General features: G+C 68.2%; 115 protein-coding genes and 3 tRNA genes (1 of these 118 cut by a window edge). 49 read left to right on the plus strand and 69 right to left on the minus strand.

Going from position 1 to position 109,495, the window contains the following annotated elements:
• Window positions 1-363, minus strand: partial view of a PQQ-binding-like beta-propeller repeat protein gene (locus tag ACMGFH_RS01295; RefSeq protein WP_415380971.1) — the 5' end (the start) only. It extends 1,038 nt beyond the left edge of the window; only the first 363 of its 1,401 coding nucleotides appear in the window; the start codon lies at window positions 361-363; its stop codon lies beyond the left edge, outside the window.
• Between the two features lie 117 nt (window positions 364-480).
• Between ACMGFH_RS01295 and ACMGFH_RS01300 the strand changes: the two genes are divergently transcribed.
• Window positions 481-1,620, plus strand: coding sequence for an acyl-CoA dehydrogenase family protein (locus tag ACMGFH_RS01300; protein WP_415380972.1), 1,140 nt, complete (start codon window positions 481-483; stop codon window positions 1,618-1,620).
• A 33-nt stretch (window positions 1,621-1,653) separates the two neighbouring features.
• On the opposite strand, the gene ACMGFH_RS01305 is transcribed toward ACMGFH_RS01300, so the two are convergent.
• The 3 genes from ACMGFH_RS01305 to ACMGFH_RS01315 all read right to left on the minus strand — a co-directional run bounded on the left by ACMGFH_RS01305 (window position 1,654) and on the right by ACMGFH_RS01315 (window position 3,575).
• Window positions 1,654-2,172: a GNAT family N-acetyltransferase gene (locus ACMGFH_RS01305; protein ID WP_415380973.1), complete on the minus strand. Its 519-nt coding sequence runs from the start codon at window positions 2,170-2,172 to the stop codon at window positions 1,654-1,656.
• A 60-nt stretch (window positions 2,173-2,232) separates the two neighbouring features.
• A complete protein-coding gene (locus tag ACMGFH_RS01310) occupies window positions 2,233-2,940 on the minus strand; it encodes a helix-turn-helix domain-containing protein (protein ID WP_415380974.1) in 708 nt (235 codons plus the stop codon).
• Between the two features lie 68 nt (window positions 2,941-3,008).
• Window positions 3,009-3,575 (minus strand): transporter, encoded by a 567-nt coding sequence (locus ACMGFH_RS01315; RefSeq protein ID WP_415380975.1) that lies wholly within the window; start codon window positions 3,573-3,575, stop codon window positions 3,009-3,011.
• 232 nt (window positions 3,576-3,807) lie between these two features.
• On the opposite strand from ACMGFH_RS01315, the gene ACMGFH_RS01320 reads away from it, so the two are divergent.
• Window positions 3,808-4,737, plus strand: a complete 930-nt coding sequence (locus tag ACMGFH_RS01320; RefSeq protein WP_415380976.1) for a mechanosensitive ion channel family protein — start codon at window positions 3,808-3,810, stop codon at window positions 4,735-4,737.
• 9 nt (window positions 4,738-4,746) lie between these two features.
• Here the strand turns inward: ACMGFH_RS01320 and ACMGFH_RS01325 are convergent, their stop codons facing one another.
• Complete coding sequence (locus ACMGFH_RS01325; protein ID WP_415380977.1) at window positions 4,747-5,835, minus strand: YihY/virulence factor BrkB family protein; 1,089 nt, start codon at window positions 5,833-5,835, stop codon at window positions 4,747-4,749.
• Between the two features lie 145 nt (window positions 5,836-5,980).
• Between ACMGFH_RS01325 and ACMGFH_RS01330 the strand changes: the two genes are divergently transcribed.
• Entirely contained in the window at window positions 5,981-7,174 is a 1,194-nt protein-coding gene (locus tag ACMGFH_RS01330) for a PQQ-binding-like beta-propeller repeat protein (protein ID WP_415380978.1), read from the plus strand.
• A gap of 139 nt (window positions 7,175-7,313) precedes the next feature.
• Complete coding sequence (locus ACMGFH_RS01335) at window positions 7,314-8,819, plus strand: replication factor C large subunit (protein WP_415380979.1); 1,506 nt, start codon at window positions 7,314-7,316, stop codon at window positions 8,817-8,819.
• On the opposite strand, the gene ACMGFH_RS01340 is transcribed toward ACMGFH_RS01335, so the two are convergent.
• A complete protein-coding gene (locus ACMGFH_RS01340) occupies window positions 8,812-9,138 on the minus strand; it encodes a hypothetical protein (protein WP_415380980.1) in 327 nt (108 codons plus the stop codon). The two genes, ACMGFH_RS01335 and ACMGFH_RS01340, sit on opposite strands and share 8 nt — an antisense overlap.
• A 168-nt stretch (window positions 9,139-9,306) precedes the next feature.
• Here ACMGFH_RS01340 and ACMGFH_RS01345 point away from each other — a divergent pair, with 168 nt between their 5' ends.
• On the plus strand, window positions 9,307-10,668 hold the full coding sequence (locus ACMGFH_RS01345; protein ID WP_415380981.1) for a hypothetical protein: 1,362 nt from the start codon (window positions 9,307-9,309) through the stop codon (window positions 10,666-10,668).
• Between the two features lie 143 nt (window positions 10,669-10,811).
• Here the strand turns inward: ACMGFH_RS01345 and ACMGFH_RS01350 are convergent, their stop codons facing one another.
• Window positions 10,812-11,681, minus strand: a complete 870-nt coding sequence (locus tag ACMGFH_RS01350; protein WP_415380982.1) for a COX15/CtaA family protein — start codon at window positions 11,679-11,681, stop codon at window positions 10,812-10,814.
• A gap of 251 nt (window positions 11,682-11,932) precedes the next feature.
• Between ACMGFH_RS01350 and ACMGFH_RS01355 the strand changes: the two genes are divergently transcribed.
• Window positions 11,933-14,197: an NADP-dependent malic enzyme gene (locus ACMGFH_RS01355; RefSeq protein WP_415380983.1), complete on the plus strand. Its 2,265-nt coding sequence runs from the start codon at window positions 11,933-11,935 to the stop codon at window positions 14,195-14,197.
• 105 nt (window positions 14,198-14,302) lie between these two features.
• Here ACMGFH_RS01355 and ACMGFH_RS01360 read toward each other — a convergent pair whose 3' ends face one another.
• Entirely contained in the window at window positions 14,303-15,283 is a 981-nt protein-coding gene (locus ACMGFH_RS01360; protein ID WP_415380984.1) for a hypothetical protein, read from the minus strand.
• A 78-nt stretch (window positions 15,284-15,361) separates the two neighbouring features.
• On the minus strand, window positions 15,362-16,024 hold the full coding sequence (locus ACMGFH_RS01365; protein ID WP_415380985.1) for a ribonuclease H: 663 nt from the start codon (window positions 16,022-16,024) through the stop codon (window positions 15,362-15,364).
• 165 nt (window positions 16,025-16,189) lie between these two features.
• Between ACMGFH_RS01365 and ACMGFH_RS01370 the strand changes: the two genes are divergently transcribed.
• Window positions 16,190-17,116, plus strand: a complete 927-nt coding sequence (locus tag ACMGFH_RS01370) for a DMT family transporter (RefSeq protein ID WP_415380986.1) — start codon at window positions 16,190-16,192, stop codon at window positions 17,114-17,116.
• Between the two features lie 117 nt (window positions 17,117-17,233).
• Here the strand turns inward: ACMGFH_RS01370 and ACMGFH_RS01375 are convergent, their stop codons facing one another.
• A complete protein-coding gene (locus ACMGFH_RS01375; RefSeq protein WP_415380987.1) occupies window positions 17,234-17,485 on the minus strand; it encodes a hypothetical protein in 252 nt (83 codons plus the stop codon).
• Window positions 17,486-17,730: 245 nt separating this feature from the next.
• Window positions 17,731-18,162: a hypothetical protein gene (locus tag ACMGFH_RS01380; protein ID WP_415380988.1), complete on the minus strand. Its 432-nt coding sequence runs from the start codon at window positions 18,160-18,162 to the stop codon at window positions 17,731-17,733.
• A 190-nt stretch (window positions 18,163-18,352) separates the two neighbouring features.
• Here ACMGFH_RS01380 and ACMGFH_RS01385 point away from each other — a divergent pair, with 190 nt between their 5' ends.
• Window positions 18,353-18,943: a HalX domain-containing protein gene (locus ACMGFH_RS01385; protein WP_415380989.1), complete on the plus strand. Its 591-nt coding sequence runs from the start codon at window positions 18,353-18,355 to the stop codon at window positions 18,941-18,943.
• Window positions 18,944-19,079: 136 nt separating this feature from the next.
• On the opposite strand, the gene ACMGFH_RS01390 is transcribed toward ACMGFH_RS01385, so the two are convergent.
• Window positions 19,080-19,214 (minus strand) — tRNA-Met (locus ACMGFH_RS01390).
• Between the two features lie 702 nt (window positions 19,215-19,916).
• Between ACMGFH_RS01390 and ACMGFH_RS01395 the strand changes: the two genes are divergently transcribed.
• A complete protein-coding gene (locus ACMGFH_RS01395; protein WP_415380990.1) occupies window positions 19,917-21,374 on the plus strand; it encodes a hypothetical protein in 1,458 nt (485 codons plus the stop codon).
• Between the two features lie 11 nt (window positions 21,375-21,385).
• On the opposite strand, the gene ACMGFH_RS01400 is transcribed toward ACMGFH_RS01395, so the two are convergent.
• Complete coding sequence (locus ACMGFH_RS01400; protein WP_274325145.1) at window positions 21,386-21,745, minus strand: DUF5830 family protein; 360 nt, start codon at window positions 21,743-21,745, stop codon at window positions 21,386-21,388.
• Window positions 21,746-21,861: 116 nt separating this feature from the next.
• Between ACMGFH_RS01400 and ACMGFH_RS01405 the strand changes: the two genes are divergently transcribed.
• Window positions 21,862-22,527, plus strand: coding sequence for a TVP38/TMEM64 family protein (locus tag ACMGFH_RS01405; RefSeq protein ID WP_415380991.1), 666 nt, complete (start codon window positions 21,862-21,864; stop codon window positions 22,525-22,527).
• Between the two features lie 40 nt (window positions 22,528-22,567).
• Here the strand turns inward: ACMGFH_RS01405 and ACMGFH_RS01410 are convergent, their stop codons facing one another.
• Window positions 22,568-22,687 (minus strand): HVO_2523 family zinc finger protein, encoded by a 120-nt coding sequence (locus ACMGFH_RS01410; protein WP_415380992.1) that lies wholly within the window; start codon window positions 22,685-22,687, stop codon window positions 22,568-22,570.
• Window positions 22,688-22,842: 155 nt separating this feature from the next.
• Between ACMGFH_RS01410 and ACMGFH_RS01415 the strand changes: the two genes are divergently transcribed.
• From ACMGFH_RS01415 to ACMGFH_RS01425, 3 genes are all read left to right on the plus strand, one after another.
• On the plus strand, window positions 22,843-24,453 hold the full coding sequence (locus ACMGFH_RS01415) for a molybdopterin-dependent oxidoreductase (RefSeq protein WP_415380993.1): 1,611 nt from the start codon (window positions 22,843-22,845) through the stop codon (window positions 24,451-24,453).
• 74 nt (window positions 24,454-24,527) lie between these two features.
• Window positions 24,528-24,803, plus strand: a complete 276-nt coding sequence (locus ACMGFH_RS01420; RefSeq protein WP_415380994.1) for a winged helix-turn-helix domain-containing protein — start codon at window positions 24,528-24,530, stop codon at window positions 24,801-24,803.
• 5 nt (window positions 24,804-24,808) lie between these two features.
• Window positions 24,809-25,105 (plus strand): hypothetical protein, encoded by a 297-nt coding sequence (locus tag ACMGFH_RS01425; protein ID WP_274325149.1) that lies wholly within the window; start codon window positions 24,809-24,811, stop codon window positions 25,103-25,105.
• 410 nt (window positions 25,106-25,515) lie between these two features.
• On the opposite strand, the gene ACMGFH_RS01430 is transcribed toward ACMGFH_RS01425, so the two are convergent.
• From ACMGFH_RS01430 to ACMGFH_RS01465, 8 genes are all read right to left on the minus strand, one after another.
• Entirely contained in the window at window positions 25,516-26,190 is a 675-nt protein-coding gene (locus ACMGFH_RS01430; protein ID WP_415380995.1) for a rhomboid family intramembrane serine protease, read from the minus strand.
• A 5-nt stretch (window positions 26,191-26,195) separates the two neighbouring features.
• A complete protein-coding gene (locus ACMGFH_RS01435; protein ID WP_415380996.1) occupies window positions 26,196-29,414 on the minus strand; it encodes an adenosylcobalamin-dependent ribonucleoside-diphosphate reductase in 3,219 nt (1,072 codons plus the stop codon).
• A 648-nt stretch (window positions 29,415-30,062) separates the two neighbouring features.
• Window positions 30,063-30,539 (minus strand): type IV pilin, encoded by a 477-nt coding sequence (locus tag ACMGFH_RS01440; RefSeq protein WP_415380997.1) that lies wholly within the window; start codon window positions 30,537-30,539, stop codon window positions 30,063-30,065.
• Window positions 30,540-31,121: 582 nt separating this feature from the next.
• Window positions 31,122-31,193 (minus strand) — tRNA-Ala (locus ACMGFH_RS01445).
• Window positions 31,194-31,317: 124 nt separating this feature from the next.
• Window positions 31,318-31,626 (minus strand): 30S ribosomal protein S10, encoded by a 309-nt coding sequence (gene rpsJ, locus ACMGFH_RS01450; RefSeq protein WP_006885248.1) that lies wholly within the window; start codon window positions 31,624-31,626, stop codon window positions 31,318-31,320.
• Window positions 31,627-31,629: 3 nt separating this feature from the next.
• Window positions 31,630-32,901 (minus strand): translation elongation factor EF-1 subunit alpha, encoded by a 1,272-nt coding sequence (gene tuf / locus ACMGFH_RS01455; RefSeq protein ID WP_415380998.1) that lies wholly within the window; start codon window positions 32,899-32,901, stop codon window positions 31,630-31,632.
• A 250-nt stretch (window positions 32,902-33,151) separates the two neighbouring features.
• Window positions 33,152-34,108 carry a homoserine dehydrogenase gene (locus ACMGFH_RS01460; RefSeq protein WP_415380999.1) on the minus strand — a complete coding sequence of 319 codons (957 nt, stop codon included), beginning with the start codon at window positions 34,106-34,108 and terminating at the stop codon, window positions 33,152-33,154.
• Complete coding sequence (locus ACMGFH_RS01465) at window positions 34,105-34,638, minus strand: amino acid-binding protein (RefSeq protein WP_415381000.1); 534 nt, start codon at window positions 34,636-34,638, stop codon at window positions 34,105-34,107. Before ACMGFH_RS01465 ends, ACMGFH_RS01460 begins: the two co-directional genes overlap by 4 nt.
• A gap of 187 nt (window positions 34,639-34,825) precedes the next feature.
• Here ACMGFH_RS01465 and ACMGFH_RS01470 point away from each other — a divergent pair, with 187 nt between their 5' ends.
• From ACMGFH_RS01470 to ACMGFH_RS01480, 3 genes are read left to right on the plus strand one after another with little or no spacing between them, the layout of a single operon-like run.
• On the plus strand, window positions 34,826-36,061 hold the full coding sequence (locus ACMGFH_RS01470; protein WP_415381001.1) for a hypothetical protein: 1,236 nt from the start codon (window positions 34,826-34,828) through the stop codon (window positions 36,059-36,061).
• 24 nt (window positions 36,062-36,085) lie between these two features.
• Window positions 36,086-37,159, plus strand: coding sequence for an ABC transporter permease (locus tag ACMGFH_RS01475; RefSeq protein WP_415381002.1), 1,074 nt, complete (start codon window positions 36,086-36,088; stop codon window positions 37,157-37,159).
• Window positions 37,152-37,826: an ATP-binding cassette domain-containing protein gene (locus ACMGFH_RS01480; protein WP_415381003.1), complete on the plus strand. Its 675-nt coding sequence runs from the start codon at window positions 37,152-37,154 to the stop codon at window positions 37,824-37,826. Before ACMGFH_RS01475 ends, ACMGFH_RS01480 begins: the two co-directional genes overlap by 8 nt.
• Before the next feature lie 188 nt (window positions 37,827-38,014).
• Here ACMGFH_RS01480 and ACMGFH_RS01485 read toward each other — a convergent pair whose 3' ends face one another.
• A complete protein-coding gene (locus ACMGFH_RS01485) occupies window positions 38,015-40,204 on the minus strand; it encodes an elongation factor EF-2 (protein WP_415381004.1) in 2,190 nt (729 codons plus the stop codon).
• 314 nt (window positions 40,205-40,518) lie between these two features.
• Here ACMGFH_RS01485 and ACMGFH_RS01490 point away from each other — a divergent pair, with 314 nt between their 5' ends.
• Window positions 40,519-41,268, plus strand: coding sequence for a DUF5781 family protein (locus tag ACMGFH_RS01490; protein WP_415381005.1), 750 nt, complete (start codon window positions 40,519-40,521; stop codon window positions 41,266-41,268).
• Window positions 41,269-41,298: 30 nt separating this feature from the next.
• Here the strand turns inward: ACMGFH_RS01490 and ACMGFH_RS01495 are convergent, their stop codons facing one another.
• From ACMGFH_RS01495 to ACMGFH_RS01510, 4 genes are read right to left on the minus strand one after another with little or no spacing between them, the layout of a single operon-like run.
• Window positions 41,299-42,774 (minus strand): PQQ-dependent sugar dehydrogenase, encoded by a 1,476-nt coding sequence (locus ACMGFH_RS01495; protein ID WP_415381006.1) that lies wholly within the window; start codon window positions 42,772-42,774, stop codon window positions 41,299-41,301.
• A gap of 12 nt (window positions 42,775-42,786) precedes the next feature.
• Window positions 42,787-43,524, minus strand: coding sequence for an energy-coupling factor transporter transmembrane component T family protein (locus ACMGFH_RS01500; RefSeq protein ID WP_415381007.1), 738 nt, complete (start codon window positions 43,522-43,524; stop codon window positions 42,787-42,789).
• Window positions 43,518-44,222, minus strand: a complete 705-nt coding sequence (locus ACMGFH_RS01505) for an energy-coupling factor ABC transporter ATP-binding protein (RefSeq protein ID WP_415381008.1) — start codon at window positions 44,220-44,222, stop codon at window positions 43,518-43,520. The genes ACMGFH_RS01500 and ACMGFH_RS01505 overlap by 7 nt, the downstream gene beginning before the upstream one ends.
• Window positions 44,219-44,800, minus strand: a complete 582-nt coding sequence (locus ACMGFH_RS01510) for a biotin transporter BioY (RefSeq protein ID WP_415381009.1) — start codon at window positions 44,798-44,800, stop codon at window positions 44,219-44,221. Before ACMGFH_RS01510 ends, ACMGFH_RS01505 begins: the two co-directional genes overlap by 4 nt.
• A gap of 119 nt (window positions 44,801-44,919) precedes the next feature.
• Here ACMGFH_RS01510 and ACMGFH_RS01515 point away from each other — a divergent pair, with 119 nt between their 5' ends.
• Entirely contained in the window at window positions 44,920-45,738 is an 819-nt protein-coding gene (locus tag ACMGFH_RS01515) for an aldo/keto reductase (RefSeq protein ID WP_415381010.1), read from the plus strand.
• 448 nt (window positions 45,739-46,186) lie between these two features.
• Here the strand turns inward: ACMGFH_RS01515 and ACMGFH_RS01520 are convergent, their stop codons facing one another.
• From ACMGFH_RS01520 to ACMGFH_RS01555, 8 genes are all read right to left on the minus strand, one after another.
• Window positions 46,187-46,804, minus strand: a complete 618-nt coding sequence (locus ACMGFH_RS01520; RefSeq protein ID WP_415381011.1) for a 30S ribosomal protein S7 — start codon at window positions 46,802-46,804, stop codon at window positions 46,187-46,189.
• 2 nt (window positions 46,805-46,806) lie between these two features.
• Window positions 46,807-47,235, minus strand: a complete 429-nt coding sequence (locus ACMGFH_RS01525) for a 30S ribosomal protein S12 (RefSeq protein WP_006885266.1) — start codon at window positions 47,233-47,235, stop codon at window positions 46,807-46,809.
• 212 nt (window positions 47,236-47,447) lie between these two features.
• Complete coding sequence (locus tag ACMGFH_RS01530; protein WP_415381012.1) at window positions 47,448-47,873, minus strand: NusA-like transcription termination signal-binding factor; 426 nt, start codon at window positions 47,871-47,873, stop codon at window positions 47,448-47,450.
• Complete coding sequence (gene rpoA2 / locus ACMGFH_RS01535) at window positions 47,874-49,079, minus strand: DNA-directed RNA polymerase subunit A'' (protein ID WP_415381013.1); 1,206 nt, start codon at window positions 49,077-49,079, stop codon at window positions 47,874-47,876.
• A gap of 2 nt (window positions 49,080-49,081) precedes the next feature.
• Window positions 49,082-52,096, minus strand: coding sequence for a DNA-directed RNA polymerase subunit A' (locus ACMGFH_RS01540; protein WP_415381014.1), 3,015 nt, complete (start codon window positions 52,094-52,096; stop codon window positions 49,082-49,084).
• A complete protein-coding gene (rpoB, locus tag ACMGFH_RS01545; protein WP_415381015.1) occupies window positions 52,097-53,926 on the minus strand; it encodes a DNA-directed RNA polymerase subunit B in 1,830 nt (609 codons plus the stop codon). It abuts the gene before it with no gap.
• A gap of 1 nt (window position 53,927) precedes the next feature.
• Window positions 53,928-55,496, minus strand: a complete 1,569-nt coding sequence (locus ACMGFH_RS01550; RefSeq protein ID WP_415381016.1) for a DNA-directed RNA polymerase subunit B'' — start codon at window positions 55,494-55,496, stop codon at window positions 53,928-53,930.
• 1 nt (window position 55,497) lies between these two features.
• The gene (locus ACMGFH_RS01555; RefSeq protein WP_415381017.1) at window positions 55,498-55,734 is read right to left on the minus strand and encodes a DNA-directed RNA polymerase subunit H; all 237 of its coding nucleotides are present in this window, start codon (window positions 55,732-55,734) and stop codon (window positions 55,498-55,500) included.
• A gap of 280 nt (window positions 55,735-56,014) precedes the next feature.
• Between ACMGFH_RS01555 and ACMGFH_RS01560 the strand changes: the two genes are divergently transcribed.
• The 5 genes from ACMGFH_RS01560 (at window position 56,015) to ACMGFH_RS01580 (ending at window position 59,078) form a co-directional block, all read left to right on the plus strand.
• Window positions 56,015-56,087, plus strand: a tRNA-Asp gene (locus ACMGFH_RS01560).
• A 783-nt stretch (window positions 56,088-56,870) separates the two neighbouring features.
• Window positions 56,871-57,191 (plus strand): hypothetical protein, encoded by a 321-nt coding sequence (locus tag ACMGFH_RS01565; protein ID WP_415381018.1) that lies wholly within the window; start codon window positions 56,871-56,873, stop codon window positions 57,189-57,191.
• Window positions 57,192-57,239: 48 nt separating this feature from the next.
• Window positions 57,240-57,893: a hypothetical protein gene (locus tag ACMGFH_RS01570; RefSeq protein WP_415381019.1), complete on the plus strand. Its 654-nt coding sequence runs from the start codon at window positions 57,240-57,242 to the stop codon at window positions 57,891-57,893.
• 93 nt (window positions 57,894-57,986) lie between these two features.
• Window positions 57,987-58,274: a winged helix-turn-helix transcriptional regulator gene (locus ACMGFH_RS01575; protein WP_415381020.1), complete on the plus strand. Its 288-nt coding sequence runs from the start codon at window positions 57,987-57,989 to the stop codon at window positions 58,272-58,274.
• Window positions 58,275-58,364: 90 nt separating this feature from the next.
• On the plus strand, window positions 58,365-59,078 hold the full coding sequence (locus tag ACMGFH_RS01580; RefSeq protein WP_415381021.1) for a sugar phosphate nucleotidyltransferase: 714 nt from the start codon (window positions 58,365-58,367) through the stop codon (window positions 59,076-59,078).
• 93 nt (window positions 59,079-59,171) lie between these two features.
• On the opposite strand, the gene ACMGFH_RS01585 is transcribed toward ACMGFH_RS01580, so the two are convergent.
• Window positions 59,172-59,300, minus strand: a complete 129-nt coding sequence (locus ACMGFH_RS01585; protein WP_415381022.1) for a phosphohydrolase — start codon at window positions 59,298-59,300, stop codon at window positions 59,172-59,174.
• Window positions 59,301-59,536: 236 nt separating this feature from the next.
• Here ACMGFH_RS01585 and ACMGFH_RS01590 point away from each other — a divergent pair, with 236 nt between their 5' ends.
• Window positions 59,537-60,502 carry a S49 family peptidase gene (locus tag ACMGFH_RS01590; RefSeq protein WP_415381023.1) on the plus strand — a complete coding sequence of 322 codons (966 nt, stop codon included), beginning with the start codon at window positions 59,537-59,539 and terminating at the stop codon, window positions 60,500-60,502.
• On the plus strand, window positions 60,489-61,580 hold the full coding sequence (locus ACMGFH_RS01595) for a DUF4350 domain-containing protein (RefSeq protein WP_415381024.1): 1,092 nt from the start codon (window positions 60,489-60,491) through the stop codon (window positions 61,578-61,580). Before ACMGFH_RS01590 ends, ACMGFH_RS01595 begins: the two co-directional genes overlap by 14 nt.
• A 67-nt stretch (window positions 61,581-61,647) precedes the next feature.
• Here the strand turns inward: ACMGFH_RS01595 and ACMGFH_RS01600 are convergent, their stop codons facing one another.
• Window positions 61,648-61,977 carry an FUN14 domain-containing protein gene (locus ACMGFH_RS01600; protein WP_415381025.1) on the minus strand — a complete coding sequence of 110 codons (330 nt, stop codon included), beginning with the start codon at window positions 61,975-61,977 and terminating at the stop codon, window positions 61,648-61,650.
• A 195-nt stretch (window positions 61,978-62,172) separates the two neighbouring features.
• Between ACMGFH_RS01600 and hflX the strand changes: the two genes are divergently transcribed.
• Window positions 62,173-63,483 (plus strand): GTPase HflX, encoded by a 1,311-nt coding sequence (gene hflX, locus ACMGFH_RS01605; RefSeq protein WP_415381026.1) that lies wholly within the window; start codon window positions 62,173-62,175, stop codon window positions 63,481-63,483.
• Window positions 63,484-63,487: 4 nt separating this feature from the next.
• Here the strand turns inward: hflX and ACMGFH_RS01610 are convergent, their stop codons facing one another.
• The 4 genes from ACMGFH_RS01610 to ACMGFH_RS01625 all read right to left on the minus strand — a co-directional run bounded on the left by ACMGFH_RS01610 (window position 63,488) and on the right by ACMGFH_RS01625 (window position 66,323).
• Window positions 63,488-63,943 (minus strand): acyl-CoA thioesterase, encoded by a 456-nt coding sequence (locus ACMGFH_RS01610; protein ID WP_415381027.1) that lies wholly within the window; start codon window positions 63,941-63,943, stop codon window positions 63,488-63,490.
• A 76-nt stretch (window positions 63,944-64,019) separates the two neighbouring features.
• Window positions 64,020-64,535 (minus strand): cyclic pyranopterin monophosphate synthase MoaC, encoded by a 516-nt coding sequence (moaC, locus tag ACMGFH_RS01615; protein ID WP_415381028.1) that lies wholly within the window; start codon window positions 64,533-64,535, stop codon window positions 64,020-64,022.
• Window positions 64,532-65,980 carry an NAD(P)H-hydrate dehydratase gene (locus ACMGFH_RS01620; RefSeq protein ID WP_415381029.1) on the minus strand — a complete coding sequence of 483 codons (1,449 nt, stop codon included), beginning with the start codon at window positions 65,978-65,980 and terminating at the stop codon, window positions 64,532-64,534. Before ACMGFH_RS01620 ends, moaC begins: the two co-directional genes overlap by 4 nt.
• Window positions 65,981-66,044: 64 nt before the next feature.
• Window positions 66,045-66,323: an acylphosphatase gene (locus ACMGFH_RS01625; protein ID WP_415381030.1), complete on the minus strand. Its 279-nt coding sequence runs from the start codon at window positions 66,321-66,323 to the stop codon at window positions 66,045-66,047.
• Between the two features lie 292 nt (window positions 66,324-66,615).
• Here ACMGFH_RS01625 and ACMGFH_RS01630 point away from each other — a divergent pair, with 292 nt between their 5' ends.
• Entirely contained in the window at window positions 66,616-67,749 is a 1,134-nt protein-coding gene (locus ACMGFH_RS01630; RefSeq protein ID WP_415381031.1) for a citrate synthase, read from the plus strand.
• A 39-nt stretch (window positions 67,750-67,788) separates the two neighbouring features.
• Here the strand turns inward: ACMGFH_RS01630 and ACMGFH_RS01635 are convergent, their stop codons facing one another.
• Window positions 67,789-68,685: a DNA-3-methyladenine glycosylase family protein gene (locus ACMGFH_RS01635; RefSeq protein ID WP_415381032.1), complete on the minus strand. Its 897-nt coding sequence runs from the start codon at window positions 68,683-68,685 to the stop codon at window positions 67,789-67,791.
• A gap of 145 nt (window positions 68,686-68,830) precedes the next feature.
• On the opposite strand from ACMGFH_RS01635, the gene ACMGFH_RS01640 reads away from it, so the two are divergent.
• The gene (locus tag ACMGFH_RS01640; protein ID WP_415381033.1) at window positions 68,831-69,349 is read left to right on the plus strand and encodes a DUF555 domain-containing protein; all 519 of its coding nucleotides are present in this window, start codon (window positions 68,831-68,833) and stop codon (window positions 69,347-69,349) included.
• A 204-nt stretch (window positions 69,350-69,553) separates the two neighbouring features.
• On the opposite strand, the gene ACMGFH_RS01645 is transcribed toward ACMGFH_RS01640, so the two are convergent.
• Window positions 69,554-69,790: a UPF0058 family protein gene (locus tag ACMGFH_RS01645; RefSeq protein ID WP_415381034.1), complete on the minus strand. Its 237-nt coding sequence runs from the start codon at window positions 69,788-69,790 to the stop codon at window positions 69,554-69,556.
• 193 nt (window positions 69,791-69,983) lie between these two features.
• Here ACMGFH_RS01645 and ACMGFH_RS01650 point away from each other — a divergent pair, with 193 nt between their 5' ends.
• A complete protein-coding gene (locus ACMGFH_RS01650) occupies window positions 69,984-70,388 on the plus strand; it encodes a translation initiation factor IF-2 subunit beta (RefSeq protein WP_415381035.1) in 405 nt (134 codons plus the stop codon).
• A 12-nt stretch (window positions 70,389-70,400) separates the two neighbouring features.
• Here ACMGFH_RS01650 and ACMGFH_RS01655 read toward each other — a convergent pair whose 3' ends face one another.
• The 3 genes from ACMGFH_RS01655 to ACMGFH_RS01665 form a co-directional block, all read right to left on the minus strand.
• Entirely contained in the window at window positions 70,401-70,580 is a 180-nt protein-coding gene (locus ACMGFH_RS01655; protein WP_415381036.1) for a hypothetical protein, read from the minus strand.
• Window positions 70,581-70,704: 124 nt separating this feature from the next.
• Window positions 70,705-71,682: a transcription initiation factor IIB gene (locus ACMGFH_RS01660; RefSeq protein ID WP_415381037.1), complete on the minus strand. Its 978-nt coding sequence runs from the start codon at window positions 71,680-71,682 to the stop codon at window positions 70,705-70,707.
• Window positions 71,683-71,907: 225 nt separating this feature from the next.
• The gene (locus tag ACMGFH_RS01665; RefSeq protein ID WP_415381038.1) at window positions 71,908-72,411 is read right to left on the minus strand and encodes a hypothetical protein; all 504 of its coding nucleotides are present in this window, start codon (window positions 72,409-72,411) and stop codon (window positions 71,908-71,910) included.
• 146 nt (window positions 72,412-72,557) lie between these two features.
• Between ACMGFH_RS01665 and ACMGFH_RS01670 the strand changes: the two genes are divergently transcribed.
• The gene (locus ACMGFH_RS01670) at window positions 72,558-73,010 is read left to right on the plus strand and encodes a DUF5793 family protein (protein ID WP_415381039.1); all 453 of its coding nucleotides are present in this window, start codon (window positions 72,558-72,560) and stop codon (window positions 73,008-73,010) included.
• 57 nt (window positions 73,011-73,067) lie between these two features.
• Here ACMGFH_RS01670 and ACMGFH_RS01675 read toward each other — a convergent pair whose 3' ends face one another.
• A complete protein-coding gene (locus ACMGFH_RS01675; RefSeq protein ID WP_415381040.1) occupies window positions 73,068-73,862 on the minus strand; it encodes a Sir2 family NAD-dependent protein deacetylase in 795 nt (264 codons plus the stop codon).
• A gap of 403 nt (window positions 73,863-74,265) precedes the next feature.
• On the opposite strand from ACMGFH_RS01675, the gene sucC reads away from it, so the two are divergent.
• From sucC to nucS, 7 genes are all read left to right on the plus strand, one after another.
• Complete coding sequence (gene sucC, locus ACMGFH_RS01680) at window positions 74,266-75,417, plus strand: ADP-forming succinate--CoA ligase subunit beta (protein ID WP_415381041.1); 1,152 nt, start codon at window positions 74,266-74,268, stop codon at window positions 75,415-75,417.
• On the plus strand, window positions 75,414-76,286 hold the full coding sequence (gene sucD / locus ACMGFH_RS01685; RefSeq protein ID WP_415381042.1) for a succinate--CoA ligase subunit alpha: 873 nt from the start codon (window positions 75,414-75,416) through the stop codon (window positions 76,284-76,286). Before sucC ends, sucD begins: the two co-directional genes overlap by 4 nt.
• Window positions 76,287-76,375: 89 nt before the next feature.
• On the plus strand, window positions 76,376-76,777 hold the full coding sequence (locus ACMGFH_RS01690; RefSeq protein WP_415381043.1) for a hypothetical protein: 402 nt from the start codon (window positions 76,376-76,378) through the stop codon (window positions 76,775-76,777).
• A gap of 65 nt (window positions 76,778-76,842) precedes the next feature.
• On the plus strand, window positions 76,843-77,721 hold the full coding sequence (locus tag ACMGFH_RS01695) for a DUF3891 family protein (RefSeq protein WP_415381044.1): 879 nt from the start codon (window positions 76,843-76,845) through the stop codon (window positions 77,719-77,721).
• Window positions 77,722-77,817: 96 nt separating this feature from the next.
• The gene (locus tag ACMGFH_RS01700) at window positions 77,818-78,003 is read left to right on the plus strand and encodes a hypothetical protein (RefSeq protein ID WP_274324448.1); all 186 of its coding nucleotides are present in this window, start codon (window positions 77,818-77,820) and stop codon (window positions 78,001-78,003) included.
• A gap of 63 nt (window positions 78,004-78,066) precedes the next feature.
• A complete protein-coding gene (locus ACMGFH_RS01705; RefSeq protein ID WP_415381045.1) occupies window positions 78,067-78,627 on the plus strand; it encodes a DUF6735 family protein in 561 nt (186 codons plus the stop codon).
• An 82-nt stretch (window positions 78,628-78,709) separates the two neighbouring features.
• A complete protein-coding gene (nucS, locus tag ACMGFH_RS01710) occupies window positions 78,710-79,468 on the plus strand; it encodes an endonuclease NucS (protein ID WP_415381046.1) in 759 nt (252 codons plus the stop codon).
• A 31-nt stretch (window positions 79,469-79,499) separates the two neighbouring features.
• Here the strand turns inward: nucS and mutS are convergent, their stop codons facing one another.
• Window positions 79,500-82,304, minus strand: coding sequence for a DNA mismatch repair protein MutS (gene mutS, locus ACMGFH_RS01715; protein WP_415381047.1), 2,805 nt, complete (start codon window positions 82,302-82,304; stop codon window positions 79,500-79,502).
• Between the two features lie 118 nt (window positions 82,305-82,422).
• Between mutS and ACMGFH_RS01720 the strand changes: the two genes are divergently transcribed.
• Window positions 82,423-82,755, plus strand: coding sequence for a thioredoxin family protein (locus ACMGFH_RS01720; RefSeq protein WP_415381048.1), 333 nt, complete (start codon window positions 82,423-82,425; stop codon window positions 82,753-82,755).
• 14 nt (window positions 82,756-82,769) lie between these two features.
• Here the strand turns inward: ACMGFH_RS01720 and ACMGFH_RS01725 are convergent, their stop codons facing one another.
• From ACMGFH_RS01725 to ACMGFH_RS01755, 7 genes are all read right to left on the minus strand, one after another.
• The gene (locus tag ACMGFH_RS01725) at window positions 82,770-83,546 is read right to left on the minus strand and encodes a sensor domain-containing protein (RefSeq protein WP_415381049.1); all 777 of its coding nucleotides are present in this window, start codon (window positions 83,544-83,546) and stop codon (window positions 82,770-82,772) included.
• Window positions 83,547-83,641: 95 nt separating this feature from the next.
• A complete protein-coding gene (locus ACMGFH_RS01730; RefSeq protein WP_415381050.1) occupies window positions 83,642-83,986 on the minus strand; it encodes a hypothetical protein in 345 nt (114 codons plus the stop codon).
• Window positions 83,987-84,050: 64 nt separating this feature from the next.
• Window positions 84,051-84,389 (minus strand): hypothetical protein, encoded by a 339-nt coding sequence (locus ACMGFH_RS01735; RefSeq protein ID WP_415381051.1) that lies wholly within the window; start codon window positions 84,387-84,389, stop codon window positions 84,051-84,053.
• Complete coding sequence (locus ACMGFH_RS01740; protein ID WP_415381052.1) at window positions 84,386-84,745, minus strand: helix-turn-helix domain-containing protein; 360 nt, start codon at window positions 84,743-84,745, stop codon at window positions 84,386-84,388. Before ACMGFH_RS01740 ends, ACMGFH_RS01735 begins: the two co-directional genes overlap by 4 nt.
• Before the next feature lie 76 nt (window positions 84,746-84,821).
• Window positions 84,822-85,139, minus strand: a complete 318-nt coding sequence (locus ACMGFH_RS01745) for a hypothetical protein (RefSeq protein ID WP_415381053.1) — start codon at window positions 85,137-85,139, stop codon at window positions 84,822-84,824.
• A 78-nt stretch (window positions 85,140-85,217) separates the two neighbouring features.
• Entirely contained in the window at window positions 85,218-86,252 is a 1,035-nt protein-coding gene (locus tag ACMGFH_RS01750; RefSeq protein WP_415381054.1) for a ferredoxin--NADP reductase, read from the minus strand.
• Window positions 86,253-86,307: 55 nt separating this feature from the next.
• Window positions 86,308-86,943 carry a DsbA family oxidoreductase gene (locus ACMGFH_RS01755; RefSeq protein WP_415381055.1) on the minus strand — a complete coding sequence of 212 codons (636 nt, stop codon included), beginning with the start codon at window positions 86,941-86,943 and terminating at the stop codon, window positions 86,308-86,310.
• Between the two features lie 167 nt (window positions 86,944-87,110).
• On the opposite strand from ACMGFH_RS01755, the gene ACMGFH_RS01760 reads away from it, so the two are divergent.
• From ACMGFH_RS01760 to ACMGFH_RS01770, 3 genes are all read left to right on the plus strand, one after another.
• A complete protein-coding gene (locus tag ACMGFH_RS01760; protein ID WP_415383297.1) occupies window positions 87,111-87,836 on the plus strand; it encodes a hypothetical protein in 726 nt (241 codons plus the stop codon).
• 71 nt (window positions 87,837-87,907) lie between these two features.
• Window positions 87,908-88,267: a hypothetical protein gene (locus tag ACMGFH_RS01765; protein ID WP_415381056.1), complete on the plus strand. Its 360-nt coding sequence runs from the start codon at window positions 87,908-87,910 to the stop codon at window positions 88,265-88,267.
• A gap of 77 nt (window positions 88,268-88,344) precedes the next feature.
• A complete protein-coding gene (locus ACMGFH_RS01770; RefSeq protein WP_415381057.1) occupies window positions 88,345-89,226 on the plus strand; it encodes an EamA family transporter in 882 nt (293 codons plus the stop codon).
• A gap of 56 nt (window positions 89,227-89,282) precedes the next feature.
• On the opposite strand, the gene ACMGFH_RS01775 is transcribed toward ACMGFH_RS01770, so the two are convergent.
• Window positions 89,283-89,450 carry a hypothetical protein gene (locus ACMGFH_RS01775; protein WP_415381058.1) on the minus strand — a complete coding sequence of 56 codons (168 nt, stop codon included), beginning with the start codon at window positions 89,448-89,450 and terminating at the stop codon, window positions 89,283-89,285.
• A gap of 158 nt (window positions 89,451-89,608) precedes the next feature.
• Between ACMGFH_RS01775 and ACMGFH_RS01780 the strand changes: the two genes are divergently transcribed.
• Window positions 89,609-90,532: a phosphotriesterase gene (locus ACMGFH_RS01780; RefSeq protein ID WP_415381059.1), complete on the plus strand. Its 924-nt coding sequence runs from the start codon at window positions 89,609-89,611 to the stop codon at window positions 90,530-90,532.
• Window positions 90,533-90,747: 215 nt separating this feature from the next.
• Here the strand turns inward: ACMGFH_RS01780 and ACMGFH_RS01785 are convergent, their stop codons facing one another.
• Window positions 90,748-90,999, minus strand: coding sequence for a hypothetical protein (locus ACMGFH_RS01785; protein WP_415381060.1), 252 nt, complete (start codon window positions 90,997-90,999; stop codon window positions 90,748-90,750).
• 115 nt (window positions 91,000-91,114) lie between these two features.
• Here ACMGFH_RS01785 and thiD point away from each other — a divergent pair, with 115 nt between their 5' ends.
• On the plus strand, window positions 91,115-92,494 hold the full coding sequence (gene thiD / locus ACMGFH_RS01790; RefSeq protein WP_415381061.1) for a bifunctional hydroxymethylpyrimidine kinase/phosphomethylpyrimidine kinase: 1,380 nt from the start codon (window positions 91,115-91,117) through the stop codon (window positions 92,492-92,494).
• Window positions 92,495-92,559: 65 nt separating this feature from the next.
• Here thiD and ACMGFH_RS01795 read toward each other — a convergent pair whose 3' ends face one another.
• A complete protein-coding gene (locus tag ACMGFH_RS01795; protein WP_415381062.1) occupies window positions 92,560-94,719 on the minus strand; it encodes a hypothetical protein in 2,160 nt (719 codons plus the stop codon).
• Window positions 94,720-94,916: 197 nt separating this feature from the next.
• Between ACMGFH_RS01795 and ACMGFH_RS01800 the strand changes: the two genes are divergently transcribed.
• On the plus strand, window positions 94,917-95,636 hold the full coding sequence (locus ACMGFH_RS01800) for a pentapeptide repeat-containing protein (protein ID WP_415381063.1): 720 nt from the start codon (window positions 94,917-94,919) through the stop codon (window positions 95,634-95,636).
• Window positions 95,637-95,653: 17 nt separating this feature from the next.
• Here the strand turns inward: ACMGFH_RS01800 and ACMGFH_RS01805 are convergent, their stop codons facing one another.
• The gene (locus tag ACMGFH_RS01805) at window positions 95,654-96,376 is read right to left on the minus strand and encodes a sugar phosphate isomerase/epimerase family protein (protein ID WP_415381064.1); all 723 of its coding nucleotides are present in this window, start codon (window positions 96,374-96,376) and stop codon (window positions 95,654-95,656) included.
• A gap of 169 nt (window positions 96,377-96,545) precedes the next feature.
• Between ACMGFH_RS01805 and ACMGFH_RS01810 the strand changes: the two genes are divergently transcribed.
• On the plus strand, window positions 96,546-97,616 hold the full coding sequence (locus ACMGFH_RS01810) for a Gfo/Idh/MocA family protein (protein WP_415381065.1): 1,071 nt from the start codon (window positions 96,546-96,548) through the stop codon (window positions 97,614-97,616).
• A 96-nt stretch (window positions 97,617-97,712) separates the two neighbouring features.
• The gene (locus tag ACMGFH_RS01815; RefSeq protein WP_415381066.1) at window positions 97,713-97,919 is read left to right on the plus strand and encodes a hypothetical protein; all 207 of its coding nucleotides are present in this window, start codon (window positions 97,713-97,715) and stop codon (window positions 97,917-97,919) included.
• Between the two features lie 27 nt (window positions 97,920-97,946).
• On the opposite strand, the gene ACMGFH_RS01820 is transcribed toward ACMGFH_RS01815, so the two are convergent.
• The 3 genes from ACMGFH_RS01820 to ACMGFH_RS01830 form a co-directional block, all read right to left on the minus strand.
• A complete protein-coding gene (locus ACMGFH_RS01820; RefSeq protein ID WP_415381067.1) occupies window positions 97,947-99,425 on the minus strand; it encodes an ATP-binding protein in 1,479 nt (492 codons plus the stop codon).
• Between the two features lie 140 nt (window positions 99,426-99,565).
• Complete coding sequence (gene corA / locus ACMGFH_RS01825; RefSeq protein ID WP_415381068.1) at window positions 99,566-100,549, minus strand: magnesium/cobalt transporter CorA; 984 nt, start codon at window positions 100,547-100,549, stop codon at window positions 99,566-99,568.
• Entirely contained in the window at window positions 100,546-100,716 is a 171-nt protein-coding gene (locus ACMGFH_RS01830; protein ID WP_415381069.1) for a hypothetical protein, read from the minus strand. Before ACMGFH_RS01830 ends, corA begins: the two co-directional genes overlap by 4 nt.
• A 127-nt stretch (window positions 100,717-100,843) precedes the next feature.
• Between ACMGFH_RS01830 and ACMGFH_RS01835 the strand changes: the two genes are divergently transcribed.
• A complete protein-coding gene (locus tag ACMGFH_RS01835) occupies window positions 100,844-101,017 on the plus strand; it encodes a hypothetical protein (protein ID WP_274324472.1) in 174 nt (57 codons plus the stop codon).
• Window positions 101,018-101,045: 28 nt separating this feature from the next.
• Here the strand turns inward: ACMGFH_RS01835 and ACMGFH_RS01840 are convergent, their stop codons facing one another.
• The 3 genes from ACMGFH_RS01840 to ACMGFH_RS01850 form a co-directional block, all read right to left on the minus strand.
• Complete coding sequence (locus tag ACMGFH_RS01840; protein ID WP_415381070.1) at window positions 101,046-101,708, minus strand: DUF6517 family protein; 663 nt, start codon at window positions 101,706-101,708, stop codon at window positions 101,046-101,048.
• Between the two features lie 70 nt (window positions 101,709-101,778).
• Window positions 101,779-103,263 carry a cysteine--tRNA ligase gene (gene cysS / locus ACMGFH_RS01845; protein ID WP_415381071.1) on the minus strand — a complete coding sequence of 495 codons (1,485 nt, stop codon included), beginning with the start codon at window positions 103,261-103,263 and terminating at the stop codon, window positions 101,779-101,781.
• Window positions 103,264-103,346: 83 nt separating this feature from the next.
• Window positions 103,347-103,820 carry a hypothetical protein gene (locus ACMGFH_RS01850; protein WP_415381072.1) on the minus strand — a complete coding sequence of 158 codons (474 nt, stop codon included), beginning with the start codon at window positions 103,818-103,820 and terminating at the stop codon, window positions 103,347-103,349.
• A gap of 102 nt (window positions 103,821-103,922) precedes the next feature.
• Here ACMGFH_RS01850 and ACMGFH_RS01855 point away from each other — a divergent pair, with 102 nt between their 5' ends.
• Window positions 103,923-104,849: a CbiX/SirB N-terminal domain-containing protein gene (locus ACMGFH_RS01855; protein WP_415381073.1), complete on the plus strand. Its 927-nt coding sequence runs from the start codon at window positions 103,923-103,925 to the stop codon at window positions 104,847-104,849.
• 24 nt (window positions 104,850-104,873) lie between these two features.
• Here the strand turns inward: ACMGFH_RS01855 and ACMGFH_RS01860 are convergent, their stop codons facing one another.
• Both ACMGFH_RS01860 and ACMGFH_RS01865 read right to left on the minus strand, forming a co-directional pair.
• Window positions 104,874-105,977 carry a PQQ-binding-like beta-propeller repeat protein gene (locus ACMGFH_RS01860; protein ID WP_415381074.1) on the minus strand — a complete coding sequence of 368 codons (1,104 nt, stop codon included), beginning with the start codon at window positions 105,975-105,977 and terminating at the stop codon, window positions 104,874-104,876.
• Complete coding sequence (locus ACMGFH_RS01865; RefSeq protein WP_415381075.1) at window positions 105,974-106,999, minus strand: M48 family metalloprotease; 1,026 nt, start codon at window positions 106,997-106,999, stop codon at window positions 105,974-105,976. The genes ACMGFH_RS01860 and ACMGFH_RS01865 overlap by 4 nt, the downstream gene beginning before the upstream one ends.
• 264 nt (window positions 107,000-107,263) lie before the next feature.
• On the opposite strand from ACMGFH_RS01865, the gene ACMGFH_RS01870 reads away from it, so the two are divergent.
• Entirely contained in the window at window positions 107,264-108,490 is a 1,227-nt protein-coding gene (locus ACMGFH_RS01870; RefSeq protein ID WP_415383298.1) for a DR2241 family protein, read from the plus strand.
• A gap of 21 nt (window positions 108,491-108,511) precedes the next feature.
• On the opposite strand, the gene ACMGFH_RS01875 is transcribed toward ACMGFH_RS01870, so the two are convergent.
• Window positions 108,512-109,087, minus strand: coding sequence for a hypothetical protein (locus tag ACMGFH_RS01875; protein ID WP_415381076.1), 576 nt, complete (start codon window positions 109,085-109,087; stop codon window positions 108,512-108,514).
• A 134-nt stretch (window positions 109,088-109,221) separates the two neighbouring features.
• Complete coding sequence (locus ACMGFH_RS01880) at window positions 109,222-109,416, minus strand: methytransferase partner Trm112 (protein WP_415381077.1); 195 nt, start codon at window positions 109,414-109,416, stop codon at window positions 109,222-109,224.
• Window positions 109,417-109,495: the final 79 nt, after the last annotated feature.

A 109,495-nucleotide genomic window follows, 5' to 3' on the forward strand; every position in this document is an offset into this window, starting at 1 on the left:
CCACGCCTCGGTCGGCGCTGCCCCGAAGGTGACTCCCTCGGGGTTGTGGCCGTGGTTTCTCTCGCCCCCTCGGGGGAGCGGCCAGCCCGTGTCGGGCCGGGCGGGCTCGGCACCGTCTGTCTCGGGCGTCTCATCGTCGGGTGCGTCCGTCTCCGTCTCGGTCGCCGTCTCCGTGTCGGTGGCCGTCGCAGTCGGCGACTCGGTCGGTCGCGCCGTCGGCGTGGGAGCGGGGGTGTCAGTCGGCGTGGGGTCGGCGTCGGGCGTGTCCGTGTCACCGGACTCGTCGCCCGGACACCCTGCGAGGGCGCCGGCGGCAGCGACGCCGAGCGCTCGCAGGAGGGCGCGTCGCTGACGGGAAAGCACGTCTCGGCCGACTGGGCGGGGTGGTATGTGTCTTGTGGCCGTTCGTGCGGTCGGGCGTAGCGCCGGTGGCGCGGGGTGCCACCATGCTATATGTCCACTCGAGGCGTACGGCGGCGTATGGACTTCACCCTCCCCGACGAGCACCGGATGATCCGGGAGACGGTGCGCGACTTCTGCGACGAGGAGATCGAACCCATCGCCCAGGAGATCGAGGACGAACACCGCTTCCCGGAGGAGGTGTTCGACGAACTCGCCGACCTGGACGTGATGGGCGTCCCGATCTCCGAGGAATACGGGGGCCTGGGCGGCGATCAGCTGATGTACGCGCTCGTCACCGAGGAGCTGGGGCGGGTGTCCGGCTCCATCGGCCTCTCCTACGCGGCCCACGTCTCGCTGGCGAGCAAACCCATCGAGCTGTTCGGTACGGACGAGCAGAAAGAGCGGTGGCTCGAACCGCTGGCGACCGGCGAGTCTCTCGGGTCGTGGGCGCTCACCGAACCCGGGTCGGGCTCGGACGCCTCCGACATGGACACGACCGCAGAGAAGGAGGGTGACGAGTGGGTCCTCAACGGGACGAAGCAGTTCATCACAAACGCGAACGTGGCGGGGTCGGTGCTCGTCAAGGCGGTCACCGAACCCGGCGCGGGCTACGAGGGCATCTCGACGTTCATCGTGGATCCGGAGGACGACGGATTCGAGATCTCGGCGGTGTGGGACAAGATGGGGCTCAACGCCTCGCCGACCTGCGAGATCACGCTCTCGAACGTGCGGATCCCCGAGGACCGCATCCTCGGCGAGCCCGGCGAGGGGTGGGACCAGACGAAGAAGACCCTCGACGGCGGGCGCATCTCGATCGCCGCGCTCTCGGTCGGGCTGGCGCAGGGCGCCTTCGAGGCCGCGCTATCCTACGCGAAAGAGCGCGAGCAGTTCGGCCAGCCGATCGGGAAGTTCGACGCAGTCCGGGACATGCTCGTCGCGATGGACCGCAAGATCGAGCGGGCGCGGCTGCTCACCCACAAGGCCGCCGTCTTGTACGACGAGGGCGAGGACGTGACGCGCCTGTCCTCGATGGCGAAGCTCGACGCTTCGGAGGTCTCCCGGGAAGTGGCGGAAGACGCCGTCCAGGTGCTGGGCGGCTACGGCTACACGACGGACTTCGCTCCCCAGCGCTTCTTCCGCGACGCCAAGCTCATGGAGATCGGCGAAGGGACCAGCGAGATCCAGCGGCTGGTCCTCGGTCGCGAACTCGGACTGTAGCGTGGTGGTAGTGGTGGTGTCACCGCCAGTCCGTCACCACTCCGAAGCCAGCACTCCGTACCGCTCCATGTCGACGCGGCGGCCGCGGGCGAACGCCTGGCCGCGCAGCGTCCCCTCGTGCTCGAACCCGGCCTTCTCCAGGACGCGCGCCGACGCGTCGTTGAACGCGAAGACGCGCGCCCAGATCTTCTCGAAGCGGCGTTCGGCGAAGCCGTACTCCGCCATCCGCCGGACGGCCTCGGTTGCGTAGCCCTCGCCCCAGTGGTCGGGGTGGAAGAAGTAGGCGAGTTCCGCGGTTCCCCACTCTCCGCTGACGTCGCGGAAGCTGATCGTCCCGACGCGGTCGCCGTCGACCCGCAACAGGAACTGGACGCCGTCCTCGCCGAGGGACTCGAACCACTCGCGCTCGTCGGCCATGTTGATCGGTCGGGTCGACGCGAGCCCCTCGCGGACCTCGGGATGGTTGATGATCGTCTGGAGGAACTCCAGGTCCTCCTCCTCGATGGGGTGGAACGACACCCGCTCGGCTTCCATGAAAATCGGACCACTCATATCCGCGAGCACTCGCGCGGGCCCCTTCAGCGTTCTTCTGGTGTGGGATTCGGTGACGCGCTACGGGAGGTCGCGGACGCGAGCGAGCATCTCGTCCAGATCGGTGGGGCACGCGGCCAGCGAGTAGCCGTCGATGCGCGCGAGGTCGGCGGCGTGCTCCCAGACGCTCTCGTCGTCGAGCCCCTGCAGGACGACGGCGTTGGGCGTCGGATTCAGGACTCTGAGCGCGACCATGGCGCCCTCGCCGCTGGTGACATTCGTGAACACGAGCGCGCGGTTGGTCGACTGGCCGTAGAGGCGGTAGAACTCCTCGGAGGAGAGCCGGGAGATCGCCTGGATGCTGTCGATGACGGTGTGGCCGGCGACGCTGTCCTGGGCGCCGCCGACGATCTCGGTCGCGCCGATGGCCTCGTAGAAGTCGTCGACGTGGACCGCTGTGGGGTACTCCCGGAGGTCGTGGACGATGTCCGCGTCGAAGCCCGCCGAGAGCACGCGGGCGTGCTGGCGGATGTGGCTTCCGCCGCGGCGGGCGTCGATCGAGAGCAGCGCCTCGACGGTGCGCTTGACGACGCCGATGCCCGGGCTCTCCCGACGGCCGCTCTCGTAGTCGGAGACGACCGACGGCGAGACGCCCAGTTCGTCGGCGAGTTCGGTCTGTGCGACCTCGAAGTCGGTGCGCCACTTCCGGAGGGTGCCGCCGGGGTCGTCGCTCAGGGCGATCTCGCCCGCGATCTTCTCGGCCAACTCGCGCCGCTGTCCCTGCCCCATTTGCCCGTTGGTGGACGAGTGGCGACAAAAGCGTGTCGGACCGTCCCACGACGGCCGACTCGTCTCCCTCACTCCGCCGAGAGGTGGCCGCCGACGAGACCGCCGACGGCGCCGAACAGCAGCGGGTACACCGTGCCCGCCAGCAGGACCGCGGTGACGAGGTTCGGAGCGGCCGTCGCGTCGCCGAGAGTGACGGCGAACACGAGGGCCCCGGCGATCGACAGCGGTAGGTACCCCAGCGCGACGGCCGCGCCGTTGCGGGCGGCGGTCGTCGGTTCCTCGGCGGTGTTCCAGACCGCCGCGATCCCCGCGGCGACGAGCAGGAGCGGCGGCACGACGAGGAACGCCGTCAGCGCCGTCTCCTCCGCGCCGACGACGAAGTTCTGGGCGCTCTGACCGCCCAGCAGGCCCGGGATCTTGACGGTCACGTTGTGGGCGTTGTAGAAGAGCCAACCGACGAGTTTCCAGGTGACGTTCTCGTCGGTCAGCGCGCTCAGTACGTTCGAACTCAGCGAGTTCTCGATCTCGCTCGCGTGGACGAGATACACCGCGAGGTACCCGAGGATCCACGCGGCGATACCCCCTGCCAGCCCCCCGCCGACCACGCGTTTGCCGCTCGCTTCCGTGTTGCTCATGTCACCGTCGTCCCGACGGGACGGGAAGTGCTTTCTGTCTCTGGGCTCCGCGCGGCCCCGGGCCGATCGACCCGCCGACTGGCTCGCCCCCGACTTCAGCGGCGGACTCGCGGACGGAACTCGCTCCCGACTTCAGCGGCCGGCCCTGCGCGTGGTCGCGGCGGATCGGAGGCGGCGGCCCGTCTCCCGGTACTCGGCCTATACCTTAGTCCGGCGCGGTCGGGCGTCCGGCATGGTCGTGCGCGTCGCGCTCCACCCGGCACAGACCGCGACAGGGACCCCGTCGCCGACCCCGGGCGTCGGGCCGGACGAACTCGTCGACCTCGCTCCGACGGTGGTGCGGGGGGCGTGGTTCCTCCTCGGGACGGTCGTCGTCCTCCTCGTCGGCTGGTACCTCGTCGAACCGGCCATCAGTCGGGTGGTCCGCCGTCGGAACCGCAACAACCCGACCATCCAGGACGCGTTCACCCGCTACGTCCGAGTCCTCGTCGTCCTGCTCGCGGTCGCCGTCGGCGCGGGCGTCGCCGGGTACGCGACCGTCCTCACGAGCTCCGCGATCGTCGTCGCCGCGGGGACGCTCGCCGTCGGCGTCGCCGCCCAGTCGGTCGTCGGTTCGCTCGTCAGCGGGCTCGTCCTCGTGTTCGACCCGGAGTTCAGCGTCGGCGACTACATCGAGTGGGACGACGGCGAGGGGACCGTCGAGGCGATCGCGCTCCGGGTCACGCGCGTCGAGAACCCCGACGGCGCGCTCGTGACCGTTCCCAACACCGTCCTCACGAGCCAGCCGATCAGGCGGCCGTTCGGCCGCGGCCGATACCGCGTCGTCGAGCGGGTCGCCGTCGACTACGACGCCGACGTCGCCGCGGCGAGATCAGTCCTGGTCGACGTCGCGAGCGACCTCGACGCGGTGTCCGCCGACCCCGAACCGGTCGCGTTCGTCGACGAACTCGGCGAGACCGCCGTGGTCGTCCGCGTGCTCTTCTGGCTCGGTGACGTCCGGCAGGCGGAGGTCGACGACGTCCGCTCCGCGTACACGACGGCGGTCAAATCTCGGTTCGAGGACGCCGGCATCGCGATCAGCCCCGCGCCGACACACGAACTCCGGGGCCGGATCGCGGTCGACGAGCGGGGACCTCCCGGGGGCTCCGACGAGTCGGGCTGAGTCCGGATCTCAGTCGTCCGCCGGCGCCCGGGTCGACTCGCGGGCCTCGCGGCCGACTCGCTCGCCGCTGACGCGCCAGCTCAGCTCGACCGTCCAGCGCTGACCGTCGGCCTCGTCCCGGACGGACTCGACGAGGTGGACCGGGCCGTCGGGTCTCGGCGGCCGGTCCGCGCCGGCCCCGTCGCCCGGCGGTTCGTAGCGGGCGGTCAGCCGCTCGTCCAGCCCGCGGAGGTACGCGCCGAGCTGGTCGCGTTCGAGGGACTGGTCGCGCTTCGTCCGGTCCGTCGCGGCGCCGCGCCCGACGCCGCCGGGGCGGCCCGAGGAGTGCTCGCCCGTCACGGCGTTGATCACCGCGCCGACGAGGAGGACCATCGCCGAGAAGTAGAGGTAGGTGACGACGACGATGACGCCTCCGAAGAAGCTGCTCGACCCGGGGTCGCTGAAGGAGAGGTACACCTGGAAGAGTACCTGGAAGGCGGCCCAGCCGACGGCGGCGAAGGCGGCGCCGGGCAACACGTCGCGGATCCCGACCTCGACGTCGGGGAAGACGTAGTACATCGGGAGGAAGGCGAGGAGGAGACCTCCGAGGAGGACGAGCGGCGACGCGTAGCTGAGCAGGGGGATCGCGTCCGCGAACAGCGCGACCGCGGCGCTGGCACCGACGGTCGCCACCACGGCGACGACGAGCGCGACGAAGACGACCCCGCCGTCGCGGAACTTGTCGACCAGCGAGTTCGCGGAGGTCGTCTCGTAGATCTCCGAGAAGGCGGTGTCGAGCCCGCGGAAGATCTTGAACGCCCCCCAGACGAGCACGACCAGGCCGATGACAGACGCCCCGCCGGACCCCACGTCGCCGGAGAACAGCTCGCTGACCACCTCGGCGATCGGCCCCGGTAGGTACTGCTGGGCCGCCTCGACGACGCGCGCTTCGAGGCCGCCGCCGACGACGTTGAGCACGACGAAGAGGATGAGCAACAGCGGCGCCAGCGAGACGAACGCGTTGTACGCCAGCCCGGCGGCCATGAACGTCACGTTCTTGTCGGAGACGTCCTCGTAAACCCGGGTCCCGAACTGCCGAGCGCCTGCGAGCGAGACCATGCCGTCCGTTGGGGTCTCGGCCGGAAAACCGGCGTGCCGGCGGGTGCCGGCCGAGCAGACTGATTCGGTCGGCCGCACCTCCGATCAACTGTTCAAAGTGGCAACGAGAAGACTTATTCGCGGAAGGACGTAACGGAGCGGTAGAATGGAAGACGGCCTCACAATCGGCGGCGAACGAGCGCCCGGGACCCGTCGCTCGTTCCTCGCGCTCGGGGCCGCCGCGCTCTCCGCCGGTTGTCAGACGAGTTGGCCGTCGGGGGGTGACCGGGCGCCTACCACCACGGTCGAGTGCGACACGTCGGGGGGCTGGACTCAGTTTCAGGCCGACGCGGCCAACACCGGCGTCTGCGGTCGGCGGGCGCCGTCGATGGACGCGAACTCGACAGAACTCGCGGAGGTGACCGAGCGGAGTGGCGGCGTCGTCGCAGACGGAGGCGGGCGAGTGTTCGTCGTGGACCAGCAGGACGTCTGGGCGCTGGACGCCGCCGAAGCCAGCGAGTCGTGGCGACGGTCGTTCGACTCGCTCGTCGCGACGACGCCCCTGCTCCTGTGTGACGCGCTCGTCGTCCAGACTTCGATCAAGACCTGCGCCCTGGACTCGGCGACCGGGGAGACGCTGTGGGAAGCCAGTCCGGGGAACCAGTTCGCTGACCCGGTGTCCGACGGGCGGCACGCGTACATTGCCGCGGGCGTCCCGACGGCGCTGGATCTCAGAGACGGGTCGACGATGTGGACGCACGAACTGTCGGGCGTCTCCCCGTGGGGGTGCTGTCTCGCCGACGAGACCGTCGTCGTCGCCGGCGAGCGTGACGACGGCGGGGCGCTGGTGGGGCTAGACGCTGCCTCTGGAGAGCGCCAATGGCGTACGGACTTCGGCAACCCCGTCAAAACGTCGCCGACGGACGACGATGGAACGGTGTACGTCCCCGATATGTGGGGAGACGTGTACGCTGTCACCGCGGCGACGGGAACAGTCGAGTGGCAGACGGCGGTGTACGAGCAACTTCCGTCGGGCCGGCGGTCGCCAACGCCGACCGTCGTCGACGGAACGGTCGTCGTCCCGAGCGGTAACGCCCGGAGGTCTGTCGGTCTGAACGCCGCCAGCGGGACAGAGGAGTGGCAACTGAAGACGGGTCCGACCCTGGCGCCAGCACTGTGCACGGAAAGCGGCATCGTGATGGGGACGATGAACGAGGGGCTCTTTCTCGTCGGCGAGAGCGGCTCTGTGAGCGACAACCGGGCCGATACGCGGGTGGCGTCACAGATGGCTCTCACGGACGACGGACTGTTCTTCAAGGCGTACGGTCGCGAGCTCTCCCTCTCGCATCTCCCCGTGTAGCACTCCGCCGCGAACCGAAATCGGTGGGCGTGAGCGGTCATCGCGGTTGACCTCGGTTCTCCGGCCGCTCTGTGGGGCCCGACACTGTTCGCGGACCGCTCCGAAACCACTAACCCCCTCACACGCCTGGCCTCTGCCAATGGACTGGACGGAGAAGTACCGGCCGTCGTCGCTCTCGGAGATCCGCGGGAACGACAAGGCCCGCGACGCCCTGAAAAAGTGGGCCGACACCTGGGAGGACCACCGGGAAGCGGTCGTCCTCCACGGGTCGCCGGGGATCGGCAAGACCTCCGCGGCCCACGCGCTCGCGAACGACATGGGCTGGCCGACCATCGAACTCAACGCCTCGGACTCGCGCACGAAGGACGTCATCGAGCGCGTCGCCGGCGAGGCCGCCAAGTCGGGGACGCTCACGGCCGGTGAGGCCGGTCGCCGTGTCGTGATCCTCGACGAGGCCGACAACCTCCACGGCAACGTCGACCGCGGCGGCGCCGGTGCGATCACCCGGCTGGTCAAGGAAGCCAGCCAGCCGATGATCCTCATCGCCAACGAGTTCTACGACATGTCCAACGGGCTGCGTAACGCCTGCGAGGACATCGAGTTCCGCGACGTCTCCAAGCGCTCGATCGTCCCCGTCCTCCGAGACCTCTGCAGGAAGGAGGGCATCGAGTACGACGACGCCGCGCTGGACCGGATCGCCGACATGAACAGCGGCGATCTCCGCGGCGCGATCAAGGACCTGCAGGCCCTCGGCGAGGGCCGCGACCGGATCGAGGCCGACGACGTGGTGACCGGCGAGCGCGACCGCACGAAGGGGGTCTTCGACTACCTCGACACGGTGATCAAGGAGGCTGGCGCCGAGGAAGCGCTGAAGGCTTCTTACGACGTGGACGAGACGCCCGACGACCTCATCAACTGGATCGAGGACAACATGCCCAAGGACTACGAGGGCGAAGAACTGGCGGTCGCCTACGGCTTCCTGGCGAACGCCGACCGGTGGCTGGGTCGCGTCCGCGCGACGCAGAACTACACGTTCTGGCGCTACGCCGGCGACAACATGACCGCCGGCGTCGCCGCCGCGCGACGCGAGCCCAAGGGCGGGTGGACCCGCTACGGCCCGCCGAGTTACTGGTCGAAGCTCGGCCGCTCGCGGGGCACCCGCAACACCCGCGACTACATCGCCCAGCAGATCGCCAACGCCGGCGGCGTCAGCATGTCGACCGCCCGCCGAGAGGTTCTCCCGCACCTCTCGGTGATGACCCACCACTGCAAGAACCGCGAACTGACCGTCGCGATGGCCGCGAAGTACGAACTCGAAGCGAAGCACGTCTCCTTCATCACCGGGAGCGGCGAGGACACCAACAAGGTGCAGTCGATCGTCGAGGACGCCGAGCGGCTCCGCGAGGAGCGGGCCGTCGAGAACGCCGGCGGCGCGTTCGACAACGCTCACGCGGGCGACGGCGACGCTCCGGACGCCGGGAGCGACGACGCGACCGAAGACGACGGCGAGGCCGCACAGGCGTCGCTCTCCGGAGGCGACGGCACGGACGAGGCGGGCGACGCAGACGCCGAGAACGGTGACACAGACGACGCGGCAGACTCCGAAGACGACGACGGGCAGTCCGGTCTGACGGACTTCATGTAGATCGGTCCGCCGACTCGCCGTCGGGCGCTGATTCTTCCGACCGGCCCCGATCGCGCCACCAGCGGTACATGAGGAACAGCCCGGCGAACAGGCAGACGATGGCGATTCCGTCGAAGGCGTAGTTCAGGGTCGTGCTGGTCGGGATCGGCCCTTCCTGCGAGATCTGTAACAGGCCGTAGGAGAGCCACGTCAGGCACACCCCGGTCAGGAGCGTGAGCCGCTTGCGGTCGTTCGCTCCGCGGCGGTAACGGACGGCGAGGAGCGCCAAGAGGAGGGCGTACGCGACGACGAAGGCGAGGTTGACGACGGGTGGGACCATCGCATTGCTGTTGTTCGCCTGTCAATATGTGTCTTGGGATGGGTCGACGCGGCCGCGCGGGAGTCCGCGAGACTGTGTCTGGGCTTCCCCGAAATTGTGCGTCGGCACCGAGACGCACTGGACGGCCGGCCACAAGGGATTTATCACGCCCCATTGACATCTCGGATGATGCCCTCCGAGCGCGGTTTCTCCGATGCGATTGCCGTCTGTATCGTGCTGACGCTCGTGGTCGGACCCGTGGCCGCGACTGGCGGTCTGGCCCCGCCGCCGTCGTCGACCGACGAGTCAGACGCCAAGACGTCTGAGACGAACGTGACGGTGACGAACCTGCGGGTCTGGAGCAGCGACCCGTCGCCGTATCCAGACCTGAGCGACGAGCGGCCGCTGCACGAGGCGTTCTCCTCGCGTGCGGACGTGGAGGAGGCGATGGCCGACGGGAGGCTCCACCGGGACCGACGGGTGCCGGTGAACGGGACGCTCGTCCTGGAGTTGCGGATGCCGGGCATGGCCGACCGCCTCGCGAATGCCAGCGGAACCAACGAGACGATGCGCTTTTTCGACGTGGTCTACGGCGCGGACGACGCCTTCAGGCTGGAGTCCACGACTCATGGCGTACTGCACATTCCCACAACGGTGTTCCGCTTCAACCGGACCAGTTCGACGACCGTCTACAGCGACCGGGACGCCGATACCTACTACGTCGTCGCGGACCCGACGACCCTCCTTCCCGGCTACGTCGGCGTCGAGGGGGGGAGAGAGATCGTCTGGGATACGGGCGGCTACGACTTGCCAGAGTTTGGGATACTTCGCGGCTACGCGCTGAACGTGACCATCGACGGGCGGTCCTCCCAGTTCCTCGGCAACACGAGCGTCTTCGACCTCGAAGCAGAAGATGAAGGCTGGGAGCAGGTCAAACCTGTCGTCGAGTTGATCTGGGGCGACGAGGAGGCGGTCTTCGAGTTGCCCAGCGGGTGGAACCGGACGGTCCGGGCACAGTCTGACCAGCGACTCGTCGCACACACCTCCCTCGACGCGGGTGCGCCCGTGACATTCAGGGTCGTGAACCGCTCCGACGGCGGCCCGCCGCTGTCGAACACGACCTCGGTGACCGACGAGTTCGGTTCCAACTCCACCGAAGATGCCTACATATACCACCTGTCTAACTACACCGTCTACACGTCGGCGACGGCGACGCTCGACGCGAGCGGGATCGAACCCGGCACCGCTGCGACGCTGGAGGTCGCTGCCGGCGACCGTACCCTCCTGCGCGAGCGGTTCACCGTCCGTCCGGCGCTCTCCACGCCGACGCCGACGGAGACGGCCACGCCGACTGCGACGCTGACACCGACACCCTCGGAGACGGTCACGACCACACCGACCCCGACGACCACACCGACATCGACACCCTCGGCGACGGCCGCCGCGCCCTCGTCACCGACCGACACTGTCGCGGACACGGGCCCCGGGTTCGGACTCCTCGGAGCGCTCGTCTCACTCGCCGTGAGTTGCTGGTGTCGCCGTCGAGACTGAGCCACGCGTCGGTCGTGACTGGACCGGCCAGTCCGAGAGCGACGGGAAGTCAGACCCGGCCGGTTCCTATGCCCACCCGTCCGGCGCGCCTCTTTCAGCGACTCTACGGCCGGTCAGCAGGTCGCGAGCGGAACAGCGGCGCGTCAGTCCGCGCGCTGGGTCCCCAGGCCACCGGTCTCTACGACGACGCGGTTCGCGAGGACGGCGAGCGCGGCGACGGCCACGGCGACCAGTATCGTCGTCGCCTCGCCGATCCCGTCGGGGAGCCCCCACTTCTGGCGGCTCAACACCATGGCGACGTAGAGCAGCGCCGTCGCGAGGGCGGCGACCGCGCGGAACCGCAGGAGGTTCGCCGGGTCGACGGCGGCATCGCTCCAGGTCAGTATTGTGACGAGGAGGGCCAGCAGGGCGAACGACGCGGCGTAGTAGGCGACCAGGTTCGTCGGCGGGTGGTCGAACACGGCGACGAACTCGAAGACGGCGACGAGCGCGACGAGGCCGCCGCCGAGGCTGACCACCGACCGGAACGCGTACGAAGAGTCGGGGGCGTCGAACATCCGAGCCGTCGCGTAGACGAGGAGGGCGAAGATGACCGTCGCGGTGGTGAAGTGGGCGATCATGATCGCGGGGTTGAACCCGCGGGGGAACATGCCGCCGGCGGTCGTGGTCACGCCGCCGAGGACGATCTGGAACGGCAGGATGGCGATAGCGGCGGTGACGCTGTAGCGCACGCGGCGGTCGTCCTGCCAGCGCCAGACGCCGTAGAGCCACCCCAGCAGGAGGAAGCCGACGATCATCGCGACGAAGCGGTGGAACCACTCGAAGAAGCTCGCCCAGTTGGCCGGGAACAGGCCCATCCAGCCGTTGCACATCGGCCAGCGGGTCCCGCAGGAGAGCCCGCCACCGGTCGATCCGGTGTGCAGTCCCAGCAGGATGAGGACGAAGGTGAGCGCCGTCGTGACGCCCGCGAGGGTCCTGAAGCGACGGGTCATGGGCGCGGGTTCGTTCGCCACGGACTTTACTCCCCCCATTTCCACCGCGGTCTGTGTCCCCCGCAGACGGGCGACGAACGCCTGTCCGCACGAGACCACCGAACACGCCGTCCTCGCGTTCCCGTCCTCCGAACTGTCGCTCCCGAAACCGACCTCGATTCCCCGCTCTCGACCGCGATATCGGCGCGTTCTGGAGTTCGACGAACGACGAACAACTAGTCGGCATTTGGCGCAACGCGAAGGTTTTTGCCGGCCCCGTCCGGGGATATCGTATGGGACTCGACGAGGACGCACTGGAGTATCACCGCACAGAGCCGCCCGGCAAGATAGAGATCGCGACGACGAAGCCGACGAACACGCAGCGCGACCTGCAACTCGCCTACTCACCGGGCGTGGCGGCGCCCTGCCTGGAGATCGACGAGAACCCCGCCGACGCCTACGAGTACACGGCGAAGGGGAACATGGTCGGCGTCATCTCCAACGGGTCCGCCGTGCTCGGCCTCGGCGACATCGGCGCTCAGGCGTCCAAGCCCGTCATGGAGGGCAAGGGCGTCCTCTTCAAGCGCTTCGCCGACATCGACGTGTTCGACGTCGAACTCGACGAGACGGACACGCAGGCCTTTATCGACGCCGTCGCCGCGATGGAGCCGACCTTCGGCGGGATCAATCTGGAGGACATCAGCGCGCCGGAGTGTTTCGTCATGGAGGAGCAACTCCGCGAGCGGATGGACATCCCCGTCTTCCACGACGACCAGCACGGGACGGCCATCATCTCCGGCGCCGCGCTGATCAACGCCGCCGAGATATCCGGCAAAAGCCTCGAAGACATGCGAATCGTCTTCTCCGGCGCCGGCGCGAGCGCCATCGCGACGGCTCGCTTCTACGTCTCGCTGGGCGCCAAGAAGGAGAACATCCTGCTGTGTGACTCCTCGGGGATCATCACCGAGGAACGGGCCGAGGCGGGCGACCTGAACGAGTACAAGCGGCAGTTCGCCCGTGACGTGCCCGAGGGCGACCTGGCGGACGCGATGGACGACGCCGACGTGTTCGTCGGCCTCTCCATCGGCGGCATCGTCGACCAGGAGATGGTCCGGTCGATGAACGAGAACCCGATCATCTTCGCGATGGCCAACCCGGACCCCGAGATCACCTACGAGGACGCCAAGGCCGCCCGCGACGACACGGTCATCATGGGCACCGGTCGCTCGGACTACCCGAACCAGGTCAACAACGTCCTCGGGTTCCCGTTCATCTTCCGCGGCGCGCTCGACGTGCGCGCGACGGACATCAACGAGGACATGAAACGCGCCGCCGCCGAGGCGCTCGCGGAACTCGCCCGCAAGGACGTGCCCGACGAGGTCGTCAAGGCCTACGGCGACCAGCCGCTCCAGTTCGGTCCCGAGTACATCATCCCCAAACCCGTCGACCCGCGCGTCCTCTTCGAGGTCGCGCCGGCCGTCGCCGAGGCCGCCATGGAGTCCGGCGCCGCCCGCGCGGAACTCGACACCGACGAGTACGTCGAGACGCTGGAAGCCCGCCTCGGAAAGTCCCGCGAGATGATGCGGGTCGTCCTCAACAAGGCCAAGAGTGACCCCAAGCGGCTCGCGCTCGCCGAGGGGACGGACGAGAAGATGATCCGCGCCGCCTTCCAGCTCCAGGAGCAGGATATCGCGGAACCGGTGCTCATCGGCGAAGCCGACGAGATCGAGGCGACGACCGCCGACCTGGGACTCGAGTTCGAGCCCGAGATCGTCGACCCCGAGAACGGCGATTACGAGGAGTACGCCGAGCGCCTCCACGAGCTCCGCCAGCGCAAGGGGATCACCCGTAGCGAGGCCTCCGAGCTCATCGAGAACGACACCAACTACCTCGCCAGCGTGATGGTCGAGCAGGACGACGCCGACGCGATGCTGACGGGGCTGACCCACCACTACCCGTCGGCGCTGCGCCCGCCACTGGAGGTCATCGGCACCGCGCCGGACGCCGACTACGCGGCCGGCGTCTACATGCTGACCTTCAAGAACAAGGTCGTCTTCTGCGCGGACACGACGGTCAACCTGGACCCCGACGAGGCGGTCCTCTCGGAGGTCACGAAACACACCGCCAGCCTCGCGCGCGACTTCAACGTCGAGCCCCGCGCTGCGCTGCTCTCGTACTCGAACTTCGGCAGCGTCGAGAACGAGGGCACTGCGAAGCTGCGCGCGGCCGTCAGCGACCTCCACGACGACCCCGAGGTCGACTTCCCGGTCGACGGGGAGATGCAGGCCGACACCGCCGTCGTCGAGGACATTCTCAACGGCACCTACGACTTCGCCGACCTCGAGGACCCGGCGAACGTCCTCGTGTTCCCGAACCTCGAAGCCGGGAACATCGGTTACAAGCTCCTCCAGCGCCTCGGCGGCGCCGACGCCATCGGCCCGATGCTGGTCGGCATGGACAAGCCCGTCCACGTCCTCCAGCGAGGCGACGAAGTGAAGGACATCGTGAATCTCGGTGCCGCGGCCGTCGTCGACGCACAGCAGCAGGAAGACGAGTAGTCGAGCGCTCGCTTTTTGTCCCCATCTTTTTCGACGAGTGAGTCCCGCGGCGAGCGAAGCGACCCGTGAGCGAACGCACGTCGAGGCGGCGAAGCGATCACGCGCTCAGGCGGGTTCGTGCACGTCGAGGACCGTCAGATCCTCGGCGAGATCAAGCGCCAGTTCGTCGCCGTCGAGCGCGAGCGTCACTCGGACTGTGAGCGGATCCTCCGACAGCACTTCCGAGCTCGTGACGCCGCGTTCGAGCCGGTCGTTGATCGACGCGACGTCGTTGAACCCGTACTGCAGCGTCAGGCCGTGGTCGTAGTAGAATGCGACGGCGGCCGGATGGTACTTCGCCACGACACCCATCGTCCCACGCGCCCAGTCTTTGCAGACGGGACAGCGAAACCGGACCGTGAGGGCGGTGCGGCGACCGCAGGCCTCGCAGACGCCGCTCTCGTCGTGGTCGGAGCACGTATCGAGCGACCGGTCCACGGACCCCGAACACGTCGGACAGACGCCCTCGATCATGCTGTAGATGTGCTGGAACGCCCGCACCCAGGCCGCGGCGTAGACCTCGTCGGCGGAACGGTGCGCGAATCCGGCCGGGTCGAACTGGAACTTGCTGAGGTGTCCGGTCGGCGCTTCTTCGTCGTCCCACAGGCCGTCACAGTCGGTGCAGACGTTGTAGACCCACCCGTCTTCGTAGAACACTTCGACGTCGCCGCCGCAGAGTGTACAGTCCATGTCGATCTCGGTTCGGTCCATCGTCGGCTCCTCGATGCCGGCACCGGCGATCACCGCCCGCACGAACTTCCGACCGGGTTCCCGTAGTTCGTACCCCTCGGCCGCTGATTCGACGAAATGACCCGTCAGCTTTTCGAGGTGGTAGTTGAACTGGCCGCTATCGGTCATTCCGACCGTCCGTCTGAGGTCGGTGAACCCGACGGCGTTCTCGTCGTCGAACGGGTCGTAGGCGTCCCAGAGCGCGACGAGGATCGCGAGGCGAGTCTCGCTACTCAGGAGTTCGAAGGCCTCGGCGGCCGTCCCGACGGCGTCCGACGCCGCCGAGAGCGGGGATTCCGGCGAATCGGCCTGTGTCATAGGTACCTCTATCGGACGGGTTTTCATAACCGTTCGGCCGGGCGCGTCGGTGGAACAGAACCGCGGCGAACGCCGTCCTCAGTCGCTGGCGCTCCCGCGATCGGCCCGCGAGGGCGGCGGATAGCGGTCGTCACCGGTCGACGGTGACTCGGGGAGGACGCAGCGGTCGGGTTCGCTGTTGACGTGCGCGTACTCCTCGGGGGCGTTGGCGAGTGGGTGCGCAGGGTTGTACCCGCCGCCGATGCGGGCGGCCCGGATCTCGGCGAAGTCCCGGAGCCGCGAGCGGATGCCCCGCCAGTGGAGGCCGATGGCGGGCGGGTGGGACACGGAGTGTGCCGGTTCGAGTTCGGGGCTCCGGTCCGTGAGGACCGCGGCGTTGAGGTTCTCGGCGAGGGCGTCGTGGTCGATGAGGACGCCGACGCTCGCGTCCGCCGGGGAGCGAGCGGCGAGGACGTCGAGGCCGAGGTGGAGCGCCCGATACTCGGCGACGTTGTTGTCGGGGGCGCGGTTGGGGACCGACAGCCGCGCGACGCGTTCGCCGTCGCGGGTCTCGATGACGACGCCCAGTCCGCCCGTGAACTCCCGGGCGTCGTCGCCCGGCGCGGCGCCACCGCTCTCCCGATAGGAGCCGTCGGTGGCGAGGTAGAAGTCGCGATGGTGTGTCCGCGGCGGGTGGGCGATGTGCGGCGTCGGTGCCTCGTCGAACAGATCGCGCAGGGTCGGCCGGCCGTATGCGGCCATACTTCTCCTTGGAGACAGGGTGATTTAAACGTACGGGCGATTCGGGGATCTGTCCCACTGCAGTCGAGCGGTATCCAGGCGTACCGCGGACGGTCCAGCTCGATGCCGGCTGAGGTCGGGTGCGCGACCCGAAAGGTTCAGGCCGGTTCGTCCGTATCTCCGGCCGTGTCCACCTACCGGAACCTCGGGCTGTTCCTCGTGCTCTCGGCGCTCTGGGGGTCGGCGTTCATGGCGATCAAGGCGGGCCTGTCGGCGTTCCCGCCCGTCCTCTTCGCCGCGCTCCGCTACGACGTCGCCGGCGTCGTGATGCTCGGCTACGCCGCTCTCCGGGCCGACCGCTGGTACCCGCGAGGTCGCGACGAGTGGACGACGGTCGCCGTGGGTGCGGCGCTCATGATCGCCGCGTACCACGCCTTCCTCTTCGTCGGCGAACAGGGAACGACCAGCGCCGCCGCGGCGGTCATCGTCAGCCTCTCTCCGGTGCTGACGACCGTCTTCGCCCGTGGGCTCCTCCCCGACGAGCGCCTCTCGGCCGTCGGCGTCGCGGGCATCCTGCTCGGCGTCGTCGGCGTCGTCGCGGTCGCCCGGCCCGATCCGGACGCGTTGCTGACCGCGGAGGTCCTGCCGCAGTTGCTCGTCTTCGCGGCCGCGCTCTCATTCGCCCTCGGCAGCGTCGTGACGACCTACGTCGACGCGGGCGTCGAGATCGAGACGATGGAAGCGTGGTCGATGATCGGCGGCGCCGGCCTGATGCACGTCGTCAGCGTGGGACTCGGCGAGTCGCCGTCGGCGATCACCTGGTCGTGGACCGCGCTGTGGTCGCTCACGTACCTCTCGCTGGGAGCGAGCGCGGCCGGCTTCCTCATCTACTTCGACCTGCTCGACCGGCTCGGACCGGTCGAGATCAACCTCGTCTCCTACGTCGCGCCGCTGTTCGCGGCACTTACCGGGTTCTTCTTCCTCGAGGAGGTCGTCGACGCGTGGACGGCAGTGGGCTTTTGCTGCATCTTCGCCGGGTTCGTGCTGATCAAGCGGCGGGCGCTCCGACGGGAACTGCCGCGACTCCGCGCGGCGCTCAGAGAGGGGAACTGATTGCCTGCGAACCGCGGCTGTGGTGTGGAAGGAGGGCGAAGTGGGGGAAGTAGTGGGCGTGTCCGGCCGGCACGTCGCGAACACGGTGTGGAGGGCTATCGCGGCGTGGCGGCGGGCTCAGTCGCGATAGTGGGAGTGGCCGACGAGGAGGGCGAGGACGTTGGCGACCAGCAGGGCGATGAACGCGTTGGTGTACGGTTCCGAGGACAGGCCGGTCGCAAGCAACAGCGGGAGGTGGAGGAACGGGAGCGCGACGGCTGCCCAGAACGCGAAGCCGGTGATCGGTGCGACGACGCTCTTGCCGACGTTCGGCAGAGAGACGCCGAGGCGCTCGAGCGATGGGGCGAGTTCTGACGTGCGACTTGACATACGGGGAACCTCGTACTTCCACAGTGACACGGTGATACCTTATAACCGTCCGAGTCTTCTACTGATTTCACAACGTTTCACGCGTTGGACGCGTTTCTAGACGCCGTTTTACCCGTCCCATATTCCTTTCATCGCTCGCTCAAAACTGCCGAGAAGTTTTATTATCCCGCCTCGTTCCGTTTCGAGTGCCGGCCGATGCGTCGAGGCCGGCGGTGGACGAACGTCCACTTTTGCGCGCGCCGGAGTCACCCGAGTACCGATATCGAAATCTCGTGCGACCCGTCGGGAGTCTCGATGGTCGCGGTCTCGCGGACGTGGTCGCGGACCCGCTCTCGCCACGCCGCGACCGCCTCCCGGTGGCGTTCGTGGTGGCGTTCCACGGTGTAATCGACGTCCGGGTCCGCCCGCAGTCGGTCCTCGGTGTTTGCCGGACGAGGATACGACGGCGCCGACTCGTCGAGCAGCGCCCCTGGCGAGACGTGGACCGGCGCCGGCGTCTCGTCGTACTCGTTCGCGCCAGCGTGAAGGCGCGCTCGCATCCGGCCGCTGAACGGCGGCGTGACGCGCAGCGCGACCGGGCTGTCCCGCTGGATCCGCGCTTCCAGCGCCGCGACCACGTCCTCGGCGGTGACCGCGATCGTTCGGATCCGCGCCGGGTCCGCGGACTCCTCTTCCATCGATCGGATCCAGCGGCGTCGGCGATTTAATCTCGTCGGTGACTGAGCGCCGAAGTCCGCCGCCCACGTCACCCGGCAAACGACCACTGCACACCGCTTTCGGTTTTCACCGCTGATAATCGATGGGGTGGATTTATGGGTTGGTTTGTCCGATAGTCGATAATCCGTATCTCCAATTACGGGACTTACGATGATATCGCCGAAGAGCAACTCCGAGGACGTGACTGTTCTCGTCGTCGACGACGAACGGGACATCGCCGACCTCTACTCCACCTGGTTGGGCGAGGAGTACGACGTCCGGACCGCCTACGGCGCCGAGGAGGCGCTCGACGAAGCAGACGACGCCGTCGACGTGGTGTTTCTCGACCGGCAGATGCCGGAGATGAACGGCGACGAGGTGCTCGAAGCCCTCCGCCAGCGGGAACTGGACTGCCGGGTCGTGATGGTGACGGCGGTCGACCCCGACTTCGACATCGTCGACATGCCCTTCGACGACTATCTCACCAAGCCCGTGATGCTGGAGGACCTCTACGAGGCCGTCGACCGGATGTTGACCCGGGAGAACTACGACGACCGCATGCAGGAGTTCTTCTCGCTGGCATCGAAGAAGGCGACGCTCGAAGCCGAGATGGAATACGCCGAGCTCCAGAACAACGAGGAGTACAAGCGACTGGAAGCAGAGGTCGAGACCCTCCGCCGGGAGGCCGACCAGTCCGTCGCCGAGGTCAGCGACACCGAGGACTTCGAGACGCTGTTCCAGGAGTTCCCCGGCGACGCCTGAGAGCGGTCTTCTTCGGCCTCGACGTTCTGTCCCAGATAGCCGTCGCTCACGAGTGTGCGGTCGGTCTATCGCAGAGCTCCCGTTCGAGAAATCGCCACGTACCCACCTCTATCCGATGTAATTGACGGACGAAGTATGCCCGGGGAGGGCTCCGAACCCTCGATCTCCGCATGTCCCAGGTCCGAGGCTGACGGGCCTCGTGGGGGCATGCCGGCTGCCGCGCAAGGAAACCCTATGAGTGCGGCGCTATGTCCAGCTAAGCCACCCGGGCGCACTTGCTGGTACTGTGGTATCGGCCTTTAACCTTCTCATCTCCGGCGGACGTTCGTCTCGATCCGGCCGCCGTCCCGTCGTTTCAGTGATCGGTACGGACATCGCGTGATGGCGACGTTCAGTATCGGTTGCTTGTTGAGCAGTGATTTCTGTGGGTTCGGTTGCGGAATGAAGTCGAGTCAGAGTGACCGCAGCCAACAGTAGGCGTTGAAAGCCCTTGGCGCGCTCGCGGTCGCTGAGCGACATACCCTCGCTGCGCTCGGGTAGTGGTCGCTCAGCTGACTCCGCCCACTCCGTTCACCGCGAGCGCGCCTCGCCCTTTCAGTCCGCCAGGACGTCAGGACCCTCACCGCACACCATCGCGCCTCACACCTCCCCAACCGATTGCGGTGCTCACTCCGTTGCGCTCCTCATCCCTCGCACGGTGCAGTCGCGGCACGGAGGCCGCGACAGCGCGCGCCACCGCAGTTGTTCACTCTGCGGGCTGTACTGAGCATCCGGCGCCTTCGGCGCCGGTTCACCGGACGCAAGGGAGCGAAGCGACCGCCGCGTCCGGCCTTTTTCACCCATGTTTTTGCCGTCCGGGTTCCCCGCAGCGCGCCGTAGGCGCGCGAGGAAACCCGGGCGGGAAAAAGATGGTCGGTAAAAAGATGGTGGCGCCACCCTCGGTTTTATACACACGGACGGGTACACCTCTGCCATGGACATCCCGGACCTCGTCAAGGGGGCACTCGGCGACGAGGAGATCCAGGCTGGCGTCTCGCTCGGCGACGAGGACGCCGTCTGTCTCACGCCGACGCGGACGCTCGTCTATCGCGGCGAAGGACTGCTGAGCGACGAACAGGTCGAGGAGTACTCCCACGACATCGAGCAGCTCGCCGTCTCGGAGGGTCGTCGGAAGACGAAGTTCACGATGCAGTACATCGACGGCACCGAGTCGTTCACCGTGCCGGCCAACCGCGGCGACAAGGTGCTCGCGCTCTTCCTCGAAGGCGTCCTCCGACTCGACGGCGTCATCGAAGCGCGCGAGTCGGTCGCGGGCGTCTACCGGTTCAGCGAACTGACGCTCATCATCACCGAGGGCCGACTGATCAAGCACATCGGCAACCAGGTGTGGACCGAGGACTTCGAGGTCTATCCGTACGAGGACGTGACTGGCCTCGAGTTCGAACGCGCGAGCGTCGCGACGAGCATCGCGCTCTCGGTCGACGGTCGGCCCCAGCGAGTCAAGGTGCCCAACGACAAGGCGCCCGTCGTCCGCCAGACGCTCGAAGAGGCGCTGTTCGGGTACTACGACGTGGGGTCGATCGAGGAACTCAACCGCGTCGTCGGCACGGACGACGCGACCGAGGCCGGCGGCGTCGAGGCGGCGGACGACGCCGACGACGGGTTCGCGTTCGGCGACGACTTCGACCCGCTCGTCAGCGACGAGGACGACGACCTGACGGAACCGGTCGAGGCGAGCGACGGACCCGCGGGAGACGCCTTCTCCGAGCAACCGGCCGACGCCGGCCAGCCGGAACAGACCGGCGGGTCGCCGGACCAGTCGACAGAACCGGCGACCGGCCAACCGACCGAGTCGACGAACGCGTCCCGTGGAGTCGGAAGCGGTCAGGAAGGCAGCGCCGGGCAGGTCGGCGGTTCGGGTTCGCCCGAACGGTCCCAGTCGTCCGAGACAGGTCAGCAGCAGTCGTCCGGGACAGGTCAGCAGCAGTCGTCTGAACCCGCTTCCCCCGAGCAACAGTCTCCAGGAGCGTGGGCGAGTGACGCGGCCGCGTCGACGACGGACGAACCGCAGACCAGCGCGGCGTCCCCGGATCAGCCGCGACAGAACGCACAGAACGCGAGATCGGAGACGACCCCAGCACAGGGGACCACGGGCGGATCGGCCGTCGAATCCGGGCAGTCAGCGACCGAGTCGACGGCGGCCGCGAGTGATCCCAATCGGTCGGCCGAATCGGACACGGAGCCTCCGTCGTCGTCGGTATCGGCCGCGGACCAGTCGGCCGACGGCGAACCGATCAGTCGCGAGGAGTACGAGGCGCTCGCCGAGCGCGTGGAGGAGCTGACCGACGCCGTCGACCGGCAGAACGAACTGCTCAAACGCCAGCACCGCGCGCTCAAACAGCTAGTCCAACAGAACCAGCAGTCCGAGTAACTCGCACCCGCTCAGTCGCTCTCGCGGCCCGTGACCTTTCTGATGCACGAGGAGCCGAAGGGCCCGTGTTCGCCGGCGTCGAACTCGATGAAGTAGCCGGTCGTGATGCCCGCGCCGCAGCGCTGGCAGGTGAACTCCCCTTCCTTGCTGACGACGTCGCCCTCGAAGCTGAGGTAGTCGCCGGAGGTGGGGACGACGGTGTCGCCGTCGCGTTCGATGATCCCTCGCCGCTCCGCGGTTTCGAGGATCTCGCGCGTGACGGCGGGATCGCTCGTGACCGTCTCGATCCGGTCGACGGCGTCAGGGAGCGACAGCTCCGCGTGTTCGAGGTGGGCGAGCAGCTCCAGGCCGAGTTCGACGCGGTCGTCCACGCTCGATGGTGTGTTCGCCCGCGAAGTAAGCGTTTCCGCGTCGCGTCCGGTCGGCGCGCCAGCGAACCGGCGGTCGGACCACAAGACTTGTACTGATTTAGTAGAGATGGCAACCGATGGCAGTCAGTCGGGCGACGCGTCGCCAGTTCGGAAGCCTCGGAGCGGTCGGCGCCGCGCTCGCGGCCGCGGCGCTGGCCTTCTCGCCGAGGGTCGTGCTGGACTCGATCGCCGGTCTGTCGGCGCACCCGTGGCGGTTCCTCGCGGTGCTCGTCGTCCTGTACCTCGCGCGCCCGTTCCTCCTGTGGCCGGTCAGCGCGCTCTCGCTGACCGTGGGGTACGTCCTCGGCGCGACCTACGGGATCCCGGTCGCCATCGCGGGGACGCTCCTCTCGAACACGACGCCGTTCCTGCTCGCTCGCTACGCCCGGACCGACGAGGGGATCGTCGGACTCACGACGCGGACCAGCGACAAAGTTGTCGAAACGGTCGGCGAGTTCCGCGGCGTCGTCGCTGCACGGCTCGCGCCGCTGCCGGCCGACGTCGTCTCCTCGGGCGCTGGCCTGTCGGACGTGTCGCTGCGAGCGTATCTGCTCGGGACGCTCATCGGTGAATCGCCGTGGATCGCCGCCGAGGTGATCGCCGGCGCGTCGATGCACACGCTCTCGGTTCACGGCCTGCGCCACAGCCTCGCGCTGTTCGCCGCGGCGACGAGCCTGTCGGCGCTGCTGATCGCTCGGCCGGCCTACCGCTACGTCCGGGCGGAGTACGACCTCGGGGTCTGAGTCGACCGACGCGCCGGCGGTCGACTCGCGCTCGTCGGAGTCAGTAGAAGGTGTCCGAGCAGTCGTAGACGACGCCGTGTTGGGGGCAGACGTACTTGCAGTGGCGGTGTATCATCGGCCGCTCGCAGCGAGGGCAGGGGCGGCCGCTGGCGTCGCTCATATCGGCACGTCGGTGGAGCGGCGCTTGAATCTTGTTCTCCCCGCCAGTGTCCCGAGGTCGATCGGGGCGAATCGGCTGGAAACCGAACGAATTCTAGACGGAGTCCGACGGGTTTTCGAACAACGCCTATTGGCGGGGACGGCCCACTCCGAACCATGACGGAGTACACGCCGCTGTCGGACCGGTACCCGCCGGGATTCGGGACCGTCGCGGTCGCGCTCGCGGCGGGCGTCGCCGGACTGCTCGGGTCGTTCGGCGCCGCCGGGTTCGCGCCGGGGTTCGTCCTCGCGCCGGTCGAGAGCACGCTCTCGCGGGTGATGCCCGGCGCGCTGATCACCTTCGCGATCACGGTGCTCGGCGACCTCGGCCAGACGCTCAACGTCGCGCTCGCGGGCACGCTCGTGGCGGGCCTGTACGCGCTGCTCGTCGGCCTGACGATCGGTATCGGGCGACAACTGGACGAACGGCTCGTGCCGCTCGCCGGCGGGCCGGCGGCCGTCTGGGCGGCGACGGCGGCGCTGACGCTCCGTCCGGGACTCTCGCTCGGTGCCGCCGTCGGTGCCGGCGTCGTCCTCTGGCTGACCGACCTCTCTCGGTCGGGCGAGCGCTTCGTCGGTCGCCGCGACCCCGACGGACGGCGTCGCGTCGTCACCGCAGTCGGCACGGCCGCCGCGGCGAGCGCCGTCGGCTACTCGATCGGGCGGCGGAGCGGCCGGGCCGCGAGCGCCGGCGCTGCCGGTGGGAGCGGTGGCGCCGACGACGGTTCGGGCGGCGATCCGGCGGTCTACGGGAACGTCGACGTGCCGACGTTCGACGTCGACGACCGGCTCGCCGCCGCGGACGAGCGCACCTTCGACGTCGCCGAGTTGGAGCCGCTCGTCAGCGAGGAGTTCTTCAACGTCTCCTACAGTTCGGTCTCCCCGACACCCGACGCGGCTGAGTGGGACCTCTCGATCACCGGCGAGGTCGAGGAAGAGCTGTCGTACTCCTACGCGGACCTGCGCGAACGGGAGTTCGAACACCGCTTCGTCACGCTGCGCTGCGTCGGCGAGTCGCTCAACGGTCACAAGATGGACACCGCCCTCTGGAGCGGCGTCCCGATCGCGCCCCTGATCGAGGCCGCGAACCCGGAATCGGGATGTGACTGCGTCATGCTCCGCGCGGCGGACGACTACTACGAGGAGTTCCCCGTCGAAGCCCTCGAAACGGGGATGCTCGCGCTCGGGATGAACGGCGGGACGGTCCCGCGGGGACACGGCGCGCCGGTCCGCGCGCTCATCCCCGGCCACTGGGGAGAGATCAACGTCAAGTGGATCACCGAGATCGAGTTCCTCGACCGCGAGCGGGACGGCTACTGGGAGCAGAAGGGATGGCACGGCACCGGCCCCGTCAACACGGTCGCCAAGCTCCACGCGACCACCCGGACCGAGGACGGACAGATCCTGGTCGGTGGTCACGCGTACGCGGGCACGCGCGGAATCGACAACGTCGAAGTCTCCGTCGACGGCGGCGACACCTGGAGAGACGCGGACCTCACCGACCCGCTTCCGGGCGCGACCGGGGCCGTCGAGGACCCGCCCGAGACAGCCGACGACGCGTGGCGCCAGTGGACGTATGCCTACGATCCGCCCGAGGGGACCCACGAGGTCGTCGTGCGCGCCACGGACGGGACGGGTGAACTGCAGCCGGAGGAAGAGACGGACGCCTTCCCGAGCGGGCCGACGGGGTGGGTGAGCGAGTCCATCGACCCGGCCAGCGTGCAGTGACGCCCGACTCGTCGGCTGTGTCAGGAACCAGCACGCATAAATCGCAGGCGCGGAACAGGAGAGTACGACAGTCGATGGAGAAGGCACTGTGGTATCTGCTCGCCGGGACGCGCGGCGGGGAGAACCGCGCGCGCATCATCCGGTTGCTCGACGACCGGCCGCGCAACGCCAACAGGCTCGCCGATGCGCTCGACGTGGACTACAACACGGTGCGACACCACCTCGACGTCCTGCTGGAGCACGACGTCGTCGAGCGCGGCGGCGACGACTACGGCGCGATGTACTTCCTCACCGACCGCTTCGAACACCACCGCGAGGAGTTCGAGACGATAACCGACAAAATGGAGTGATACACATGGCGATGCACACCTGGCTGACCGTCGCGACCGCCCTCGCCGGGCTGAACGCCCTCCTGCTACTCGCCCTGGGCGCCGTCTGGCTGCGCAACTACCGCACGTTCGGCACGAACCTCATCCTCGGCCTGCTCGCGTTCGCCGGCGTCATGCTGCTGGAGAACCTCGTCGCGATCTACTACTTCTTCAGCATGCAGATGCTCTACGCCAGCGACCCCGTCGCCCAGCAGGCCGTCGTCGTCCTCCGCGCCCTGCAGTTCCTCGCCCTGCTCTTCCTGACGTACGTCACGATGCAGTAGCGCGGCCGGTTCAGCGCGGCTGTTGTCCGGTATGCTTCTTCGGCACTCCGTTCTTCGTTCTGGCGCGCGCTGTCGCGCGTGTTCGAGCACTGCGAGAACCGCGCGGCGTAGCCGTGCGAGGGACGAGAAGCGCACCGAGCGAAGCGAGGGAGCATCGCAGTCGGCTGGGGAGGTGTGTGGCTGTCTGCGGTGCTGTGCGGTGCGATGCGGATTCCCTGGCGGACTGAAAGGGCGAGGTCCGGTCGCGGATGGTGCGCGGGCCCTATCCGAGCGCAGCGAGGATATCCCGCACAGCACCCGCGAGCGGGCCGAGGGCTTTCATCGCTTGTTGTCTCCTGTGTCGCGATCGACTGCTAGCGAGCGCGCTGAGGGCTTCGTCTACATGCCACTGGCCGCAATTGCGACGCGTCCTATCGATCCTCGACACGGGAACCAAACACAGAACGGCTCGGACGCACGAGTCCGAACCCGACTCCGATGAAGACGCCGGTCAGGTGTCCCACGACGCCCACCCGCGCCGTCCCGTACGCCAGGCTCACCAGTCCGAAGACGGCCTGGCCGACGACGAAGCCGCCGAGCAGCACCCACACCCAGGTCGCGTCGCCGTGCCACTCGCCGGTCGCGAGGCGGTACCGCAGACTGTCCACGACGACGAGCGCGGTCATCGCGAGGACGATGCCGCTAGCGCCGAGCGTGCCGACGGACCGGCCGCCGACGCCCACGACCACGTACGACGCCACCTGCGCCGCAGTCGTCGCGACGCCGGAGACGACGGCCAGACCGAGGAACTGCCGGCGGCCGAGCCGGCGCTCGACGATCCCGCCGAACAGGAGCAACTGCACGACGCTCGACCCGAGGTGTCGGAAGTCGGTCGGGAGGTGCGCGAGCGGGGCGAGCAGCCACCCGACCGAGGGGTCGCGGGTCGCGACGAAGAACTCGACGAACGCGGCCCGGCCGAGCCGGGTCCAGACGTACCACTCGGCGGCGAAGACGAGACAGAAGAGCAGACAGAGAGAGATAGTCGTCGGAACGGTGCGGAGCCAGCGGAGCCCCCGCGCCAGCGGCGACGCGGGGGCCTCGCTCATCTACGTCAGCACTCCGACCAGCCGCAGGACTCGCAGGTCTTGCAGCCTTCGGAGTAGTACAGCGAGAGGGAGCTACACTCCGGGCACTCCGGGCTCTCGCCGGCGTCGATCAGTTCCTGCTGGGCGTCCTCGGAGGCCTCCCCGGCGTCGGGACCGGGCTCGCCGGCGTCGCTGCCGGGCTTGGCGTCCATGGAGACGGACGCGCCGCCGTCGGTCTCGGGTTCGGCGGCGGAGACGTCCTGGTTGGGGTTGCTGTCGTCGTCGCTCGCGGTTTCACCGCTCGCGCGTTCCGAGGCGCTCCGCGCCTCGCGCTCCTCGGCGGTCTCCTCCAGGGTCTTCTGCTGGGGGTAGCCCTTGTCGATCTCGTCGTCGAGGTAGCGGCGCAGGGCCGTGCCGATGGCGTCCGGGATGGACTGGATCTGTTCGCCCTTGTCCCAGGCGACCTTCGGACTGCGGATGCCCTGGAGTTCGTCGGCGATCTCGTGGGGGTCGACGCCCGCACGGAGCGCCGTCGAGATGGTCTTGGCGAGCGCCTCGGTGAACGAGGCCGTGAAGCCGCCGGAGTTGCCGATGTTGGCGAACAGCTCGAAGGGGCGCTCGGCCTCGGGGTCCTCGTTGATGTTGACGTAGAGCTTCCCGTAGCCGGTGTCGATGCGCTGGGTGACGCCGTGGAGCACGTCCGGTCGCGTGCGCTTCTGAGCGTAGTCCGGACGGTCGCCGTCTGCGGCGCCGAGCAGCTGCTCGGTCTCCTGCGCGACGGCAGTCTGGACGGCGTCCTCTTCGAGGAAGGCGTCGAGGCCGCCGAAGACCTCCTCGATCTGGGCGACGACTTCCTCGGCGTCCATCTCGGCGAACTCGGCGTTCTGGGCGCGCGTGGTGAGCACCTGCTTCGAGCGGGTGCCGTCGCGGTAGTAGGTGACGCCCTTGCCGCCGTGGTCGTAGATGTACTCGAAGACATCCTGGGCGTCCTCGGTCGTCGAGTCGTTGGGCGCGTTGACCGTCTTCGAGATGGCCGAGTCGACGCCCTCCTGACAGGCGACCTGGATGCCCGCGTGGGCCTTCGCCGAGAGGTCGCCCGTGGTGACGAACAGCTCGCCGACCGCGTCTGGGACCGTCGAGAGGCCGTCGACGCCGTCGAACTCGTTGTTGGCCATCTGCTCCTGGGCCTCTTCTTTCACCGCGTCGATGTCGAGGTCGTTCTCCTCCAGCACGCGCAGGAAGTAGTCGTCGAACTCGACGAGCATCTCGTCGCCCTGGACGTCGTCGGAGACGTTCTTGTAGTAGGCGACGTTGTAGATAGGCTCACAGCCGCCCGTGGTGTTGCCGACCATCGACGTAGTTCCGGTCGGCGCGATGGTCGTCGTGTTGTGGTTGCGGATGGCGAAGCCGTCGGCCCACTCGTCGGCGTCGAGGCCGGTCTGCTTCTCGAACCACTCGCGGTACTCGGTCGGGTTCGCGAACTTCGAGTTGTCCCACTCCACGAAGGCGTCCCGGTCCTCGGCGAGTTCGTGGCTTGCCCACTTGGACTGGTGGTTGATGTGACGCATGAGCTGGCGGGCGACCTCGTTGGAGACGTCGTCGCCGTACTTCATGCCGAGCTGGATGTACAGCTGGGCCAGCCCCATGACGCCGAGACCGATCTTGCGCATCTCGCGGACCTTCTGCTCGATCTTCGGCACCGGGAAGTCCGACATCGTGACGACGTTCTCGAGGAACCGGGTCCCCATCTCGATGCGGTAGTCGAACGACTCGAAGTCGATAGCCTCCTCGAGGAAGGCGCCGACGGCCTCGTCCAGGGAGTCGTACTCGTCGCGGTGCTCGTCCGACCAGACGCGCCAGTCGGGCGCGTCGCGGGCCGCGAGCGTCGAGAGGTTGATGTGCCCCAGGTTACAGGCCTCGTACTCTTCGAGGGGCTGCTCGCCACAGGGGTTCGTCGCGAGGATCTGGTGGTCGGGGTGCTCCTCGACATCGAAGGAGTGCTCCTTGTTGACCCGTTCGAGGTAGATGACGCCCGGTTCGCCGTTCTCGTGGGCGCCGTCGATGATGCGCTCCCAGACCTCGGTGGCCGGGACGGAGAGCACCTCGCCGACCTCGACGTACTCGCCGAGGTCGAACATGTCGTAGAGCTCTTTGGTTTCCGCGGTGGCGACGTGTGGTTCGCCCGTGCGCGGGTTGGTGAAGGTGAACTCCTCGTCGGCCTTGACGGCCTCCATGAAGTCGTCGGTGATGCCGACGGAGATGTTGAAGTTCGAGAGGTGGCCCTCGACGGCGTTGCGCAGGTGCTTCGGGACCTTGCCGTCGTCGTCGATGAGTTCGCGCGCCTCGTCGAGCGCGTCCGCGAAGGAGTTGTGCGTGAAGTCGTCGGGGTCGTTCAGGCGCAGGGTGTGCGCGAGCGAGACGTCCTTGTTCTTGGCGTGGATGAACTGGATGACGTCCGGGTGCGAGACCCGCATGACGCCCATTTGCGCGCCGCGGCGGGCGCCCCCCTGGGCGATGGTCTCGCACATCTGGTCGAACGTCCGCATGAACGTGATCGGACCCGACGCGATGCCGCCCGTCGAGCCGACCGCGTCCCCGTACGGCCGGAGCCGCCAGAAGGCGTAGCCCATGCCACCGCCGGACTGGAAGACCTGCGCGGCCTCCTTGGCGGTCTGGTGGATGTCGTCGATGTCGTCCTCGGGCGAGTCGACGAAGCAGGCCGACAGCTGCTGGAGTTCGTCGCCGGCGTTCATCAGCGTCGGCGAGTTCGGCATAAAGGACAGATCCTCCATCAGCGTCTGGAACTCCTCGGCCGTCTCCTCGACGTGGGCCCGGACCTCGTCGGGGAGCTCCGGGACGACCGTGTCGTAGGCGAACTTGTTGACGTTGTGCTGGGTGAGCGTCGTCTCGGCGTCGTCGTCCGCCGTGGTGCCCGCACCGAAGACTTCCTCGGCGAGCTCGTCGCGCCGCGGGTGGTCGGGCTTGAGCTGGTCGGGCGTGACGGTGACTTCGACGTCCTGGTTCCCGGCCTCGTAGACGGCCTCGGCGAGCGCGATGTTCTTCGCGACGCGAACGAAGAGATCCTCCTGGTCCTCGATGAGTTCGCCGTCGGCGTCCTTGCGCAGATAGCGCGCGGGCAGAATGTTGTGATACGCGTTGCCGGTCAGGCGCTCTTCTAACGTCGCCCCCTCGGTGCGCTTGATCGGCAGGTCGATGTCGCCAACCCCGAGATCGGCGTTACTCATGCGTCGCACCCCTCCGGGTGACGATGTCGGCACCGGATCGAGAGCGTGTCCGCTGTGGCCTCATACCTATCATTTGTGACGGAAGTTCTGTTTGTTTCGGTCCCAAATAACCCTTTGGTTGCGGGAATCTATCCAGCGATTCAGGTGTCTGAATTCCGAGTGGTCGCGCCGCTATGGGGGGTTCCTGGCTACGTAACCGTGCGTTCTGTTTCATGCGGCGAGTTCCTATTAAGACTAGTCGGACCAGAGTGAAAGTAGTTCGGAATATCGGGGAACCGCGGGACGTGGGGGGAATTTGCAATCGAAGCGATGGGGGGTTTCGCCTGGAGATCCCATTCGTGTGCCAATCCGTGACGAGACGTTCGACTGTCGATCTGTTCTTCTCGTAATTCTTATACTATAGCCGGTGTCGTGATAGAACCGGCTGCCTTAGTGCGGTCCCGGAAAGGGCCGGATCTTTATATAAGATATATTAGTTTTAGGCAGGCAGTTCGTGGCGTTTCTGTTGTGTTGGATGTCGTCGTTGGTGACACGCCGGCTACCGGCAGGCGAGAATTCTGGTCGGGTTACGCTACGGACGAGCGATTGGAAACAAGGCGCTGTTGGCACTATCGGTCGGTGAAAAAACGGAAAGAAAGCGACGCGCGATTAGGCGTCGGGGCCGGTCTGCTCGTTCAGCGTCGACGAGGTGTCGCCTTCGGGCGACTCCCAAACGACGCTCACGTCGTACGTGCTTTCGACACCAACATCCACCGACTGCCCGGACTTGACCTCGCTGTTAGGGCCGAAGAACGTACCACCCTGAGTCCACGAGCCTTCGGTGATATGCGTCTCAGTTGGACTGGTACTGAATCCGCTCCCGCGAACGTACAGATTTGACGCATCAATCGTTTCACCACTCTCGTGTGAGAGCGTCAGAAGACCGTATTCAGTACCACCACTGGATCCGGTCTGTTCGTAGTTCATGCCGATCGTTGCGGTTGGCGTCGGGTCGTTGCTCGGACCCATGCCGAGCACGAACGATGCGATGACGGCCGCGAGGATGACCGTGATCGCGACCATCAGGATGACGCCGATGACCGGCGACACCGCGTCGTCGTCTTGGAATAGCTGCTTGATATCCATGATTCCAACTGGCAACTACCTGGGTAGTACCATAAAGGGGGACCGTCGTTTCGGATAATCCGGTAATCAAGACTGACTATCTGGCGTTATCTGGTAACGAGTATGCTTTCAACGCCACGTAGATTTCTCGGTAGAAAGTTTATACCTCGACAAATGGTGTGTTCGAGACATTCTGTCATCAATTCATAATGACAACGGGAACGGACCATTTCGGCATGCGGTGGCCGCTCGGTCTCGACAGCATCCGAGTACGCCTCCAGTTGGGCCCGTTGTGTACTGCGTCCATGCTGGAGGTGCTAGTGCTTCTGGGTCGTCGTTCGCTCCGTTCACGAGACTGAATCAAACCGCGATTCGCCACCGATGCTTCGCGCGCAGGGTCATTAGTCGCCAGCGTCCGCGCGACTGCAGCGCGCGGTTCTCCGGACGCGAACGCAGTGAGTGTCCGGCCTTCCTCGTGAGCGAAGCGAACGAGGGCTCGTCAGAGTGAAGCTCTGACGGCGTTTTCACCCATGTTTTTGTCGGTGGGGTTCCCGCAGCGAGCCGAAGGCTCGCGAGGAAACTCCACCGGGAAAAAGATGGTAGTGGACTCGCGGGGATTTGAACCCCGGGCCTCTTCCTTGCGAAGGAAGCGATCTACCGCTGATCTACGAGCCCGCGTATATCGCTCGCAGCGCAGAGGGGATAAGTCCTGCGCGTGAGAGCGGCTTTGGGAATCAGTCACACGCCGTCGCCATCGGGCGACCGGGCGACTGTGGCGGCGCGTGCCGCCGACCCCTCTCTAGTCCTCGAGGACGATCTCGATGGAGACGTCGTTCGGGACCTGGATGCGCATCAGCTGGCGCAGCGCGCGTTCGTCGGCGTCGATGTCGATGAGACGCTTGTGGACGCGCATCTCCCAGTGCTCCCACGTCGCAGTCCCCTCACCGTCGGGGGACTTGCGAGTGGGGACCTCGAGCGTCTTGGTCGGGAGCGGGATGGGCCCCGACAGCTCGACGCCGGTCTTGTTGGCGATGTCGTTGACCTCGCCGCAGATCGAATCGAGGTCTTCGGGACTGGTGCCGGCCAGCCTGACGCGTGCTTGCTGCATGAGTTATTCGCGCTCGTTGACCTTCATGACCTGACCGGCTGCGATGGTCTGGCCCATGTCGCGGATGGCGAAACTCCCGAGCTCCGGGATCTCGCTCGCGGACTCGATGCTGAGCGGTTTCTGCGGTCGGATGGTGACGACCGCGGCGTCGCCGTTCTGGATGAAGTCCGGGTTCTCCTCCTCGGCCTCGCCCGTGGCGGGGTCGATCTTCTGGTCGATGGACTCGATGGTACACGCGACCTGCGCCGTGTGGGCGTGGAAGACCGGGGTGTAGCCGGCCGTGATGACCGACGGGTGCTGCATCACGACGATGCGGGCCTGGAAGGTCTCGGCGACCGACGGCGGGTCCTCGGCCGGACCACAGACGTCACCGCGGCGGATGTCGTCCTGACCGATGCCGCGGACGTTGAATCCGACGTTGTCACCGGGGCCGGCCTGGGGCACCTCTTCGTGGTGCATCTCGATGGTCTTGACCTCGCCACCGACGTCAGACGGCTGGAAGCTGACGTTGTCGCCCGTGTTGAGCATCCCGGTCTCGACGCGTCCGACGGGGACGGTACCGATACCGGAGATGGTGTAGACGTCCTGGATCGGGAGTCGGAGCGGCGCGTCCGTCGGCGGCTCCGGCTCGGGCAGCGCGTTGAGCGCCTCGAGCAGAATCTCGCCGTCGTACCAGTCGGTGTTCTCGGACTCGCTGGCGATGTTGTCGCCCTCGAAGGCCGAGACGGGGATGAACTTCGCGTTCTCCGTGTCGAAGCGGACCTGGTTGAGCAGGTCCGTGACTTCCTCGACGGCTTCCTGGTAGCGGCCTTCCTCGTAGTCGACGAGGTCCATCTTGTTGATGGCGACGATCATCTCGCCGATGCCCAGCGTGCGGGCCAGGAAGACGTGCTCCTGGGTCTGCGGCTGGACGCCGTCGTCGGCGGCGACCACGAGCACGGCGTTGTCGGCCTGGCTCGCGCCCGTGATCATGTTCTTGACGAAGTCGCGGTGGCCCGGACAGTCGACGATGGTGAAGAAGTACTCGTCGGTGTCGAACTCCTGGTGGGCGATGTCGATGGTGACGCCGCGCTCTCGCTCCTCGGCGAGGTTGTCCATGACGTAGGCGAACTCGAAACCGCCCTTGCCCTTCTCCTCGGCTTCCTCTTTGTGCTGTTCGATGACGTGCTCGGGGACGCTGCCCGTCTCGTAGAGCAGTCGTCCGACGAGTGTGCTCTTCCCGTGGTCAACGTGGCCGATGATGGCCAAGTTCTGGTGCGGTTTGTCTTCGCTCATTGTTGTATCTCACGCGCAGAGGCGCTATGTGGGAATCTTTTGGCGGTTGGTGTTAAAACCATTTCGATAGCGACTCCACGCCATCCCGCCGCCGTCTTGCGATTTGGCAACCGGTCTCACGGACCGTGGGCGGTCGAGTACCGGCCGACCGGAGTCGAGCCGCTACGGCCGATCTGGAACTGGTGAGTGAGTGCGGACGGGCTGGGAAGCAACGGAAGAACTGCGGGCGAGCACCCGGCCGAAACGCAGTTCAGTCGTCGCCGAGCCGTCCGACGTCGGCCAACACGGCCGAGGCGGTCTCGGGTCCGCCCGCGCCGCGCCCGGAGACGTTGAGCCGGCCGGCGTGCTCGGTCTCTAGCTGCACGATGTTGTTCGTGCCGGTCACGGCCAGGGTCCCGTTCGCGGGGACGAGCCGCGGGCCGACCCGCACCTCGCCCGCGGCCGTGACCTCGCCGATCAGCCGGACCGTCCGGCCGTCCTCGGTCGCGAGGTCGAGCGCGCTGCCGGGGATGTCCTCGATGCCCTCGACGTCGGCGTCGTCGAGCGTGTACTCGCGGCCGTTCCCGTGGAGGACGTTCGCGAGGATGACGAACTTCAGCGCGGCGTCGGTGCCGTCGACGTCGAAGGTCGGGTCGGCCTCTGCGACGCCCAGGTCCTGGGCCTCCGCGAGGACGTGCTCGTAGTCGAGCCCCTCCGCGGCCATCCGCGTGAGGATGAAGTTGGCCGTCCCGTTGAGGACGCCGCGGACGGCCGTGATGTGGTTCGGGTCGAAGTCGGCCACGGTCGAGAGGACGGGCATCGCTCCGCCGACGGTCGCCTCGAAGAGGACGCGCCCGTCGCTCTCACGTTCGAGCTCGCGCATCTCGGCGTAGCGCTCGGCGACCGGTCCCTTGTTCGCCAGCACGACGTGGCGGTCGCGTTCGAGCGCGGTCCGGACGTGGCCGAACCCGGGCTGGGCGTCGCCCAGCGTGGTCGGCGTCGCCTCGACGAGGACGTCGTACTCCCCGTCGAGGACCTCCTCGGGCGCCGCGGTCCCGACGGAACCGTCGGTTCGTTTGGATTCCAGCGCGCTCGCCACGTCGATGCCGTCGGGGTCGACGGCGGCCGACGAGGAGTCGGCGAGGGCCGTGACAGTGTGGCCGTAGTCCGCGGCGAGTTCGGCGACCGAGGCACCCACTGCGCCGGCGCCGAGCACGGCGAGTCTCACGCCGCATCACCCGCCGTGAGCGGCTCGATCAGACGCAGATCCTTCCGGTCGGCGATGTCGCGGAGGGCCGCGAGCGTCGAGTCGGTCTCTCCTTCCTCGGTGGCGAGCCGCAGACGCGCGCTCGACACGTCGTCGGTCCCCTCCGGGGCCGACAGCGAGAGGTCGGTGACGGTCGCGTCGGTCGACTGCTGGATGCGAGAGAGTGTGTCCGAGAGGTCCGTGTCGACGATGTGGCCCGAGACGACGATGGTCAGCGACTCGCTGTAGTGCTGCGTGCCGGCCTGGATGACGTTGATGCCCGCTTCGCGCAGCGCGTCGACGATCTCGTCGAAGCGCTCGGGCGTCGCTTCGAGGTCGACCTCGACGGGGATGTGGCCGCGCGGCGTGAGGTTCCCCCGCTCGTGGAAGATAGACAGCAGATTACCGCCGTTGTCGGCGATCGGGTGGAGCGCCCGGAGGAGTTCGCCCGGCTCGTCGACCAGTTCGAGTCTCACTGTGTACGCGCGTACCTCGTCGGTCGAGTCACTCATCGCCCGATCACCTCCCTGGTGCGCTCGCGTGCGCTCATTACGGATGACTCACAGTGGGCGGCTATATCAATCCGGCCATTCCGCTCGTCCCGACGGTAGCGACTGGGACCGCTGAACCGATACTTATTACTGACATGTCTCTGTACCTACGCCCGTAATGCCCTCCAGTAGCTTTCCGACCGGAGTAATGCGCAGCACAGCCGCCAAGGCTGTCGTCGCCGTCGCGTTTCTCGCGATCGGCGGCGTCGCCGCGGCGCAGATCGGCGTCTTCAACGGCGTCGCACAGGAAGACCACGAATCACTCGAACACGTTCCCGACGGCGTCGACAGCGTCGCCACGCTCGACGTGAGCGTCGTCGAGGAGGACGTGAGCACGACGCTCTACGCGGCGGCCTACAACGCGACCGTGGGCGCGAGCGAGAGCGACGAAGAATCCCCGGTGACCGCAACTCCCGGGGACGAGGAAGACGACGATAGTGACGCGTTCGAAGACGGCGCCATGACCGAGACGTCGCCGGCCGAGATGGTGCCGGCGAACCTCTCGGCGGCGCTCGACGAAACCGAGAACCAGACCGGGCTCGACCCGCGTGCGGCCGACGAGGTCGTCATGTTCAACCAGCAGCGCAACTACAGCCAGCCCCAGTACTCGGGCGCCGTCGTCTACGCTGACTGGTCCGAAGACGACGTCATCGCTGCAGTGTCCAACAGCAGCGACAAGGAGTACGAGAACACGACCGTCGACGGCGTGACGGTCTACCAGCCCGTCGAGAACGAGAGCGACGAAGAGGACGAACTCAGCTTCGGGCCGCCCGAGCCCGAGGAGTGGATCGCCGTGCTCGACGAGGGCGAGTACGTCTTCGGGACCCAGGACGCAGTCAACGACACGATCGACGTCGCCGCGGGCGACGCCGAATCGGTCGACGGCGACCTGGCGTCGGCATACGAGGAGACCCGCGACGACGGCTACCTCCGCTACGCCCAGCGCTCCCAGAACGTCAACATCACGGAGATCAACCGGACGATGGGCCAGCAGACGGGTCTGAACGTCACCGCGTACGCGCAGGCGTACAACGACCTCCACGTCACCTCGGGTTCGTACTACATCGCGGAGGACGACACGCTCGGCTTCGAGTCCCGCATCCTGACGAACTCCACGGACACCGCACAGGACGTCCAGGACATCACGCAGGGATTCATCTCCATCCAGGCGGGGGCCATCCAGAACGAGACCCTCGAAGACCAGCTCCGCTCGACGAACGTGACCCGTGACGGGACGACCGTGACCGTCACCCGCGAGACGTCCGTCGACACCGCCGTGACGCTCATCAAGTGGTACGGTTCGATCCTGACCGACACCGGATCGACGACCGGGGCTGCGACCGGTAGCGCGAGCGCAAGCGCGACTGCAGAGGGCACCGCCTAAGGGCCACCGCCCTTCTTTTCTCGCATGGCAGTCGGACCGTACGCTGAGAAGGAACTACACTGGGTGCGACGAAACTGGCCAGCGGTTGCGCTGGTCTTCTTGGTCGTGCCCGCCTCGTTCGGGCTGGCGACCGCTTCGTTCGACCGCACCGTCCCCCAGGACGTCCCCGTCGCCGTCGCACCGGCGAGCGACGCCGTCACCGACGACGAACTGCAGGCGGTCGCCGGTCTCACGCGCTCGGTCGCCGCCCCGCGGCAGTTCGACTCGTCGACCGCCGCGCAGACGGCGCTCCGCCGCGAGGAGGTCTACGGCGCCGTCACGGTCGGCCACGGCCTCTACGAGCGCGGTGCGAACGTGACGCTCTCGTTCGCGATCGACGGCGGGATGGTGACCTACGCCGAGCCGTCTCGGGCGGTCGCCGCCGCGCTGGGCGATCGGGCGTCGGTGTTCCCGTCGACCGTGACCGTCGAGCACCGCGTCGTCGGTCCCGAGCGGACGCTCCCGGAGTTCCTCTTCGCCACGGGCCTGCTGTACCTGCTCGCGATCTACGCGTTCACCTACGTCCCGTACCACCTCGCTCGCGAGCGACGGGTGTTCGACCGCGTCCGCGTTGAGTCGTCGCTGTGGGCCATGCTCGCCGCCAAAGCCGCGCTGTTCGGCGCGCTCGGTGCGGTCGCCGTGGGGAGCATGGGCCTCGTCGGCGCGGCGCTCGGCTATCGGGTCGCCGTCGCGGACCCCCGAGCGCTCGGGGTCCTCGCGCTCACCGGCGCGTCCCTCGTCGCGGTGAGCCTCGGGGTCTCCTTTCTCACCCGCTTCTCGGTCGCCGGCCGGTTCGTCAACGTCGCGATCCTCGGGGGCACCGTCGCCTTCGCAAACCCCGTGTATCCCACCGGCTTCTTTTCGGCCACACGGCGCGCGCTCGCGGGGTGGATGCCCGTCTACCACGCGACCGTCGTCGTCCGCGCGTTCGCGCTGAAGGACCTCTCGGCGGGGCTGTTCACCGATCGGTTGCTCCTGGTCGGCGGCGTCGCCGTCGCCTCCCTGTGCTGGCTGGCGGGGAGTGTCGTCGTCTTCCAGCGGAGGGGTCGCGATGGGTGACTGCGGCCCGGAGCCGGAGATACGCCTCGACGGCGTGACCAGGCGCTATGACGGCGTCACTGCCCTCGACGGGATCGACCTCCGGATCGGCGCCGGCGACCTGCACGCGCTCGCCGGCCCCAACGGGTCCGGGAAGTCGACACTGTTCGCGCTCGTGCTCGGCCTCGACCGGCCGACCGCCGGGACCGTCCACCGACCGGACGGTCGGATCGGCTGTGGCTTCCAGACCCCCAGCGTCTATCCCGGCCTGAGCGTCGACGAGAATCTCCGGATATTCGCCGCGATGGGCGACGCCGGCGACGAGTGGCTCGCGACGGTCCGCTCGGACCTCGGTCTCGACCCGGTCCGCAACCGCGTCGCCGCCGACCTCTCCGGGGGGTATCAGCGCCTGCTCGACGTCGCGCTCGCGTTCGTCCGCCGACCGGCGTTCGTCCTCCTCGACGAACCGCTGGACGAGCTCGACGACGCGGCCCGCGAGCGGGTGATCGGCTTCGTCGCCGATTACTGCGAGGGCGAGCGCACGGTGCTGGTCTCGACGCACCATCTCGACGCGTTCGGTCCGTCGCTCGACCGCCTCACCGTCCTCGCCGACGGCCAGGTCGCGTTCGACGAGCGCGTCGACGAGCGGGACGACCACCGTGACCTGTATCGAGAGTTGGTGGCGTAGCTGACGGTTGCAAGACGCGGAGCAGAAAGAGAGAGCGTCCGCGCCGAGCGGAGCGAGGCGCGGTTCTTCCGAACGCGACCGAAGGGAGCGTTCGGCCTTTTTCACCCATGTTCTTGGTCGGTGGGTGCCCGCAGCGGCCGCAGGCCGCGAGGATACCCACCGGCGAAAAAGATGGAAACCAGGTGGTCTTAGAAGTAGTCGATCGCCTGGTGGAGTTCCTGCTTCATGCCCTTGCGCTCGCGGATCTCCATGATAGTCTCGCGCTGGAGGTTGTCGGCCATGACCTGGAAGCCGGCGTTCTCGGTGTTCCAGGAGGCGCGGCCCTCCGTGGCGCTGCGGATGTCAGAGGAGAAGCCGATCATCTCGTCGACGGGCGCGACGCCCTCGACGACCATGAGGTCGCCTTCCTGGTACATGTCGTCGACGCGGCCACGGCGGCCCTGGATCTCGCCGGACGCGGCGCCCATGTGGTCGTTCGGCACGTCGATGCGGACCTGCTGGATCGGTTCGAGCAGGCGCACTTCGGCGTCGATGAGGGCGTTGTGGATGGCCTGGCGGGTGGCCGGGATGACCTGTGCCGGGCCGCGGTGGATGGCGTCCTCGTGGAGTCGGGCGTCGTGGAGGCGGATGAGCGAGCCCTGGACGGGTTCCGCGGCGAGCGGACCGTCGTTGAGGGCCTCTTCCATCCCTTCGAGGACGAGTTCCATCGTCTCGTTGAGGTGCTGGATACCCTTCGTGTCGTCGATGATGATGTTCGTGTTGTGGATGTGCTCCACATTCTGGGAGGTATCCTTGTCCATACCGGCTTCCTGGAGCGCCTCGCGGCGTTCCAGTTCGGGCATGTCCATGGAGGCCTCGCCGTGCTGGATCGTGTCGACGATCTCCTCGTCGAGCGGCGTCACGGTGATGTAGAAGCGGTTGTGACGGTTCGGGGAGATGCCCTCGACCTCCCGGCTGTCGGTCTGGGGCGCCTCGCGGAAGACGACGATCGGTTCACCGGTGTTGATCGGGATGCCCTGGTTGCGCTCGATACGCTGGCCGATGACTTCGAGGTGGAGTTCGCCCTGGCCGGAGATGAGGTGCTCCCCGGTGTCCTCGTTGATCTCGATCTGGATGGTCGGGTCCTCCTTGGCGACCTGCTGGAGCGTCTCGATCAGTTTCGGCAGGTCGTCCATGTTCTGGGCCTCGACGGACTTCGTGATGACCGGCTCGGAGATGTGCTCGATGGACTCGAACGGCGTCATCTCGATGCTCGACACCGTGGAGCCGGCGATGGCGTCCTTGAGGCCGGTGACCGCGGCGATGTTGCCTGCGGGGACGCGGTCGACTTCCTCGCGCTCGCCGCCCATGTAGATGCCGACAGACTGGACGCGGTTCTTGCCCGCGGTCCCGGAGACGTACAGCTCCTGGCCCTTCTCGATGGTGCCCGAGAAGACGCGACCGGCCGCGATCTCGCCGGCGTGGGGATCGATTCCGATGTCGGTGACCATCAGGACGACGTCGCCGTCCTCGTCGACCAGCTGCATCGACTCGGCGACGTCGGAGTCGGCGTCGCCGCGCCAGATGCGCGGGATACGACGGGGCTGGGCGTCGATGGGGTTCGGGAAGTGCTCACAGACCATGTCGAGGACGACGTCCGACAGGGGCGTCCGCTCGTGGAGCTCCTGTCGCTTGTCGGCCCGTTCGAGGTCGATGATCTCGCCGAAGTCCATGCCGGTGCGCTGCATCGAGGGCATCGAGACGCCCCACTTGTAGAGAGCGGAGCCGAAGCCGACGGTGCCTTCCTCGACGCCGACGGTCCAGTCCTCGTTGATATCGTCCATCTCCTCGGTCATCGCGCGGATGAGCTCGTTCACGTCGCGGATGACGTCGAGGAGTCGCTCCTGCATCTCCTCGGGCCCCTCCTGGAGCTCGGAGATGAGACGGTCGACCTTGTTGATGAACAGCGTCGGCTTGACGCCTTCGCGGAGCGCCTGGCGCAGAACGGTCTCGGTCTGGGGCATCGCGCCCTCGACGGCGTCGACGACCACGAGCGCGCCGTCGACGGCGCGCATCGCGCGGGTCACGTCGCCACCGAAGTCGACGTGGCCCGGGGTGTCGATGAGGTTGATAAGGTGGTTGGTGTCCTCGTACTCGTGGGTCATCGAGACGTTCGCGGCGTCGATGGTGATACCGCGTTCCTGCTCGTCCTCCTCGGTGTCCATCGCGAGCTGCTCGCCCGCGGTGTCGTCGGAGATCATGCCCGCACCGGCGAGCAGGTTGTCAGTCAGCGTCGTCTTGCCGTGGTCGACGTGAGCCGCGATGGCGATGTTCCGGATGTGCTCCGGGTTGTCCATCAGTGTCTCACATTCCTGTACGATCTTTTTGCGTCGGCCCATTATACGGCTCTCTATCAATGGGGGCGTCAAAAGGGTGCTGTTTCCATCTGCGTGCGACAGTAAGAAGCACGCGAATGGAAGCTCGTCTGGGAGCGAACGCAGAGAGCGGACCGACGGCGTTTCGGTTTGCGGGCGAGAGTAACGAGCACGAAAACCGAAGCTCGGCAGACGGTGACCGGTAGGGAGCACGCAGATGGAAGCTCGTCGCGAGCGATCGAACGGAGCGAAGCGGCGGTGTTTCCATCTGCGTGCGACCGCCAGAGAGTCCCAGACCCCGCAAGAGTGATACTGCCGTAGGCCCTTCCTCAGTGCGTATGGACGTGCGAGTGCGCGGTCCCGGCCCGGAGGCGCCGTTTCTCGGGGCGCGCGATCTCTTCGAGACCGAACGGACGCTGGAGCGCCCGGTCACGATCGAGATCCGCGAGGACCCAGACGAGCGGACGCGAGTGAGTCACGACGACGAGAGCCACCTCTTCATCATCTCGCGGCAGGCGGCGACAAGCGCGATGGCCCGTGAGCTCGCGCTCCACGAGTTCGCGCACATGCACCACTACGAGCGCGACCACCCCTCGCACACGCAGTCGATGGAGGAGGTCATCTTCCTCGCGCTCGCCGGGCAGTCCGTCGAACAGCGCAAACTCACCCACTGCTACCAGATCGCGAACCACATGAAGGACATCTACGCCGACGACCTCTGGCTGGAGGTCGCGCCCGCGGACAAACTCGTGGCCTTCCTCGAATCCAGCCTCGCGGCGGCCGTGGCGGACCGGCCGCGAGGACCGTCGGCCTGGGACCGTCTGACGCCGGCCGCCGACCCGGACATCACGGCGGTCAACGCCGCGTTCGCGCTCGGCCTCGTCGAGCGACACGAGCTCGTCGACGACGACCACCGGATCTACGACCTCGCCCACGCGGCAGCCCAGGACGCGCCGCACGTGGAGATGGCGGAGTTCACCAGACGCTTCCGGACGCTGGCGCGCGACCCGGACGACAGCGAGTACCGGAAGACGCTCGTGGACGTGACCAGGGCCTACGCGACGGGCGGCGAGCAGGCCGCGGACTGACCGAGAGACGGGAGCGTAAGCGAAGCCGCGCTATTCCTGCGTGAGGCGAACGAGCACGTCGTCGCGTTCGGTCGGGAAATCACCCTTCGCACGACCGTCGCGGTTGGAGGTGATCACGTAGATGTCGCCGTCGGGCGACTGCTCGACGTGACGGATGCGCCCGAGTTCGTTCTGCATCGTCGTGTGGACCGTCGCGACGTAGGCGTCGTCCGACCAGTCGTCGGTGACCTGTGCGTAGGCGTCCTCGGCGGGCGGGAGTTCTCCGCCCTGCGGCGTCAGCGTCGTGATTATCAGCTGCTGGCTGATGAGTCCGCCCGTGATCATCCGGTTCTTCAGCGCCGGCACGTTGTCGCCGGTGTAGAACAGCGAGCCGGTCGGCGCGAAGCTCTGCCCGCCGGTGTTGAACAGCGGCCGGTGGACGTCGCTGTCGAGATACTGCTCGCGCTCGCGGACGCGCTCGCCCTTCTCGGCCCACCCGTAGTTCGCGCCCGCTTCCAGTCGATTGATCTCGTCGCGGCCGGTCGGGCCGTGCTCCGAAGCCATGGGCGTTCCGTCCGGGAGCCAGACGACGCCCTGGGGGTTGCGGTGGCCGTAGGTGAACACGCGCGGGTCGGCGCCGTCGCCGAGGTCCGGGTTGTCCGGTGCGGGCTCCCCGTCGGGCGTCACGCGGAGGATCTTCCCGGCGAGCGTGCCGGGGTCCTGGACGATCTCGGGCTGGCCGCCGTCGCCGCAGGTGATCCAGAGGTAGTTGCGCGGGCCGAAGGTGATCCGGCCGCCGTTGTGGTAGCTGTCGGCCGGGATCTCGTCGACGACGGTCGCAACCGGCGTTCCGGGCTCCTCCGAGTCCACGTCGAAGGCGCTGACCTTGTTGTACTTCACGGTCTCGCCGTCCTCCTCGACAGTGTAGGTGTAGTAGACGTAGATCCGCGAGGGGTCGGGGTACGTCGGATGGACGGCGATTCCCAGCGTCCCGCCTTCGCCTCCCTTCACCCACCAAGGGCGTTCGTCCGAGCCCGGTTCGATCGACCCGGCGTCGATGGCATCGGCCGGTTCGGCGACGGTGCGGACCTCGTCGCCGTCGAGCCGGAGGACGCGACCGACTCGCTCGGTGAGGAACATGTCGCCGTCGGGGGAGAAGGCGATGTCCCACGGGACCTCCAGGTTCTCGACGAGGACCTCGGCCCCCAGCGAGGCGTCGAGCGGCGACGACGTGGGCGCTTCCCACTCGGGGTCGTAGCCCTCCCAGTCTTCGGTCGGTCGGCCGACGACCGAGGCGGTCGTGGGGGTCCCATCGGTCGCCGACCCGTCGGTCCCGCCGGCGTCCCCCGTCGAGCCGTCGCCACCGTCAGTGCCGTTGCCGTCGCCACCGTCGCCGCCGTCGTCGGGTGTCGCGGTCTCGGTCGAACAGCCGGCCAGCCCGGCGACGCCGGCGGCGGTCGCCGCGAGGAACCGGCGTCGCGACCGGAACGGAGGGGTCGCGTCGCCGTCCGTCGGATCGCGTTGCATGTCAGGAACCTATTACCCGACCGGAATGAATCTTCCGGGAACCAGAGCGAACAGCGGCGAGCAGGTCAGCGCCGCTCCGAGCGCCGTTACCAGATAGTCGCGCCGCCGGAATCGGAGCGCCGGGAGCGTCGGGTTCCAGGCGAAACAGCGCGCCCGGAGCGCCAGAGTCAGGCGGTCGGCTCGCAACTGTGACCGCTGGAGACCGCGAGCCAGGATGCGACGGACTCGGTCCCTGAGCGGTCGCCGTTCGCCCCCACGGGCTCGAACCGCTGTCCTGACGGTGTGCAGATCGCTCAGGACCACGGGGAAAAACCGGAAGACGAGTCCGACGCCGACGCCGAAGAGCCGGCCGATCCGGCCGGGCAGGAGCCGCTGTATCGCCGCGCGAGTCTCCCGGACCGGCGTCGTCCGCACGTAGACAGCGCTCACGAACACCACTGGGACGACGCGGGCGACCGAACGAAGGGAGTCGGCGGCGCCGGCCGGCCTGAACCACGGGTCGCCGAGCGCCAGGCCGCCGACGAGCGGGCCCACGGCGAGGAAGAGGAACACCACCCGGTAGGCCCGGAGCACTCGGACCGGCGAGAGCCGTCCCGCCGCGAGCGCGGCGACCGCGACGGCCCCGCCGACGGCGAATCCCCGGACAGTCGGGTACGCGAAGACGGCGATCGCGAGGCCGAACTGGACGGCCAGTTTCGCCCGCGGGTCGAGCCCGTGAGCGAGCGAGTCGCCCGGTTCGTACGTCAGCATCGCGGGTCGCGGACGCCGACGCCGTCGAGCCGGTCGAGCGCGCTCGCGGGGGCGTCGTCCAGGGCGACGCGGCCGTCGGCGAGGCCGACGATCCGGTCGACGCGTTCGGCCACGTCCCGCAGGTCGTGCGTCACGACGACGAGTCCGGTCCCCGCTTCCGCCAGCGAGTCGAGTTGCGCCAGCACCGATTCGCGGGCGGCGCTGTCGAGGCCGACGAGCGGTTCGTCGAGGACGAGGTGGTCCGGCTCCATCGCGAGCACGCCCGCGATAGCGACCCGGGCCTGTTCCCCGCCGGAGAGCCGGTCGATCCGTTCGTCGCCGCGCCCGGCCATGTCGACGGCATCGAGCGCGTCCGCGACGCGTCGGTCGATCGCCTCGCGGTCGAGGCCGAGGTTCTCCGGGCCGAAGGCCACGTCCGCGCCGACGGTCGCCGAGACGAACTGGTCGCGGGGATGCTGGAAAACCATCCCGACGCTCGTCCGGGCGTACACCTGATTTTCGGTCACGTCGCGGCCGTCGACGGTCACCGTCCCCTCGTCGGGTTCGAGCAGGGCGTTGAAGTGCCTGACGAGGGTGGTCTTGCCGCTCCCGTTGGCGCCGACGACCGCGACCGCCTCGCCGTCGTCGATGGTGAGCGAAACGTCGTCGACCGCGGCGGCGTCGCCGTAGCGGTGGACGAGTGATTCGGTCTGGATCATTCCCGGATCGCGAGGTGGCCGCCCTCGACGACGCCGATCGTGATACCGACTTTCACGACGTCGAGCGCGACGAGCGGGGCCATGGCCACCGCCGCCGTAACGACCGAGATGCCCAGCACTTCGGCCAGCCACGGCACGCCGACCGCGTAAATGACGGTGAGGCCGGCGAAAAGCGCCAGCAGCTGGACCGGGACGGATATCTCGGAGACGCGGCGCGGCACCACCCGGCGGTGGGCGACCGCTCCCGTGACGACGGCCCCGAGGAGAAAGCCGACGAGAAAGCCGCCAGTCTTCCCGCCGAAGTGGCCGATCCCAGCGGCGCCGTTCGAGAAGACGGGCGCGCCCGCGGCCCCGGCCGCCAGGTATAGAGCCATCGCGAACCCGCCCCAGACGGGCCCGAGGAGCAGCCCCGCGAAGAAGGACCCGAACGGCTGTAGCGAGAACGTGACGGTGACGCCCGGGAGCGGTATCGACAGCTGCGCGAGCGCGGCCGTCAGCGCCGCCATGATCGCCGCGCCCGCGAGGCTTCGGACCGTGTCGTCCGCGACCAGGTCGACCGACTCGTACTCCTGTGCCATACCCGCTCGTGCACCGTCAACCGGCATATAGACTCCGGTTTACCACCCGGCGAACCCGCGGGACGAGTCCCGCGAGCCCGGACACGTGGATTTACCACGCGGGCGTCCGCAGCCGGTCTATGGAGTACGTCTCCGTCCAGAACGCCGAGGTCCCCGCCCTCGGACTCGGGACGTGGCAACTCACCGGCGACGAGTGCTACGAGGCGGTCTCGACGGCGCTCGAACTGGGGTATCGCCACGTCGACACCGCACAGATGTACGAGAACGAGGCCGAGGTCGGTCGCGCCATCGCCGATTCGGACGTCGACCGCGACGACGTCTGGGTCACCACGAAGGTCACCCCGAGCAACGCCCGCGCCGACGACGTGGTCGAGAGCACCCGGGAGAGCCTCGACCGACTCGGCACGGGCTACGTCGACCTCCTCCTGCTCCACTGGCCGAACCCGCTGATCTCGTTCCGCGACACCGCTCGCGGGATGGCCGACCTCCGCGACGACGGGCTGATCCGCCACGCCGGCGTGAGTAACTTCCGCCGGTGGCGCCTCCGGCGCGCCCGCGAGAAATCGCCGATCCCCATCCTCGCCGACCAGGTCCGCCTCCACCCGTTCTACACCCACCAGGCGCTTCGCGAGGACGCCGTCGAGAACGAGACGATGGTGACGGCCTACAGCCCACTGGCCCACGGCGGCCTGATGGACGACAGGGTCCTCACCGAGATCGGTCGGCGGTACGACAAGACGGCCGCACAGGTCGCCCTGCGGTGGGTGACCGGACTGGAGAACGTCTCGACCGTCCCCAAGTCCACGAGTCGCGACCACCTCGAAGAGAACCTGCGAGCGCTCGACTTCGAACTCACCGAGGCCGAGCGCGAGGCCATCGCCCGCCCCTCCTACGCGAAGTCCGCGAAGCTGTTCCTCCGCAACGAGATGGGGATCTGAGGGATGCGACTTCCTTTTTAAGCCTACGGTGGCGCGCGCTGCCGAGCGTTTCATCGCGAGGCGGCGTCGTGCGAGGGACGAGTGAGGGAACGGAGTGACCGAGCGAGTCGGCTGGGGAGGTGTGAGGCCGTCTGCGGTGCTGTATGGTTGCGCGGCCGTCCCTGGCGGACTGAAAGGGCGAGGCCCGGTCGCGCTGTAGGGTAGTCGGTGGGCGGGCAACTATCCGAGTGAGCGAAGCGAGCGAGGATATCCCGGCCAGCGACCGCGAGCGGGCCGAGGGCTTTCGTCGCTTGCTGCCCACTGTAATCGAACGCACAGTTAGCGAACGGGTCGAGGAATGACAGCAGTGACTACCGGGAAAACGGGCCCAAGAACCGACTCGACGCGAGCCGTCCACTCCCCGGGAAACTGAGAGAACGAGAGGAGAGAAGCCCGCAGAGAGAGTCGCTTATCTGGCGGCGGCGGCGACGCGCTCTTTCTCTTCTTTCTGGTTGACGGCGTAGGCGGAGACGTCGTCGTTGGCGGCCGAGACGAGCTGGTTGGCCAGCGCGTCCTCGGCGTCGGTCGGCGTCTTGAACGAGTCGCTGTAGACGCCGTCGGCGATGAACTTCAGGGCCTGGTCGACGCGGCGCTGGGGCGCGACGTCGACGGCCTTGGGGACGGAGATGCCACCGTACTTCAGGCGAACGGTCTCCTCGCGTGGCGCGGAGTTCTCGACGGCGGTGACGAGGACCTGGATGGGGTTCTCGTCGGTGCGCTCGTGGACGATCTCGAATGCGTCCCGGGTGATGCGCATGACCTTCTGCTTGTCGCCGGTGTTCTCCTCGGTCTGCATGAGGCGGTTGATCAGCCGCTCGACGATGCTGATCTCCGACTTCTGGAACTGTTTGCCGGCGTGGCGACCCATCGTGTGGGCGATGGGCGTGACCGTGATGTAGCGCTCGGTCGAGGGGTCGGCGTAGTCGATGTCGGTGACCTCCCACTCGCCGAAGAGCTTCGCGGGCGCGCTCTCTTCCTCGGACGGGGCCGGCTCGTCTGTCTCGGTGGATTCGTCGTCTGCACTCATGGTTATCGGACCGGTTTCTCCGCGTTACCGCGGACGAGCTCGATCATGGAGACGCCGTTGACCTTCTCGACCTTGTAGTTCACGCCCGAGAGGTCGCCCATCGCGCGACCCTTCGCGCCGCCGATGCCGGCGATGGTGACCTCGTCGTGCTCGTCGATGAACGAGATGGCGCCGTCGCCGGGGCAGAAGGCGGTGACCTGCTTCCCGTTCTTGATGAGCTGGACCCGGACGCACTTCCGGATCGCGGAGTTGGGCTGTTTCGCTTCGATACCGACCTTTTCCAGGACGATGCCTCGTCCCTGAGGCGCACCCTCCAGCGGGTCGGACTTCTGGCCGAGTCCCCGCTCGCGGCGCGCGTAATCGGAGTCGGACCATCGGTGCTGCTGACGGTCCTTCTTCAGTTTGCGTGCGGCGTATTTGCCGTTCGCCATAGTAGCCGTGCGTACCCGACGGAGTCACTTAAGCCCACCCTTTTCACCCGCCGGCGCGACCGTCGCACCCGCCGAAATCCGGGCGCAAACGGCCTGTGACGCGTTCGCACACCGCGGGCACGAAGCCCCGACAGGTAGAGTCGGAGCGGTGCGACGGCTGGCGGGAGCGACGCGGGAAAAACGGGATCCGCTCGCGACGACCGCTCGCCCGCTCAGGTCAGTTCGATCTCGTCGACGTCGAAGTGACGGGCGGCGAGGTCACGGGCGGCGTCGATGTTGCGGCCGTCGGTGCCGATGGCGGCGCCGCGGTCCTCGTCGGCGACCTCGGCGTAGGCGACGCGGTCGTCGTTCTCGCTGATCGTGACGTTGTACACGGCGGCGGGGGCGAGCGCGCTGGCGACGAAGTCCTCCGCGGTCGGGGCGTCCTCGACGAGTTTGATCTCGCGGTCGAGCTGTTCCTCGACGGACTGGACGTGCTGGCCGCCCGGGCCGATCGCCTCGCCCATCTCCCCCGCGGTAACGAGGAAGATCAGGCGGTCGTACTCGTCGTCGACGACGCAGTCGCGGGCCGTCGCGCCGGTCTCGTCCTCGAACAGCGCGATGTACTGGCGCGCCTCGTCCGAGAGCGTGACCGTCATCTAGTCGGCCTCTTCCGCACCGCTGTCGCGCGCGGTCATCCGCAGGTCCACGTCGCCGGTGCCGAGCTTGATCGGCTTGCCGACGATGACGTTCTCCGTCACGCCGTTGAGGTCGTCAACCTCGCCGTGGATGGCGGCGTCGAGCAGGTGGTTGACCGTCACCTCGAACGCCGCGCGGGCGAGCACGGAGTCCTTGTTGCCGGAGATGCCGTGGCGGCCGATGGACTCGATGGTGCCGCGGTTGGTCATGATGTCCGCGACGAGCATCAGGTGGCGGATGTTCACCTCGTCGAGCCCCTGCTCGGCGAGCGTGTCCATCGTCTCGTTGATGATGGCCTCGCGGGCCGCCTCGATGCCGAGCTGGCGGTGGATCTCGTGGATGTTGTTACACGTCGTCCGCGAGGCGTCCACGCCCTCCAGTCCGAGCACGTCGCCGAGCTCCGAGCCCTCGGTGTAGAGGACGAACTCCTCGCCGTGCTCGGTCTCCTCTTTCCGGATGACGACGCGGGTGATCTCCTCGATGCCCTTGAAGACGATGTCGCGCAGCTCCTCGACGAGCTGGAGCAGGTCGCGGTAGCTCGGCTCCTCGGGACCGAACTGGACGACCGTCGGCGCCGGCGTCTGCACCTCGACGCCGAGCTTGTCCTGGATGGTCGAGGCGATGTCCTCGACGACGGACTCGAGGCTGTCGGCGGTCGGCCACCGCTCTTCGAGGGTGTCCTCGTTGAGGTCGACCTGCACGAGCATGTCGGCGACATTCGTCGACACGTCCCCGAGCTGGAGGATCTTCGTCGACTCGATCTGCCAGACGACCTCGTGAGCGCGCTCGCGCTCCGCGGCGTACTCGTCCTCGAGGTGGATCGTCATCATCGGCGTGTCCGGCTCCTTCCGGGCGTCCACCAGCTCGATGAGCCGAGGCAGCCCCTGGGTTACGTCGATCTCCGCGACCCCCGCGTAGTGGAAGGTGTTCATCGTCATCTGCGTCCCCGGCTCCCCGATGGACTGGGCGCTGACGGTGCCGACCGGGTCGAGCGGGTCGACGCGCGTGTCGACGTACTTGCTCTCGACGGCGCGGGCGATCTCGTCGACCTGTTCGAGCGTGACCGAATCCCGGTCTTCGAGCGTGCTGTACACTTCCTCCTTCAGTCGACGCGGGAGCTCGGTGTCCTCGACGAGCGCCCGCATGTCCTCGGTTACCTGCGTCATCGTCAGTCACCTCCCGCCGCTTCCATCCACCAGTCGTCGGCGTGCTCGGAGAGGTTCGTCGGCTCGGGCTCGCGCCCGAGGAACTGCTCCTTGGCGGTCGCGTCCTCGAACTCGGCGTCGATGACCTGGTCCGCGATTGCCTCGACGTCGACGATGTCGCCGTCCTGGTTCGAGGAGACCTCGACCGGCGAGGTGCCGTCTTCGCCGAACTCGAACTGGACGATGTTGTCCGAGGTGTCCCGGACGGTGCCGTCGTACTGCGTCTCCAGTTCGGAGAGCGCGTTGATGAGCCGGCGCTGCAGGTACCCGGACTTCGACGTCCGGACTGCCGTGTCGACCAGCCCCTCGCGGCCGCCCATGGCGTGGAAGAAGAACTCCCGGGGCTCGAGCCCGCTGCGGTAGGAGTGCTCCACGAAGCCGTGGGCCTCCGCGGAGAGGTCGTCGGGCTTGTAGTGGCTGAGGGTGCGGTCCTCGTACCCGCGGTTGATCCGCTCGCCGCGGACTGCCTGCTGGCCGACACAGCCGGCCATCTGCGTGAGGTTCAGCATCGAGCCACGCGCCCCGGAATCGGCCATGATGACCGCGGGGTTCGTGTCGCCGAAGTGGTCCTCGGCGATGTCGCCGGCGGTGTCGCGGGCCTTCGAGAGCGTGGACATGATCTTCATCTCCAGGGTCTCGTCGACCGACCGACCCGGCAGCGACTCCAGTTCGCCCGCCTCGTAGGTCTCGATGAGCTTCTCGACGCGGTCGTAGGCGTCGCCGATGGCCTCGTCGATCTGCTCCTCGGCCGCCGGCGGGATGGACTCGTCGTCGATGCTGATCGAGAACCCGAAGTGCATGATCGAGCGCATCGCGAGCGCGGAGACCTCGTTGATGAAGATGCGCGCGCGGGTCTTCGAGTACACCTTCGCGATGGTGTCGACGACCTCGCCGCCGAACGCGCCGACCGCGTCCTCGTCGATGGTCCCCGTCGTCATCTGGCCGTTCTCGATGGTGACGGTGTCGCCGGCCGAGGACGTGAACTCGAGGTCCAGGTCGTCGGGCAGCAGTTCGGAGAACAGCGTCCGGCCGGTCCAGTACGCCGCTCCGTCCTCGGTGCCGTCGGGCTCCGGCAGTTCGTCGATCCGGGTCGCCCGTAGCAGGTCGAGCGCCTGCGTCTCGTTGAAGTTCGGGTTCGTGTGCGTCAGCAGGTACGTCCCCGTGATGTGGTCCTGAATGGCGCCGATGATGTTCTCGCCCATCTTCGGGCTGAGCATCTGTTCCTGCACGCGCATCAGCACGCGGGCCTCCGCGCGGGCCTCCTCGTTCTGCAGCGCGTGCATGTTCATCTCGTCGCCGTCGAAGTCGGCGTTGTACGGCGGGCAGACCGTCGTGTTCAGCCGGAACGTCTTGTACGGCATCACGACCACTTCGTGGGCCATGATGGACATCCGGTGCAGCGACGGCTGGCGGTTGAAGATCACGATGTCGCCGTCGATGAGGTGCCGGGAGACCTCCCAGCCCGGCTCGACCTTCTCGGCGAGCTCCTCGCAGTTCTTCTCGGTGACCTTGAGGCGGCGACCGTCGTGACGACGGACGTAGTTGGCGCCCGGATGCGCCTCGGGCCCGTTCGCGACGTAGCGCTGGGCCTCCTCGAGGTTCCGCTCGTTGACGTTCATCGTCTGGGTCATCTCCGTCGCCACGCGGTCGGGGACGCCGACCTCGTTGAGCGACAGCGTCGGGTCGGGGGAGATGACGGTACGAGCCGAGAAGTTGACGCGCTTCCCGGACAGACTGCCGCGGAAGCGCCCTTCCTTGCCCTTGAGACGCTGGGAGAGCGTCTTCAGCGGGCGGCCGGAGCGGTGCCGCGCCGGCGGCGTGCCCGAGATCTCGTTGTCCATGAACGTGGTGACGTGGTACTGCAGCAGTTCCCAGAGGTCCTCGATGATCAGTTGGGGCGCACCGGCCTCGCGGTTCTCCATGAACCGCTGGTTGATGCGGATGATGTCGACCAGCTTGTGCGTGAGGTCGTCCTCGGAGCGCTGGCCGTTGTCCAGCGTGATGGACGGACGGGCCGTCACCGGCGGGACCGGGAGGACCGTCAGGATCATCCACTCCGGTCGGGAGCGCTCGGGGTTGATACCGAGCGCCTCGATGTCCTGGTCGGGGATCTCCTCGAACCAGTCGCGGATGTCCGACGGCATCAGTTTGTCCATGTCCTCCTCGACGAGGTACTCGGCCGAGGAGCTCACGTCTACCTCCAGTTCGTCGAGGTCGTTGAGCCGACCGAGCGCGCGGCCGAGGTTCTTCAGGCGCTCGATGTCGTTGCGGTCCGGGCGGTAGGTCCCCGACAGCAACTCGCGGATGCGCTCGGCGGTGAAGTCGCCCTCGTCGAGCTCGTCCGCGACGTCGCTCGGGCGGACGGCCTCGCCTTCGGGCGGGTCCATCGCGCGTTCGAGGCGCTTGGAGAGCTCGCCGTGGGGCACTTCGATGATCTCGTAGTAGGTGGTCGGCTTCTCGTGTTTGATGTCGAACTGCTTGGCGCCGCAGTACGGGCAGTAGTCGACCTTGCGGCACTCGCGGATGGCCGACTTGAGCACGTCGCTGGGGTCCTTGTTGAGCTCCTTCGCGCGGCGGAGCTGCTCGCGGTAGGCGTCCTTGCGCTGCTCGGCCTTCTCCTCGGCGTCGGCGACGCGGCGGCCGTCGACGGGAGTCAGCCGCGAGCACTCGCGGCAGGTCCCGCGCAGCAGGCGGCGGATGAGCTTCGCGAACCCGACGTGGATGACCGGCGCGGCGAGTTCGATGTGACCGAAGTGACCGTTACACGACCCGGAGTGCTTGCCGCAGGTCTTGCACTCCAGTCCGGGGTCGATGACGCCCAGCCGGGGGTCCATCAGGCCCATGTCGATGGGGAAGCCGTCGTCGTCGTAGGTGTCGGCCGTGATGACCTTCGTGGCCGACATCTCGCGGTACTCCTCGGGGTCCATCAGCCCGAAGCTGATCTGACCGATCTCCTGGGGTGTTCCTTGTGCGCTCATTTATACGGCGTCCTCCAGTTCGATGCGCGGCGCGATGCCGAGCGCCTTCATCTCGTCCAGCAGGAGCTTGAAGGCGTAGCTCATCTCGATCTCGTGGATGTCCGTTTCCTCGTCGCAGTTCGGGCAGTAGACGCGCCGTTGCTCGACGTTCTCGACGGCGGCCATGCCGCAGTTGGCGCAGACGTTGATGAACTCGCGGTCGGACTCGTCGAGCAGCCGCTCTTTCAGCGCCATCGCGGCGCCGTGCCCGATCAGCACGTCGCGCTCCATCTCGCCGACGCGCAGGCCGCCTTCGCGGGCGCGCCCCTCCGTCGGCTGGCGGGTCAGTACCTGCACCGGCCCGCGCGAGCGAGCGTGAATCTTGTTCGAGACCATGTGGTAGAGCTTCTGGTAGAAGATGGTCCCGACGAAGATCTCCGCCTCGATCTTCTCGCCGGTGATGCCCGAGTACATGATCTCCTTGCCGCTGGACATGAAGCCGCGCTCCTCCAGCGACCCGCGAAGCTCGTCCTCGTCCTCACCGGTAAAGGCCGTCCCGTCGACGCGGCGGCCTTCCAGCGAGCCGACTTTCCCGCCGATCATCTCGAGGATGTGCCCGACGGTCATCCGCGACGGCAGCGCGTGCGGGTTCAGGATGAGGTCCGGCACGACGCCCTGCTCGGTGAACGGCATGTCTTCCTGGGGTGCGATGTGGCCCACGACACCCTTCTGGCCGTGCCGCGACGCGAACTTGTCCCCGAGTTCGGGGATCCGCTCGTCGCGCACCGAGACCTTCGAGAGCTTCGAGCCGTCCTCGCCCTCCATCAGCGTCACGGTGTCGACGACGCCGGACTCGCCGGAGCGCATGGTGACCGACGTCTCCCGGCGCTTCTGCGGGGAGAGCCCGCCCATGTCGTCCGGCTCTTCGAGGAACCGGGGCGGCGACGTCTTCCCGAGGAGTACGTCGTTCTCGTCGACGTGGGTCTCGGGGTTGACGAGGCCGTCCTCGTCGAGATGGGTGTACGCTTCCTCGCCGCGAGCGCCGCGGACCTCCTCGTCCGGGATCTCGAAGTGGTCTTCCTGGCCGCCGGGGTAGCGGCGTTCCTCGCCCTCGTAGGTCCGGAAGAAGTGCGACCGGGCGAGCGCGCGCTCGACCGACCCCTTGTTCATGACCAGGGCGTCCTCGATGTTGAACCCCTCGTAGGACATGACCGCGACGACGAAGTTCTGCGCCGCCGGTCGGTCGTCGTACCCGATCTGCTCGGTCGTCTGGGTCTTGACCAGCGAGAGCTGCGGGTAGTGCAGGAGGTGCTGGCGCGTGTCCGGTCGGATCCGGTAGTTCGCGCTCGGCAGCCCCAGCGACTGCTTGATCATCCCCGACCCCATCGTAATCCGGGGCGAGGCGTTGTGCTCGGGGTACGGGATCATGCCCGCGCCGATACCGAACATCAGCTGCGGGTCGACTTCGAGGTGCGTGTGCTCCTCGGTCAGCTCCTCCTCGTCGACCGCGACGTAGATGTCCTCTTCCTCCTCGGCGTCGATGAACTCGATGTAGCCGCGCTCGACGAGCTCCTCGAACTCCATGTCGCCCTCCGTGACGGCCTCGACCTCCTCGTCGGAGACGAGCGGCTCGCCGTTCTCGATGACGAGCAGGGGACGGCGCGCGCGGCCGGCGTCGGCGTTGACGATGACCTCGCGCGTGCGGTTCTTGACCGAGACGTTGACCATCTCGCTCACGTCGCCGCGGCGTCGCGCCTGCCGGATCTGGTCTGCGAGCTGATGCGGGTCGGGGTGGGTCCCGACCAGACTCCCGTTGACGTAGACTTTCGCTTCTCGTGTTTGCTGGCTCATGTTAGTCGTCCGCCGGCTGCTGCTGGTCGATGGACTCGATGCCCGGGATGCCCGAGACGCCCATCGCCGCCAGTTCCTGTTTCAGTCCCTGTTCGTCCTCGACGTTCTGTGACAGCTCCATCGCCTGCGCGAAGTTCTTCACGAGCCCACAGTTGGGCCCCTCGGGCGTCTCCGAGGGACAGATGCGACCCCACTGGGTCGCGTGCAGGTCCCGCGCCTCGAAGTGCGGTTGCGAGCGCGAGAGCGGCGAGCGCAGACGGCGCAGGTGAGAGAGAACACCCATGTAGTCCGTCCGGTCGACCAGCTGGCTCACACCGGAGCGGCCGCCGACCCAGTTCCCCGTCGCGATCGGGTGTTCCAGGCGCTCGGTCAGCACGTCCGAGCGAACCACGGTCGACACGGAGAGCTGCCGGTTCCGCATGTTGGCGCGTTCGAGCTGGTACTTCACGTCCCGCGCGAGCTTGTTCAGCGCAGTCCGGAACAGGTCCTTCATCAGGTCGCCCGAGACCTTGAGACGCTTGTTGGCGTAGTGGTCCTTGTCGTCGGCGTCGCGGCGTTCGAGCGCGAGCTCGAAACACGCCTCGGCCATCCGGCAGAGGTAGTACGCCTTGTTGATACGCACGTCCTCCTCCTCGACACCGTCCTCGTGGAGGTGCGGGAGCAGGTAGCGGTCGATGACGTAGTTGGCGCGCTTGAGCTGGTAGTTCTTGCCCTGGCCCGAGGCGACGCGCTTGCCGAGTTCCTCGATGGCGCCCTCGGTCGTCTGGACCTCCGCGGCCTCCAGGTTCTCGAGCATGAACTTCACGATCTCGGGGTCCTCGGAGACGCGGTGGACGATCTCCTCGTCGGATTCGAGGCCGAGCGCCCGGATGAGCGTCACGAAGTTGATGCTCCCCGACACCGAGGGGAAGGATACTTCGAGCAGGCCGTCGCGGGTGCGCTCGACGAGCACGAGCGCGCGGTACCCACGACGCTGGGAGAAGGTCTTCGCGACCTCGATGGTGTCGCCGTACTTCGTGTCCGTCTCGGCGAGGATCTTGTTCGGCGCAAGGTCCTCGCTCGTCATCAGCACGCGCTCGGAGCCGTTGACGATGAAGTACCCGCCGGGGTCGGCGGGGTCCTCGCCGATGTCGATCAGCTCTTCTTTCGTGAACCCGGCGATGTTACACTTGTTCGAGCCGACCATGATCGGCATGCGGCCGATCTTGGTCTCGGTCTGGTCGACGACGCGTTCTTCTTCCTCTTCGCCGCCCTTGATGATCGCCATCTCCATGAAGACGGGGGCGGCGTAGGTGATGTTCCGCAGTCGCGCTTCCTGGGGGTAGAGCAGCTCCTCGGAACCGTCGGCTTCACGGACGCGGGGCGTGACCACTCGCACGTCCCCGAGTTCGACGTAGACGGGCTCCTCGCCCTCCTTGTCGCCGATGTCCGTCTCGATCGTCTCCTTCTCGTCGACCACTCGCTGCATCCCTCGGTCGAGGAACGCGTTGAACGAGCGGAAGTGGTGTTCTGCGAGTCGTTCCCTCGAGAAATACTCCCGTGATATTTCGCGTCTGTCCTGAATGTTCATATTATTCCACCACGAGTCGGTATACGACTGCCCGGTCGGTCGTTCGCGAGTCCCGTGTCACCTTGACCACGTCGCCGGCCTCGATGTCGGCGTCGAGATCGCGCAACGCGGGGTCGGCTCGCTTGATCTTCGGCAGGTCGGTTTTCTTGATGTTGTACTCCTCGAGCACGCCCTCGACGGTGTCGCCGTCGAGGAGCGTGTGTTCGGGAACGAGTTCGTGTTGGCTTACGTCTACCATGTGTGGGCCTGTTGGGAGTGAGAAGTTGCTGTCACGAGATACTACAGGCGCCTATAACCGCGAGCCATAAAACGCTTACCAAGTCAGCCGAGCATAGCTACTCGGACCGCGAGCAACCGCCGTGGACCGCGACAATGTCCCTTCGTGGGGCAGGATACGCAAACTACCTTGATTAGTGTTGGGGTGTGCTAGTCCGTGTCGCGGTTGTGTGTGATCGACAGACAGCGCGGCCGTCGTAACTGGAAAGCCTTTTCCGTGTGTTCCCCGCAGGTGTTGGTAAGCCCGGGTGGTGTAGTGGCCCATCATACGACCCTGTCACGGTCGTGACGCGGGTTCAAATCCCGCCTCGGGCGCTTTCTGCTGCGAACAATTCCGCGAGCACCGCGTAGCGTGTGCTCGCTACCGTGAGCAGCGAAACGGCCTCAGAAAGGGATTTGAACCCTGAGAGTCGCAGCCCGGGAAGCGAACGCAGTGAGCGACCCGGAACGTCTCTCTCCGGTTCAAATCCCGCCTCGGGCGCTTCTCGAAATTCAATTCGCGCGGAGTTCCGTCTCCGCGCAATACTGAATTTCGTGTGCGACGTCGTGGGATTTGAAGTAGACCGAGGTTCTGCGCCGCAGGCGCAGGTTCTCGGGCGTGGTTCAAATCCCGCCTCGGGCGTCTCTCCGAACTCAACTGGCAAGCGGCGCGTTTCATCGCGCCGTATTCTGAGTTCGGTGTGCGCCGTACTGGATTTGAACCCTGGCAGTCGCAGCGGCCGAACGAAGTGAGGCCGACCGTCTGCCTCCGGTTCAAATCCCGAGAGACGCCTTCGGCGTCTCTCGACCCTCGCGAACGCTCCGCGTTCGCTCGGTCCCGCCTCGGGCGTCTCTCCGAACTCAACTGGCAAGCGGCGCGTTCTGAGTTCGGTGTACGCCGTACTGGATTTGAATCAGGGAAGACGCTCGTCTTGCTTGCGGTCTGGGTTGCGACTCGTTGAAAGAGTCGGATCTCCGATCCGCGCGAACCTGTCGGTCGAACAGATTATCTGGCTTGCGCGGCTTTGCCGAGGTATGGAGTCCGATCGCCCGTTCCGTCGGTGGCTGCCGGACAGGACGCCGACGTGAACGGACGTTCTGGCCGGTGCGCTCGGGGGGGTGCTGTTTCTGAGCAACCTGACGACGCTGACCCGGTTCGACTGGCTGTGGGTGGCTGGGGGGTTCGTCGCGACCGTATTGGTCCTCGGACCGGTCGCGCAGTCGTCGCTCGCGGCGCGTGCGAGCGAACGGTCACACGCCGGCGGAGTGCTGGCCGGGGTCGCGGTGGTCGCGGGCTTCATCGCGCTGGCCTGGATCGTCCGTGAGGTGTTAGGCGTGCCCCAGCCGTTCCTGCGCGGACTGGCCAGCGGGGTCTTCCTCGCGGTGGCAGCGTTCACGAGTGTTCGCGTCCTCGCACGCAGGAGCGTCGAGGGGTGGTGATCGACCGCGCCAGCAAAAGCGTAAATGGCTGCGTGTGAATTGGTCGGTATGGACGAAATCGACAGCCAGGCAATGCCGCGCGTCCTCGTCGAGGAGTTCCTCGAACGCGAGGAGGGGACGCGCGCGCTCCTGGACGACCTCGAGCGGGCGACGCTGGAGGGCGACCACGAGTCGGTCCGCGAACGGATCCGCGACCTCGCCGAGAACAACCAGCACGTCTTCTACGCCATCGCGCTCTCGCTGTCGGGATCGAAGCAGTTCTACGGCGACGTGGAGGCCCAGCTCGGCGTCGAGGCGGCCGACGTGCTCCGTGACCTGGGCGAGACGTACCCGGCGCTGGCCGAGCCGTTCGGCGTCGTCCGGACCGAACAGACCCGCGAGCGACGAAATCCGGTCACTGAACTCGAAGCGACGACGACGTACCACTCCGAGGCCGAGGTGCCGGTCGTCAGCTACGCGCCGAAGTCGGGCTCGGTGGAGCTGTTCTCCGGCCAGGGCTCGCCCGAGGAAGTGCTCCAGTTCGCGTCGTATCTCGTCCAGGCCACGACGGACTCGCTCGACAGCGCGCTCGACCACGACTACTCGGTCAACACCGAGGAACTCAGTGCGCTCATCGACCGCCAGGAGAATCTGGAGAGCGAACTCGGGCGGCTGCGCGACCAGCTCGACGAACTGCGCCGGAAGCCGGTCGGCGACGAGTAGGCGGGCACCACGGCGCGGAGCGAGGCGACGCACCGCCGCCGGCACGGCACCTGTGACTTTATTACGCCCGGGGGGATAGACCCGGTGAACTTCATGGTGGATCGACTGACCGACCAGGTCGAAAAGGAGGAACGGGACCTGCGTATTCTGGAGGCCGTCATCGAATCGGGACCGATCGGGATCGTCCGGATCGCCGAGGAGACGGACATTCCCGAACACAAGGTGCGCTACTCGCTGCGGATGCTGGAGAACGACGGGCTGGTCGAACCCACCCCCGACGGAGCGACGCCGGCGGACGGGATCGACGAGCGCCTCGCGGAGATGAACGAGGGCATCGACGACCTCGTCGCGCGACTCGACGGGCTCAAGGACACGTTCTGAGCGGCTCGGCAGTCCGGGTGTCCGGGATAGATTCTCCCGCGGGCCGCAGCAGTGTTTTGTACGCCGCTGCCGTTGGTCTACGCGAATCTCATGAAGGCAGTCATCCCCGCGGCGGGTCGCGGGACGCGGCTCCGCCCGCTCACCGACGACCGGCCGAAGGCGCTCGTCGACGTCGCCGGGCGACCGTTGCTCTCGCACGGTCTCGACCGGCTCGCCGACCTGGGCGTCTCGGAGTTCGTGCTCGTGGTCGGCTACCGGAAGGAAGCGGTCATCGACCACTACGGTGACGCGTTCGCGGACGTCCCGATCACGTACGTCCACCAGCGCGAGCCGAAGGGCCTGGCCGACGCCGTCCTCCGGGCCGAGAGCGAAGTCGACGACGACTTCCTCGTGTTCAACGGCGACAACGTGATGACCGGGGACCTCGGCGGCGTCGTCGAACGCCAGCAGATCGAGGGGGTCGACGCGACGCTCGTCGTCGACGACGTCACGCGGGACGAGGCGGCGGAGACGGGCGTGTTCGTCACCGACGACGACGGCCGACTGGACGCGGTCGTCGAGAAACCGGACGACCCCCCGTCGACCAGGGTGCTGACCGGTCTGTTCGGGTTCGACCCGGAGATCTTCCACGCCTGCCACCTCGTCCAGCCGACCGACCGCGGCGAGTACGAACTGACCGACGCCGTCGACCTGTTCCTCCGTGCCGACCGGCGCGTCGAAACGGTCTCGTTCGACGGCCAGCGGGTCAACGTCAACACGCCGGCCGACCGCGAGCGGGCGGCGCAGCTGCTCGATCAGTCCTGACTACGGCTCGAACGGTCCCGACTACGAGCGGAGACGCGGATGTCTTCTCGGGGTGCTCTCCTGTCAACGGCCGAAAACGGGGATCGGACCGGGTTACTCGGAGGGGTTGTTCCCGCGCTGGAAGAGGTAGACCATCTCCCACATCGCCGCGTCGAGGTCGCGGCCGTCGGAGGCCTCCTCCAGTTGACGGTACAGACTGTCCGATACCTGGATCTCGGGCATGGAAGGACGCACGGGTCGATAGCTAATAAACACCCGCTGAGTCGGAAATGAGTTAACGTTCACACCGGGGCCGATGGTCGCGTCGGTCACCGTGAAACGACGGGTAATGCGACGTTACTTCGGGGAACCGACGAGCCGGCGGCGCTCGGCGGGATTTGGGGGCGGGCCGCGAATACGTCAAACAGATTTTTAGATTGAACAACCTTCATGAGGGGTTCGTCCGTCCGGAGGGGTGTATGGTGGACAGAAGCGATTCGGCAGGGACGACCACGGTACTGTACGTGATCGTCGTGGTCGTTGCCGTCCTGGTTGCAACCGTACTCGCGCCTGTCGTCTGGAGTGCGACGCAGTCGTCTTCGGGCGATTCGGGGGAGCCGACGGTGTCGGTCATCACGCTACGTGCCGGAACTGACGCCGGTCCGGTGAACGACGTCAAAGAGGCCCTCCGCGACGCGAGAACTAACGAATCCGTCGAGGCGGTCGTGTTCCGGATCGACAGCCCCGGCGGCGCCGTGGCATCGAGCGAAGAACTGTACCTGGCGGTCAACCGGACCGCGAGGCAGATGCCGGTCGTCGCCTACGTGGAGGGGACGGCCGCCTCGGGGGGCTACTACGGGATCGCACCCGCCGACCGGATATACGTCAAACCTAGCTCGACGGTCGGCTCTATCGGTGTGATCGTCAGTTCGCCGCTGAGCGCGCTCGAACAGGCTTCGGCGCAGAGCAAGACCTACCTCCGGACGGGCCCGGACAAGGCGACCTACGAGAAAGACCAGTACCGCGAGGAGATGGAGACGCTCCACAACGCCTTCGTCGACTCGATCATGAAACACCGGGAGGACAAACTCAACGTGTCCCGCAACGAGGTCGCTCACGGCGACGCGTACATCGGACCGGTCGCGGTCCGGAACGGGTTCGCCGACACGACCGGCGACCTCTACTCGGCTATCGACTTCGCGGCCTCGCAGGCGGACGGGATCGACGACGGCAACTACAACGTCCACTACGACGAGCCTATTAGCCCGTCTGGGGGGACTATCCTGCTGTCGGAGGGCGCCGAGAAGGTCGACGGTAACGTCGTGTACGTCGACCGCTCGGGCGAATCGGCGACCGAGTTCGAACGACCGGTGCGGTACTACGCGGTCTGGGGCGTCCCCGTCACCGAGGACGCTCAGGAGGTGAACACCAATGAAAGCGACTGAAGTACTCAAACCGCTCGGCGTCTTCGTGCTCGTAATCGCGGTGATCCTCGCGGGGACGGCCGTCGTCTCGACGCTCAGCGGTTCCGGCTCCGCGGCACCGTCCGACGGCGAAGACATCCAGGGCCAGGCGCCCGAGCAGTTCCAGCCCGAGAACGCCATCGAGACGAGCGCCCCGGAGGACGGCGACATCTCGGTCGACGCCGGCGGCGAGAACAAACGCATCCTCGTCGACAGCGGTCACGGCAACCAGTTCTCCCAGTCGGAGATCGAACCGCTCACCGAAGCGCTGTCGGAAGCCGGTCACGAGGTCGACGTCGGGGCTGGCGCCAGCAACGGCGGCTTCGGCGGTGGCGGGTACAACGCGACGCTCCAGCAGTACGACGCCGTGCTGATCGTGCAGCCGACCTCGTCCTACTCCGCGGGCGAGATCGCGGGGCTGAAAGCCTACGCCGAGGGCGGCGGCCGTATCGTCGCGCTGGGCGAGCCCCCGCAACTGCAGGTCAGCAGCGGCCTGGTGGCCGAGGTCTCGGAGGTCAGCTTCGGCGCGCAGGGCCTCGCCGAGGAATTCGGCCTCCGAGTGGGGACCCAGGGGCTCTACAACATGGACGACGACCGGAACGACAACAACTACGAGAGCATCGTCGCGAGCCCCGACGGCGACTCTCCGCTGACCGAGGGCGTCGACAACGTCACGTTCGACTCGGCGGGCACGGTCGTGCAGACCGGCGACGGCGCGGAGATCCGCCTCCGCGCGCTCCCGGGCAGTACGACGCTCGAACGGCGACAGGCTGGCGAACACCCGGTCGCCGCGCAGAACGGGAACTTCGTCCTCGTGGCGGACACGTCGTTCCTGAAGTCCTCGGAACGCTACGACATGGACAACGAACAGTTCATCAGCAACCTCCTCGAGTTCCTCGTCTCCGGCGACAAAGAAGAGGGAGTCCCCGAGGCCGGAGGGGGAATGGGGAACGGCGGCTTCGGTGGCGGTGACAGTGGCGGTGCCGACGGCGGTTCCGGCGGCGACGACGGCGGCCAGCCCGGCGGCCCGCTAACGGAGACGCCGACCGCGGCGCCGTAACGGACGGCTGCGCAGAAGGGATTCGAGTCCGTCCGGAGAATCGTCCGCGACCGCCGCTCGCGCGGTGTTATCCTTTTCTGAAACCGAGGAAGAAGCCGCCGGTGAAGCCCGCGCTGACCGGGATGATCGAGAGGAAACTCATCACGACGCCCGGCGGCTGGTTCGCGTTCGCCGCGTCGCCCGCCGCGGTGCTCGCGTTGACCAGGCCAGCCGAGAGGCGATTCCAGTCGACGGCGAGGATGCCCTGCGATTCGAGGAACTTGAACAGCGCCAGTTCTAGCCCGATCAGGAAGGCGATGATCTTCGCGACCTTCTTCGCCGTGAAGCCGATCAACCCACCGATGACGGCTCCCGTGCCCAGTTCCAGCCCGATCTGTTGCAAACCGAGGTCTACCATATCCTGCCCGGTATCGGGCACGGAATAAGGCTCTTGTGCCCGCGGCCGATCCACCGGTAAGCCCGCCCTATCTGCAGCGCGATGCGAAGATATCCAGCGTCTCACAGCCCGAAAGATCGACTTGGCGGCCGGCAACGTCGACGACGAGGGCGGTCGACCAGAGTTTAAATACGCGGGCGACGTACCTCCGCGCGAGTGACGGAGCCACAGACCGAACGGCGGGCTGTCGTCGCCAAGCGCGTCGACAGCGGACGGCCGGACACGACGGAGATCCGCGACCTCGCGCGGGCGGCCGGGTACGACGTAGTCGGCGAGGTGACCCAGACACGGACGGAAGACCCGGCGACGCTCCTGGGTGAGGGGAAAGTCGCCACGCTCGCGCGCAGGGTGGTCGAGACCGAGGCGACGGTGGTCATCTTCGACAACCAGCTCGGTCCCTACCAGACGTACAACGTCGGGAACGAGCTGCCGGAAGGGGTCCGCCTGATCGACCGTTTCCGGCTCATCCTGGAGATTTTCGGCCAGCGGGCGCAGACGCGAAAGGCCCAGCTACAGGTCGAGCTCGCCGAACTCCGCTACGAACTCCCCCGGGCGGAGGCGAAGGCCAGCCTCGCTCGGCGCGACGAGCGGCCGGGGTTCATGGGCCTGGGCGAGTACGACGAGAGCCGCGAACGCGACATCAAGGCGCAGATCTCCCGGATCCGGGAGGAGCTCGAACAGATCGAGGAGACGGAGGAACACCGCCGCGAACAGCGGCGCGAGTCCGGATTCGACCTCGTCGCCCTCGCCGGCTACACGAACGCTGGGAAGTCGACGCTGCTCCGCCGGCTCGCCGAGGACGTCGACGTCGACGAGAACGAGGACCTGCACCCGGACCTGGACGCGACCGCCGAGTCCGAGGACCGCCTGTTCACGACCCTCGGGACGACGACCCGCCGGGCGGACATGGACCAGCGGGACGTGCTCGTGACCGACACGGTCGGGTTCATCTCCGACCTGCCACACTGGCTCGTCGAGTCGTTCAAGTCGACGCTCGACTCGGTGTACCGGGCCGACCTCGTTCTGCTGGTCGTCGACGTGAGCGAGCCCGTCGAGGAGATCCGCGAGAAGCTCGTGACGTGTCACGACACCCTCTACGAGCGCAACGAGGCGCCCATCGTCACGGTCCTGAACAAGATCGACACGGTCGACGACGAGGAGGTGGCCCGCAAGCGCGAGGCGCTGTCCGCGCTCGCCCCCAATCCGGTGTCGGTGAGCGCCCGGACCGGCGAACGGGTCGACGACCTGCGCGAGCGCATCCACGCGGAGCTCCCCGACTACGAGCGCGAACGCCTCGTCCTGCCGATGACCGACGACACGATGTCACTGGTCTCGTGGATCCACGACCACGCGCAGGTCGACTCGGTCGACTACGGCGACCAGGTCGTCGTCGAGTTCGAGGCCCGCCCGGCGATCGTCGAGCGGTCGCGGGCGAAGGCCGGCGACCTCGTCGAAGCGTCGGCCTGACCGGTCAGTCGCCGCCGTCTTTCCCTTCGCGCCATTCGAGCGCCCGCTCCCGTAGCTCCCGGCAGCGCTCGCCCTCGACGGAGAGGTCGGGGACCGGGACCGGTGAGCCGTCCTCGTCGATGGCGACGAAGACGAACTGTGACTCGGTGGTCATCTGTTGCTCGCCCGTCCGGGGGTTCTCCCGCGCGGCGCGCAGGTGGACGTTGACGCTGCTACGCCCCTCGTCGAAGACGAACGCCTCGATGACGACGACGTTGCCGGTGGGGACCGGCCGGTGGAAGTCCATGCGGTCGATGGAAGCGGTGACGCAGGGCTCGCCCGCGAAGCGCATCGCGGACATCGCGCCGAGTTCGTCCATCCACTTCATCACGTTGCCCCCGTGGACGGTGCCGTAGTTGTTGGCGTGATTCGGCTGGACGCGCCAACGGTTCTCCAGATACGTATCGCTGACTGTCGGCATGGATCGCCAGAGGGACGGGAGGCTTGTCGGTCTACCGGCCGAGCGCCGCCTCCCGATCGCGACCCGCGGGTGCGGCCTACAGTTCCCGCTTGGTCTTCTCGACGACTTCGACAGACTCGATCCCGGTGTTCGGGTACTGACCCTCCCCGTCTTTCTCCGCCGACTTGACCATGTCCCAGACGACGTTGAGACCGGTCGTGACGCCTTCCAGGGCCTCCATTTCGCAGCCGGTCTTGCCTGTCGTCTCGACGGCGACGGTGAGATCGATCTCGGCTTCGCCGAGGTCGAACGCCGTCTCGACGTTCGTGATCGGGATCTGGTGGCACATGGGGATCGTCTCCCAGGTGTGCTTGACGGCCTGGATCGCACCGACGCGCGCCGTCGCGAGTACGTCGCCCTTCTCGACCGAATTGTCCCGAACGGCCGCGACCGTCTCGGGGCGCAGGCGGAGCGTCCCGCGGGCGACCGCCCGGCGGGCCGTGTCGGGCTTGTCGCCGACGTCGACCATCTGTGCGTCGCCCGACTCGTCGGTGTGCGTGAGATCGGCGTCCGGCGCGTCGGACAGACCGGATACGGGATCGTCTTCGCTCACGCCTCGCCACCTCGGTCGGTCCAGAGGACCTCCGGGATCTCGTCGTGGAGGTCGGTGGCGACGAGGCCGTTGTTCCGTTCCTCGAAAGCGCGGTCGCCGGCGCGGCCGTTGGCGTAAGCGGCCATCGCGGCCGCGTCGAGCGGGTGCTGAGTCGCCGCGAGCGCCCCCGTTATTCCGGCGAGCACGTCGCCGGTACCGCCGACGGTCATGCCGGCGTTTCCGGTGCGGTTGACGCGGGTGGTCTCGCCGTCCGAGATCACGTCGTAGGCGCCCTTGACGAGGACGACCTGGCCGAGGTCGGCGGCGAAGTGCTCGACGTAGTCCGCCCGCTCCTCCCAGTCGTCGCTCACTCGCCCGCCCATCTCGGCGAACTCGCCCTGGTGGGGCGTGCAGATCAGGTCCGCGTCGGTGTCGACCTGCGGCACGCGTGAGAGGGCGTCGGCGTCGACGACCGCGGTCCCGGAGTACCCCGAGAGGATGCCCTCGACGGCTTCGAGCGTCTCGTCCGCGTCACCCAGGCCCGGGCCGATGACGACCGTGTCGTGGTGGCGGGCCATCTGGAGGAGGAAGCCGACCTGCCGGGGTTCGAGCTGTTTGCCCTGGTAGGGGCGGACGATGAGGTCCTCGCTGAACCCCTGGAGTTCGCGGCCGACGACCATCGGGCAGGCCACGCGGACGAGGTCGGCCCCGCCGCGGAGCGCGGCCTTCGCCGAGAGGGCGGGTGCGCCAGCGTACGGGCCGCCGCCGATGACGAGCACCTCGCCGTTCTGTCCCTTGTGGCTCCCGGGGTCGCGGTCGTCCAGGCGCAAGAGGTCCCCTCGCTCGACGAAGCGCTCCGCAGCGCCGGGGATTCCGATGTCGGCGACGGTCACGTCGGCGTCAAGCGCGTCGAGGCCTGGTTTGGTGTCGTGGAAGGTGACCACGCGGTCGGCCTCGACCGCCGTCTCGGCGAGTTCGCCCGTCTCGGCGTTCAGCCCGGAGGGGACGTCCACCGCGACGACGGTCGCGTCGCTCTCGTTGATGGCCGCCGCGGCGGTCCGCTCGGGTTCGCGGAGGTCACCCCTGATCCCGGTCCCGAGCATCGCGTCGACCACGATATCGGGCTCGCCGAGGTCGAACGCGGTCGAGTCCCGGACGACGTCCGTCTCGTACTCGCCGTCGGCCAGCGCCTCCCAGTTCTCCCGAGCGATCTCGGTCGTGACGGCGTCGGGCCGGCCGAGCAGGCTCGTCGTCACGTCGAGTTCGTCGAGAAAGCGGACCGCGACGAACGCGTCGCCGCCGTTGTTCCCCCGGCCGGCGACGACGCGAACGCTCGCGTTCGGATCGGCCACCTCGCGGACCGCTCGCGCGACCGCGTGGCCGCTGGACTCCATCAACTGTTTGCGCGGGACCCCCATGGCCGCCGCGTTCTCGTCGATGACAGCCATCTCGCTGCCAGTAATCATACGCGAGCGTTCGCCCGCCCCGCTGAAAAGGGTGGGGGCAACGGGTCGCGTCGCCCTCGCGCGGTCAGCGGCGGATCTCGAACCCGTCGATCCCCTCCGGCTCGCCGTACTCGGCCGCTACGTCGTCGACGCGGGCGCGAGAACTCCCCTCGTGACACCACTCGACCATCGACTCCACGACGTCCTCGGGGCCCTCGAAGACGGCCTCGACGCGGCCGTCGGCGAGGTTCTTTACCCAGCCGTCGACGCCCCGGTCGCGAGCCTCGTCGCGGGTCGTCGCTCGGTAGTAGACGCCCTGTACCGTCCCCGAGACGTAGACGTGTGCGCGCGTTGGATCTGCCATACCAACCGGTAGCGCTCGCGTGCTGAAAAAACGCACCGCCCGAGCGTGCCGCTGTCGACCGGCCGACCCTGCGCCGAACGCGCTGCTGTCGATCGGCCGACCTCGCGCCGAACACGAGCGGCCACTCCCCCGGTCGCCGGTCCGCGGATAGTAGCACGGCTGTCGATACGTGCGTCGACAATTGGACAAATAGCGGTAAAACGACCCCATATCTGGTAGATGTTGGTGGATTGGGGCAGATCATCGGAGGTATTCCAACAAAGCTTTGGTAGTCTCCCGCAGAGGGGTGAGCATGGGCGATGGCAACCTGAACCGCGGACTCGAGGGGATCAGGGTCGCGGAGACCCGCCTGAGCGATATCGACGGCGAGGAGGGCGAACTCACTATCGGCGGCTTCCCAGTGGACGAACTCGCTCGGGAGGCGACCTACGAGGAGAGCGTCTTCCTGCTCTTCCACGACCGCCTCCCGACGGCCGACGAACTCGACGAGTTCAGAGCCGACCTGGCCGGCCGGCGCGGCGTCGGCGAGGAGGTCCGCGCGGTACTGCGTCGGGCTGCCGAGGAGGAGAAACCCGCGATGGACGCGCTGCGGATGGGCGCCGCGGCGGCCAACCTCGGGGCCGGCGCGGAGGACCCCGAGGCTGACGCCCGTCGCGTCATCGCCGTCTTCCCGACGATCGTTGCGACGTACTGGCGCTACCGCGAGGGCAACGACCCCGTCGAACCGCGCGAGGACCTGCGCCACGCGGCGAACTACCTCTACATGCTGACCGGCGAGGAACCGGACGAGCCCGCGGTCCGCGGGATCGAGACGTACCTCAACACGGTGATCGACCACGGGCTGAACGCGTCGACGTTCACCGCGCGGACCGTCGTCTCGACGGAGTCGGACGTGGTCTCGGCCGCGACCGCGGCCGTCGGCACGCTGAAGGGGCCGCTCCACGGCGGCGCGCCCGGTCCCGTCCTCGACATGTTGCGGACGATCCACGAGCGCGGCGACCCGGAGGGGTACGTCCGGGAGAAACTGGAGGCGGGCGAGCGACTGATGGGCTTCGGCCACCGCGTCTACCGCGTCAGGGACCCGCGGGCGGCCGTTCTGGAGGCGGCGGCCGCGGAGTTCTATGGAGAAGCCGGCGATACCGACTTCTTCGAGACGATCCGGGACTTCGAGGACGTGGCCGTCGACCTGCTCTCCGAACACAAACCGGGCCGGCGCCTCGACACGAACGTCGAGTTCTACACCGCGGCGCTGCTCGACGGCGTCGGCGTCCCCAAGGAACTGTTCACGACCACCTTCGCGGTCTCACGAGTCGGTGGATGGACGGCCCACGCGCTCGAACAGCTCGACGACAACCGCCTCATCCGCCCGCTGTCGGCCTACGTCGGCGACCACGGCCGCTCGTGGACGCCCGTCGACGAACGGTAACGAGTCGCGGTCCGCTGGCCACTTCTCGTCGCTTCCCCGCTATCGCAGGTAGTGAAACACGTAGGTCTGCGCGTAGCCGGCGAATTCCCCGCCGAAGGCCTCGCGGATGGCCCGCGAGGTGTCGGCGTAGTTGCCGCGGTCGCAATCGGGGTAGTACTCCTCGATCGTCGTCCGGATCCACGTGTCGAGCGGGACGGCCTCGAGGTAGTCGAGCGCGAACAGGGCGACGCAGTCGGCCACCTTGTCGCCCACGCCGACGAACCGCGTCAGCGACTCGCGGGCGTCCTCGTAATCGAGGCCGACGGCCTCCTCGGGGTGGGCCTCGCCCTCGGCGACCATCCGCGCGGTGTCGCGGACGTACGGGGCGCGATAGCCGAGTCCGAGGTCGCGGAGTTCCCCCTCGGTCGCGGCGGCCAGTTGCTCGGCCGTCGGGTAGGCGCGGTAGGTCCGACCGTCGAACTCGACGGTCGTCCCGAACGCTCGCTCCAGTTCGCGCTGCATCCCGTGGATGCGTCCGACGCGCATCTGGGCCGAGCAGATGAACGAGACGAGGCAGGGAAAAGCGGGATCGTCGACGAGGCGCATGCCCCAGTAGGCGTCGAAGGCGCGCTCGATCAGGTCGTCGTCGGGCGTCGCCGCGCGGATGGCGGGGAGGTCGTCGTCGAGGCGGAGGCGCTCGCGGAGGACGGGGACGGGGTCGGTCGAGGACTCCCACTCCAGGCGGTCGTCGACCTGCCGAACGCGGACGACCTCGGGCGACCCGTCGACGCGGACCACCGTCTCGTACCAGTGGTCGCCGCCGAAGACTGCGCTCTCGTCGTACATCTGGCCGTCGGTGCGGTCCCAGAGGTACGACTGGCCGCTCTCGACGGTGGACTGGAGGTCGAACGGGCCGGGGAACTCCGAGAGGGCGACGGCGCCGCGCTCTACGCTCATACCCGGACCAGGCGCGGGGTCGGCATTTCCCTTTCGAGACGCGTCTGCAGGACTGCCTCGCCGCGGCGCGCGGCCGAGCGACTCGCAGGTATGTGAGGTGCTATCGAGGCTAACCTTCATGTCGCTTCGAGACAAATACGGATCTATGAACTGCAGAGTTGTCGTCGAGGCCGCAGTGCCCGTCTACGACGTCGAAACGGCAGACGAGGCGGTCCGGATCGCCATCTCGAAGACCGGCGAGATGCTCAACCCGGACCTCAACTACGTCGAGATCAACATGGGCGAGCGCTCGTGTCCCCACTGCGGCGAGGAGCTCGAACCGGCGTTCATCGCGGCCGACGAGAGCCTCGTCGCGCTCGAACTGGAGATCACCGTCTTCAACGTCGAGCGCGAGGAGCACGCCGCCCGCATCGCACGCAAGGAGATCGGCCAGCGCCTCGAGAACATCCCGCTGGAGGTCCTCGAGATCGAAGTCATCGACGACGAGGACGACGACGCGGACGCCGACGAGGACGAGGAGTCCGAATCGTCGAGCGACGATGAGCCGGAGGAATCGGCCGACGACGGGGGAGACGGGCCCACGGATTCGTCCGGAGCGCCGGACGACGAGGCGGGGGACGACGAAGTCCTCCCCGAGTTCGAAGAGCTCATCGACGAATCGTAACGCGACAGACGGGCGCGCGCCTGCAGTTCACTTTCTCGACCCGCCTCACGTGAAGCGCCGGCTAACCGATCGAACGAGCACGTACCGACTCGGAGAGCGGAACGCGGTCGGAGCGAGACGAGAGGTGAGGAGAGGTGAGAAGTCAAGAACGGGAGAGACGGCAGTCAGGGAGATAAGTGAGTCCGACAGAACGGGACCGTTCGTTCAGTCAGCGGAGGCCGGGACGCGCTCGCGCGTCTCGGTCTCCATCTCGGACGTGATGCCCTTCGCCAGCGCAAACACAGCGTTCTTGTGGTCGGTTTTCGATTTGTGGATGGACGTCGGCTTTACGCCGAGCGTGGTGTACTTGTCGTGTTCCACCTCGTCGCCTGTCTCCATCTCATAGTGATTCTCCACCTGAGCAAGCAGGCCGTGAAGGTGAATGAGCTCCTGCTTTTTCATAGTCAACCGGTCCTAGCCCCTGGAGGGTAATAGTAGTATCCTGAGTCGCGTTAACATGCGCCTTCTCATAAACCGTGTACAAAAGGGTCCCGATATCGGTCGGGGCGATTACGAAATCGCGTCGGGGCGGTCGGATTCCCGTCCGTGGGCCCGGGTTGAAAGACTTTTACCCGGGGACGGGCTTCTCATCGGTATGGACTACGACGACATGCTCGACCGGGCGCTCGACGAGACGCCGGACATCGAGGGGAGCTCCGACCGGTTCGAGGTGCCCGACCCCGAACTCCGCCAGGAGGGGAACGTCACCGTCTTCGAGAACTTCCAGGACACGTGCGACGCGCTCGGACGCGACGACGACCACGTCATGCAGTTCCTGCAGAACGAGATCGGGACGAGCGGCCACATCGACGAGAGCGGGCGCGCGCGGCTGACCGGCGAGTTCAGCGTCCGCCGGGTCAGCAACGCGGTCGACGAGTACGCCGACGAGTTCGTCCTCTGCCCGGAGTGCGGGCTCCCGGACACGCACTTCGAGCGAGAAGGAGGGGTGCTCCTCCTGCGGTGTGAGGCCTGTGGCGCGCGGTCGGCGACGAGCGGGTAGTCGGCGCCCGCGCTACCCGAGTGTTTTCAAGGTCTGCAGATCGCGGTCGGTCCGCGTGAACTCCGCGAGCCGCCTGCTCGCGTGGCAGTTCGGACAGTGATAGACGTCGGTGTGCTCCGGCAGGTCCGTCGGCGTCGACTCCCAGTCTTTGGTACATTCCGGACAGAGCAATCTGACGTACGCTTCCTCCATGCGATACATACACACGCACCCGGAGGATAAAAAGACCGGTGCGGCGGGCGGCCCGCCGCGAGCGACACGTCGTCGATGAACCATCAGATCGGCCGCGACCCGGCGGGTCGCGTCGAAGCCCCGATCAGGCGGGGGCGTCGACGGCTTCGAGCAGCTCCTTGTAGCGGTTGCGGATGGTGACCTCGGAGATGCTGGCGACGCCGCTGACCTCGCTCTGGGTGACCTTCTCGTTGGTCAGCAGCGCGGCGGCGTACACGGCGGCGGCCGCGAGGCCGACGGGGCTCTTCCCGCTGAGGATGCCCTGGTCGCGGGCGCTCTCGATGAGTTCGCGCGCGCGCCGTTCGGTGTCGTCCGAGAGGCCCAGGTCCGAGACGAACCGCGGGAGGTAGCTCTCGGGGTCGGCCGGCTTGATCTCCAGGTTCAGTTCGCGGACGACGTAGCGGTACGTCCGGGTGAGCTCCATCTTCTCGACGCGGGAGACGGCGGTCATCTCGTCGAGGCTGCGCGGCGTGTTGGCCTGCCGGGCGGCGGCGTACAGCGCCGACGTGGCGACGCCCTCGATGGAGCGGCCGGGCAGGAGGTTCTCCTCCAGCGCGCGGCGGTAGATGACCGACGCGGTCTCGCGGACCGTCTTCGGAAGGCCGAGCGCGGAGGCCATCCGGTCAATCTCGCCGAGGGCCTGCTTGAGATTTCGCTCCTTGGAGTCGCGCGTGCGGAAGCGCTCGTTCCAGGTGCGCAGGCGCTGCATCTTCTGGCGCTGGTTCGAGGACAGCGAATTCCCGTAGGCGTCCTTGTTCTGCCAGCCGATATTCGTCGAGAGGCCCTTGTCGTGCATCATGTTCGTCGTCGGTGCACCGACGCGGGACTTCTCGTCTTTCTCCGAGGGGTTGAACGCCCGCCACTCGGGGCCGTGGTCGATCTCGTCTTCCTCGACGACCAGGCCGCACTCCGAACATACGGTCTCGCCGTGTTCGGTGTCGGCGTCGAGTCGCCCGCCGCACTCGGGACACTCTCGCTCGCTCGTCTGCTCGGACTCGGTCTCCTCCTGCAGTCGTTCCCGCGTCTGCTCCTCCGCGCTGGTTCGAATTGACGTATCACTCATGATGGGGTCGGGAGCGGCTCACCGGTGGCGAAAACCATATATTCCGGCGCCGCTGGTCCTAACACTACGTAAGTACGAAAGGTATTTAAACCTTTCGCAGGCGCGGGTGTGATACATGATCGCAGATCACTCGGAATCGGCTAATTCACTGCCTAACGAGCGGATATCTGGGTTTCGAAGGGATCGACCAGGTTCGGAGGTCTGCCGGTAGATATATGTGGGTGTTCAGGTCCGTTCGATGCGGAGGAGCGCCCCCCCCAGCAGCGCGAGGAAAAGCGGGCTGATCGGGATCGTGAGACCGGCTTTGTGCTGCCAGAGGAACACGGTCGCGACTGCGTAGACGAGCGCCGTTGCGACGAGGAGGCCGCCCATCACTCTGACGGGGTCGACCGGGAGTCCCTCTACGCGACCCTCGTCGAGGTAGTACACGACGCTCAGTGCGAGCGGGAGGGCGAACAGCGCGGCGGCGGCGACGGCGGCCCAGGCGGCCGATCGGACCTGCGGGGTGACGAACCCCGGGAGTTCGGCGATCCAGAGGAACGACTCGACGGCGATGTTCGAGCCGAGCAGGAACTGGAACTGGAAGTAGGTGTACCGGATGATGACGAAGGTGAACGACTCGGCGCTCTGCGACGGGCGGAGAACGGTCAGCGACCACGGCAGCAGCGCCGAGATCCACGCGGAGACGACCGCCAGTTCGCCGGCGTACTCGGAGTCGACCCAGGCCATTACCTGATGAGCGCGACCCCCGTGTGGTAAAAGCTACCGGCTCCGACCGATCGCAGGCGCAGTCCGTTCAGACGGGCACGTCTGCAGACGGAAACCGCTGGCGGCGTTACGTTCATGGCTCCCCGCGTTCTAGGGTGACGTGTCGAATGAGGCGCGATTACGTCACGCTGGACATCCGCCAGGCCGACCAGGACGGCGACCACCTGCCGACGGCCGTACTATCGTACGACGGGCCGACCGACCTCCTCGAGGAGCGCCTCACAGACCCCGCGGGCGACCCGCTCGACCGAGAGCGGATCGACGTCGCGTTCCGCCGCCAGTCGACGGGCGAGGACGCCGGCGGCGTCTTCAGTCTCGCGAACCGGATGACCGGAGAGTTCGTCGTCGAAGTGAACGCGGAGGCGTCGTCGATCCGGACGCTCGTCGACGCCGCGCGCCGCGACGACGACCCGGACGACGCCGACGGCTGCTACCGGGTCGTCGTTCGCCGCGACGGCGAGGAGGTCGCGTCCTACGAGAAGCGGACGCTGCTCGTCTACGACGACGAGGGCGGCCTCCTCCGCCAGCACAGCCTGATCCCGAGCGGCGTCGAACTGTAACGTCCCCGACTCCCGCAAGTTCTCGGCGCCCGGCCCGTGCGCGGTGTGGCGCCACCGCTACGCGTCGTCGGCCGTTTCGACCGCCTCCACCAGCGTCGGCAACGCCTCCGTCACGTCCGCACGCAGGTCGTAATCGGCCCGCTCGGAGCAGGTCGTCGATTCGAGGTTGATCACCGCCAGCGTCGCGCCCGCCTCGGCCGCGATCTCGGGGAGTATCGCGGCCGGACGGACGGTCAGCGACGACCCGATCGCCAGGAACACGTCACAGCGGCGCGCCGCGACCTGCGCCCGGTCGAACGCGTCGTCGGGCAACCCCTCGCCGAACAGGACCACGTCGGGCTTGAGGACGCCGCCACAGTCGCACGTCGGCGGCCGTTCACCGTCCCGCACTCGCTCCCACACCGGGTCGGCCGGCTGCGTCGCGCCGCAGCTGTCACACGCGGCTCGCGCGCTCGTCCCGTGTAGCTGGATCACCGACGCCGACCCCGCGGCCCCGTGCAGCCCGTCGACGTTCTGCGTGACGAGCGTGTCGAGATACCCCCGCTCTTCCAGCGTCGCGAGCGCTTCGTGGGCGGCGTTCGGTTCGACGCCGTCGCCGTACATCGTCTCCCGGAGTTCGAGGCGGTCGGTCCAGAACCCCGCGGGGTCGGCGTCGAACCGGCGACGGTGGAAATCGGCCGGGTCGTAGATTTCCCAGACCGGGTCCGGCGCGTCGTCGTCGTCGGTCGACTCGCCACGGAACGGGGGGATCCCCGAGGGGACGCTTACGCCGGCGCCCGTGAACAGGACCACTCGCTCGGCGGCCGCTATCTCGCTCGCGAGCGCGTCGACCCTCGATCCGTTCGACTCCATAGCAGGAGACACGGTGGAAGACTGGAAAAGACTCCCGCCACGAGGTGTCCCGGACGGAAGCGACGGACCGACGGATCGACCGGGCGACGCGACGGTCCGTCGGCTGATACAGGGGTCCGCCGACGCAACGCCAGACCTCCGACGATCCGCCTCACCTGTCGCTGGCGGGCGGATGATGGACGGAAAGAGGGGGGTGATGGGTGGGGGGTAGGTAGAGTGGGGTGGGTGGTGGGTGGGTGAGATGGAGATGTCGGCACCAAACGGTGCCTACATTCGTCTGAATCGCTCGGGAATTAAATTCCTTGTGCCCCAGGTTTCAGAAGTGATAATGGTCAGCCAATTTCCCTGGCTTCGGTTCGGATGAGCGGGATTTAAGCGGTCGCCGGACCGCGTTCCGAGTGACATGCGATTGCACGAATACCAGGCCAAGCAGGTCTTCTCCGACGCCGGCATTCCGACACCGGCCTCGGAACTGGCCGGGACCGTCGACGAGACGGTCGCCGCGGCCGAGAAGATCGGCTATCCGGTCGCCGTGAAGGCACAGGTACACGTCGGCGGGCGCGGGAAAGCCGGCGGGATCAAGCTCGTCGAAGACAAAGAAGAGGCCCGCGAGGCGGCCGAGGACATCCTCGGGATGGACCTCAAGGGCTACACCGTCGAGCGCGTCCTCGTCGAGGAAGCGGTCGACTTCGTCAACGAGCTCTACGTGGGCGTCACGATGGACCGCGGCGAGGGCGAGCCCGTCGCGATGGTCTCGACCCGCGGCGGCGTCAACATCGAGGAGGTCGCCGAGGAGGACCCCGACGCCATCGCTCGCGAGCACATCGACCCCGCGTTCGGCATGCACCCCTACCAGGCGCGGAAGGTCGTCTACGACGCCGGCGTCGACCGCGCCATCGCCAACGACGTCGCCTCGATCCTGCGGACGCTCTACCAGCTCTGGGACGACCGCGACGGCGCCGACGCCGAGATCAACCCGCTGATGGTCACCGGCGACGACGAGGTCATCGCCGCCGACGCCGTCTTCAACGTGGACGAAGACGCCCTCTTCCGCCAGCCCGAACTCGCCGAGATGGAGGAGGAAGGCGAGTTCGCCGAGAGCGAGCTCGAACGGAAGGCCGACGAGTACGGCTTCGACTACGTCCGTCTCTCCGGGAACGTCGGCATCATCGGCAACGGTGCCGGTCTGGTCATGACCACGCTCGACCTGGTCGACCACTACGGCGGTACGCCCGCCAACTTCCTCGACGTGGGCGGCGGTGCGAAGGCCGACCGCATCGCGAACGCGCTCGACATGGTCTTCTCCGACGAGAACGTCGACTCGGTCGTGTTCAACATCTTCGGCGGGATCACCCGCGGCGACGAGGTCGCCAAGGGGATCAACCAGGCGCTCGAACAGTTCGACGAGATCCCCAAGCCCGTCGTCGTTCGACTGGCCGGGACGAACTGGGAGGAAGGCATGGAGATCCTCAACGAGGACCTCGTGACCGTCGAGAAGACGCTGGAGGACGCCGTCCAGCGTGCGGTCGAGTACGCCGAGGAGGTGGAAGCATGAGTGTTCTAGTCGACGAAGACAGCCGCGTCATCGTGCAGGGTATCACCGGCGGTGAGGGTAAGTTCCACACCGAACAGATGATCGAGTACGGGACGAACGTCGTCGCCGGCGCCGTCCCCGGCAAGGGCGGCCAGGAGGTCGCGGGCGTCCCCGTCTACGACACCGTCGAAGAAGCCGCCGAGGAGGAGGACGCCGACACGTCGGTCGTGTTCGTCCCGCCGGCGTTCGCCGGCGACGCCTGCTTCGAGGCGCTGGGCGTCGACGCGCTCGACCTCGTCGTCACCATCACCGAGGGCATCCCGACCCAGGACGTCTCCCGCGTCTACCGCCGCCTGCAGGAGACCGACGCCTACCTGATCGGCCCGAACTGCCCCGGCGTCATCACGCCGGGCGAGGCCAAACTCGGCATCCTCCCGGGCAACATCTTCGAGGCCGGCCGCGTCGGCCTCGTCTCCCGCTCGGGCACGCTGACCTACCAGGTCGTCGACAGCCTCTCCCAGCGCGGCATCGGTCAGTCGACCGCCATCGGTATCGGCGGCGACCCGATCATCGGCACCTCGTTCGTCGAGGCGCTCGCGCTGTTCGAGCAGGACGACAAGACCGACGCGGTCGTCATGTGCGGCGAGATCGGCGGCGAGGACGAAGAGGAAGCCGCCGCGTACATCGACGAGTACATGACCACACCGGTGGCCGGCTTCATCGCCGGCCGCACCGCCCCGCCGGGCAAGCGGATGGGCCACGCCGGCGCCATCGTCTCCGGTTCCGGGACCGGCACCGCCCAGTCGAAGATCGACGCGCTCGAATCGGCGGGCGTCCCCGTCGGCGACACCCCCGAGGAAGTCGTCGACAACGTCGAAGACCTGCTGTAGCGGTTCTGTCGTTCTCCCGATTCCCCGTTTCGCTGCGACCGTTCGCCGACGGAAAGGGTTACGTCTCGACGAGTCGACCGACCGACAGTATGTCCGCCCTCCCCGACGACTGGACCGAGCCCGATTCGACGGCCGGGACGCTCGTCGACCTCGGCTGGCTGGTGCTGGTCGTCGCCGTGTTCGGCGTGCTCGCGCTCGTCGAACCGCTGTTCGTCGCGGTACCGGCAACCCTGACCCGTGTCGCCGTCTCCGCGCTCGTCGGTGCCGCCCTCGCCGTTGCGCTCGTCGCGCTCTCGGTCGAGAGCGAACGGGTGCGGAGCTTCTGGACCGGGGATTCCGCCCCGCGGTTCGCCGCGCTGTTCGCGTTCGTCATGGGGATGCAACTGTGTCTGTGGGTCGCCCCCGGGTGGACGGTTCTCGTGACGCTCGCGACGGCGGTGGCCGCGGTCCCCACCCGGGTGTTCTTCTACTATCGCCACCGTGAGCGATAGGCACAGCCGTCTCCGGGCGACCGGACCGGCGACGCATCTTTCACCACGCCGGTCGAACTGCGGCTGTGATAGTCGCCGAGACGGCGGAGGGCTACCAGTTCGTCACCCAGCCCGACCACGCCGCCCTGGCCGGCCAGTTCGCCGACCACTGGGGGACCGACGACACCGGTCCGGACACGACCCAGTTCGACCGGCCGGACCCGTTCGCACCGCTCGCGCTGGCCGCCTACGCCCACGACACGGGCTGGCGGGACTTCGACCGGCATCCCCGGCTCAGCGACGACGGCGAGCCGATAGACTTCCGGGAGATGCCGGCAGACCCGTGGATCGACCTCTACGACGAGGGCATCGACGCCGTCGTCGAGGCGGACGCCTACGCGGGCCTGCTCGTCTCGATGCACGGCGCCGGGCTGCGCAAGCGGCGCTACGGGCTCTCGCCGGGCTGGCCGGAGACGCCAGAGAGGTTCCGAGCCTTTGTCGCCTGCGAGGAGCGCCGGCAGGACCGACTCGCCGAGCGCCTCCGCGCGGACGAGCCTCGTCCGAGCCTGACTGACGCCGACTACGAGTTGCTGGACTCGCTCCACGACTCGGCGGGCGTCCCTGACGGCTACGACGGCCGTCTCTGGGCGGACTACCGGCGCCTCCAGGCGTGGGACGAACTCTCGCTGGCGTTCTGTATCACCGGGGATCCCCCCGGCTACGACGAGATCGAGGGGGTTCCGACGAGCGGTCCGCGCGCTGGCGCGACGCTGTCGATAACGTCGCTCGACTCGGGCGAGTACCGCGTGGACCCGTATCCGTTCGCCGGGTCGCCGCTCGACGTGTCCGTGCCGCTGCGGCGCGTCGACGCGGACGCGTTCTCCGACGAGGGCTCCCTCGTCCACGCGTACTACGAGGCCGACCGCGAGACGCGCTCGATCACGCTCACGGCCGGCGGCCAGTAGACAGTCGGACGCGGTGCGTCGACGCGGGAATCGCGCGACCGTCGACCCGATCCGGCCGCCAAAGCGATATATCGACGGCCGTCCATGGGGCGTGGTATGGAAGACCAGGCGTGGCGTTCGGTCGACGTCATCAAGAACACGCAGGGCGAGCCGCACGTGCTCCAGCAGCGGGTGACCGTCTACACCGCGGGCGTCACGGAGGAGTCGTCGGGCTACACGAAGCCCGAGGTCCAGCACCGGCTCGTCCCGCTCAAGAGCCTCGTCGAACTCGACAGCGGGTAGCGCCGGCCGACGCTTCGCCCGTCCGAGCCTTTATCAACTAAACCGGGACCAACCCGACTCGCCGTGGGAGCGCGCGCGATGGTCGCCGTGGCGCGACCGGACGGCCGGTACGACTGCTACCACTCGCAGTGGGGTGGCAAGCACCTCGACCGGCTGGTCGCGCGGGCACGGAACGGCGAGGTACCCCCCGACTTCGTCGACTCCGAGCCCGTCCGCACGGCCGTTCCCGTCGACCGCGTCTTCGCCCGGATCGACTCGCGAGGCTACGAGGCACTGGTCGCGGTCGCGGTCGACGGAGCGGTCGAGGCGTACCTGGTGTGCCGGCCGGGCATCGAGACCGGCCGGCGGACCGGGCCCGACGCCGCGACGGCAGGTCCTCCAACCGACGCGGCGGCGTCGTTTGTCCGTGGCGCCGCCGTGCTCGTGCCGTGGACCGACGCGGCGACCGCCGCGCGCATCCGACGGTTTTCACGTACCGCGAAAGAGGTCCTCGGCGACGCCGTCGACGCCGGCCTCCTGTCACCACAGCTGGCGACGGCGTACCTCCTCGTCCGGTTGACCCGGCACCCCGACGTTCGCGACGAGCTCGTCTGGTTTCCTCCAGGGGGTGAGACGGCGGCGTAGTCACGCTTCCCGCGCCGTTGCTCGCCCCTCTCGCCCGCCCCGTGTCGCGCGGTTTTTACCCCCCGACGGCCAATGGCGAGTCGTGACTGCCGTCGAAGACGGACTCCGGCTGGAGACACGCGAGCGGCCGGACCACGAGACGGCCCGGGACCTCGTGGCCGCGGCCATCGACGCGGGCGCGCTGGTGACCGTGGTCGGTCGCTGCACTGTCGACTACGAGGGCCGCGCGTCGAGCACGCTCGGCCCCGGTGAGCGACTGGTGATGCTCAAGCCCGACGGCGCCGCGCTGGTCCACACCGACGAGGGCCAGCAGCCAGTCAACTGGCAGCCCCCCGACTGCGAGCACGAGGCGACGCTCGACGACGGTCGGCTGCTGGTCGAGAGCCACCGCGAGACGCCCGACGAGCACCTCGCGGTCGACTTCGAGTCCGTGCTCGAAGTGTCGGCCTACGGCCTGACCGACGAGCGGGACCTCTCGCTGGAAGGGACCGAGGAGGACCTGCGCCAGCGCATTCTCGACGAGCCGTCCCTGATCGAGAAGGGGTTCACCCCGCTCGCGACCGAGCGGGCGACGCCCGCCGGCGCCGTCGACATCTACGGCGAGGACGCCGACGGCCGGGCGGTGGCCGTCGAACTCAAACGCCGCCGGGTCGGTCCCGACGCCGTCGGCCAGCTCGGTCGCTACGTCGACGCGATGGAGCGGGACCTCCACGCCGAGACGGAGATGCGCGGGATCCTCGTCGCCCCGTCGGTGACCGACCGGGCGAGTCGACTGCTCGCCGAGCGCGGCCTGGAGTTCGTCCCGTTGACGCCGACCGGGACCCCGGAATCCGCGGACTGACCGGTAGCGGACCGGACCGGGCGGCCGCCCCTCACTCGTCCAGCGACGCTTTCAGTTCGGCGAGCGCGTTCATCGCTTCCAGCGGTGTCATCGTCGCCACGTCGAGGGCTTCGAGTTCCTCCGCGAGCCGCGCGTCCGCCGCCGAATCGGCGTCATCGCCGGCGAGTACGTCGCCGTTCTGCGCGCCGTCAGTCGTGTTACTGACCCGAACGCTCTCGGACGCGTCGTGGCCGTTCGTCTCCGCGGCGGGCCCGCGGGCGGCGCCCGCGTCGCTCTCGTCGAGCAACTCCCGCGAGCGCTGGACCACGTCGGCGGGGACGCCGGCCATCTTCGCGACCTCGATGCCGTAGGACGCGGCCGCGGCGCCCGGCGCGACCTCGTGTTCGAACGCCACGTCGTCGCCCTCGCGCTCGGTCTCGAAGTGGAGGTTGAACACGCCCGGTAGCTCGTCGGCGATCGCGGTCAGCTCGTGGTGGTGGGTGGCGAACAGCGTGGTCGCGCCCACCGCTTCGTGGACGTGTTCGGTGACCGCGCGGGCGATGGCGAGGCCGTCGGCGGTGCTAGTTCCCCGTCCCACCTCGTCGAGGAGGACCAGCGAGTCTTCCGTCGCATTCTGGAGGATGTCGGCGAGTTCGGTCATCTCGACCATGAACGTCGAGCGACCGCCAGCGATGTCGTCGCTGGCGCCGACGCGCGTGAACACCCGGTCGACCACGGGCAGCCGGGCCGACGCGGCGGGGACGAAACTCCCCGCTTGCGCGAGGACGGCGATGAGCGCGACCTGCCGCATGTACGTCGACTTGCCGCTCATGTTCGGTCCGGTGATGACCGCGAAGAAGTCCTGTTCGTCGAAGTGGGCGTCGTTCGGGACGAACCGCTCCTCCGTGCGCTCGACGACCGGATGGCGCCCGGCCTCGACGTCGAAGCCGTCGGCCCCGACCTCGGGCCGGCTGTAGTCGAACTTCGCCGCGACGCTCGCGAAGGAGACGAACACGTCGAGGCGGGCGAGCCGCTCCGCCAGTGCCTGCACGCGCTCGGACTCCTCGGCGACGTCGCGGCGGACCTCGCAGAACAGCTCGTATTCGAGGTCGTCGGCGCGCCCCTCGGCGCGGATGATCTCGTCCTCGCGCTCCTTGAGTTCCGGCGTGACGAAGCGCTCGGCGTTCTTCAGCGTCTGGCGGCGCGTGTAGTCGTCGGGCACGCTGTCGAGGTTGGGATCGGTCACCTCGATGTAGTAGCCGTGGACGGAGTTGTGCCCGACCTTCAGCGAGTCGATGCCCGTGCGCTCGCGCTCGCTGGCTTCGAGGTCGTCGATCCACGCTTTCCCCTCGCGCTCGGTCTCGCGGAGCGCCCCGAGTTCGTCGTCGAACGCCGGCTTGACGACGCCGCCTTCGGTGAGTTCCGCGGCGGGGTCCTCCCGAACGGCGCGGTCGATCAGGTCTCGCACGTCCGCGAGCGAGTCGAGGTTCTCGCGCAGTTCGACGAGCGTCTTCGATTCGGCGTCGGCCAGCGCCTCCTCCACGTCGGGGACGACCGCGAGCGTGTCGTGGAGCGACCGAAGGTCGCGGGCGTTCGCCCGACCGCGGGCGACGCGGGAGACGAGTCGCTCGACGTCGTACACGTCGTCGAGCAGTTCGTGGAGTCGCTCGCGCAGCGTCACGTCGCCCGTGAGTTCCGCGACGGCGTCGTGACGGGCGGCGATGCGGTCCTCGTCGAGCAGCGGGCGCCGCAGCCAGTCGTTCAGTTTCCGACGGCCGAGCGCGCAGGCCGTCTCGTCGAGCGCGTCGACGAGCGTCAGCCCCTGGTGGCCGTGGACCGCGCGCCGGTCGAACAGCTCCAGGCTCTCCAGGGCGACCCGGTCCAGCAGCATGTACTCACGCGGGTCGTACCGCGTGAGGTGGTTGATGTAGTCGAGCGCGGCGGTCGGCTCGCCCTCGGCGCTCGCGCCATCTGGGCCGGCGACTGCCGCCGTCGAGTCGTCGCCGATGTCGCCCGCGTCGGGGTTGCCGCCGCGGGTGTACTCGGCGTAGGCCAGCAGGGCACCGCAGGCGCGGACCTCGGCCTCGTCGGCGAGGCCGAGGTCGCCGAAGTACGCCTCGACGCGCTCGCGCGCCGACTCCGTCTGGAAGGCGGTTCTCTCGTACGGCGAGACCATGCAGTCGCCGTCGAAGACGTCGACCGGCGCGTCCGGGCCGACGATGGCCTCCGCTGGGGCGAACCGGCCGAGTTCGTCCGCGATCGAGTCGAGGCGCCCGGCGCTGGTGGCGTAGCAGTCGCCGGTCGACACGTCGAGCAGCGCCAGCCCGTAGGGCCCGTTCTCGTCCGCCCCTGGCGCGGAGGCCGGACCGGTGCGGTCGGTACGGTCGGTCGATCCGTCGCTGTCGCCGCCGTCCGATTCGGTGGCGGTCAGGCAGGCGACGTAGTTGTTGTCCGGGCTGCGGAGGAGTTCGTCCTCCGTGAGCGTCCCCGGGGTGACGACGCGCGTGACCGCTCGGTCGACGACGCCGGTCACCTCGTCGGGATCCTGTACCTGGTCGGCGACGGCAACCCGGTAGCCCGCCTCCAGCAGCCGTTCGATGTACGACTCGGCGTTGTCGATGGGGATGCCCGCCATCGCGTACTCGCCGGTCGAGTCCTCGCGCTTGGTGAGCGTGATCTCGCAGAGCCGCGCGACCCGCTCGGCCGCTTCGCAGAACGCCTCGTAGAAGTCACCCACCTGGAATAGCACGAGCGAGTCGTCGTACTCCCGGCAGAGCTCGAAGTACTGGGCCATCATCGGCGTCAGATCCCCCTCGCGGTCGGCCATCTTCGCCGGCGCACCCAGAGCCGCGTCCATGGGTGTGAGACAGCGGACCGTCCGGGTTATATCCATCGGGTCCGCGTCCCGCGACCGGCGCGGCCGCTGTCCGGACGACCGGCGCGACGCTTACACGTCTCGGGACCGTGGATCCGGTATGGCTGCGACACACGACCGCCCGGTTTCGCTGTCGAATCGCGACGACCTCGACGAACTCGTGGCCGACCACGACCGCGTCCTCGTCGAGTTCCACACGGAGGGCTGCGGCAAGTGCAAAGCGATGGAGCCGGTCCTGAGCGCCGTCGCCCGGACCACCGACGCGGTCGTCGCGACGATGAACCCGCGCGACGACCCCGTCCTCGTCGACGAGTACGACGTGCGCAGCGTCCCCAAACTCATGCTGTTCGTCGACGGCGAACTCGTCGCGACGCGCGAAGGGGAGGTCCCGAGCGTCGACGAGGTCCAGGCGTTCGTCAGTGGCGAGAACTGAGCCGGAGCGGCGAGTTACACGTCCAGAATCCGACGGACCGTCGACCGGTCGGTCCCGCCGAGCAACAGGGACGCGTACCAGCCGGCGATCCGCGCGGCGAAGTTGCAGACGTGGAGCGAGAGTATCACCGCGAGCACGCCGAGTCCCGAGACCGCGAGGGCCTCCGGGAGCGTCGTGACGTACCACGTCGTCACCCGGAAGGGGATCGTCAGGCCGACCTGCCAGGTCTGGAGCGCGAACTCGATCGAGGGCTGTGCGCTCACCTCACCGGAAACGGGGTGGACTCCCACGTTGACGTCCTCGTAGTACAGCGGGACGAACAGCAGCGACAGCGATATCGCGCCCAGCGAGACGAGGAGGGTGAACGCCCCGATACCGAGCGCGAGCTTGCTCACGAGGTAGACCAGCCCCTTCCACGTCGAGAGGCTGGTGAAGACGTATTTGAGGTGGGCGATGGGGTCGGAGAGCGGCGGTTCGGTGGTATCGGCGTCGACGGCTGGCACGTCAACGACGAGGGCTCGATCGGCGATCCACCGTTCGAGCGCGGTTAGTTCGCGGGTGAGGTACACCAGCGCGACGAGCAGGGCGATGCCGACGAGGAGTATCGACAGTCCGATGCCGAGGCTGAACCCGACGGTGAAGCCGACGAAGTAGATCAGCCCGAGCGGGAACAGCGCAGAGAGGTACAGCAAGTTCGCGTACGTCTGGAGGCGGAGGGTGACCCGGAAGAACCGCCAGAGTAAGGCGCGCGGGCCACCGGAGACCCGTGGGAGCGAAACCCGTTGGCTCATTGTGGGCTTCTCGGCCGCGGGTGTACTAAAACGATTGGTGATAGTGCAGACAGGTAACAGTGAGTCTATCGAAAACTGCCGACTGCGATGGTCGATCACGCGCCCGTCAACGCGTAGAGGATCGACCCGAGGCCCAGGATCTCCAGGATCGTCCAGGCGAGGACGGCCGCGGCGTCGCTGGTACCCAGCGGTCCGGCGAGCGCCGTGGTGACGACGAACGGGAGCGCGGTCACGAGGAAGATGCCGAGGCCGAGGAACAGCATCGGGCGGCTGTCGTTCCGGCGGTAGCCGCGGAACGCCTGGTAGGAGACGAACAGCCCGACGACGGCCGTCAGGGCCCCCGCGAGCGTCGCCGGCGTGACGTCGACGACGGTCTGGAGCGGCCGGCCCGTCTCCGCGAATGCCAGTGCCAGAGCGACGGCGACAGAGGCAGCGCTCATCGGCCCACCTCCGGGCGGGCGGCGGTCGACTCGGTCGCGTCGGCGGTGTGTCGCGTGGGGTCGATCATGGTTGTCCGTAGATGGCGTAGAGGATGCACCCGAGCCCGAGCAGTTCGCTGACGGTCGTCGAGAGGAGTCGGAGGGACTCGGGCGTCTCCGTGAACGTCGGGAGCAGGATGCGGAGGGCGATGGGCCCGCCGGTCAGGAGGACGATGCCGACCGCGAGGAACAGCATCGCGCGATCGCGGGTTCCCCGATACCCTTTCAGCGCTTCGTAGGCGATCAGGACCGAGAGCCCGGCAGCCACCGCGAGACCGAACAGGGCCAGGGCGGCGACGACGGCGGACCCGCCGGTGGCGGAGACCTGTGTGGGCATCGAGGCGAGGGTGGTAGTTATTGTCATGGTTCGGTCAGTCCCTCGAACAGGCGCGTGAACCGGTCGGCGGCGTCCACTTCGCGGCGCGACACGTCGATCGAGTACTCGCCGTCCTCGATCTCGACGGTGACGCGCTCGACCCGCGTCTGGTAGGTCTTGTAGTGGTGGCCGTCGGGGTCCAGCTGCTGCTGTTCGACGACGAGGTCGTGGTCCCGTAACTGTTCGATGCGGCGATAGATCGTCGGCTCCGAGGCGTCACAGCGCTCGGCGAGCGCCGAGGCCGACAGCGGCTCCCGGCTCGACTCGACCAGGATCGCGCGGGCGTACTCGTCGTCCAGCAACGAGATCACCCCCGACTCCTCGGGATCCTGGCCCGCGCTCATCACTCGCCGCTATTCCCGGCGGGCTTATAAAAGGGTCCACACGGTTTCCGAGTCGGAAACCGCGGCCCCCCGGCGGCTAGACGAGCTGCGCGACCCAGTTCGCGGCCAGCACGAGGAACGCACCGGTCGAGACGACCGGCAGAACGTACAGATAGGCGGGCGCCGGTTCGGCTCCGTCGTGGAGGGAATCCGGATTGCGGTGCATCCAGACGGCGCTGGCGAGCGCGAACCCGCCGACAGCCGCCAGCCCTGCCGCAGTCGTCGTCGCGGTGCCCGCGAGCCCCGCCAGCGCGAAGTCGCCGACGTACACGAGGCCCATAAGACCGACGACGTACGCGAACACGTCGACGCGTCGGACCCGCTCGCTCGGGGTCCGGGAGAAGGCGGTGACCATATCGGTACGTCTCGCTTCGTTCACAGGAATGTTTCGGTCGACGCGCCGGTGCGCTGCTCGCCCGTCGTTCCGATCAGACTACCCGAACCCCTCGGCGTCGATGCGGTCGTCGGGGACGCCGACGGACTCGGCGGCGTCGACGAGGCTGTGGACCATCGCGTTCAGCCCGCAGGCGTACACCTCGGCGTTGCCCGGGTCGATGCGCGCGTCGACGCCGGAGTCGGGCGACTCGCCGAGCCACCGCTCCAGTTCGCGGCCGAGCGGCGCCGTCACGGCTGATTCGTCGACGTGTTTCACGAACGCGTGCTGCACGTAGTCGGTCTCGCCGGGCCACTTCGAGAGATAGGACTCGCGACTCAGACACGGGACGAAGTGGAAGTTGTCGCGCTCGGCGGCGTACTCCCGGAACGCCTCGCGGTAGGGCAGGTCGTCCTCCCAGGCGGCCCCGAGGAAGACCCACACGTCCCGCTGTTCGCCCTGCACCTCGTCGAGTCCCGTCTCGAAGACGTAGTCGACCATGCCTTTGAACGGCGCGACGCCGGTCCCGGTCGCGAGGAAGACCAGGTCGCGCCGCGAGGGGTCGTCGAGGACTAACTCGCCGCGCGGCCCGCGCATCGTCACCCTGTCGCCCACCGAGAGGTCCCGGCAGAGCTGCGGGGACAGGTCGCCGCCGGGGACGCGGCGGACGCAGATCTCGACCGTGTCGCGGGTGGGCGAACTCGCCAGCGAGTACGCCCGGGAGTTGCCGCAGTAGCGCAGGCCGACGTACTGGCCGGCGAGGTACTCGAAGGGCTCGTCGGGCTCGAACTCGATCCTGGTGAGCATCGGATAGGGCCGCTCGTAGCGCTCCATGAGCGCCCCGCAGCGCCGCGCGAAGCCGTGATAGCCGTCCGCGCGGAGCTCGCGGACGAGCGTCTCCCAGTCGTCGTAGTCGGAGACGGTCTCGTAGCGGTCGGCCAGGCCCGCCTCCTCGAACCAGTGGTCGACCGCTTCCCGGACTTCCTCGGTCCGGTCGCGGTCGAGGTCCTCAGTCGCGACGACCGTCGCCGACTCCGTCACTAGCGGCAGGTCGGCGATGCGGTCGTGCTTCGACGCGTGTTTCCTGACGGTCATTACCCTGTCGTGGGTCCGCCAACGGGAAGAAGTGTGGGTCGGCGCGCGGCCCCGATCAGGAGCCTTCGACCAGCCGCTCGATGTGCTCCGGCGGGACGGCGCCGCGTGCCGCGTGCTCGTCGTAGACGAACGTCGGCACACCGGTGACGCCCTGCTGGCGAGCCGCGTCGAACCGCCGTTCGACCTCGCTGCGCCATTCCTCGTCGTCGACGGCGGCACGGATCTCCTCGGGGTCGAGGTCGGCTTCCTCCGCCAGGTCGGCGAGCACGTCCGCGTCGCCGATGTCGCGCTCGTCCTGCCAGAGCGCCTCGAAGATCGCCACGTCGAACGCGAGCCACTGCTCGTAGGGGTAGTGCTCTTTGACGTAGAAGGAGGCGACCTGCGCCGGCAGCGAGTCCACGTCTCGCGACAGGTCGAGGCTCATCTCGACGCCGTACTCCTCCTGTAAGCGCTCGACGTTCTCCTTCGCCTGCTCGAAGTACTCCTCGTCTTTGCCGTCGTCGACCGAGTGGTCGATCGACCCGTCGGGGTTGCGCTTGCCCGCCCGCAGGTCGAAGGGGTGCCAGTCGATCGCCAGTTCCTCGTCGCGCTCGTCCTGGTACTGCGAGAGGGACTCGCGGCCCAGGTAACAGAACGGACAGACGTAGTCGGAGTAGATCCCGATGCGTTCGGCGGTCTCGGCGTCGCTCATGGACGGCGCTAGCGACCGGACGCGGAAAAGGCACGCGACGGACGGCGGCCCGGCGGGGATCGGACGGGCGAAACCCGACGAAACGTCCGGGAGGAGTACTTTTATCACGAGTATTCGGCATTTTGACGCGTATGTCGACGACGACTATCAGAGGGACGGTCGGCGGGCTGGGCCGGCGGGCCAATCCGGCGTTCGCGGTGGCGGTGGTCTTCGTTCCGCTCGCCGCGCTGGGCTACGCGCTGACGGTCGCATCGCTCCAGGGACACACCTACGTTCACGTCATGGCGGGCGTCCTCTGGACGGGCATCGACATCTTCATCGGCGCGGTCCTCGGGCCGGTCGTCGGCGGCCTCGACGACGAGCAGAGCGCCGCGGTCTTCCAGCGGCTGACGCCCAAGACCGCGTTTCTCCTGCCGTCGCTCGCCACGGTGACGATCGCGAGCGGGCTCACGCTCGCCCAGAAGGTCGGCATGTTCCCCCACGCCGAGCCGTGGCTGGCGCTGTTCACGGCCGCGAATCTGATCCCCGTCTCGCTGCTGATCGGCTGGCGGCTGAACTGCTACGGCGACCGGCGCTGGCAGGCCGTATTCGCCGTCGTCACGGTCGGCTCGCTCGCGTGGGTCGCGCTCACGATCGGCCAGTTCCAGATGACCGAACCGGCCGTCGTCGTCGCGCTGGCCATCGTCACGATCCTCTCGGTGCAGGGCTTCGGCTTCCTGATGCCCGGCGAAGTGCGGATGTACCTGGAGATGATATCAGCGGAGCCCGACCCGTCGGTCATCGCCGCCATCGGGAAGCAGAACGCGATGCTCGGCGGCGTCCAGGGCGTCTTCCAGCTCCTCCTGATCCTCGACATGGTGTACCTGCGCTACGGCGGCATCCCCTGGCTCTGAGCCGGACCGACGCCGGGTGACCGCGTCGCCGACCGCTTACCTTTTTGGGGTGTCGAGTTCTGACCTCGACTATGGGACTCGTCACGGCCTTCGTCACGTTCCTCGTCGGGGCACTGGTCGGTGGGTTCGGCATCTACGTCGGCGCCGAACTGATCGCGGACGGCGGGAGCTTCGAGAAGGCCGTCACCGCGGCGATCATCGGGTCTGTCGTCTGGGCGGTCGTCGGCACGTTCTTCGGCTGGATCCCGCTGCTCGGCCCGGTGCTGACGTTCGTCGCGTACCTCGCCGTGCTGAACGTGGCCTACTCGGGCGGCTGGGTCGAGGCGCTCGGTATCGCGGTCGTCGCCTGGCTCACGCTCGTCGTCGTCTTCACCGTCCTCGGCCCGCTCGGGCTCGGCGTCTTCTCCGCCGTCGGCGTCCCCTGGGTGTAGACTCGCCCGGTGTCGTCTGGCTGTCGTAACCTGCCGCGGAAGGGAACGCTCTTGGTCCCTCGGGGGAATCCTCCGCCGTGTTCGGCCCGGAACCCGGACTGGTGTACGCCGGTCTCGCGGCGCTCGTCCTCGGCGTCTACCTGTTCTGTATCAAGCGCTACTTCAGCGACTACCCGTCGACGGTGTACGTCGCGCTGACGTTCGCCGCGTCGCTCGTGTGGTACCTGCCGATCGCCGCTGTAGCGAGCGACGGCCCGTTCCTCCCCGAGGGGTTCGGCGCCCTCGGCGTCGGCATGTTCGTCCTCACGGTCGGCGGGTCGATCCTGGCCTTCCTCGCCTCGTTCCGCGCGATCGCCGTCGGCGACGTGTCCTACGTCGCGCCGATCAGCAAGCTCGTCGCCGTCTTCGTCCTCCCCATCGAACTGGTCTTCCTGCACGAGCACCTCTCGGCCGTCCAGATCTTCGGCGTCCTGGTCGCGACCGCCGCGGTGTACGTCGCCAACTACGAGCCCGGGAAACTGATCGACCCGTTCGTCCGGGCCGCCCACTCGCGGCCGGCGCAGCTCGCGCTCGCCAGCGCCGCCATCTTCGGCGTGGTCGACGTCGGCAAGCGCGTCCTGATGCAGGAGCTGCAGGTGCCGCCGGAGACGTTCAATCTCGTGCTCTTCGTGGTCGTACCGCTCGCGCTCGCGCCGCTGGCCGCCCGGCGGCTACCCGACGGCGTCCGGGAGGACCTGCACCTGTTCGCGGGCGTCGGGCTCCTGATCGCCGTCGGCGAGCACTTCGTGATGCTGGCGTTCTCGACGCTGTCGGCCAGCCTCGCCTCGCCGATCATCAACACGCAGGCGGTCATCGCCGTCCTGCTCGGCGGCGTGATCCTCGGCGAAGACGCCTTCAGGGTGCGACTCGTCGCCGCGGCGTTCGCGATCGCCGGCGTGACGCTGATCACCGTCGGGTGACCCCGGGGCGACGCCCAACACCGTCGGGTGAGAAGTGAGCGCAGTCGCCGCTGGGCTTACTTTGTCGGTCCGTACGCGCGTACGTCCTCGAAGTCGATGGCGTAACTGGCCTGGATCCAGGCCTCGGTGTTCTGCCGGTCGTAGAGCACCAGATCGCCGTCGATGGTCTCGAAGGTCCCGCATCGATCCGTCGCGCCTTCCGGTCGCCGCTGCGTCTCGGACATCGTATCGTTCGCTCTAACTGCTGTCGGTGAATGAGTTAAGCTTTACCATGGGTGCAATACACACCCTCATTATTGTATAAGGTGTCGTCGCGGCGCGGAGACGGGTCGCGCTCGTCGGTGTGAGAGGTGTTACGGTCCTCGCTCTCGTGCCGACACGCATGGAACTCCACACGACGCGGGGATCGCTCGACCGCGGCGACCTCGGGCTGATACTGCCGCACGAGCACGTCTTCGTCGACCTCGGGCCCGCGGAGGAGGCGAACTGGCGCGACGCGGACCCCGAAGCGGTCGTCGAGGTGATGGCGCCGGAGGTGGAGCGCGCCCGCGACGCCGGCGTGACCGCACTCGTCGAGGCCACGCCGGAGGGCGTGGGCCGCCGCGTCGACGTCGACCTGGCCGTCTCGGAGGCCACCGACTTCCCCGTCGTCGTCCCGACGGGGATCTATCAGGAGCCGTCGATCCCCCAGTGGGCTCGCGACGCGAGCGAGGACGAACTGACGGAGTGGCTGGTCGGCGAACTCACCGACGGGGTCGGGGACACCGGCGTCACCGCGGCGTGGATCAAGGTCAGCACCGACGACGACGATCCGACCGGCCTCTCCCCGGACGAGGAGACGATCCTCAGAGCGGCCGCTCGGGCCGGCGATCGGACGGGTGCGGCCATCGGGAGCCACACGCTCCACGGCGAGGTGGTCAACCGGCAACTAGACGTGATCGAGGAGGTCGGCTACAGCGCCGAGCGGTTCATCTGGATCCACGCGCAGGCTGCCGACGAGCGGTACCACCGCGAGGTCGCCGAGCGGGGCGCCTACGTCGAACTCGACTGGATCGGCGGCGACGACCAGGCGGACGCCGACTACGTCGACTGGATCCGGGGACTCCGCGACGCCGGTCACACCGAGCAGATTCTCCTGAGCCAGGACCGCGGCTGGTACGACCCGTCGGAACCCGGTGGCGGGGAGCAGCGACCCTACACCTACTTCACCGACGAGTTCCTGCCGCGACTCCGCGAGGCGGACTTCGAGGAGCGGACGATCCGCCGGCTGACCCACGACAACCCGTTCGACGCCTACGCTCGCTGATCCCGGTCACGACCGACGCGCTCCCCGTCGCCGCGGTCGCGCTCCCGCGGGCCGGGGTCGACTGGGACCCGACCGGGTACGGCGCGTCGGCGTACGCGCTGCTCCTCGGAGGGGCGCTCTGGTACGTCCTGGTCTTCACCGTACCGCTGACGGTCGTCTCTCCAGTGTACTCGGTCCCGTGACGGCGCGGCTGGGACGCTCCGCGTGCCGACTCGCTATCCCTCGCCCTCGGACTGGTAAGGCTCGCCGACTGCCTCTCGCGGGAGGTCGTTCTGGACGGCGGTGTAGGCGTCGTCCGCCGACCCGAAGCCGTCGGCGGTGGAGTCGGCGAACAGGTCGCCGAGGTCGCGCTCTCCTTCGGCCAGTTGGACCGTCACGTCCTCACAGGCGGCGGCCAGTTCGTCGCGGTCGACCGGGTAGTCGAACTCGTGGAGGTACTCCTCGACCTGCGCAAGTTCCAGTTCCATGTCCGGACACACGGTCGGCAGGCGTTTGTGTGTAGTTACCACCTGTCTGCGTGGAACGTACCCCGGACCGGCGCCTCTCGCCACCGCTTTGGTGTCGGCGGGGAAACACCCGCACATGACACGACAGGAAGCGCCGATCTCGCCGCCGGTCGTCCTCGCGGTCGCCGGGAGCGACTCCGGCGGCGGCGCCGGCATCCAGGCCGACCTGAAGACGATAGAGGCCTGCGGCGCGTTCGGCACGACCGCGATCACGAGCGTCACCGCGCAGAACACGACGGGCGTCGAGCGCACGCACGTCCTCCCCACCGAGGAGATCGACGCCCAGTGCGAGGCCGTCTGTTCCGACTTCGACGTCGGCGCCGTCAAGACGGGCATGCTCGCCACCGTCGAGGTGGTCGACCTCGTCACCGAGCGGATCCGCGACGTGGACGCGCCCGCTGTCGTCGATCCGGTGATGGTCGCCGCGTCGGGCGACCGCTTGCTCGCCAGCGAGGCCGAATCCGCCTACGAGGACCTGATCGCGGAGGCGACGCTGGTCACCCCCAACGCCGACGAGGCGGCGGTCCTCGCCGGCGTGACGCCCGAGAGCGAGGCCGAGGCCCGCGAGGCCGGCGAGCGACTGGTCGACCTGGGCGTCGACGCCGCCCTGGTCAAAGGCGGGCACGTCCCGGGCGAGACCGTGGTCGACGTACTCGTCACCGGCGACAGCGTCGAGACGTTCCGCCACCCGCGGGTCGACACCGACGCCACCCACGGCTCCGGCTGTACGCTCTCCTCGGCGATCGCCGCTCGCCTCGCCCACGGCGACGACCTCGTCGACGCGGTCGGCGCGGGCATCGACCTGCTCGCGCGCGCCGTCCGCTACAATCTCGACGTCGGCGAGGGGCCCGGCGCCGTCCACCACTCGGTCGAACTGCGTGACCGTGCCGCCCGCGACGCGACCGCGGAGGCCGTCGAGGGCGTCGTGCAGTCGTTCGTCGACCGGAACGTCGGGCCGCTGGTGCCCGAGGTCGGTCTCAACGTCGCCGGCGCGACGCCGTACGCCGAGCGACCGGACGAGACGGCCGCCGTCGAGGGGCGGATCGCCGAGACGCTGTCGGGCGCCCACCCGAACCGCGGGGTCCGCTTCGGCGCGTCGACCCACGTCGCTCGCCTGCTGCTCGCGGCCCGCGAGCGCGAGCCCGCGCTCCGGTTCGCGGCGAACTGCCGCCACGACGACGCGGTCGCGGCCGCACTGGACGAACTCGACGGCCCCGTCGCCGAGTTCGACACCGGAGACGCGTCGGAGGACTCCCGGGAGCGCTCCGTCGAGCGAGGGGTCGAGACGACGTTTGCCTCCGTCGAGGGGACGCCGTCGGCGCTCGTGAACCGCGGCGCGTACGGCGACGAACCGCTGGTCTTCGTGCTCGCCCGCGAACCCGACGCGCTGGTCGATAGGACGCTGACGCTGCTCGAAGCGGTCGGGTCTGACGCGGTCGAATCCGACGAGAAATAACCGCATCCGGTCCGCGTCGCGGCTGTGCCGTTCGCACGCTCGTTCGCCCCGCTCTTTGTCGCGGCTCAGTCGCGTCGCCGATCGAGCAGCGCGAGCGCGACGAGGACGGCGACCAGCGCGGTCAGCGGGCCGAACCCGGGGCCGAATCCGGTGCTACCGCCGTTCCCGCCGTCTCCGCTTCCGTCCTGACTGCCGTCGCCGCCCTGCCCGACGGTCACGGTGAGGGTGTCGGCGTCGCCGACGGTGAAGTCGTACTCGCCGCGGGCGAGGCGGGCGACGCCCGAGACGGTCCGGTTCTCACGGGGGCCGAGCGCGACCCGCCGGTCGATGATCGCTCCGTCGGGACTGCGGACGGTGACGTTGCCGCGTGCGGGGACGTCGTACGTGTTGCTGACCGTGACCGTGAACGCCACCGCGCCGGGCGCCGAGAGGGCGGTTCGGTTCGCCGAGAGCGCGGTCACGGTCGTCGACGCGGGCTCGTGCACCTCGACGGCCACCTCGTCGCTCCCCACGGCGAGCGTGTGCTCGCCGGGTTCGGCGAAGGTCCGTTCGAACGCGTGAGTCGCCCGCTCGCCCGGCCGGATCGTCCCCGATTCGGCCGCGACGACCCGCTCGTCGACGGCGAACCGCGCCTCGTACTCGGCGGTCGCGTCGCCGGTGTTCTCCACTGCGCCGGTGAGCCGCAGCGTCTCGCCGGCGAACAGCGTCAGATCCGACCCCTCCAGGCTGGCGTTGCGGTAGGGTCCGCCGACGGCCACGGCGTCCGGGTCGTCGGCCAGCCCGATCTCGACCCGGGCCGGCGTCGATCCGAACGCCTCGCGGTGGGCGGCGTTCGTCCACAGGTCGGGAGCGCGTTCGGTTCTCGCGTAGGTGACCGCGGCGCGCCGGACGTCGGCGCCGCCGACGGTCCCGACCGTCTCGAAGACGGTCCGGTGGTCGACCGGACCGGGGTTGGCGTTCATCGCCGAGAAGACCGCCTGGAGCGACCGCGACTGGTCGGTCGCCAGGCGGATCCGCCGGTCGGTGTCAGCGGCGACGAGGGCCCCTTTCAGGTAGTTAGCGGCGTTGGCCCACGTCGACGGGTCGGTGAGGACGGCGTCGGACTGCGGGCGGTGGGTGCCCTGCCGGAGCACGTCGCGGACGGCTCCGTAGTCCACGTGACCTTGATCCATCGCCAGCAGGGCGGCGTAGTACGTGGCGAACGCCTCGGTCGTCCACTTCGCCGAGGGGTCCGTGTCGAAGTCCTGGCGGGTGTGGACGTACTCGTGGATCCAGGTGTTCTCGGCGGTCGCGAGCGGTTCGGCGTCGCGGACCCACATGTCGCTGTCGCCGTACTGCAGGCCCCGCACGCCCCACTGGACAGTCGTCGTCGGCGCCGCGAACGCGACCACCTCGTCGTCGCGGTCGCCGACTCGCAACTGGTCCGCGGAGGCGGCGAGCGTGTCGAGGATCGCGTCGGGCGACTCGGCGAGCGCCGCGCGGTCGGGGACGACGAGGCGGAAGCGCTGGCCGTGGGCCCGGCGCTCGTGGGTCTCGACAGTCCCCATGTAGGCGATCCACTCGCCGACGTGGCCCGGCCCGGCGGTGGTCGAGTCGCGGGTGATCCCGACCGGTTCGGGCCCGCGCCAGGACCAGCTGATCGGGATCGACGGCTTCCGGAACAGTGCCCACTCGCCGGCGTCGACGAAGAGGTACCGCCCGCGAGCGCCCTCCGGACCGGTGACATCCCGCGTCTCGTTGACCTCCATCGTGAACGTGATCCGCGGCGCCGAGGTGTTGCCGTCCCACTCGTAAGTGGTCCCCTCACCCTTCGAGAAGCCCGCCGTCTCGGTGACGGTCGCGTCCTCGGGGAGTCGCGGCTTCAGCGCCGCGACGCGGTCGGGCACCTCGTAGCGCTGGACGACGGTGATCTCGCCCCGCGTCTCCGGCGTCAGCCGGAGCTCCTGCGTGGCCGTGACGTTCGCCGCCGCGTCGAACACGTCGTCGGTCCCGACCGCCGAAGCCGACCCGCCCGAGTCGGTGACCGACCTCGTGATCCGCTCGGACGGGGCTTCCGGTCCGATCGCGTCCGCGGCGAAGCTACCGCCGGTCGCACTCGGTGCCCCCTCCGAAATCCGGGACTCGGAGTCGGAGAGGCCCGCGGCCACGCTCGCACCGACCGCGCTCGCGAGCAGCGAGACGACGACGACACCGACGAGACATCGGCGAACGAGCGGCGGATCCATACCTCCGCATTGGGAAGGGTCTCCTTAACAGTTGGTCGTCCGGTCTCGACCGGATTTCGGCGGCTGGACCGTCCTGGGAGCGGCGGGCCCGCCGGTCCGAGAGGGCGATCCAGACGGGGCGCAACGACTCGTTCCGGCGCGCGGCGTACCGTGAGGTGACCGACCTTTTTGTGGGGCAGTCGTGTAGCTCCGGAGGAATGCCACAGCAGGGCGACGATCTCAGCGGTCGGGACCTCTCGGGTGCGGACTTCAGCGACGCGAACCTCCGTCACGTGGACCTCAGCGACGCGGACCTCTCGGACGCGGACCTGAGCGGTGCGAACCTCAGGCACGCCGACCTCGACGGCGCTGACCTCTCCGGGGCCGATCTCAGCGACGCGAATCTCGGGCACGCGACCCTCGTGGGCGCGGACCTGACGGACGCGACGCTCTCGGGTGCCCAGATGGACCACGCCGTCTTCGAGGCAGACGGCGATTCGAAGGCGGGGGACCTCTCCTCCGCCGTCGGGTCAGTCGTCGTCAGCGCGACGCTCGTACTCGGGATCGCGCTCTTGCTCGCCGGCTGGTCGAACTTCTGGATCGTCTTCGTCGTCGGGTTCGCCGGCGTCCTCCCGGTCGCGAGCGCGCTCTCGGGGTGGTACGAGAGCCGCGCCACCGGTTCGGACCCGGGGGAGCGCGACGAGCAGACCGATGCGCTCGCGACGCTGCGCCGGCGGTACGCCGACGGCGAGATCGGCGACGCGGAGTTCGAACGCCGCGTCGAGCGACTGCTCGAAGCCGAATCGGTCGACGACGCCGAGACTGTCTACGGGGAGTCGGCCCCAGAGCCAGGGCCGGAGTCTGTGTCAGAGCCGGCGTCGGAACCAGGGTCGGAGTCGACGGCCGCGGATCCGCGGTCGGAGCGCGATATCGAGTAGCGCCGCGGCCGCCTGTTTCAGAGGTCGGCGAGGAACTGTGCGCCGTGGTCGATCGAGGCGGCCGGGTCGTCGGGCTGGTCGTGCTCGTAGACGAGCCACTCGGCGCCGACGTCGCGGGCGGTGTCGGCGCAGGCCTGCATGTCCACGTCGCCGTCGCCGATCTCGCAGAAGTCGCCGTCGTCCATGTCCTTCATGTGGACGATCTCGACCCGGTCGCCGTAGCGGTCGAGCAACTCGACGGGGTCGTGGCCGGCCGTCTCGATCCAGCCCACGTCCGGTTCGAGCAGGAGGCTGCAGGAATCGGCGAACACCTCGTAGCCGTTCGTGTCGTCGAAGGCGACGAACTCGTGGTCGTGGTTGTGGTAGTGCAGCGAGAAGTCGTGGTCGGCGAGGTTCGCGGCGACGTTCTCCAGGCGCGTGGCCGTCTCCTCGGCGGCCTCGCGGGTCTCGAAGTGCTCGGCGCCGAGCCACGGGACGACCGCGCCGTCGGAGCCGATGGTCTCGTGTTTCTCCACGACGCTGGCGGCGTCCGCTTCCATGGCGTCGAGGTCGACGTGGGCGGCGGTCACGTCCAGCCCGAGGTCGTCGAGGTGGTCGGCGATCTCCCCCGGCGAGAGCCCGCCGAACTTGCCGGAGAACTGGACGCCGTCGTAGCCGGCGGCGGCGCAGCGTTCGAGGATCTCACCCATCGGGAGGTCGAGGTTTCGGACCGAGTAGAGGTTGATGGCAGTGCGTACCATACCCGTCCCGTCAGGCGGGCGGACTTTTAGTCCACGGGTTCGGGCGCGATTCGCTGGTGACTCGCCGACCGCGAGCGCGGAACGGGCCGGGCGCGCGTTCGTCGCACTCCCACCCGGCGCAGCCCGCCGGGAGCCCGAAGCTTTTGTGCTATCGCCGTACAGCGAGTGTATGGCATACGACATCGCGTTCATCGGGACCGGACCGGAGCCCGACAACCCGGTCTGGGGAGAGAGCGCGGCGATGGCGTACCGGCACGCCGAGGGGTATCGCGACCGCGACGACTGCGACATCGTCGCCGCGGCCGACATCGTCCGCGAGAACGTCGCGGCGTTCGCCGACGAGTTCGCGATCCCCGAGGACGGGATATTCGAGGACTACGAGCGGATGCTGGAGGTCGTCGACCCCGACATCGTCTCGATCTCCACGCCCGTCCCGACCCACGCCGATATCGTGCTGGATTGCGTCCACAGCGGCGTCCCCGACGCGGTCCACTGCGAGAAGCCGATGGCGACGACGTGGGGCGACGCGCGGCTGATGGCCCAGGAGGCGAGCCGCCGGGACGTCCAGCTCACCTTCAACCACCAGCGCAGGTTCTCGCCGGTGTGGCGCGAGCCGAAACTCGCCCTGGAGAGCGGGGCGATCGGCGACCTCCGCCGGGTGGAGGTGTCGACGAGCACGCTGCTGGACAACGGCACCCACCACATCGACCTCGCGCACATGTACGCCGGCGAGTCGCCGGTCGAGTGGGTGATCGGTCAGATCGACTACCGCGAGGAGTACGTCAAGTACGGCGCCCACAACGAGAACCAGGGCCTCGTCCAGTGGGCATACGACAGCGGGGTTCAGGGCATCGCGACCACCGGGTACGGCGAAGGCGGCGTCGGCGAGGGCGTCCGCCACCGCCTCCACGGGACCGACGGCGTCATCGAGATCACGCCCTGGGCGGACGAGCAGGCCCGCGTCCGGCAGGACGGCGGCGACTGGGAGACGCTGGTCGCTGACGCCGCCGCCGCGGCGGTCCCGCCGGCCATCGACCACGTCGTCGACTGTCTGCGCGACGGCGTCGAACCGGAGTTCTCCGCGCGCCGCGCCCTCTCGGTGACCGAAGTGATCTTCGCGGCGTGGGAGTCATCCCGGAAGCGCGGTCGCGTCGATCTCCCGCTCACCGTCGACGACAACCCCCTCGAAGCGATGGTTGAATCCGGCGACCTCTCGCCGGAACCGGCCGACGAGGAATGACGAGGTGACCGCCGTCGAGGGACGTCCACTCTCGCGCGTCTGACGCCCGTCGAACGGGCCCGGAAGCTTATGGTGACGGGGAGGCCAGTATCTGGTATGCTCAGTGCGCTGGCACTCCAGTCGGGGCTCGGTCCGCTGGCCTCGCCCGTCGGTATTCTCGCGGTACTCGTCCTGTTAGCGGCGATCATCCTGATCGGCCGCTTCCTGCTGTCTATGGCCTGGCGGCTCGTCGTCATCGGGATCATCGTCGTCGGGACGCTGTACATCCTCGGCCTGCTCGGGTTCGGCCTCGGCGTCTTCTGACCGTCCGAGCGCCGCGTCGGTCGGGCGTCAGGCGACCGTCTCGACGCCGGAGATCTCGAAGCGAGCGCCGCCTCTCGCGCTGTCGGTGAGTGTCACCGTCCAGCCGTGGGCCTCCGCGATCTCCCTGACGATGGAGAGTCCCAGCCCGGTCCCGTCCCCGGTGGTCGAGTACCCGCTCTCGAAGACCCGCTCCCGCTCCTCGTCCGGGACCCCGGGGCCGTCGTCTTCGACGTAGAATCCGGTTTCGTCGGGGAGGTCGCCGACCGTGACGGCCACGGCGCCGGACGCGTGTTCGGCCGCGTTGCGAAACAGGTTCTCCAGCAACTGCCGCAGTCGCCCCTCGCGACACCGGACGGTCGCCGCCGTCTGGACGCTGACGGTCGCCTCGCTCGTCGCGACGGTGTCCCAGCACTCCGCGGCGACGGTCGCGAGGTCGACCGCGGCCGCCTCCTCGACCGCGCCGCCGGACTGAGACAGCGTCAGCAGGTCGTCGATCAGCTGTTCCATGCGCTCGAGCGCGCGCCGCCCCCGCTCGAAGTGCTCGCGCTCGCCGGTCTCCTCGGCCATCTGGAGCGAGCCGCCGAGCACCGTCAGGGGGTTGCGGAGGTCGTGGCTCACGACGTCGGCGAACGCCTCGAGGCGCTCGTTCTGCCGCTGTAGCTCCTGTTCGCGCTCGATCCGACCGATCGCCGAGGCGGTGTGGGTCACGAGCAGCTCCGTGAGGTCGACGTCTCGCTGGTCGAAGGCGTTCGTCTCCGTCTGGACCGCCTGGAACACGCCGCCGTCTCCGAACGGGACGCTGATCCCCGACCGGTATATCTCCTTGGCGGGGTCGCTGTTCGCGTCCGCCGCCAGGTCGTCGACGATCCAGGCCTCGCCGGTCTGATAGGTCTTGCCGGCGAGCCCCTGGTCGAGGCGCATCCGTCGGCTCCCGTCGGCCGGCGCACCGGCGGCGGTCGCCCGCGGCACGAGCCAGTCGCCGTCCCTGATGAGGATGGTGCACATGTCGTAATCGAGGAGCGTCGCGGCGGCGGTGACCGTCCGCTGGCAGACGGCGTCGACGCTCTCTTCGGTCTGGAGCCGCGTCGCGACGGCGTGGAGCGCTTCGACCGTCTCCTCGTGGCGCTTCTCCTCGGTCACGTCCTCGTGGAACGCGACGAACTCGGAGACCTCGTCCGAGCCGTCGCGCAGCGGCGCGACCCTGACCCGGTTCCAGAACGGCGTCCCGTCGGCGTGGTAGTTCCGGAGCTCGACGGCGGCGCGCTCGCTCGCGGCGACCGCGTCGCGGAGCACCGCGACCGACGCGGCGTCCGTCTCCTCTCCCCGGAGCGCCAGCCAGTCCCGACCGACGACCTCGGCGGCCGCGTAGCCCGTCATCTCCAGGAACCGCTCGTTGGCGTAGACGACCGGCGACCCCTCCTGTGAGGCGTCGAACCGCGTGATACCGACCGGTGCCTGGGCGACGATGTCCTGTCCAGAGACGCCGGTCGGGCCCTCGTCGGTCACAGAGTCACCTGATATACCAGGGAATAGCGTCTGTGCAATATAAACCCCTTTTTCTGATCGGTCGAAACTTCGGTGTCGGGTCCCGCGATTCGCGGCACACGGCGACTCGCCCGCGATCGTCGGATCGGAGCTGTCGGCCGTCAGATGTACTCCTGACCGCGGAAGTACCCGAGCATGACCAGGGCGACGACGAACATCCCGATCATGACTGCGGGGTAGCTGTAGGCCCAGCCGAGTTCGGGCATGTTGAACCGGCTCGCCCCGGGGTCGAAGTTCATGCCGTAGACGCCGACGACGAAGGTGAGGGGGATGAAGATGGTCGCGACGACGGTGAGCACCTTCATCACCTCGTTCGTCGACTGGGCGAGGGTGTTGAGGTAGATGTCGCGTGCGCCGGAGGCCAGGTCGCGGTACGTTTCGGTGAGGTCGACCAACTGGACGAGGTGGTCGTACACGTCGCGGTAGTACTTCTCGGAGTCCTCCTTGATCTGTTTCGGGTCGCCGCGGGCGAGGACGCCGACGGCCTCGCGGGTCGGCCAGGCGAGCTTTCGAAAGGAGAGCAGCTCCCGTCGGACGCTGTTTATCTCTTCGAGCGTGTCGATCTCGGTCGAGGTAGTCACCTCGTCCTCGACGGATTCGATGTCGTCCTCGATGGCGTCGAGGAGCGTGAAGTACTCGTCGACGATGACGTCGATGACGCGGTAGGCGGTGAAGTCCGGGCCGCGGTGGAGGAGGCGCTCGTCGCCGGAATTGACGGCGCGACGGACGCGCTCGATCGGTTTGGCGGAGTCGGGCGTCATCGAGACGACCCAGTCGTCGCCGATGAACACCCCGACGGGGGAGTCCTCGATCTCCTCGTCGAAGGTGGTCTCCCCGCGGCGGAGCATCGCTCGCTTGAGGAGGACGAAGGTGTACTGCTCGTACTCCTCGGTCTTCGGGCGGACGTCGTTCCGGATGTCCTCGACGGTGAGCGGGTGCAGGCCGAAGCAGTCGGCGATGTGCTCCATCTCCGTGCGGTCCGCCTCTGCGGCGTGTACCCAGGTCGTCCCCTGGGCGGCTCTCGCCGTCGGGAGGTCGTCGTACTCGGTGACCTCGTCGGACCGGTAGACGAGCGCCGAGATCACGGTGACTCCTCCGGCCCGGCCGACCGGCCGATGGCCGCCAGCGTGACCCCGACCATGACCGCGGTCACCGCGAAGGATCGGCCCGGATACGCCGTCTCGATCCCAACGACGTATCCGACCAGCCCGAGCGCGGTCAGCCCGAGGCCGAGAGCGAGTTGCGCGTTCATGTCCCGCTCGACGACCGCGAAGGTGAAAAACGTAAGCGCCCACCCCGCCGAGCGCTCCCCGCGAGTCGACGCCGAGAAGCGCCCGCCCGGGACAAGACACTTACCGCGGCCGCCGGACCTGTCAGCCATGGTGCACTGCCCCGAATGCGAGGCGGAGATCGCCGACAGCTCCGACGTGGAGTTCGTCGACATGGAGTCGAAGATGGCCGGACTGTTCAAGTCGGCCAAGCGGTTCTACGTCGCGGCCTGCGACGACTGTGGCGCCGCGATCGGGACCGGCGTCGCCGGCGGCGGCGGATAATCGCTCGCTCCGAACTGCCGAAACCCCGCTACGAGGCCGAGTCCTCCGCAGGCGGGTGTCGGAGCCCCGCGAGGAGTTCGTCAACGCGCGACCGCTCGTCGATCCGTTCCGGATGGAGCGCGACGGCGATCACGGTGTCCCCGTCGTGTTCGACCATCGAGAGGTGGATCGTGACGTTGGTCTCCACGCCGCCCATCGACTGGCGGGCGCCGTACTCGGAGACCGTCCTCTCTGCGCCCAGAAACTGCACGGACCGGTTCGACTCGAACTCGACGTTCGAGAGCCCGGAGGTCGAGGACACCAGCCGTCGGACGAGCCGGTCGGCCGACCAGTCGTCGACCGGGTTGACCGAGCGACCGGCGACCGAGGCGGCCGGCGTCGAGTAGACCGAGAAGCGGGCGAACTCGCCGTCGACGTCCGGAGCGACCGTCACGGTCCGGTTGTACTTTCGGACCTCGCTGGAGATGGTCACCTCGCGGGTCTGTCCGCCGGCCGTGACGTTCAGCGTGCGGTTGGGCGAGTCGCTGCTCGCGAGTCGGTACTCCGTCGATTCGAGCGTCGACTGGTCGACTTCGGTCGCGTTCGCGGCGAACGCGTAGGGCTGGCTCCCGGTCAGGAAGCCCACGCAGCCCCCGCCGGCGAACGCGAGGAGGAGGGCGACTGCGATCGCCAGATCGCGCGGTCGTGACATAGAGACGAGTGATGGGGCCGAAAGATAAACCCGCCGGCGACGGGACCGACCGCGGAAGCCGAGTGGCCGACTACTCGAAGCGGTAGGTCGGGCCGTCGTCGCCGTCCTCGACTTCGACGCCGGCGTCGTCGAGCCCGTCGCGCAACTCGTCGGCGCGCTCGTAGTTGCCGGCCTCGCGCTCCCGTTCGCGCAGGTCGAGCACGAGTTCGACCAGGTCCTCGGCGATCCGGACCTTGCCGCCGTCGGATGTCCCGAACGAGAGTCCGAAGACGTCGCCGCCCAGGTCCTCGAAGGCGTCGATAGCGTCCTTGAGCGCCTGATGATCGTATCGGTCACGGTTCTCGAGGTGAATGTGGACGGCCGACGCCAGGTCCAACAGGGCGACCATCGCCTCGCGCGTGTTGAAGTCGTCGTTCATCGCTGCCTCGAAATCCTCACGGAGCCCCTCGACCGCACCCCGGAATCCGTCGTCACTCACGGAGGCGTAGGCGTCGACGCTGTCGGCGGCCTCGACCGCGCGCTCGTACCCCCGTTCGAGCCGCTCCCAGCGCTCCTCGGCCTCGGCGAGCGTCTCCTCGGAGAACGTCGGGTCCGCCGAGTACACCGTCGAGACGAAGAACGTGCGGAGGACGTCGACACCGAACTCCTCGATGGCCGCGCGGGCGGTCGTGAAGTTCTGGAGGCTCGAACTCATCTTCTCGTCGGCCACCTGGACCATCCCCGTGTGGAGCCAGTAGTTGGCGAACTGCTGGCCGGTGGCGCACTCGCTCTGTGCGATCTCGTTCTCGTTGTGCGGGAAGACGAGATCCGACCCGGCGACGTGGATGTCGAAGGTCTCGCCGAGGTGCGTCGTCGACATCGCCGAGCACTCGATGTGCCAGCCGGGCCGTCCCTCGCTCCACGGCGAGTCCCAGGTCTGGGCCTGCGCCGCGGCCTCCTCCGCGGGCGCCGCCTCGTCGTGGCGGTGCTCCGCGATGTCCTCGGGGTCGACGCCGCCGGCCTTCCAGAGCGCGAAGTCGGCGGGGTTGCGCTTCTCGGCGCGTTCGTCCTCGTCGCCCTGGGCCTCGGAGTCGTCGACCTCCTGGTTCGAGAGCTTCCCGTAGTCCGGGTCGGCGGTCACGTCGAAGTAGACCGAGCCGTTGGACTCGTAGGCGTAGCCCCCCTCGACCAGCGTCTCGACCATCGCGACGATGTCGTCGACGTGCTCGGAGACGCGGGGGTAGACGTCGGCGCGTTCGAGGTTGAGCGCGCGCATGTCCTCGATGAAAGACTCCGTGTAGTGGCGGGCCACGCTTTCTTCGTCCTCGCCCACCTCGCCGACGCGGGCGACAATCTTCTCGTTCACGTCGGTGAAGTTCTCGACGTGGCGCACGTCGTAGCCCAGGTACGCCAGCCACCGGTGGATCACGTCGGTGTGGGTCCACGTCCGGGCGTGGCCGACGTGGGCGGGGTCCGAGGTGGTGAGACCGCAGAGATAGAGGAGAACTTCGTCGTCGTTCACCGGCTCGAACGCCTCGCGCTCGCCCGTGAGCGTGTTCGTCACCTGAAGCGTCATTACCGGAATCTACTCCGGAGGGCGTTTCAATGCGTCGGAAGGCCGTCGGTCAGTGGCACGATACCTGTCGCGCAGCGGCACGCTCACTCCGCGAGCGCGTCCTCGACGGCCCGCACGGCGTCCGGACCCTCACGGCGACCGACGACCACCACGAGCGATCCCCCACCGACTGCGGCGGCCTCGATCGGCACCGCTGCCGTCTCCAGCCGACCGAGCACCTGCCGGAGCGCGGCGGCGTCGGCGTCCCCGCCGGCCGTGATCGCCGTCAGCGATCCCTCGTCCGGGACGAGCGCGAGGTCGCCAACCGCGAGCAGCGCGTCGGCGGGGTCGCCTTCCCCGAGACCGCTCTGCATGTTCACCGGCGGATTCGTGCCCGGTCGCTCGTAGTCGGGTAGGTCCTCGGCGAACCGGCGGAGCGCGGCGACGACGGCGTCGGTCTCGCCGTCGACGTCGAGGAAGCGGGCGGCGGCGCTGTAGTTGACCACGCCGGCCCGGAGCGCGTCGAACAGAAACGGGTGGCGGCGCACGGCCTCGCGGGTGTCCGCGGCGAGCGTCATACCTGCGGATGGACGGCGGGTGCGAAAAATCTCCCGGAGGTCCCCGCGCGTTCGGCCGTCGCCAACGAAGCCCCTATGAGGTAGTTTTCCCTACCCGTGGGTATGGAAGCGCTCGTCATCGTCGCCCACGGGTCGCATCTCAACGCCGGGTCGAGTGCGCCGACGTTCGACCACGCCGACACCATCCGCGCGACCGGCGCCTTCGACGAGGTCCGCGAGTCGTTCTGGAAGGAGGAGCCGTCCTTCCGCGAGGTGCTCCGCACGGTCGAGAGCGACGAGGTGTACGTCGTCCCGCTGTTCATCTCGGAGGGCTACTTCACCGAGGAGGTCATCCCCCGCGAGCTACGCCTCGACGACTGGGACCCCGAAGCGTGGGACTCGGACGGCACCAGCGCAACGCACGCGACGCTCCGACCGACCGACGTGGACAAGACGGTCCACTACTGCGGCCCCGTGGGAACCCACGAAGCGATGAGCGACGTGATCGTCCAGCGCGCCGAGTCGGTGACCGGCGACCCCGACGTGGGTGACGGATTCGGCCTCGCCGTCGTCGGCCACGGCACCGAGCGCAACGAGAACTCCGCGAAGGCCATCGAGTACCACGCCGACCGCATCCGCGACATGGGCCGGTTCGACGAGGTCAAGGCGCTGTTCATGGACGAGGACCCCGAGGTCGACGACGTGACCGACTTCTTCGGGAGCGAGGACAGCGAGGCGCGAAGCGTCTCGGAACCGTCGAGCGGGCACGGCCCGCGAGACATCGTGGTCGTCCCCCTCTTCATCGCCGACGGCTACCACACCCAGGAGGACATCCCCGAGGACATGGGCCTGACCGACGACTACCGCGAGGGCTGGGACACCCCGTCCGAGGTCGACGGCCACCGAATCTGGTACTCGGGCGCGGTCGGGACCGAACCGCTGATGGCCGACGTCGTGCTCGAGCGCGCGGCCGACGCCGGCGCGGACGTGGACGCGGCCGTCGAGCGCGTCCGCGCGGAGACCGGCGGCGCGGAACCGGCCGACGACTGACGCGGCCGGGCGGCGCGGCGCTGGTCAGTACTGGTCCTCGGGGTAGTGACAGACGAGTTCGCCGTCCGCGACGACCAGGACGCCGCCGTCGACGAGGAACGGGCCGGCCGAGAGGGACCTGTTTTGCACCCGCCAGCGGACGCTCCCGTCTGCCGGGTCGAGCGCGGTGAGCCCGCCCGAGGAGTCGACGAAGACGCCGTCGGTGTCGGCGGCCACCCGGCCCATGTAGTCGACCGGTTCGACGGCTTCGCGGTCGTTCCGGCCGGCAGAGGGGTCGTCGCCCGCCGACCACTTGCGACCGCCCGACCGGTCGTAGGCGGTCAGTTCTGTGTCGTACGTGCCGTAGACGGCGTCGGGAGTCACGGCGAACCGCCCGACCCGCTCGCGGCCGAGCCAGCGCAGCTCCCCGCTGGACCCGTCGATGGCGGCCAGCCCGCCGGCTCCCGACGCGACGATCTCCCCGTCGGCTATCGAGAACAGCCGGACGTTGATCTCCGACTGGCGCCACCGTCGGCGCCCGTCCGGGTCGAGACAGACGACCGACCCGCCGACCCAGCAGGCGACGGTCTCGGCGCTCGCTGCGAGCGCCGGTCCGAACCCGCCCTCGTCGCTGCCGAGTTCCGGTCCCAGGTCGACCCGCCACAGTTCGGCCCCGTCCGCGCAGGCGACGAGGTCGCCCCCCTCGGAGACCGTGTACGCCCGACCGTCGGCGACGGCGAGCGCGACGAGAGACGCGCCGAGATCGATCCGCCACTGCTCGCCGTCTGCACCGTAACGGACGACCGTCCCGTCGAATCCGACTGCTGCCCCGCCGTCGCCGACGGTGTGACACGACAGTTCGCCCTCCAGGTGGTCGCTCCACAGCGCCGAGCCGTCTTCGGTCGAATAGGCGGCGATCTCGCCGCCGCGGACCCACTCCTCGCGGTCGATATCGAAGCTCGTCGTGGAATCGGCGACGGTCACGACCAGCCCGTCGGTCACGTCGAGCGCCTCCGTCCGGAAGCCAGCGAAGTTGCCGTCCGCCCGCCAGCGGACGTCCCCGCCGCCGGGCCGATACCCGCAGCCCGCGAGGCCGGCCACGGTAGCGGCCGTTCCGAGCCCGACGAGGAACCGTCGCCGCGAGGTCACGCCCGCTCACCCGCCAGTTCGCGCAGGCGCTCGATCCGCTCCTCGGTCGGCGGGTGCGTCGCCGGGAAGAGGTCGCTGGAGAGCAGGTCGCGGTCCGCGTCGAACTGGTAGGTGTCGACCGGCGCGACGTACAGCGCTTCCAGCCCGCCGTCGATCTCACGGAGGTCCCGGTCGGGCGCGTCGCTCATCTCGTCGTCGACGGTCTGCAGGGCCGACGCCAGCGCGGCCGGATCGCCGGTGATCGCCGCGGCACCCCGATCCGCGGCGTGCTCGCGGTACTGCGAGAGGACGCGGAAGAGGAGGTAGCTCGCGAGCCAGAACATGACGGAGATGGTCAGGGTGACCAGGGCGCTCACCACGAGGACGACGATGGCGACGACGACCGCCTTCGCGCCGTCGCCGTCCACGTCGTCCATACCGCCGAGCACGTAGAACACGCCCTTGAGCACGACGTACGCGGCCATGGCGACGAGGTAGGTGAGCGACGGCAGGAAGTACGACAGCGACATGACCGCGACGTCGCGGTTCTTGACGTGGGCGATCTCGTGGGCGAGGACCGCGTCGAGTTCGTCGTCGCCCAGCGCGTCGAGCAGCCCCTCGGTCACGACGACCGTGGCCTCCGACGGGCGCGCGCCCACGGTGAAAGCGTTCGGGACGGACGAGCGGCTGACGGCGACGGCCGGCGTCGGCGTGCCGGCCACCTGCGCGAGGCGGTCGACCCGGCCCACGAGGTCGGGGTGGGACTCCCGGTCGACGCGGCGGGCGCCGACCGAACGGAGCGCCACGGAGGTCCCGAGGAAGAACTGCGCGGCGAATCCGACGGCGACGGCGGCGAGCACCGCGAGCGGGTTCACGTAGAACCGGCCGTTCCAAGGGCGGTCGGTCGCCCAGGCGAGGAGGTCGAGACCGATGGTGTTGAACGCGAAGACGAAGGCGTAGACGAACGCGACGGGCAGGACGGAAACGAGCGCCAGGGCGACCCCCATTCTGACCGTCAGCCCGCGGTCGGTCTCCCACTCCATCGGTGTCACCCCCGTTCCGCGGTCGCGTCTCGGGGAAGGTGTCGCCGCGTGGGTGGAGGGCACTGCCGTGTGCGCGGAGGACGCTGTCGCGCGCGTGGAGGGCACTGTTGCATGACTCGACGGTTCTGTTCGACGGCGACATACGCTTTCCGGTCACATCGGTGCGACCCCAGAACGCCCGCGGGAACCGAGCGGGGTGCGCCTGCCGCAGACGGACGACTTATTCGGATTCAGTCCATCGCTCCGGGTATGAACGCCGCGCAGGTGGACCCGGCACAGGTGGAAGCGCTCGCGGAGGCCGCCGCGGACGGCATCGAGTTCGACGGGTTCGCGGCCGAGGCCGAGGGCGACGGGTACGTCCTCGCCACGGACGAGGGATCGAAGCGGGTGGTCCACGGGGAGGACCTCGACGACGCCGCCGCGGAGTACGCCCCCTACGTCACCAACTGGTACTTCTGGCACGCGGAGGCGCCCCAGGCCGAAGACCGGTGGGCCTTCCTCCGCTGGCTCGAGGGCGCCGACGACCGGCGCGTCCGCGAGCGCTACGAGGCGCTCGACGCGGGGGTCACCCGCGAGTGGGGACAACTCCACGTGACCGTGACGGTCGACGACACCGGGTCGCGCCGGTACGCGATCCGCCACGTCGACGACGCCGGCGCCGACGGCGACGCGCTGACCGACCGCGACGACCCGCTGGACGCGCGCCAGATCGCGAAACACGACGACCGCGAGCGCTACCGCCCGCTGAAGACCGCCCCGACCCTCCGGACGGGCTGGCGGTTCCCCGACCTGGGCCCCGAGGAGGTCTTCCGCGCCGTGGACAGCTTCTACCCCGCGACGGTCGCCAACTGGCACCGCGAGCGCGAAGGGGAACTGGATGTCTCGCACTGGCGGGAGACGATCGGCCGCCAGAGCGGCATCTACGGCGTCGTCGACACCTGGGACCGCGGCGAGGGCCACGAGCACGTCGACTGGGTGGCCGAGTCCTGCTGCGACGACTCGCAGTGTCTCAAGCGCCGCGAGTGGCAGTACGACGACGAGACGGAACTCGACGTCGACGGCGGGGCGTCGGAGGCGTCCCGAGACGAAGGCGATGCAACCGCCGGCGGCGACGGCGTGTTCCCCTGCCGCGAGCCCTGCTCGCTCGTCATCTCGGCCGCGCGCCGCTGGACGAAACTCGAGGGCGAGCAGTCCCGGACCTACGAGTTCGAACTCACGCCGAGCGAGAAAGATCAGATCGAGGAGATAATCGACGCCGTCGCCGACGGTCGAACCGAGGAGATCCGCGAGGCGGACGTCTACGACGGCGCGAACCGCTATCGGGCGCGGTTCCTCCGCGCCAAGCGCTTCGACGACGAGGGGAACCTCTCCGGCGTACCCACGGACCCGGAAGCGGCCGACGCGCAGGCGAACGGCGACGGCGGAGACGGAACTGCGAGCGAGGGATCGACGGCCGACGAGGACGAGGCGGCCGAAGAAGCGAGCGACTGACGGCCGGCCGACAGCGGTTTTTCAGCCCGTGAGGACGATGTACACCGCGACGAGGACGCCGACGAGCACCGCCAGCGCGCCGCCGACGATGACGACGTCGTCGAGGACCATCGCGAGGACCGCCGCGGCCGCGAGCGCGAGCGCGCCGAGGACGAGAACGACGACCTCCGGGCTGTCGACGACCGTGGCGATCCCGCCGCTCTCGCGGTCGGAATCGGGTTCTCTGGGCTGTGGCTGGGAGAGCGACTCGTCGACTTCGACGGTCTGTTGGGTCTCTTCGGGTTCGGTGATCCGGACGGTGACGTAGCGCGTCTCCGCACCGTAGGCGGCGGCGATCTTCAGGGTCCCGGTGGCCTCGCCCGCGCTGTGGACGTTGACCCGGACGGCCCGCTGGCTCTCGCCGTCGACGAAGTGGTTGCTCGCCTCGATGGTGGCGATCTCAGAGAGGTCGTCGTCGAGGTGGAGATGGACGTGAACCGACTGACCGTGGTTGATCACGGCGACGTCGAACGACCCGTCCGCCTCGAACCGGTCGGGCACCTCCACGGCGTGGAGTTCTCCCCGGTTGACGTGGACGGGCAGCGAATCCTCGGGCACGTCCCTCTGTCGGCGTGGACGATAGAAAAAGGTTCAGGCCGATCGAGCGCTCGGCGACCCGACGCGTCGCTTCGCCGACGAGCGGGGCGCAGTGCCACCGGGACGTCTGTGCGTCGAACGGGGCCCGGACCGCTTCAGGCGGCCGCTTCGTCGCGCATGTCCGGCGGCAGCAGGTTCGGGATGCCGTCCTCGATGGGGTAGACCTCGCCGCACTCGGTGCAGGTGAGCGTCCCCTCGATGATCTCCTCGTCGTCGCGCTCGGTCACGTCGAGTTCGAGGTCGTGCTTGTCGAGCGGGCAGCAGATGATGTCCATCAGGTCCTCCTTCATGGCTCTCACTCCGGAACGGTGGCAAAAAAGCGTGCCGGACGGACGACCGGCGACCGTCCCGTCGGCCCGGCCGGGCGCG

Origin of the sequence: Halosimplex rarum (assembly GCF_047715405.1) — an archaeon.
Taxonomy (GTDB): domain Archaea; phylum Halobacteriota; class Halobacteria; order Halobacteriales; family Haloarculaceae; genus Halosimplex; species Halosimplex rarum.

Bases quoted from the DNA above. Each gene is read 5' to 3' on its own strand.
- ACMGFH_RS01300 (WP_415380972.1), top strand. From the start codon at position 481: ATGGACTTCACCCTCCCCGACGAGCACCGGATGATCCGGGAGACGGTG.
- ACMGFH_RS01305 (WP_415380973.1), bottom strand. From the start codon at position 2,172: ATGAGTGGTCCGATTTTCATGGAAGCCGAGCGGGTGTCGTTCCACCCC.
- ACMGFH_RS01310 (WP_415380974.1), bottom strand. From the start codon at position 2,940: ATGGGGCAGGGACAGCGGCGCGAGTTGGCCGAGAAGATCGCGGGCGAG.
- ACMGFH_RS01315 (WP_415380975.1), bottom strand. From the start codon at position 3,575: ATGAGCAACACGGAAGCGAGCGGCAAACGCGTGGTCGGCGGGGGGCTG.
- ACMGFH_RS01320 (WP_415380976.1), top strand. From the start codon at position 3,808: ATGGTCGTGCGCGTCGCGCTCCACCCGGCACAGACCGCGACAGGGACC.
- ACMGFH_RS01325 (WP_415380977.1), bottom strand. From the start codon at position 5,835: ATGGTCTCGCTCGCAGGCGCTCGGCAGTTCGGGACCCGGGTTTACGAG.
- ACMGFH_RS01330 (WP_415380978.1), top strand. From the start codon at position 5,981: ATGGAAGACGGCCTCACAATCGGCGGCGAACGAGCGCCCGGGACCCGT.
- ACMGFH_RS01335 (WP_415380979.1), top strand. From the start codon at position 7,314: ATGGACTGGACGGAGAAGTACCGGCCGTCGTCGCTCTCGGAGATCCGC.
- ACMGFH_RS01340 (WP_415380980.1), bottom strand. From the start codon at position 9,138: ATGGTCCCACCCGTCGTCAACCTCGCCTTCGTCGTCGCGTACGCCCTC.
- ACMGFH_RS01345 (WP_415380981.1), top strand. From the start codon at position 9,307: ATGCCCTCCGAGCGCGGTTTCTCCGATGCGATTGCCGTCTGTATCGTG.
- ACMGFH_RS01355 (WP_415380983.1), top strand. From the start codon at position 11,933: ATGGGACTCGACGAGGACGCACTGGAGTATCACCGCACAGAGCCGCCC.
- ACMGFH_RS01360 (WP_415380984.1), bottom strand. From the start codon at position 15,283: ATGACACAGGCCGATTCGCCGGAATCCCCGCTCTCGGCGGCGTCGGAC.
- ACMGFH_RS01365 (WP_415380985.1), bottom strand. From the start codon at position 16,024: ATGGCCGCATACGGCCGGCCGACCCTGCGCGATCTGTTCGACGAGGCA.
- ACMGFH_RS01375 (WP_415380987.1), bottom strand. From the start codon at position 17,485: ATGTCAAGTCGCACGTCAGAACTCGCCCCATCGCTCGAGCGCCTCGGC.
- ACMGFH_RS01380 (WP_415380988.1), bottom strand. From the start codon at position 18,162: ATGGAAGAGGAGTCCGCGGACCCGGCGCGGATCCGAACGATCGCGGTC.
- ACMGFH_RS01385 (WP_415380989.1), top strand. From the start codon at position 18,353: ATGATATCGCCGAAGAGCAACTCCGAGGACGTGACTGTTCTCGTCGTC.
- ACMGFH_RS01395 (WP_415380990.1), top strand. From the start codon at position 19,917: ATGGACATCCCGGACCTCGTCAAGGGGGCACTCGGCGACGAGGAGATC.
- ACMGFH_RS01405 (WP_415380991.1), top strand. From the start codon at position 21,862: ATGGCAGTCAGTCGGGCGACGCGTCGCCAGTTCGGAAGCCTCGGAGCG.
- ACMGFH_RS01410 (WP_415380992.1), bottom strand. From the start codon at position 22,687: ATGAGCGACGCCAGCGGCCGCCCCTGCCCTCGCTGCGAGCGGCCGATG.
- ACMGFH_RS01415 (WP_415380993.1), top strand. From the start codon at position 22,843: ATGACGGAGTACACGCCGCTGTCGGACCGGTACCCGCCGGGATTCGGG.
- ACMGFH_RS01420 (WP_415380994.1), top strand. From the start codon at position 24,528: ATGGAGAAGGCACTGTGGTATCTGCTCGCCGGGACGCGCGGCGGGGAG.
- ACMGFH_RS01425 (WP_274325149.1), top strand. From the start codon at position 24,809: ATGGCGATGCACACCTGGCTGACCGTCGCGACCGCCCTCGCCGGGCTG.
- ACMGFH_RS01430 (WP_415380995.1), bottom strand. From the start codon at position 26,190: ATGAGCGAGGCCCCCGCGTCGCCGCTGGCGCGGGGGCTCCGCTGGCTC.
- ACMGFH_RS01435 (WP_415380996.1), bottom strand. From the start codon at position 29,414: ATGAGTAACGCCGATCTCGGGGTTGGCGACATCGACCTGCCGATCAAG.
- ACMGFH_RS01440 (WP_415380997.1), bottom strand. From the start codon at position 30,539: ATGGATATCAAGCAGCTATTCCAAGACGACGACGCGGTGTCGCCGGTC.
- rpsJ (WP_006885248.1), bottom strand. From the start codon at position 31,626: ATGCAGCAAGCACGCGTCAGGCTGGCCGGCACCAGTCCCGAAGACCTC.
- tuf (WP_415380998.1), bottom strand. From the start codon at position 32,901: ATGAGCGAAGACAAACCGCACCAGAACTTGGCCATCATCGGCCACGTT.
- ACMGFH_RS01465 (WP_415381000.1), bottom strand. From the start codon at position 34,638: ATGAGTGACTCGACCGACGAGGTACGCGCGTACACAGTGAGACTCGAA.
- ACMGFH_RS01470 (WP_415381001.1), top strand. From the start codon at position 34,826: ATGCGCAGCACAGCCGCCAAGGCTGTCGTCGCCGTCGCGTTTCTCGCG.
- ACMGFH_RS01475 (WP_415381002.1), top strand. From the start codon at position 36,086: ATGGCAGTCGGACCGTACGCTGAGAAGGAACTACACTGGGTGCGACGA.
- ACMGFH_RS01480 (WP_415381003.1), top strand. From the start codon at position 37,152: ATGGGTGACTGCGGCCCGGAGCCGGAGATACGCCTCGACGGCGTGACC.
- ACMGFH_RS01485 (WP_415381004.1), bottom strand. From the start codon at position 40,204: ATGGGCCGACGCAAAAAGATCGTACAGGAATGTGAGACACTGATGGAC.
- ACMGFH_RS01490 (WP_415381005.1), top strand. From the start codon at position 40,519: ATGGACGTGCGAGTGCGCGGTCCCGGCCCGGAGGCGCCGTTTCTCGGG.
- ACMGFH_RS01495 (WP_415381006.1), bottom strand. From the start codon at position 42,774: ATGCAACGCGATCCGACGGACGGCGACGCGACCCCTCCGTTCCGGTCG.
- ACMGFH_RS01500 (WP_415381007.1), bottom strand. From the start codon at position 43,524: ATGCTGACGTACGAACCGGGCGACTCGCTCGCTCACGGGCTCGACCCG.
- ACMGFH_RS01505 (WP_415381008.1), bottom strand. From the start codon at position 44,222: ATGATCCAGACCGAATCACTCGTCCACCGCTACGGCGACGCCGCCGCG.
- ACMGFH_RS01510 (WP_415381009.1), bottom strand. From the start codon at position 44,800: ATGGCACAGGAGTACGAGTCGGTCGACCTGGTCGCGGACGACACGGTC.
- ACMGFH_RS01515 (WP_415381010.1), top strand. From the start codon at position 44,920: ATGGAGTACGTCTCCGTCCAGAACGCCGAGGTCCCCGCCCTCGGACTC.
- ACMGFH_RS01520 (WP_415381011.1), bottom strand. From the start codon at position 46,804: ATGAGTGCAGACGACGAATCCACCGAGACAGACGAGCCGGCCCCGTCC.
- ACMGFH_RS01525 (WP_006885266.1), bottom strand. From the start codon at position 47,235: ATGGCGAACGGCAAATACGCCGCACGCAAACTGAAGAAGGACCGTCAG.
- ACMGFH_RS01530 (WP_415381012.1), bottom strand. From the start codon at position 47,873: ATGACGGTCACGCTCTCGGACGAGGCGCGCCAGTACATCGCGCTGTTC.
- rpoA2 (WP_415381013.1), bottom strand. From the start codon at position 49,079: ATGACGCAGGTAACCGAGGACATGCGGGCGCTCGTCGAGGACACCGAG.
- ACMGFH_RS01540 (WP_415381014.1), bottom strand. From the start codon at position 52,096: ATGAGCGCACAAGGAACACCCCAGGAGATCGGTCAGATCAGCTTCGGG.
- rpoB (WP_415381015.1), bottom strand. From the start codon at position 53,926: ATGAGCCAGCAAACACGAGAAGCGAAAGTCTACGTCAACGGGAGTCTG.
- ACMGFH_RS01550 (WP_415381016.1), bottom strand. From the start codon at position 55,496: ATGAACATTCAGGACAGACGCGAAATATCACGGGAGTATTTCTCGAGG.
- ACMGFH_RS01555 (WP_415381017.1), bottom strand. From the start codon at position 55,734: ATGGTAGACGTAAGCCAACACGAACTCGTTCCCGAACACACGCTCCTC.
- ACMGFH_RS01570 (WP_415381019.1), top strand. From the start codon at position 57,240: ATGGACGAAATCGACAGCCAGGCAATGCCGCGCGTCCTCGTCGAGGAG.
- ACMGFH_RS01575 (WP_415381020.1), top strand. From the start codon at position 57,987: ATGGTGGATCGACTGACCGACCAGGTCGAAAAGGAGGAACGGGACCTG.
- ACMGFH_RS01580 (WP_415381021.1), top strand. From the start codon at position 58,365: ATGAAGGCAGTCATCCCCGCGGCGGGTCGCGGGACGCGGCTCCGCCCG.
- ACMGFH_RS01585 (WP_415381022.1), bottom strand. From the start codon at position 59,300: ATGCCCGAGATCCAGGTATCGGACAGTCTGTACCGTCAACTGGAGGAG.
- ACMGFH_RS01590 (WP_415381023.1), top strand. From the start codon at position 59,537: ATGGTGGACAGAAGCGATTCGGCAGGGACGACCACGGTACTGTACGTG.
- ACMGFH_RS01595 (WP_415381024.1), top strand. From the start codon at position 60,489: ATGAAAGCGACTGAAGTACTCAAACCGCTCGGCGTCTTCGTGCTCGTA.
- ACMGFH_RS01600 (WP_415381025.1), bottom strand. From the start codon at position 61,977: ATGGTAGACCTCGGTTTGCAACAGATCGGGCTGGAACTGGGCACGGGA.
- ACMGFH_RS01610 (WP_415381027.1), bottom strand. From the start codon at position 63,943: ATGCCGACAGTCAGCGATACGTATCTGGAGAACCGTTGGCGCGTCCAG.
- ACMGFH_RS01620 (WP_415381029.1), bottom strand. From the start codon at position 65,980: ATGATTACTGGCAGCGAGATGGCTGTCATCGACGAGAACGCGGCGGCC.
- ACMGFH_RS01625 (WP_415381030.1), bottom strand. From the start codon at position 66,323: ATGGCAGATCCAACGCGCGCACACGTCTACGTCTCGGGGACGGTACAG.
- ACMGFH_RS01630 (WP_415381031.1), top strand. From the start codon at position 66,616: ATGGGCGATGGCAACCTGAACCGCGGACTCGAGGGGATCAGGGTCGCG.
- ACMGFH_RS01635 (WP_415381032.1), bottom strand. From the start codon at position 68,685: ATGAGCGTAGAGCGCGGCGCCGTCGCCCTCTCGGAGTTCCCCGGCCCG.
- ACMGFH_RS01640 (WP_415381033.1), top strand. From the start codon at position 68,831: ATGAACTGCAGAGTTGTCGTCGAGGCCGCAGTGCCCGTCTACGACGTC.
- ACMGFH_RS01645 (WP_415381034.1), bottom strand. From the start codon at position 69,790: ATGAAAAAGCAGGAGCTCATTCACCTTCACGGCCTGCTTGCTCAGGTG.
- ACMGFH_RS01650 (WP_415381035.1), top strand. From the start codon at position 69,984: ATGGACTACGACGACATGCTCGACCGGGCGCTCGACGAGACGCCGGAC.
- ACMGFH_RS01655 (WP_415381036.1), bottom strand. From the start codon at position 70,580: ATGGAGGAAGCGTACGTCAGATTGCTCTGTCCGGAATGTACCAAAGAC.
- ACMGFH_RS01660 (WP_415381037.1), bottom strand. From the start codon at position 71,682: ATGAGTGATACGTCAATTCGAACCAGCGCGGAGGAGCAGACGCGGGAA.
- ACMGFH_RS01665 (WP_415381038.1), bottom strand. From the start codon at position 72,411: ATGGCCTGGGTCGACTCCGAGTACGCCGGCGAACTGGCGGTCGTCTCC.
- ACMGFH_RS01670 (WP_415381039.1), top strand. From the start codon at position 72,558: ATGAGGCGCGATTACGTCACGCTGGACATCCGCCAGGCCGACCAGGAC.
- ACMGFH_RS01675 (WP_415381040.1), bottom strand. From the start codon at position 73,862: ATGGAGTCGAACGGATCGAGGGTCGACGCGCTCGCGAGCGAGATAGCG.
- sucC (WP_415381041.1), top strand. From the start codon at position 74,266: ATGCGATTGCACGAATACCAGGCCAAGCAGGTCTTCTCCGACGCCGGC.
- sucD (WP_415381042.1), top strand. From the start codon at position 75,414: ATGAGTGTTCTAGTCGACGAAGACAGCCGCGTCATCGTGCAGGGTATC.
- ACMGFH_RS01690 (WP_415381043.1), top strand. From the start codon at position 76,376: ATGTCCGCCCTCCCCGACGACTGGACCGAGCCCGATTCGACGGCCGGG.
- ACMGFH_RS01700 (WP_274324448.1), top strand. From the start codon at position 77,818: ATGGAAGACCAGGCGTGGCGTTCGGTCGACGTCATCAAGAACACGCAG.
- mutS (WP_415381047.1), bottom strand. From the start codon at position 82,304: ATGGACGCGGCTCTGGGTGCGCCGGCGAAGATGGCCGACCGCGAGGGG.
- ACMGFH_RS01720 (WP_415381048.1), top strand. From the start codon at position 82,423: ATGGCTGCGACACACGACCGCCCGGTTTCGCTGTCGAATCGCGACGAC.
- ACMGFH_RS01725 (WP_415381049.1), bottom strand. From the start codon at position 83,546: ATGAGCCAACGGGTTTCGCTCCCACGGGTCTCCGGTGGCCCGCGCGCC.
- ACMGFH_RS01730 (WP_415381050.1), bottom strand. From the start codon at position 83,986: ATGAGCGCTGCCTCTGTCGCCGTCGCTCTGGCACTGGCATTCGCGGAG.
- ACMGFH_RS01735 (WP_415381051.1), bottom strand. From the start codon at position 84,389: ATGACAATAACTACCACCCTCGCCTCGATGCCCACACAGGTCTCCGCC.
- ACMGFH_RS01740 (WP_415381052.1), bottom strand. From the start codon at position 84,745: ATGAGCGCGGGCCAGGATCCCGAGGAGTCGGGGGTGATCTCGTTGCTG.
- ACMGFH_RS01745 (WP_415381053.1), bottom strand. From the start codon at position 85,139: ATGGTCACCGCCTTCTCCCGGACCCCGAGCGAGCGGGTCCGACGCGTC.
- ACMGFH_RS01750 (WP_415381054.1), bottom strand. From the start codon at position 86,252: ATGACCGTCAGGAAACACGCGTCGAAGCACGACCGCATCGCCGACCTG.
- ACMGFH_RS01755 (WP_415381055.1), bottom strand. From the start codon at position 86,943: ATGAGCGACGCCGAGACCGCCGAACGCATCGGGATCTACTCCGACTAC.
- ACMGFH_RS01765 (WP_415381056.1), top strand. From the start codon at position 87,908: ATGGGACTCGTCACGGCCTTCGTCACGTTCCTCGTCGGGGCACTGGTC.
- ACMGFH_RS01775 (WP_415381058.1), bottom strand. From the start codon at position 89,450: ATGTCCGAGACGCAGCGGCGACCGGAAGGCGCGACGGATCGATGCGGG.
- ACMGFH_RS01780 (WP_415381059.1), top strand. From the start codon at position 89,609: ATGGAACTCCACACGACGCGGGGATCGCTCGACCGCGGCGACCTCGGG.
- ACMGFH_RS01785 (WP_415381060.1), bottom strand. From the start codon at position 90,999: ATGGAACTGGAACTTGCGCAGGTCGAGGAGTACCTCCACGAGTTCGAC.
- thiD (WP_415381061.1), top strand. From the start codon at position 91,115: ATGACACGACAGGAAGCGCCGATCTCGCCGCCGGTCGTCCTCGCGGTC.
- ACMGFH_RS01795 (WP_415381062.1), bottom strand. From the start codon at position 94,719: ATGGATCCGCCGCTCGTTCGCCGATGTCTCGTCGGTGTCGTCGTCGTC.
- ACMGFH_RS01800 (WP_415381063.1), top strand. From the start codon at position 94,917: ATGCCACAGCAGGGCGACGATCTCAGCGGTCGGGACCTCTCGGGTGCG.
- ACMGFH_RS01805 (WP_415381064.1), bottom strand. From the start codon at position 96,376: ATGGTACGCACTGCCATCAACCTCTACTCGGTCCGAAACCTCGACCTC.
- ACMGFH_RS01810 (WP_415381065.1), top strand. From the start codon at position 96,546: ATGGCATACGACATCGCGTTCATCGGGACCGGACCGGAGCCCGACAAC.
- ACMGFH_RS01815 (WP_415381066.1), top strand. From the start codon at position 97,713: ATGCTCAGTGCGCTGGCACTCCAGTCGGGGCTCGGTCCGCTGGCCTCG.
- ACMGFH_RS01830 (WP_415381069.1), bottom strand. From the start codon at position 100,716: ATGAACGCGCAACTCGCTCTCGGCCTCGGGCTGACCGCGCTCGGGCTG.
- ACMGFH_RS01835 (WP_274324472.1), top strand. From the start codon at position 100,844: ATGGTGCACTGCCCCGAATGCGAGGCGGAGATCGCCGACAGCTCCGAC.
- ACMGFH_RS01840 (WP_415381070.1), bottom strand. From the start codon at position 101,708: ATGTCACGACCGCGCGATCTGGCGATCGCAGTCGCCCTCCTCCTCGCG.
- cysS (WP_415381071.1), bottom strand. From the start codon at position 103,263: ATGACGCTTCAGGTGACGAACACGCTCACGGGCGAGCGCGAGGCGTTC.
- ACMGFH_RS01850 (WP_415381072.1), bottom strand. From the start codon at position 103,820: ATGACGCTCGCCGCGGACACCCGCGAGGCCGTGCGCCGCCACCCGTTT.
- ACMGFH_RS01855 (WP_415381073.1), top strand. From the start codon at position 103,923: ATGGAAGCGCTCGTCATCGTCGCCCACGGGTCGCATCTCAACGCCGGG.
- ACMGFH_RS01865 (WP_415381075.1), bottom strand. From the start codon at position 106,999: ATGGAGTGGGAGACCGACCGCGGGCTGACGGTCAGAATGGGGGTCGCC.
- ACMGFH_RS01880 (WP_415381077.1), bottom strand. From the start codon at position 109,416: ATGAAGGAGGACCTGATGGACATCATCTGCTGCCCGCTCGACAAGCAC.